Origin of the sequence: Cupriavidus yeoncheonensis, from assembly GCF_905397275.1 — a bacterium.
Lineage (GTDB): Bacteria > Pseudomonadota > Gammaproteobacteria > Burkholderiales > Burkholderiaceae > Cupriavidus > Cupriavidus yeoncheonensis.
On sequence record NZ_CAJPUY010000019.1, the window covers coordinates 1 to 114,698 of the forward strand.

At 64.5% G+C, this 114,698-nt stretch carries 99 protein-coding genes and 3 pseudogenes (1 of these 102 running past the window's edge); 65 read left to right on the forward strand and 37 right to left on the reverse strand.

The annotated features are described in order from the left end of the window. Together KHO22_RS23305 and KHO22_RS23310 are read left to right on the forward strand one after the other, a co-directional pair. Window positions 1-215 (forward strand): annotated as a pseudogene (locus tag KHO22_RS23305) (IS3 family transposase); the annotation flags it as partial. Between the two features lie 26 nt (window positions 216-241). Further along, window positions 242-949, forward strand: a pseudogene (locus KHO22_RS23310) (thiamine pyrophosphate-dependent enzyme); the annotation flags it as partial. Window positions 950-1,231: 282 nt separating this feature from the next. Here KHO22_RS23310 and KHO22_RS23315 read toward each other — a convergent pair. Then, window positions 1,232-2,263 (reverse strand): AraC family transcriptional regulator, encoded by a 1,032-nt coding sequence (locus tag KHO22_RS23315; RefSeq protein ID WP_268914542.1) that lies wholly within the window; start codon window positions 2,261-2,263, stop codon window positions 1,232-1,234. 634 nt (window positions 2,264-2,897) lie between these two features. Here KHO22_RS23315 and KHO22_RS23320 point away from each other — a divergent pair. The 5 genes and pseudogenes from KHO22_RS23320 (at window position 2,898) to yedA (ending at window position 9,086) form a co-directional block, all read left to right on the forward strand. After that, window positions 2,898-3,800: a bile acid:sodium symporter family protein gene (locus tag KHO22_RS23320; protein WP_211949552.1), complete on the forward strand. Its 903-nt coding sequence runs from the start codon at window positions 2,898-2,900 to the stop codon at window positions 3,798-3,800. A gap of 132 nt (window positions 3,801-3,932) precedes the next feature. After that, entirely contained in the window at window positions 3,933-5,528 is a 1,596-nt protein-coding gene (locus KHO22_RS23325) for an AMP-binding protein (RefSeq protein WP_211949553.1), read from the forward strand. A gap of 1,610 nt (window positions 5,529-7,138) precedes the next feature. Further along, window positions 7,139-7,283 (forward strand): annotated as a pseudogene (locus tag KHO22_RS32595) (RraA family protein); the annotation flags it as partial. 512 nt (window positions 7,284-7,795) lie between these two features. Next, a complete protein-coding gene (locus tag KHO22_RS23330; RefSeq protein ID WP_211949554.1) occupies window positions 7,796-7,981 on the forward strand; it encodes a hypothetical protein in 186 nt (61 codons plus the stop codon). 226 nt (window positions 7,982-8,207) lie between these two features. Beyond that, window positions 8,208-9,086: a drug/metabolite exporter YedA gene (gene yedA, locus KHO22_RS23335; protein WP_211949555.1), complete on the forward strand. Its 879-nt coding sequence runs from the start codon at window positions 8,208-8,210 to the stop codon at window positions 9,084-9,086. A gap of 15 nt (window positions 9,087-9,101) precedes the next feature. Here the strand turns inward: yedA and KHO22_RS23340 are convergent, their stop codons facing one another. From KHO22_RS23340 to KHO22_RS23350, 3 genes are all read right to left on the reverse strand, one after another. Next, complete coding sequence (locus tag KHO22_RS23340; RefSeq protein ID WP_211949556.1) at window positions 9,102-9,794, reverse strand: GntR family transcriptional regulator; 693 nt, start codon at window positions 9,792-9,794, stop codon at window positions 9,102-9,104. A 137-nt stretch (window positions 9,795-9,931) separates the two neighbouring features. Then, complete coding sequence (locus KHO22_RS23345; protein WP_211949557.1) at window positions 9,932-11,554, reverse strand: OpgD/OpgG family glucan biosynthesis protein; 1,623 nt, start codon at window positions 11,552-11,554, stop codon at window positions 9,932-9,934. A gap of 107 nt (window positions 11,555-11,661) precedes the next feature. Next, a complete protein-coding gene (locus KHO22_RS23350; RefSeq protein WP_211949558.1) occupies window positions 11,662-12,414 on the reverse strand; it encodes a TerC family protein in 753 nt (250 codons plus the stop codon). Window positions 12,415-12,599: 185 nt separating this feature from the next. Between KHO22_RS23350 and KHO22_RS23355 the strand changes: the two genes are divergently transcribed. From KHO22_RS23355 to KHO22_RS23400, 10 genes are all read left to right on the forward strand, one after another. Beyond that, window positions 12,600-13,577: a 2-dehydropantoate 2-reductase gene (locus KHO22_RS23355; RefSeq protein ID WP_211949559.1), complete on the forward strand. Its 978-nt coding sequence runs from the start codon at window positions 12,600-12,602 to the stop codon at window positions 13,575-13,577. A 292-nt stretch (window positions 13,578-13,869) separates the two neighbouring features. Next, window positions 13,870-14,589 carry a GntR family transcriptional regulator gene (locus KHO22_RS23360; protein WP_211949560.1) on the forward strand — a complete coding sequence of 240 codons (720 nt, stop codon included), beginning with the start codon at window positions 13,870-13,872 and terminating at the stop codon, window positions 14,587-14,589. 371 nt (window positions 14,590-14,960) lie between these two features. Continuing rightward, window positions 14,961-16,193 carry a formyl-CoA transferase gene (gene frc, locus KHO22_RS23365; protein WP_211949561.1) on the forward strand — a complete coding sequence of 411 codons (1,233 nt, stop codon included), beginning with the start codon at window positions 14,961-14,963 and terminating at the stop codon, window positions 16,191-16,193. A 76-nt stretch (window positions 16,194-16,269) separates the two neighbouring features. Further along, window positions 16,270-17,052, forward strand: a complete 783-nt coding sequence (locus KHO22_RS23370; RefSeq protein ID WP_211949562.1) for a fumarylacetoacetate hydrolase family protein — start codon at window positions 16,270-16,272, stop codon at window positions 17,050-17,052. A gap of 25 nt (window positions 17,053-17,077) precedes the next feature. Next, entirely contained in the window at window positions 17,078-18,634 is a 1,557-nt protein-coding gene (locus KHO22_RS23375; protein ID WP_211949563.1) for a Re/Si-specific NAD(P)(+) transhydrogenase subunit alpha, read from the forward strand. A gap of 10 nt (window positions 18,635-18,644) precedes the next feature. Continuing rightward, complete coding sequence (pntB, locus tag KHO22_RS23380; protein ID WP_211949564.1) at window positions 18,645-20,042, forward strand: Re/Si-specific NAD(P)(+) transhydrogenase subunit beta; 1,398 nt, start codon at window positions 18,645-18,647, stop codon at window positions 20,040-20,042. 286 nt (window positions 20,043-20,328) lie between these two features. Further along, on the forward strand, window positions 20,329-21,663 hold the full coding sequence (gene oxlT, locus KHO22_RS23385) for an oxalate/formate MFS antiporter (protein WP_211949565.1): 1,335 nt from the start codon (window positions 20,329-20,331) through the stop codon (window positions 21,661-21,663). Between the two features lie 559 nt (window positions 21,664-22,222). After that, window positions 22,223-23,962: an oxalyl-CoA decarboxylase gene (gene oxc, locus KHO22_RS23390; protein WP_211949566.1), complete on the forward strand. Its 1,740-nt coding sequence runs from the start codon at window positions 22,223-22,225 to the stop codon at window positions 23,960-23,962. Between the two features lie 40 nt (window positions 23,963-24,002). Next, on the forward strand, window positions 24,003-25,253 hold the full coding sequence (frc, locus tag KHO22_RS23395) for a formyl-CoA transferase (RefSeq protein ID WP_211949567.1): 1,251 nt from the start codon (window positions 24,003-24,005) through the stop codon (window positions 25,251-25,253). Between the two features lie 167 nt (window positions 25,254-25,420). After that, the gene (locus tag KHO22_RS23400; protein ID WP_211949568.1) at window positions 25,421-25,858 is read left to right on the forward strand and encodes a PAS domain-containing protein; all 438 of its coding nucleotides are present in this window, start codon (window positions 25,421-25,423) and stop codon (window positions 25,856-25,858) included. Window positions 25,859-25,910: 52 nt separating this feature from the next. Here the strand turns inward: KHO22_RS23400 and KHO22_RS23405 are convergent, their stop codons facing one another. Further along, complete coding sequence (locus KHO22_RS23405; RefSeq protein ID WP_211949569.1) at window positions 25,911-26,243, reverse strand: hypothetical protein; 333 nt, start codon at window positions 26,241-26,243, stop codon at window positions 25,911-25,913. Between the two features lie 225 nt (window positions 26,244-26,468). Between KHO22_RS23405 and KHO22_RS23410 the strand changes: the two genes are divergently transcribed. The 5 genes from KHO22_RS23410 to KHO22_RS23430 all read left to right on the forward strand — a co-directional run bounded on the left by KHO22_RS23410 (window position 26,469) and on the right by KHO22_RS23430 (window position 31,300). Continuing rightward, entirely contained in the window at window positions 26,469-27,065 is a 597-nt protein-coding gene (locus KHO22_RS23410; protein ID WP_211949570.1) for an undecaprenyl-diphosphatase, read from the forward strand. A gap of 94 nt (window positions 27,066-27,159) precedes the next feature. After that, entirely contained in the window at window positions 27,160-27,930 is a 771-nt protein-coding gene (locus KHO22_RS23415) for a COG4705 family protein (protein ID WP_211949571.1), read from the forward strand. A 110-nt stretch (window positions 27,931-28,040) separates the two neighbouring features. After that, entirely contained in the window at window positions 28,041-28,706 is a 666-nt protein-coding gene (locus KHO22_RS23420) for a response regulator (protein WP_211949572.1), read from the forward strand. Further along, window positions 28,682-30,064: a sensor histidine kinase gene (locus KHO22_RS23425; protein ID WP_211949573.1), complete on the forward strand. Its 1,383-nt coding sequence runs from the start codon at window positions 28,682-28,684 to the stop codon at window positions 30,062-30,064. Before KHO22_RS23420 ends, KHO22_RS23425 begins: the two co-directional genes overlap by 25 nt. Window positions 30,065-30,397: 333 nt before the next feature. Continuing rightward, window positions 30,398-31,300: an alpha/beta hydrolase gene (locus tag KHO22_RS23430; protein WP_211949574.1), complete on the forward strand. Its 903-nt coding sequence runs from the start codon at window positions 30,398-30,400 to the stop codon at window positions 31,298-31,300. Window positions 31,301-31,357: 57 nt separating this feature from the next. On the opposite strand, the gene KHO22_RS32600 is transcribed toward KHO22_RS23430, so the two are convergent. After that, the gene (locus KHO22_RS32600; RefSeq protein WP_275950846.1) at window positions 31,358-32,812 is read right to left on the reverse strand and encodes a methyl-accepting chemotaxis protein; all 1,455 of its coding nucleotides are present in this window, start codon (window positions 32,810-32,812) and stop codon (window positions 31,358-31,360) included. 117 nt (window positions 32,813-32,929) lie between these two features. Here KHO22_RS32600 and KHO22_RS23440 point away from each other — a divergent pair, with 117 nt between their 5' ends. Next, the gene (locus tag KHO22_RS23440) at window positions 32,930-33,613 is read left to right on the forward strand and encodes a Fe2+-dependent dioxygenase (RefSeq protein ID WP_211949575.1); all 684 of its coding nucleotides are present in this window, start codon (window positions 32,930-32,932) and stop codon (window positions 33,611-33,613) included. Window positions 33,614-33,723: 110 nt separating this feature from the next. Here KHO22_RS23440 and KHO22_RS23445 read toward each other — a convergent pair whose 3' ends face one another. Next, entirely contained in the window at window positions 33,724-35,997 is a 2,274-nt protein-coding gene (locus KHO22_RS23445) for a TonB-dependent receptor (protein WP_211949576.1), read from the reverse strand. 492 nt (window positions 35,998-36,489) lie between these two features. On the opposite strand from KHO22_RS23445, the gene KHO22_RS23450 reads away from it, so the two are divergent. Both KHO22_RS23450 and KHO22_RS23455 read left to right on the forward strand, forming a co-directional pair. Next, window positions 36,490-38,064 carry an AMP-binding protein gene (locus KHO22_RS23450; protein WP_211949577.1) on the forward strand — a complete coding sequence of 525 codons (1,575 nt, stop codon included), beginning with the start codon at window positions 36,490-36,492 and terminating at the stop codon, window positions 38,062-38,064. A gap of 38 nt (window positions 38,065-38,102) precedes the next feature. Beyond that, on the forward strand, window positions 38,103-39,083 hold the full coding sequence (locus tag KHO22_RS23455; protein WP_211949578.1) for a Bug family tripartite tricarboxylate transporter substrate binding protein: 981 nt from the start codon (window positions 38,103-38,105) through the stop codon (window positions 39,081-39,083). Between the two features lie 48 nt (window positions 39,084-39,131). On the opposite strand, the gene KHO22_RS23460 is transcribed toward KHO22_RS23455, so the two are convergent. From KHO22_RS23460 to KHO22_RS23470, 3 genes are all read right to left on the reverse strand, one after another. Continuing rightward, the gene (locus tag KHO22_RS23460; protein WP_211949579.1) at window positions 39,132-39,734 is read right to left on the reverse strand and encodes a TetR/AcrR family transcriptional regulator; all 603 of its coding nucleotides are present in this window, start codon (window positions 39,732-39,734) and stop codon (window positions 39,132-39,134) included. Between the two features lie 152 nt (window positions 39,735-39,886). Next, complete coding sequence (locus tag KHO22_RS23465) at window positions 39,887-40,189, reverse strand: HAD family hydrolase (RefSeq protein ID WP_211949580.1); 303 nt, start codon at window positions 40,187-40,189, stop codon at window positions 39,887-39,889. A 103-nt stretch (window positions 40,190-40,292) separates the two neighbouring features. Continuing rightward, window positions 40,293-41,237: a LysR family transcriptional regulator gene (locus KHO22_RS23470; protein WP_211949581.1), complete on the reverse strand. Its 945-nt coding sequence runs from the start codon at window positions 41,235-41,237 to the stop codon at window positions 40,293-40,295. A 206-nt stretch (window positions 41,238-41,443) separates the two neighbouring features. Here KHO22_RS23470 and oxlT (KHO22_RS23475) point away from each other — a divergent pair, with 206 nt between their 5' ends. The 6 genes from oxlT (KHO22_RS23475) (at window position 41,444) to fdhF (ending at window position 51,002) form a co-directional block, all read left to right on the forward strand. After that, complete coding sequence (oxlT, locus tag KHO22_RS23475) at window positions 41,444-42,772, forward strand: oxalate/formate MFS antiporter (RefSeq protein ID WP_211949582.1); 1,329 nt, start codon at window positions 41,444-41,446, stop codon at window positions 42,770-42,772. A 251-nt stretch (window positions 42,773-43,023) separates the two neighbouring features. Continuing rightward, entirely contained in the window at window positions 43,024-43,956 is a 933-nt protein-coding gene (locus KHO22_RS23480) for a LysR family transcriptional regulator (RefSeq protein ID WP_211949583.1), read from the forward strand. Between the two features lie 143 nt (window positions 43,957-44,099). Continuing rightward, on the forward strand, window positions 44,100-44,318 hold the full coding sequence (locus KHO22_RS23485; RefSeq protein ID WP_211949584.1) for a hypothetical protein: 219 nt from the start codon (window positions 44,100-44,102) through the stop codon (window positions 44,316-44,318). A gap of 656 nt (window positions 44,319-44,974) precedes the next feature. After that, entirely contained in the window at window positions 44,975-46,294 is a 1,320-nt protein-coding gene (gene oxlT, locus KHO22_RS23490) for an oxalate/formate MFS antiporter (RefSeq protein WP_211949585.1), read from the forward strand. 158 nt (window positions 46,295-46,452) lie between these two features. Next, on the forward strand, window positions 46,453-48,192 hold the full coding sequence (locus KHO22_RS23495; protein ID WP_211949586.1) for an NADH-ubiquinone oxidoreductase-F iron-sulfur binding region domain-containing protein: 1,740 nt from the start codon (window positions 46,453-46,455) through the stop codon (window positions 48,190-48,192). After that, the gene (gene fdhF / locus KHO22_RS23500; protein WP_211949587.1) at window positions 48,189-51,002 is read left to right on the forward strand and encodes a formate dehydrogenase subunit alpha; all 2,814 of its coding nucleotides are present in this window, start codon (window positions 48,189-48,191) and stop codon (window positions 51,000-51,002) included. The genes KHO22_RS23495 and fdhF overlap by 4 nt, the downstream gene beginning before the upstream one ends. Before the next feature lie 40 nt (window positions 51,003-51,042). On the opposite strand, the gene KHO22_RS23505 is transcribed toward fdhF, so the two are convergent. Further along, on the reverse strand, window positions 51,043-51,300 hold the full coding sequence (locus KHO22_RS23505) for a hypothetical protein (RefSeq protein ID WP_211949588.1): 258 nt from the start codon (window positions 51,298-51,300) through the stop codon (window positions 51,043-51,045). Between the two features lie 202 nt (window positions 51,301-51,502). On the opposite strand from KHO22_RS23505, the gene KHO22_RS23510 reads away from it, so the two are divergent. After that, window positions 51,503-52,759, forward strand: coding sequence for a serine hydrolase domain-containing protein (locus KHO22_RS23510; protein ID WP_211949589.1), 1,257 nt, complete (start codon window positions 51,503-51,505; stop codon window positions 52,757-52,759). A gap of 98 nt (window positions 52,760-52,857) precedes the next feature. Beyond that, the gene (locus KHO22_RS23515; protein WP_211949590.1) at window positions 52,858-53,109 is read left to right on the forward strand and encodes a hypothetical protein; all 252 of its coding nucleotides are present in this window, start codon (window positions 52,858-52,860) and stop codon (window positions 53,107-53,109) included. Window positions 53,110-53,138: 29 nt separating this feature from the next. Here KHO22_RS23515 and KHO22_RS23520 read toward each other — a convergent pair whose 3' ends face one another. Beyond that, on the reverse strand, window positions 53,139-53,759 hold the full coding sequence (locus KHO22_RS23520; RefSeq protein WP_211949591.1) for a LysE family translocator: 621 nt from the start codon (window positions 53,757-53,759) through the stop codon (window positions 53,139-53,141). Window positions 53,760-53,875: 116 nt separating this feature from the next. Here KHO22_RS23520 and KHO22_RS23525 point away from each other — a divergent pair, with 116 nt between their 5' ends. Next, window positions 53,876-54,727 (forward strand): LysR family transcriptional regulator, encoded by an 852-nt coding sequence (locus tag KHO22_RS23525; protein ID WP_211949592.1) that lies wholly within the window; start codon window positions 53,876-53,878, stop codon window positions 54,725-54,727. Between the two features lie 40 nt (window positions 54,728-54,767). On the opposite strand, the gene KHO22_RS23530 is transcribed toward KHO22_RS23525, so the two are convergent. Next, the gene (locus KHO22_RS23530; protein ID WP_211949593.1) at window positions 54,768-55,775 is read right to left on the reverse strand and encodes a tripartite tricarboxylate transporter substrate binding protein; all 1,008 of its coding nucleotides are present in this window, start codon (window positions 55,773-55,775) and stop codon (window positions 54,768-54,770) included. 194 nt (window positions 55,776-55,969) lie between these two features. Here KHO22_RS23530 and KHO22_RS23535 point away from each other — a divergent pair, with 194 nt between their 5' ends. Further along, window positions 55,970-56,911, forward strand: a complete 942-nt coding sequence (locus tag KHO22_RS23535; RefSeq protein WP_211949594.1) for a LysR family transcriptional regulator — start codon at window positions 55,970-55,972, stop codon at window positions 56,909-56,911. Between the two features lie 109 nt (window positions 56,912-57,020). On the opposite strand, the gene KHO22_RS23540 is transcribed toward KHO22_RS23535, so the two are convergent. Beyond that, window positions 57,021-58,418 (reverse strand): diguanylate cyclase, encoded by a 1,398-nt coding sequence (locus KHO22_RS23540; RefSeq protein ID WP_211949595.1) that lies wholly within the window; start codon window positions 58,416-58,418, stop codon window positions 57,021-57,023. A 423-nt stretch (window positions 58,419-58,841) separates the two neighbouring features. Here KHO22_RS23540 and KHO22_RS23545 point away from each other — a divergent pair, with 423 nt between their 5' ends. Beyond that, window positions 58,842-59,273 (forward strand): CBS domain-containing protein, encoded by a 432-nt coding sequence (locus KHO22_RS23545; protein ID WP_211949596.1) that lies wholly within the window; start codon window positions 58,842-58,844, stop codon window positions 59,271-59,273. Window positions 59,274-59,357: 84 nt separating this feature from the next. On the opposite strand, the gene KHO22_RS23550 is transcribed toward KHO22_RS23545, so the two are convergent. Beyond that, window positions 59,358-59,555 carry a hypothetical protein gene (locus KHO22_RS23550; protein ID WP_211949597.1) on the reverse strand — a complete coding sequence of 66 codons (198 nt, stop codon included), beginning with the start codon at window positions 59,553-59,555 and terminating at the stop codon, window positions 59,358-59,360. A gap of 619 nt (window positions 59,556-60,174) precedes the next feature. On the opposite strand from KHO22_RS23550, the gene KHO22_RS23555 reads away from it, so the two are divergent. Next, entirely contained in the window at window positions 60,175-61,464 is a 1,290-nt protein-coding gene (locus KHO22_RS23555; RefSeq protein ID WP_211949598.1) for a DUF3422 family protein, read from the forward strand. Between the two features lie 23 nt (window positions 61,465-61,487). Here KHO22_RS23555 and KHO22_RS23560 read toward each other — a convergent pair whose 3' ends face one another. Together KHO22_RS23560 and KHO22_RS23565 are read right to left on the reverse strand one after the other, a co-directional pair. After that, window positions 61,488-62,456: a Bug family tripartite tricarboxylate transporter substrate binding protein gene (locus tag KHO22_RS23560; protein ID WP_211949599.1), complete on the reverse strand. Its 969-nt coding sequence runs from the start codon at window positions 62,454-62,456 to the stop codon at window positions 61,488-61,490. A 37-nt stretch (window positions 62,457-62,493) separates the two neighbouring features. Then, window positions 62,494-63,642: an L-talarate/galactarate dehydratase gene (locus KHO22_RS23565; protein ID WP_211949600.1), complete on the reverse strand. Its 1,149-nt coding sequence runs from the start codon at window positions 63,640-63,642 to the stop codon at window positions 62,494-62,496. A gap of 245 nt (window positions 63,643-63,887) precedes the next feature. Here KHO22_RS23565 and KHO22_RS23570 point away from each other — a divergent pair, with 245 nt between their 5' ends. Further along, entirely contained in the window at window positions 63,888-64,883 is a 996-nt protein-coding gene (locus tag KHO22_RS23570; protein WP_211949601.1) for a LacI family DNA-binding transcriptional regulator, read from the forward strand. Between the two features lie 20 nt (window positions 64,884-64,903). On the opposite strand, the gene KHO22_RS23575 is transcribed toward KHO22_RS23570, so the two are convergent. Further along, on the reverse strand, window positions 64,904-65,965 hold the full coding sequence (locus KHO22_RS23575) for a Bug family tripartite tricarboxylate transporter substrate binding protein (RefSeq protein ID WP_230426983.1): 1,062 nt from the start codon (window positions 65,963-65,965) through the stop codon (window positions 64,904-64,906). A gap of 77 nt (window positions 65,966-66,042) precedes the next feature. Further along, window positions 66,043-67,032 (reverse strand): 2-hydroxyacid dehydrogenase, encoded by a 990-nt coding sequence (locus tag KHO22_RS23580; protein WP_420839646.1) that lies wholly within the window; start codon window positions 67,030-67,032, stop codon window positions 66,043-66,045. Window positions 67,033-67,088: 56 nt separating this feature from the next. On the opposite strand from KHO22_RS23580, the gene KHO22_RS23585 reads away from it, so the two are divergent. Then, the gene (locus tag KHO22_RS23585; protein ID WP_420839647.1) at window positions 67,089-68,018 is read left to right on the forward strand and encodes a LysR family transcriptional regulator; all 930 of its coding nucleotides are present in this window, start codon (window positions 67,089-67,091) and stop codon (window positions 68,016-68,018) included. 93 nt (window positions 68,019-68,111) lie between these two features. Here KHO22_RS23585 and KHO22_RS23590 read toward each other — a convergent pair whose 3' ends face one another. From KHO22_RS23590 to KHO22_RS23615, 6 genes are all read right to left on the reverse strand, one after another. Next, on the reverse strand, window positions 68,112-68,306 hold the full coding sequence (locus KHO22_RS23590) for a hypothetical protein (protein ID WP_230426984.1): 195 nt from the start codon (window positions 68,304-68,306) through the stop codon (window positions 68,112-68,114). Between the two features lie 36 nt (window positions 68,307-68,342). Beyond that, window positions 68,343-70,352 (reverse strand): acyl CoA:acetate/3-ketoacid CoA transferase, encoded by a 2,010-nt coding sequence (locus KHO22_RS23595; RefSeq protein WP_211949604.1) that lies wholly within the window; start codon window positions 70,350-70,352, stop codon window positions 68,343-68,345. A gap of 156 nt (window positions 70,353-70,508) precedes the next feature. Further along, complete coding sequence (locus KHO22_RS23600; RefSeq protein WP_211949605.1) at window positions 70,509-73,235, reverse strand: UPF0182 family membrane protein; 2,727 nt, start codon at window positions 73,233-73,235, stop codon at window positions 70,509-70,511. Window positions 73,236-73,795: 560 nt separating this feature from the next. Next, on the reverse strand, window positions 73,796-74,053 hold the full coding sequence (locus tag KHO22_RS23605) for a hypothetical protein (RefSeq protein WP_211949606.1): 258 nt from the start codon (window positions 74,051-74,053) through the stop codon (window positions 73,796-73,798). A 261-nt stretch (window positions 74,054-74,314) separates the two neighbouring features. Next, window positions 74,315-74,743 (reverse strand): GNAT family N-acetyltransferase, encoded by a 429-nt coding sequence (locus KHO22_RS23610; RefSeq protein ID WP_211949607.1) that lies wholly within the window; start codon window positions 74,741-74,743, stop codon window positions 74,315-74,317. 242 nt (window positions 74,744-74,985) lie between these two features. Further along, window positions 74,986-75,357: a PHA-granule associated protein 4 gene (locus KHO22_RS23615; RefSeq protein WP_211949608.1), complete on the reverse strand. Its 372-nt coding sequence runs from the start codon at window positions 75,355-75,357 to the stop codon at window positions 74,986-74,988. Window positions 75,358-75,776: 419 nt separating this feature from the next. On the opposite strand from KHO22_RS23615, the gene KHO22_RS23620 reads away from it, so the two are divergent. From KHO22_RS23620 to KHO22_RS23635, 4 genes are all read left to right on the forward strand, one after another. Next, complete coding sequence (locus KHO22_RS23620; protein WP_211949690.1) at window positions 75,777-76,217, forward strand: lecithin retinol acyltransferase family protein; 441 nt, start codon at window positions 75,777-75,779, stop codon at window positions 76,215-76,217. A 223-nt stretch (window positions 76,218-76,440) separates the two neighbouring features. Further along, on the forward strand, window positions 76,441-76,884 hold the full coding sequence (locus tag KHO22_RS23625; protein WP_230426985.1) for a hypothetical protein: 444 nt from the start codon (window positions 76,441-76,443) through the stop codon (window positions 76,882-76,884). A gap of 41 nt (window positions 76,885-76,925) precedes the next feature. After that, window positions 76,926-77,921 (forward strand): CapA family protein, encoded by a 996-nt coding sequence (locus KHO22_RS23630; protein WP_230426986.1) that lies wholly within the window; start codon window positions 76,926-76,928, stop codon window positions 77,919-77,921. A gap of 134 nt (window positions 77,922-78,055) precedes the next feature. Further along, window positions 78,056-78,871, forward strand: coding sequence for an alpha/beta hydrolase (locus KHO22_RS23635; RefSeq protein ID WP_211949610.1), 816 nt, complete (start codon window positions 78,056-78,058; stop codon window positions 78,869-78,871). Between the two features lie 33 nt (window positions 78,872-78,904). Here the strand turns inward: KHO22_RS23635 and KHO22_RS23640 are convergent, their stop codons facing one another. Next, complete coding sequence (locus KHO22_RS23640) at window positions 78,905-79,942, reverse strand: patatin-like phospholipase family protein (RefSeq protein ID WP_211949611.1); 1,038 nt, start codon at window positions 79,940-79,942, stop codon at window positions 78,905-78,907. A 336-nt stretch (window positions 79,943-80,278) separates the two neighbouring features. Between KHO22_RS23640 and yddG the strand changes: the two genes are divergently transcribed. From yddG to KHO22_RS23655, 3 genes are all read left to right on the forward strand, one after another. Continuing rightward, window positions 80,279-81,223, forward strand: coding sequence for an aromatic amino acid DMT transporter YddG (gene yddG / locus KHO22_RS23645; protein ID WP_211949612.1), 945 nt, complete (start codon window positions 80,279-80,281; stop codon window positions 81,221-81,223). Window positions 81,224-81,379: 156 nt separating this feature from the next. Continuing rightward, window positions 81,380-83,746, forward strand: a complete 2,367-nt coding sequence (locus KHO22_RS23650) for a DNA polymerase II (RefSeq protein ID WP_211949613.1) — start codon at window positions 81,380-81,382, stop codon at window positions 83,744-83,746. Between the two features lie 263 nt (window positions 83,747-84,009). Continuing rightward, window positions 84,010-84,321 carry a hypothetical protein gene (locus KHO22_RS23655; protein ID WP_211949614.1) on the forward strand — a complete coding sequence of 104 codons (312 nt, stop codon included), beginning with the start codon at window positions 84,010-84,012 and terminating at the stop codon, window positions 84,319-84,321. 69 nt (window positions 84,322-84,390) lie between these two features. On the opposite strand, the gene KHO22_RS23660 is transcribed toward KHO22_RS23655, so the two are convergent. Together KHO22_RS23660 and KHO22_RS23665 are read right to left on the reverse strand one after the other, a co-directional pair. Next, window positions 84,391-84,714 carry a hypothetical protein gene (locus KHO22_RS23660; protein WP_211949615.1) on the reverse strand — a complete coding sequence of 108 codons (324 nt, stop codon included), beginning with the start codon at window positions 84,712-84,714 and terminating at the stop codon, window positions 84,391-84,393. A gap of 39 nt (window positions 84,715-84,753) precedes the next feature. After that, window positions 84,754-85,482 (reverse strand): GntR family transcriptional regulator, encoded by a 729-nt coding sequence (locus KHO22_RS23665; RefSeq protein WP_211949616.1) that lies wholly within the window; start codon window positions 85,480-85,482, stop codon window positions 84,754-84,756. 180 nt (window positions 85,483-85,662) lie between these two features. Between KHO22_RS23665 and KHO22_RS23670 the strand changes: the two genes are divergently transcribed. The 6 genes from KHO22_RS23670 (at window position 85,663) to KHO22_RS23695 (ending at window position 93,003) form a co-directional block, all read left to right on the forward strand. Next, entirely contained in the window at window positions 85,663-86,883 is a 1,221-nt protein-coding gene (locus KHO22_RS23670) for a pyridoxal-phosphate-dependent aminotransferase family protein (RefSeq protein WP_211949617.1), read from the forward strand. Between the two features lie 203 nt (window positions 86,884-87,086). Next, window positions 87,087-88,391 carry an MFS transporter gene (locus KHO22_RS23675; RefSeq protein ID WP_211949618.1) on the forward strand — a complete coding sequence of 435 codons (1,305 nt, stop codon included), beginning with the start codon at window positions 87,087-87,089 and terminating at the stop codon, window positions 88,389-88,391. 81 nt (window positions 88,392-88,472) lie between these two features. Then, on the forward strand, window positions 88,473-89,975 hold the full coding sequence (locus tag KHO22_RS23680; protein ID WP_211949619.1) for an amidase family protein: 1,503 nt from the start codon (window positions 88,473-88,475) through the stop codon (window positions 89,973-89,975). Between the two features lie 110 nt (window positions 89,976-90,085). Then, a complete protein-coding gene (locus KHO22_RS23685; RefSeq protein ID WP_211949620.1) occupies window positions 90,086-91,534 on the forward strand; it encodes an MFS transporter in 1,449 nt (482 codons plus the stop codon). 12 nt (window positions 91,535-91,546) lie between these two features. Further along, window positions 91,547-92,188 (forward strand): aspartate/glutamate racemase family protein, encoded by a 642-nt coding sequence (locus tag KHO22_RS23690; RefSeq protein WP_211949621.1) that lies wholly within the window; start codon window positions 91,547-91,549, stop codon window positions 92,186-92,188. A 50-nt stretch (window positions 92,189-92,238) separates the two neighbouring features. After that, a complete protein-coding gene (locus tag KHO22_RS23695; protein ID WP_211949622.1) occupies window positions 92,239-93,003 on the forward strand; it encodes a fumarylacetoacetate hydrolase family protein in 765 nt (254 codons plus the stop codon). 66 nt (window positions 93,004-93,069) lie between these two features. On the opposite strand, the gene KHO22_RS23700 is transcribed toward KHO22_RS23695, so the two are convergent. From KHO22_RS23700 to KHO22_RS23710, 3 genes are all read right to left on the reverse strand, one after another. Then, on the reverse strand, window positions 93,070-93,795 hold the full coding sequence (locus KHO22_RS23700) for a hypothetical protein (protein ID WP_230426987.1): 726 nt from the start codon (window positions 93,793-93,795) through the stop codon (window positions 93,070-93,072). Window positions 93,796-93,797: 2 nt separating this feature from the next. Continuing rightward, window positions 93,798-95,045, reverse strand: coding sequence for an MFS transporter (locus KHO22_RS23705; protein ID WP_211949623.1), 1,248 nt, complete (start codon window positions 95,043-95,045; stop codon window positions 93,798-93,800). Between the two features lie 192 nt (window positions 95,046-95,237). Then, window positions 95,238-96,944 carry an ABC transporter ATP-binding protein/permease gene (locus tag KHO22_RS23710; RefSeq protein WP_211949624.1) on the reverse strand — a complete coding sequence of 569 codons (1,707 nt, stop codon included), beginning with the start codon at window positions 96,942-96,944 and terminating at the stop codon, window positions 95,238-95,240. 246 nt (window positions 96,945-97,190) lie between these two features. Between KHO22_RS23710 and KHO22_RS23715 the strand changes: the two genes are divergently transcribed. Further along, complete coding sequence (locus KHO22_RS23715) at window positions 97,191-97,361, forward strand: hypothetical protein (protein ID WP_211949625.1); 171 nt, start codon at window positions 97,191-97,193, stop codon at window positions 97,359-97,361. A 243-nt stretch (window positions 97,362-97,604) separates the two neighbouring features. Beyond that, window positions 97,605-98,372 carry a cell envelope integrity protein TolA gene (gene tolA, locus KHO22_RS23720; RefSeq protein WP_211949626.1) on the forward strand — a complete coding sequence of 256 codons (768 nt, stop codon included), beginning with the start codon at window positions 97,605-97,607 and terminating at the stop codon, window positions 98,370-98,372. On the opposite strand, the gene KHO22_RS23725 is transcribed toward tolA, so the two are convergent. Next, a complete protein-coding gene (locus tag KHO22_RS23725; RefSeq protein ID WP_211949627.1) occupies window positions 98,362-98,940 on the reverse strand; it encodes a hemerythrin domain-containing protein in 579 nt (192 codons plus the stop codon). The genes tolA and KHO22_RS23725 overlap by 11 nt on opposite strands. A 205-nt stretch (window positions 98,941-99,145) precedes the next feature. Between KHO22_RS23725 and KHO22_RS23730 the strand changes: the two genes are divergently transcribed. Then, complete coding sequence (locus tag KHO22_RS23730) at window positions 99,146-100,069, forward strand: lysozyme inhibitor LprI family protein (RefSeq protein ID WP_211949628.1); 924 nt, start codon at window positions 99,146-99,148, stop codon at window positions 100,067-100,069. A 91-nt stretch (window positions 100,070-100,160) separates the two neighbouring features. After that, window positions 100,161-101,531 carry an APC family permease gene (locus KHO22_RS23735; RefSeq protein ID WP_211949629.1) on the forward strand — a complete coding sequence of 457 codons (1,371 nt, stop codon included), beginning with the start codon at window positions 100,161-100,163 and terminating at the stop codon, window positions 101,529-101,531. Between the two features lie 71 nt (window positions 101,532-101,602). Here KHO22_RS23735 and KHO22_RS23740 read toward each other — a convergent pair whose 3' ends face one another. Further along, entirely contained in the window at window positions 101,603-102,661 is a 1,059-nt protein-coding gene (locus KHO22_RS23740; RefSeq protein ID WP_211949630.1) for a methyltransferase, read from the reverse strand. A gap of 136 nt (window positions 102,662-102,797) precedes the next feature. Continuing rightward, complete coding sequence (locus KHO22_RS23745; RefSeq protein ID WP_211949631.1) at window positions 102,798-103,262, reverse strand: YaiI/YqxD family protein; 465 nt, start codon at window positions 103,260-103,262, stop codon at window positions 102,798-102,800. A 112-nt stretch (window positions 103,263-103,374) separates the two neighbouring features. Between KHO22_RS23745 and KHO22_RS23750 the strand changes: the two genes are divergently transcribed. Both KHO22_RS23750 and KHO22_RS32610 read left to right on the forward strand, forming a co-directional pair. Beyond that, window positions 103,375-103,779 carry an SRPBCC family protein gene (locus KHO22_RS23750; RefSeq protein WP_211949632.1) on the forward strand — a complete coding sequence of 135 codons (405 nt, stop codon included), beginning with the start codon at window positions 103,375-103,377 and terminating at the stop codon, window positions 103,777-103,779. A 218-nt stretch (window positions 103,780-103,997) separates the two neighbouring features. Further along, the gene (locus KHO22_RS32610; RefSeq protein WP_230426988.1) at window positions 103,998-104,444 is read left to right on the forward strand and encodes a hypothetical protein; all 447 of its coding nucleotides are present in this window, start codon (window positions 103,998-104,000) and stop codon (window positions 104,442-104,444) included. Between the two features lie 122 nt (window positions 104,445-104,566). On the opposite strand, the gene KHO22_RS23760 is transcribed toward KHO22_RS32610, so the two are convergent. Both KHO22_RS23760 and KHO22_RS23765 read right to left on the reverse strand, forming a co-directional pair. Further along, on the reverse strand, window positions 104,567-105,643 hold the full coding sequence (locus KHO22_RS23760; RefSeq protein ID WP_230426989.1) for a BON domain-containing protein: 1,077 nt from the start codon (window positions 105,641-105,643) through the stop codon (window positions 104,567-104,569). Window positions 105,644-105,898: 255 nt separating this feature from the next. Continuing rightward, window positions 105,899-106,831 carry a LysR substrate-binding domain-containing protein gene (locus KHO22_RS23765; RefSeq protein WP_211949633.1) on the reverse strand — a complete coding sequence of 311 codons (933 nt, stop codon included), beginning with the start codon at window positions 106,829-106,831 and terminating at the stop codon, window positions 105,899-105,901. A gap of 154 nt (window positions 106,832-106,985) precedes the next feature. On the opposite strand from KHO22_RS23765, the gene KHO22_RS23770 reads away from it, so the two are divergent. From KHO22_RS23770 to KHO22_RS23780, 3 genes are read left to right on the forward strand one after another with little or no spacing between them, the layout of a single operon-like run. After that, complete coding sequence (locus KHO22_RS23770) at window positions 106,986-107,978, forward strand: Bug family tripartite tricarboxylate transporter substrate binding protein (protein ID WP_211949634.1); 993 nt, start codon at window positions 106,986-106,988, stop codon at window positions 107,976-107,978. Between the two features lie 58 nt (window positions 107,979-108,036). Beyond that, the gene (locus KHO22_RS23775) at window positions 108,037-109,062 is read left to right on the forward strand and encodes a DUF1338 domain-containing protein (RefSeq protein WP_211949635.1); all 1,026 of its coding nucleotides are present in this window, start codon (window positions 108,037-108,039) and stop codon (window positions 109,060-109,062) included. A 13-nt stretch (window positions 109,063-109,075) separates the two neighbouring features. Beyond that, window positions 109,076-110,299, forward strand: a complete 1,224-nt coding sequence (locus KHO22_RS23780; protein WP_211949636.1) for an aminotransferase-like domain-containing protein — start codon at window positions 109,076-109,078, stop codon at window positions 110,297-110,299. Between the two features lie 130 nt (window positions 110,300-110,429). Here the strand turns inward: KHO22_RS23780 and KHO22_RS23785 are convergent, their stop codons facing one another. Continuing rightward, on the reverse strand, window positions 110,430-111,158 hold the full coding sequence (locus KHO22_RS23785; protein ID WP_211949637.1) for an IclR family transcriptional regulator: 729 nt from the start codon (window positions 111,156-111,158) through the stop codon (window positions 110,430-110,432). A 164-nt stretch (window positions 111,159-111,322) separates the two neighbouring features. On the opposite strand from KHO22_RS23785, the gene KHO22_RS23790 reads away from it, so the two are divergent. The 4 genes from KHO22_RS23790 to KHO22_RS23805 form a co-directional block, all read left to right on the forward strand. Beyond that, on the forward strand, window positions 111,323-112,282 hold the full coding sequence (locus tag KHO22_RS23790; RefSeq protein ID WP_211949638.1) for a tripartite tricarboxylate transporter substrate binding protein: 960 nt from the start codon (window positions 111,323-111,325) through the stop codon (window positions 112,280-112,282). A gap of 43 nt (window positions 112,283-112,325) precedes the next feature. Then, on the forward strand, window positions 112,326-113,024 hold the full coding sequence (locus KHO22_RS23795) for an RraA family protein (protein ID WP_211949639.1): 699 nt from the start codon (window positions 112,326-112,328) through the stop codon (window positions 113,022-113,024). Between the two features lie 5 nt (window positions 113,025-113,029). Beyond that, complete coding sequence (locus KHO22_RS23800) at window positions 113,030-113,962, forward strand: hydroxyacid dehydrogenase (protein WP_211949640.1); 933 nt, start codon at window positions 113,030-113,032, stop codon at window positions 113,960-113,962. A gap of 109 nt (window positions 113,963-114,071) precedes the next feature. Next, window positions 114,072-114,698 carry the 5' portion of a Bug family tripartite tricarboxylate transporter substrate binding protein gene (locus tag KHO22_RS23805; protein WP_230426990.1) on the forward strand. 345 nt of this gene lie beyond the right edge of the window, so the window shows 627 of its 972 coding nt (coding positions 1-627); its start codon is at window positions 114,072-114,074; its stop codon lies off the right edge, out of view.

Consider the following 114,698-nt stretch of genomic DNA (forward strand, 5'->3'; position numbering starts at 1 on the left):
GCCACAGCGGGCTGAAATACGTCACGCCGAACCAGCGGCACCGCGGGGAAGCGATACCCCTGCTGGCGCGACGAATGGTGGTGTATCAGGCTGCGCGCGCCCGGCACCCGCAGCGCTGGTCGCGGGGAATCCGGAATTGGAAGCTGGATCCAGTGGTCTACCTGAACCCCGAGCGGGCTGAGCTGGAGCCTAAGGAGTACCGGAAAGCAGCATAGCGGCGAACGCGACAACTACCTTGACACACGCCGCGGCGAGGAAAGAGCTCGACGACCTGGCGACCCCCTCGGCGCCGGGCGAGCCGATACATCCGCAATACCTTGCACGCATGGTTGACCAGGCTGCCGCCGACGATGCAATCTTTACTGCAGACGTCGGCACACCAACACTTTGGGCGGTCCGCTACCTGACAATGAACGGGAAGCGCCAATTGCACGGTTCCTTCAACCACGGTTCCATGGCCAATGCGATGCCCCAGGCGTTGGGTGCGCAAGCGGCCTATCCCGGCAGACAGGTCGTCTCGCTGTCCGGTGATGGTGGCCTGTCGATGTTGCTGGGCGACTTGCTGAGCGCACGACAGCTCGCCTTGCCAATCAAGATAGTAGTCTTCAACAACAGCCTGCTAGGCTTCGTCTCAATGGAGCTAAAGGCCGCGGGCCTTCTCGATACCAACGTCGACCTGAGCCAGACCGACTTTGCGGCGATTGCCCGCGCAGCAGGAATCGCAGGTATTCGCGTCGAATCATCGGAGGATCTGCCTCAAGCGCTCAAGGACACGTTTGCGAATGACGGTCCTGCGCTCGTCGACGTTGTCACGGCAAAGCGCGAACTGGCAATGCCGCCCAAGATCGAGCTTGCGCATGCGAAGGGGTTCAGCCTTTACATGCTGCGGGCCATACTAAGTGGCCGCGGCGATGAGATTGTGGATCTGGTCAAGACCAATCTTCGATAGGCGCCGTCTTCGTTGTCGTGCCGAGCGAGGCTTGCCCTGTTCAATGAGGAGAGATTGCAATGAGGGGCAGCGCTTCCATGAAGAACTCCGTCTTACGAAGGGAGACCAGTTTGCCCTTATGACATGGCGGATGTGGCGGCTATGAGGGTCGGCCATATAGGCTGACCCCATCTTGCCGCCAGTATTGTAGCCGTCCCCTCTGAGCAGTCGCGGCGGTACGGCCGTGTGAACTTCCTTATAGAGATGTCCGTGGGGCTGTGGCGGCGGCCACCCCGGCGCGGCTTAGTGATCCGCGCTGCGTGCCAGCGACTCGCGACGAACAGCGGACGGTGGTTTCCCGAACCAGCGCTGACAGGCGCGGGTCAGCACGGACTGGTCCGCGAAGTCGAGCAACTGCGCCACCTGCGAAAGTCCAATTTCCGCTTGCGTGAGTAGTTGCCCGGCGAGTTCACGTCGCACAGTATCCTTCAGCATCTCGAAGGTCTGCCCGTTCTCCTGGAGCCGCCGTTGCAGGGTACGCGGATGCAAGTGCAGCAAGTGTGCGACGACCATGAGGCTGACCGGCCCCAGTCTCATCTGGGTGCGCAAGATCTGGAGTACCTGGTCGATCAGCGAAGCCCTTGCGCGCGGCTCCGCCGCGACGAGGTAGCGCTCCACGAAGGTCTGGAGCTGATCATTCTGTCGGGGGAGCTGTCTGCGCCACGCGACCGACTCCACCACGATGCCGTCGAACGTTGACTGGAAGCAGGGGACCAGTCCCAAGTGTTGCCGGTACTGGCGCTTGCTGCCCACGGGCGCATGGCGGAAGTGAATCCCCGATGGGCTTACCTTGCCCTCCGACAGTATGCGAACGACCTTGCAGATGTGACTCACCGAGTGTTCGGTTGCCTGAGGCAGCAACGGCGGATCAGGCAGCAAGAGGCGCAATTCGACCTCCTCGTGTGACGAGTCACGGGCCTTGCGTACCTCAATTGCAATACCTGGCGCATGGTAGTGCATGTGCCGGGCCGCCATCAGCAGGCCATCCCGAACGCTGCGGGCCGACTGGATGGCCAGCCACAGCACTCCCAGAAAGCTGGGGTCTTTCGCATCGGCAAGGCGCAGTCCGAAGTCGGATACGCCCAGCTCCACACCGCCGATCTCGATGGCCCGTAGCACGTTTCGATAGGGCAGGTACCGATCCGGGTCGTTGAGCGAGCTGACGTCCAGGCCTGCTTTGGCGAGCAGCATGTGTGGATCTCCGCCGAGTGACTCCACCAGGGAGATGTAACGCTCCAATGCTGCGGCACGAACGAGGTTGTGATGAACCGTCATCCGCGCAGTGTCGCATGAGATCAAATGTTTGTCGCTCAGAATCAAGCCTGTAGTCGGGAATGCCCCTATCGTTGCCCTGAATGCAGGAGACAAGAAGGATGAACGCCAAAGCCCCCACTCGCCTCAAAAATGCCCGTCTGATGAGGAGTTCAAATGAACGCCGGCCCTCCGTGCACAAGCCCCTCATCGCCCTGTCGCGGCGTTCTCCGGGCCGAGTCGGGCGACAGGAAGTGATTTGCCTGGCACCTTCTGGCCGGGTGCGCAAATCGCCCGGCCGGCAGTGCTGCGCAAGCTGAACCGAATCGATCCCGCTATAGGACGAGGGAAATCACTGGATGGTCGAGCACCACGGCAGATTCCGGGTGCTCTTCTTCCACCACCTCGGCATGGACCGCGACTTGCACGACCGGTTAAGGCCCATCCTAACTACGAGAGCACTGCGGAGTTCTGCGCCCTGTACGACAACCCCGCGTTCGACCCGCACGGCGAACTGCTGCCGATCAGCGAGTACGAGTCAATGGTGTGCCGCATGTTCGCCCGGCAGCGCAACGGTGTCTGCAAGGCAGCAATGGACAGCAACCAGGCCTCTCGATAACGCAGGCCCCGGCTACATAACGATAACCAGGAGACACACATGCAAGATAACGCGCTGTCCACGATCGCACTCCCGCTGGCCTTGGCCATCATCATGCTGGGCTTGGGCCTGCACCTGCGCCTTGAAGACTTCAAGCGCATCCTTTACCAGCCCAAGGCCATCGCCATAGGGCTGCTGGCGCAGGCGCTGCTGCTGCCCGCACTGTGCTTCTTCATCTGCAAGGCCTTCGGCCTTTCGGCCGAGCTGTCGGTGGGCCTGATGCTGCTGGCCGCATCGCCAGGCGGCACCACGGCCAACCTGTTCTCGCACCTGTTTAAAGGTGACGTTGCGCTGAACATCTCGCTAACCGCCATCAACGGCGTGCTAGCCATCGTGACGATCCCGACCATCGTCAACTTTGCCCTCGGCCAATTCATGGGCGGGCAGACCTACATCCCATTGCAGTTCCAGAAGACGATGGAAGTTATCGTGCTGGTGCTCGCGCCGGTGGCCATCGGCATGTTCATCCATGCGAAGCTGCCAAGCTTCTCGAAAATGATGGACAAGCCGGTCAAGATTGCGTCGTCGCTGATCCTGGTGTTGCTGATCGTGTCGATCGTGGTGAAGGAATGGGTCGTGATCTCCACCAACTTCCAGATCGTAGGTGCGGCGTGCCTGGTCTTCAACCTGGCGAGCCTGCTGGTCGGCTACCTTATCGGCAAGACCGCCCGCCTGACCGAAGGGCAGAACCGCGCCATCGCGTTCGAGATTGGCGTCCATAACGGCGCGCTGGCAATCTACCTGGCGCTGGTCGTCCTCAAGAACGGCACGATGTCGCTGCCGGCTGCGGTATACAGCCTGTTGATGTATTTCACCGCGGCAGCGTTCGGCTGGTGGCTGGTGCGCAAGGATGCCGGCCGCGCAGTGGTTGCGAAAGGCGCCTCTCCGGCAAGTCAAGGGTGAGTCGTTCCGCTATCGACAAATGTCCAAATTCTGACGTGACGTAACAACGGGATCGTGGGCGTTATGGGCATGCTTTGGCAACAGATCAAGGCATCAACCTAGCCATCACCCAAACAGGAGACTGAAAGCAACATGAAGCAAAAACCGTGGCTCGCCAGCTATGGCGCAATTCCACACGAGATCAATCCCGACGCCTGCCCATCGCTGGTGGCGCTGTTCGACGAGGGTATGCGCGAGCATGCCGCGCGCCCCGCATTTACTTGCCTCGGGCAAACGCTGACCTATCGCGATGTCGATCAGCAGTCGCGGGCACTGGCGGCCTACCTCCAGTCCGACTTGGGGGTGGGCAAGGGCGACCGCGTCGCCGTGATGCTGCCGAACCTGATGGCGTTCCCGATCGCCTTGATTGCGATTGCGCGGATCGGTGCGATCCAGGTCAACGTCAATCCGCTCTATACGGCGCGCGAACTGGAGCACCAGCTCAGTGATGCCGGCGCGCAGACCATCATCGTGTTCGGCGGCGGTGCTGCCACAGTGGCGGAAGTGATGCCACGCACGGCGATCCGGCAAGTCATTCTCGTCGGCGCAGCCGGGCAGCCCGGCATCGAAGGCGCAGTCGAATTCGAAGCGGCGCTGGCGCAGGGTGCGAACCTGCCGCTGGAGCCTGTGGCAGTGACAGGCGACGACCTGATTTTCCTGCAGTACACCGGCGGAACCACCGGCCTGTCCAAGGGCGCGGCACTCTCGCACCGCAATCTGATCGCGAACGTCATGCAGTTCAAGGCGATCTCGCCGGACAATCTTGTTCCGGGTGGCGAAGTCGTGGTGACGGCAATTCCGCTGTACCACATCTTCGCTCTGACAGTGAACTTCATCTCTTTCTTTTCGATCGGCGCCCACAACTGGCTTGTTCCTAATCCGCGCGACATGGGTGCTTTCATTGACGTCCTCAAGGCCGCGCGCTGCACGGTCTTTACCGGCGTCAACACGCTATTTGCCAGCCTGACCCTGCATCCGCGCATCGGCGAGGTCGATTTTTCCATGCTGCGCCTGGCCGCCGGTGGCGGTTCGGCCATCGTGCCGGCCACGTCCGAGCGCTGGATGGCGCTGACCGGTGTCTTCATCCGTGAGGGATACGGCTTATCGGAAACCAGCCCGGTCGTCAGTTTCAACCCGCCAACCATCAATGCATTCAATGGCACAACAGGTTTGCCGGTGCCTTCGACGGATGTGCGCCTGCTGCGCGACGATGGTACCGATGCCGCGGACGGCGAGGCGGGTGAGGTGTGCGTGAAAGGCCCGCAGGTGATGCGTGGCTACTGGAATAAGCCGGAGGCGAATGCCGCTGCCTTTACCAGCGATGGCTATTTCCGCACGGGTGATGTAGGCGTGATCGATGCGGCGGGCTACCTGAAGATCGTTGATCGCAAGAAGGACATGATTATCGTGTCGGGGTTCAACGTCTTTCCAAATGAAATCGAGGCAATCGTGAGCGGGTGCGACGGCGTGGCGGAGTGCGCCTGCGTCGGGGTCGTGGACGGCAAGACCGGTGAGGCCGTCAAGATCTACGTGGTGAAGACCGCGAATGCAGCGCTGGACGCCGATACGCTCGCGGCGTACTGTCGCGAGCGGCTGACCGCATACAAGGTGCCGAAGCTGATCGAGTTCGTCGACAGCCTGCCTAAGTCCGCCGTCGGCAAGGTGTTGCGCCGCGAACTTCGAAACTGACGTCGAGCCGGGGAAGTAGATAGACGGCCCTCTACAGTTCACGAATATATTTATCCGGGCGCTGACTGCGGAATAGGGATATTCAGACGGCACCCTCGATCGCGTCTCCCTGCCCGCTGGCGTGACCAAGGTCAGCCAGTGGTGCGTTCAGTTTGGAGGGTTGCCATACGTGGCTTGCAGGATTCAGAACCGATATCCCACGCCCGTCAGGGTTTGCCTCTAGCAGGCTGCTGAAATACTCGCGGCACACACGGCATGCCTTCCGCCTGTGCAGGTGAGCACTGCTTGATTGCACAATCCGGAACCACGCATGGTGAACAGGCTCTCGGTAAAGGTGTCTGCGCTGCGCATGCGATGTCGGAGAATGAGTCGTGTCGAGTTCTCAGATCAACGTTTCGACCTGTCGATGCACGGACTCGGGGTCGAGGTACTTCAGCAGCCTGCTAGGTCAGCATCGCTCGACGGTGAATTAGCGGAATCGCACAGCGGTGACTCTCTGTAAGGCGACGTCGGGGCGCCGCGTAGTTGCAAGCGAACTTGCAGATCTTTTGGCTTCCAAGGGCGAGCAAACAGAGTTTGAGCTGGAAGCCAAGTGGCGAAGCAGTGTCGCAACAGCTTAGACATGGGTGAAACCGGCCAACTCTTATCCATTCCGATCGTTCAAGGAGATGGCCGTCACAGTGACGTCATTTGGATGCCGACATAATCGCTCATCAAGAACTCTGCATTTTCGAATGATATGAACGTAACGATTCGTACATTTACCATCCCAGGAAGGCGCAGCCGAGAGCCTCTGCATCAAGCGGCGGTGTACGCCACGATAGGACGGGAAACAGCTCCCCTAATGAGAAGTGATTGGAGTCAGGGAGAGTCTGAGGTATTTAAAGCAGCGCTGACTTGGGCTTTACGGAGTTCTTATACCGTGTCGAATCTCAGGTCGGGAGAATTCTATGAAATCGCTGCCGACGGCTAAGTGGAACGGTAATCATGGCATCGCCGACCAGTGCGATGGGATTCAAATCTACCGCTTCAGTGCTGCTTCCACAGGAAAGGGATCTCTTGTGCATCCAGGCGAGAGGAGGGAGTTTGAATGGTAGCTGTCGAGGATTGCTCGCTCCGGGAAAATTCTCGCTCTCAGGAATTGATGTCGACCCAGATGCGACCCCAAGAGCTCGCGTAACTCAACGCGTGCTCTTTATCAAGAAAATGGTCAAGAGTTGAAAAGGTGTGGGGCGGGCCGTCAAGCTTCTCAATGACAAGCTCGGCGGCATGGAGACCGCCTCGCACAGGGACTGCCCTGGCTTTGATCAGTTATCCCCTATGCGAGGTTAGAGCGAGTACCTTCATGTATTGGTTCACTCATCTGTGACCGTTCGTCCGGGGGGGCACCGGGGTAGGCATCCTTAGCATGAAGTATCTCAGCAATAGGTTACGGTTCGGTGACGCTCTGGACAGCTTTCGGTAGCCGATTTGGCAGCTAAAGCGCTCGGCTGGCTTGCCGGTCTTACGTCGCTTTGCCGAACAGTAGCACTGTCCTGGTTCCTGGGCGCCTGGACAACTACAAGGACACCATCTCGGTCCCCCCCTTCAAGTAAGTCTCCGCAGACCTGCCGGACTCCGTTGGCGGCTTCATCGATGGTCGCAGAAGGTGATGTTGTTGTCCTCGATAACGATGGTCGCTCCGACTGCCCGGTATGGGGCGACATCATGATCCAGTACGCAGGTCTGCGTCTCATCCGTGCGACTGATATCGATTGTGGTAGAGAAGCTGGCACATACGGCGTCCATAGCGCGTCAAGGGGAACTTCCCTTGGGGCCTGACGAACACTCCGTTTGACGGGCGCCGGCCTCGTCTATGCGCAACTCGCAACGTTCCACCCGAATGGCTCCAGCGAGCGGTGAATGCTGGCCATCCCGCATCCATTTCAACCATCCTGATGGCGCTTCAGCGTCGCTGCTACAGGTGGCAGGAGGCTCAGGGCGGCCTAAATATATTGTCCCGGATGCGAGCGAGGATGCCGTTGGCCCCAAGCACTGGGGGCTCGTTCAAGGTTTCGCTGTTGAGCCTTATCTAGGCTGACTTTCGAAGTGATGACTTGGCTCCACATATTGAGGCCCCTCGCAACTAACATGGTCTGTTTTAGTTAAGTTGCCAGCACCCGTTGCTTCCCCCGCATACGTACTTTCACCTAATGCTGCAATGCGACAAATCCTTTGCTACAATCAGGGAAAACCCCATGAGGGTAATCCCTGAAAGGAAGGACGTCATGAACACCCAATCCGATATCAAGCTGACCGACCAACTCGAACGCGACCTGATCGAGCGCGAACTGGGCTACCGTGGCCTGGGCATTACGAACGACGTGAAGCGTGCCATTGCCTTTGTGCAAACCGTGCTGACCCGTCTGCAGTCGCAAGCCCGCAAGGCAAAGGTAAGCTACGCCAACGGTTGAGCGAAACGCTCCCTGGATGTACCGGTCTCCTGAGCGAGGCCAATTGAAGCCGGCAAATGCGGCCCGGAAGGGCAAGCAGCGCTGGCTTTTCCATTGATGGACTGGGTTGGCGTCTAGCGCCTGGCTGCTTGTGAGACGTACTCGCAAGTCTTGCCAGACCTTTTCGTTTTGAACCGGCATGGCGCAAGGCTATCTTTAAGCCTTTCCCGCCGTTCCCCCGGACACCATGCCCCCGCTCGTCCCGTGCTGCCTGCTGATCACCTACGTGGTCTGGGGCACGACCTATCTTGCGATCCGCTTTACGCTGGAGAGCTTTCCGCCACTGCTGATGACTGCCTCGCGCTTCCTGTGCGCGGGCCTGCTCCTGACCGCGTGGCTGGCATGGCGGCGTACGCCCATGCCTACATGGCGCCAACTGCGTAACTGTGTGGTGCCGGCGGTATTCCTGCTGGTGGGAGGCATGGGCCTGACCGCCGTTGCCGAACAGACGATTTCTTCGGGCGCCACCACGGTCATGATCGGATCGATGCCGATCTTCGGCCTGTTCTGGAGCGCCTGCTTCGGCACGCGGCCGCGCTGGTATGAGGGGCTGGCGATTGCCATCGGCAGCGTCGGCATCCTGGTGCTGACCGCGGGGGCCGAGTTTCGCGTGAGTACCACGGGGGTGGTCGCGCTGCTGCTCGCGGTGGCGAGCTGGTCGTTCGGCTCCCAGCTTGCGCGCCGGCTGGAACTGCCGGACGGCGCCGCCGCATTCGCCGCGGAGATGCTGATCGGCGGGGTAAGCCTGATGGCCTTGTCGGCGGTGTGGCAGGAGCCCTGGCCGGCTACGGTCAGCGCGCAGGCGTGGTGGGCCTGGGGTTATCTGGTGGTGATGGGTTCCCTGGTGGCGTTTTCCGCCTATATGTACCTGGTCGGGAACGTGAGTCAGACGCTGGCGACCAGTTATGTCTACGTCAACCCGCCGGTGGCGCTGGCCGTCGGCGCATGGCTGGGCGGAGAGCGGATCGCCCCGCAGACACTCGGTGCGATCGCCCTGATCCTTGCTGCGCTGGCTGTGCTGAGTATCGGCAGCCTGCGCGCCGCACGCGCCGAAGCTGTGGCCTGAGCCGCGCCGACCCGGTCAGAGGGACGATTGCTCTTCGATCCAGAGCGACAGGCGTACCTTGTAGGCCTGCTGGATATGGCGGCGCGTGATCTGCTCGGCCAGCGCAGGGTCGCGCTTTTCCAGAGCTTCGACTAGCGACAGGTGTTCTTCATACGAACTACGGGCACGCCCCGGCACCGCGAGCGTGGTGCGGCCGAGCAGCGCCATCGACTCGTGCAGCGAGCGCAGCGTCTTGAGCAGGTAGCGGTTGTGGGCGCAGCGATGCAGGGTCTCGTGGAACAGCCGGTTGTTGGCGGCCAGCCGGTCGGGGTCGTCGGCCATGGCAAGGTCGCGCTCGACGATATCGCGCAGCAGCGAGATCTCGACGTCCGTGGCGTGGCGCGCGGCCAGCGCGGCCGCGGTGCCTTCCAGTACTTCGCGCATGACGTATAGCTCGCTGACCATGCTGGCGTCGAGCTGCGTGACCATCATGCCGCGGTTGGGCTCATTGACGACCAGGCCTTCGGATTCCAGCCGCGACAGCGCTTCGCGTACCGGCGTTCGCGACAGCCCCAGCGATTCGGCCAGTTCCACCTCGCGCAGGCGCGTACCCGGGGAAAGCTGTCCGGCCTGTATGGCCGCACGCAATTGCTGGTAGGCGCGCTCGGAACGCGGCAGCGATGAAGCCTGGCCGGCATCGGCGCCGCCGGAGAATTCGGTGGAGATCATGTGAAGCTGGCTGGTTGACCCATGTAAGCGGTCATCATACCCGCTCGCAGGCAGCCGACATCACTGCGACGCAATAGTGTGCAACGGCGGCGGGCCCTTGCCCGCCACCATCTTCGCTCCCGGCAGTGCAAAGCGTGTCAGGCGCCGTAGCCCGTCGGCGATTGGAACGGGTGGTACTGGTAGAGCCAGGTTTCCGACAGCGGCTTGCCGCCGAGCCGCAGGAACAGCCGCAGGTCGACCGGTTCCTTGCCGTCGGCGCTCAGGTCGAATTGCGCGCGCCAGTGGCCCGGCACGCCGTTGGGCACGGCTTCGGTGAAGACATAGGAGAACTTGCCGCGCGATGCGCTGAGCACGGCCTCCGGCTTGACGCCGAACGGCAGCTTCTCGAGCGGGGTGCCCCTGAACTCCACCATGAACTTGCGCACGCCCTGCGGGCGCGGCTGCCCCGGCTGGCCGCCGTTGCCCATGCGCGTGGCCACGCAGCGTGCCAGTGGACTGGGGAACGGCTCGTCGGCGAGCCAGTGCAGGCGGTAGCGCAGGCGGTACGTATTGCCCGCGCGAGCCGGTGCCTTGGGCACCCACATGGCGACGATGTTGTCGTGGATCTCGTCGTCGGTGCGGAGTTCGACGAGCTGGACCGCGCCCGCCCCCCAACCGTCGCGCGGCTCGACCCACAGGCTGGGCCGGCGCTCGTAGTTGACGCCGTCCTGGTAGTGGTCGAACAGGCGGTCGCGCTGCAGCAGCCCGAAGCCACGCGGGTTGTCGTCGGCAAAGGCTGAGGCCATGGTCTGCGGCGGGTTGTTGAGCGGGCGCCAGATGTGCTCGCCGGCGCCATTCCAGATGGCCAGGCCGTCCGAATCATGGACTTCCGGGCGCCAATCCACCGCGGTGCCCTTCATGCTCTCGGAGAACCAGTACATCGAGGTGAGCGGCGCCAGCCCCAGCCGCGCCACATCCTTGCGCAGGAACAGCGCGCACTCCACGTCCATTACCACGGCCTTGCCGCGCTGCATGACGAACTTGTAGGCGCCGGTGATGCTGGGGCCATCCAGCAGCGCATAGACGGTGACCGTGTCGCCCTTGCCCTCGGGCGTCTCGAAGTAGAAGTGGGTGAAGTTCGGGAACTCCTCCGCCTTGCCCGCCTCGGCCACGTCGATGGCGATGCCGCGTGCGGACAGGCCATACTGGTACAGCTCGCCGATCGCGCGGAAATACGACGCGCCGAGGAAGGCAACCCAGTCGTTCTTCTTCCAATCCTTCGCTTTCTGGTCGCCGAGGCGGCTTTCCTGGAAGCGGAACCCCGCGAAGCCGCTGCCTCGCGGCAGCTTGTGCGCGGGGCTGTCGGCAGGCATGTCGAAGTAGCCTTCTTCGTAGACGATCTCGCGCGCGTTGCCCTTGCCGTCACGGCTCCGGTCGATGACATGCATGCGTACAGGCGTGCGGAAGTAGGTGCCGAGGTGGAAGAACGTCACCGGGAACTGGCCCGGACCGTCGGCGAACAATGCGTTTTCAGGACGGAAGCGGATCTTGCCGTGGGCGTCGTAGTCGATACGGTCGAGCACCTCGGGCGGAGGCGCCGCCGGTGCTGCATAGGGTTTGCCGGCCAGCGTGCGGGCCTGGTCGATGAGCGCATCGAAGCTGAACGGGCGTGCGTCGCCCAGCTTGATCCCGCTGGCGGCCAACGCCGACGGAGTGATCCCTAGTGCGGCCAGGGCAGCGGAGGCAGTGGCGGAAACCAGCAGGGTGCGGCGGTTCATCATGTGGCGTCAGCGTCCTTTTTCTCGTCTTGGGTCAGTGCAGAACTGTAAGAGACGCCATGGCCCGGCGAAAGTTCGGACACCGACTGTTACAGCAGGCGGCGAGCCAGTCACTCCGCGGCACGTGCGCGGCGCTGCGCTCGCCGCTTCCTGGAGACCATGTTCAGCCCCTCCACCGCGGCCGAGAACACCATCGCGGTATAGATATAGCCCTTGGGCACATGGGTGCCGAGGCCTTCGGCGATCAGCGTCATGCCGATCATCATCAGGAACGCCAGCGCCAGCATCACGATGGTGGGGTTGCGGTTGATGAAGTTGGCCAGCGGGGTGGCGGCGAAGAGCATCGCCATGACCGCGGCGATCACCGCGACGAACATGATCTGGACGTGTTCGGTCATGCCGACGGCCGTGATGATGCTGTCGACCGAGAAGACAAGGTCCAGCACCAGGATCTGGCCGATGGCGCTGGCGAAGCTCTGGGACGCGCTGGCCTTCCCGGTGTCCTCGTCCTCGGGCTCGCCCGAGACGTGATGGTGGATTTCGCGCGTGGCCTTCCAGACCAGGAATGCGCCGCCGGCGATCAGGATCAGGCCGCGCCAGGAAATGCCGCGCCCGAGCACGGTGAAGAGCGGTTCGGTCAGCGTGACGATCACGGCAATCGTGGCCAGCAGCGCCAGCCGCAGGATCAGGGCCAGGCCAATGCCGACGCGCCGCGCCTTTTCGCGCGTGGCTTCCGGCAGCTTGTTGGTGAGGATGGAGATGAAGATCAGGTTGTCGATGCCAAGCACGATTTCCATGGCAACGAGCGTGGCCAGCGCAGCCCAGGCGGCGGGATCCTGCAGCAATGCGAGAGACGATTCCATATCAGCTCCGGTCGAGAGTAGCTGGGCCGTTGCCGCTGGCCCGCAAGCGCAGTGTTGCCGACATGTTAGCAAGCGCTTTTGACGGCGGACATCACGGATACGCAGAATAAGGTTGTCCTTATCTCTTGTGGAATATAGTATGTGATATATCAATGAATACTATCGAGCCATCAAGGAGACAGGCAATGAAAGTGTGTATCTATGGGGCAGGGGCCATCGGCGGCTATGTCGGCGCTCAGCTGGCGCGCGCAGGGGCGGAAGTCAGCTTCGTGGCGCGCGGCCCGCACCTGGCTGCCATGCAGTCCAACGGCGTGCGGCTGCTGATTGACGGCGAGGAGCGCGTGGCCAAGGTCAACTGTACCAGCGACCCGCGCGAACTCGGGCCACAGGACTATGTGTTCGTCACCCTCAAGGCGCATTCGGTGCCCGGCGTGGTGGATCTGATGCAGCCTCTGCTGGGCCCGCAGACCGCGGTCGTCACGGGCGTCAACGGCATTCCGTACTGGTACTTCTACAAGCACGGCGGCAAGCTGGCCGGCTCGACGCTGGAAAGCGTGGACCCTGGCGGCCGGCAGTGGCGCGGCTTCGGGCCGGAGCGCGCGATCGGCTGCGTGGTCTATCCGGCCGCCGAAATCATCGAGCCCGGCGTGATCAAGCATGTGTACGGCAAGAAGTTTCCGCTGGGCGAGCCAGACGGCAGCCATTCCGATCGCGTGACACGACTCAGCGAAATGATGATGGCCGCCGACCTGGAGGCGCCGGTGCGCGACAACATCCGCGACGAGATCTGGCTCAAGCTGTGGGGCAACCTGTGCTTCAACCCGATCAGCGCGCTGACCCATGCGACGCTCGACGTGATCACTGCCAATCCCGCCACGCGTGCGCTGTCGCGCCAGATGATGCTGGAAGCCCAGAGCATTGCCGAGTCCTTCGGCGTGAAGTTCCGCGTCGACGTGGAACGGCGTATCAACGGCGCGGGTGCGGTGGGGGCCCACAAGACGTCGATGCTGCAGGACCTGGAAGCGGGCCGGGCGATGGAGATCGACCCGCTGCTCACCGTCGTCCAGGAGATGGGCCAGTTGGTTGGCCACCCCACGCCGATGTGCGACGCCGTGCTGGGTTTGATCAAGCAACGCGACGAGATGGCGCGGCTGGCGGCCTGACCGGACCGCATCTGCAAACCGCCCGGTCCATGACCCCGCATGGCCTGGGCGGCGCATTCCGCCGCGAAATCGGCGGCAAAAGTCACGTTTTCTTGGCTTCGCCATCCGGAAGGATAGCCATTGTGATATACCATATACGACAGACCGGGCACCGCGCGGACGCCGCCATTGAACCCCCTATCGGGGTTTGATGCAAATCGGGAATGACTCCAGGCGATTTTGCTAAGCTGTGCAGGAATGCGGCGGGCAGCCATTGTGGCCGCCGCGCCACCGGTCTCACACGAGCTTATTCATGTCTGCGCAAAGCCAACCCATTGTCCAGCCCGCTGCACTGGCCCTGTCCGTGCAACCGATCAACGCCGGCGCCAGCCTGCGCGACCAGGCCTACGCCATGTTGCGCCAGGCCATCGCCGATGCGGATATCTATCAGTCGCGTGATGAAATCCGGCTGGACGAGCGCGTACTGAGCGAGGCCATGGGCGTGAGCCGCACGCCGATCCGCGAAGCCATGACGCTGCTCGAGCAGGAGGGCTTCCTGCGCACCGTGCCCCGGCGCGGCATCTACATCATGCGCAAGACCAAGCGCGAGATCGTCGAGATGATCCAGATGTGGGCGGCGCTGGAGAGCATGGCGGCGCGTCTTGCCACGCTGAATGCCAGCGATGCCGAGATCGCCCAGTTGCGGCGCATGTTCGACAGCTTCCGCGATTCGACGCCGGCCGAGCATATCGAGGAATACTCGGACGCCAATATCGTGTTCCACCAGGCGATCGTGCAGTTGTCGAAGTCGCAGATCATCATGGACACGATCCGCAATATCTTTATCCACGTGCGGGCGATCCGGAAGATGACCATCTCGCAGAGCGACCGGGCATCACGCTCGATCGTCGATCACCTGCGCATCATCGAGGCACTGGAAAAGCGCGATACCGAACTGGCCGAGCGGCTGGTGCGGCAGCACTCGCTGGACCTGGCCGACTACGTCGAGAAGCACTGCGATTTTCTTGACTGAGCTGCCGTGAGAAGGCAGTAGCGACTGATTCGGAACGGCGGACTTGGTCCGCCGTTCTTGCTTTCGACTTCCGTTTGAGTATCTTGTGATTTGGTATGTGATATATCAATGAATTCGGTGCGAGATCACTCACAAATTGCCTTTTTCTCCACCTTGATATCGCCTTGCTGCCGCTAGCTCAAGCCTGACAAGGCTTGGCGGCGGGGCACGGGCGAAGTTTAACGGTGTTGGTTTTGTTGCACCGCAACGACGAAAGTTCATCTCTGCACAGGAAAATTGCTTGCCGTCTTCTGATATATCACATACCGTATGTCATCAAGATCGGTCGAGATGACCGGCACAGGGTTCAACAAAGCAGAGGAGACATCGCCATGGAAAAAAAAGCACTGGATGGCATCCGTGTGCTGGACATGACGCACGTCCAGGCCGGCCCGTCGGCTACGCAGCTGATGGCGTGGATGGGCGCCGACGTGATCAAGGTGGAAATGCCAGGCCGGGGTGACATTACCCGCAGCCAGCTGCGCGACGTGCCCAACGCCGACAGCCTGTACTTCACCATGCTCAACAGCAACAAGCGCAGCCTGACCCTGAATATGAAGACGCCTGAAGGCAAGGCGCTGCTGGAAGACCTGGTCCAGCGCAGCGATGTGCTGATCGAGAACTTCGGACCCGGCGTGCTGGCGCGTGCGGGCTTCGACTGGGATCACCTGCAGGACCTGAACCCGCGCCTGGTCTATGCATCGATCAAGGGATTCGGCCCGGGCCCGTACCAGGACTGCAAGGCGTACGAGAACGTGGCGCAATGCATGGGCGGCTCTGCCTCCACCACCGGAGACGCTGCCGGCGTGCCGACCGTCACCGGCGCGCAGATCGGCGACTCGGGTACTGGCGTGCATTGCGTGGTCGGCATCCTGGCCGCGCTGCTGCAGCGCGAGCATTCGGGGCGCGGCCAGCGCGTGGAAGTCGCCATGCAGGATGCGGTTCTGAACCTCTGCCGCGTGAAGCTGCGCGACCAGCAACGGCTCGATGCCGGCCCGCTGCGCGAGTACCCCAACGAACAGTTCGACGATCACGTGCCTCGCGCCGGCAATGCATCGGGCGGTGGCCAGCCGGGTGCCGCGCTGCGCTGCTCGCCGGGTGGCCCCAACGACTACGTCTACGTCATCATCCAGCCGCAGGGCTGGGAGCCGCTGATGCGCCTGTGCGGCCGCGAGGACCTGATCACCGATCCGGAGTTCGCCACGCCGGAAGTCCGCCTGAAGAAGCTGGGGCAGTGCTTCGGCATCATCGAGGAGTGGACTCAGGGCCGGACCAAGTTCGAAGTGATGAACGCGCTCAACGAAGTCGATGTGCCGTGTGGTCCGATCCTGTCGATGAAGGACCTGATCGAGGACCAGTCGATGTACGAGCGCGGCTACCTCGTCGAGCTGGAGCACCCGACGCGCGGCAAATACGTGCAACTGGGCTCGCCCATCGCGCTGTCCGATTCCCCGGTGAAGGTGGAGCGTGCCCCGCTGCTGGGCGAGCACACCGACGAAATCCTGGAGTGGCTGGGCCGCACGCCGGCGCAGATCGCTGCGATGAAGCTGGCCGGCGCCGTCTGAGCGCCGGCAGTCCCTCCCTCTGTCTCTCACACTGAGCGGGCGCGCCTGGCGCGTGCCCGCCGGAGGAGTTCGTGCTGTGCAATCCTGGATTCGTTTCCGCCGCGCCGACGGCAGTATCGGTCATGGCCGCACCGACGGCGTCGGTAGCGACCGCGTCATTGAATACGATGGCCCCGGCTATGTCGACCCTCGACCCACCGGCGCCGCCTACAAGCTGGACGAACTGCACCTGCTCGCTCCGTGCGAGCCGGGCAAGGTCGTGGCGCTGTGGAACAACTTCCACGCGCTGGCGCGCAAGCTGGAAAAGCCCGTGCCGACCCATCCGCTGTTCCTGATCAAGCCGGCCACTTCGCTGGCGGGCCCCGGCGATGCCGTGGAGCGCCCGCGCAGCTATGACGGCAAGATCGTCTACGAGGGCGAGCTTGGCATCGTGATCGGCAAGAAGGCGCGCAATGTGTCGGTGGCCGAAGCTGCGTCGCACATCTTCGGCTACACGATCGTCAATGACGTGACCGCCGCCGAGCTGATCGCCGCGGACCCCAGTTTCCCGCAGTGGACCCGCGCCAAGGGCTTCGACACCTTCGGCTGTATCGGGCCGGCCATCGTGCCCGGCTTCGACTGGCGCGCTGCCAGCGTGAAGACGCGGCTGGATGGCGTGGAGCGGCAGAACTACCCGCTCTCGGACATGATCTTCTCGCCCGAGGAGCAGGTCAGCCGCATCTCGCAGGACCTGACGCTGATGCCGGGCGATGTGATCGCCGTCGGCACGTCTCTGGGCGTGGGCTCGATGAAGGATGGCGCGGTGGTGGAGGTGAGCATCGACGGCATCGGCTCGCTGGTGAATCACGTGCGCGGGTGATCGCCCAACAATCAAAGGGAAAGCCATGCCAATGACAATTGGTGTACCCCGGGAGGTCCATCCCGGGGAGCGGCGCGTTGCCGCGACGCCTGATTCGGTCAGGGAACTGACCAAGCTCGGTTATGAGGTGGCGGTGGAATCCGGTGCCGGCCAGCAGGCCTCGTTTTCGGATGAGGCGTATCGGGCCGCCGGCGCAGCCATCGTGGATGCCGCCAGCCTGTGGGCATCGGTCGACGTCGTCATCAAGGTGCGCCCGCCACAGGTGCATCCGGGCCTGGGCGTGGAAGAAGCGGCGCTGCTCAAGAAGCACGCCACGCTGATCAGCTTCGTCTGGCCCGCGCAGCAGATGGCGCTGCTGGAGCGGCTGTCGCAACGCGGCGCCACTGTGCTTGCGATGGACTGCGTGCCGCGCATCTCGCGCGCGCAGAAGCTCGACGCGCTCAGCTCGATGGCCAATATGGCGGGCTATCGAGCGGTGATCGAAGCCGCGCATGCGTTCGGCCGTCCCTTTGCTGGCCAGATCACGGCGGCGGGCAAGATCCCGCCTGCGCGCGTGCTGGTGATCGGCGCCGGTGTGGCGGGCCTCGCGGCCATCGGCGCGGCGCGCAGCCTGGGCGCGGTCGTGCGTGCGTTCGACACGCGGCCCGTGGTGCGCCAGCAGATAGAAAGCCTCGGTGCCGAATTCCTGACGGTGGAGATCGAAGAAGACGGCAGCGGCAGCGGTGGTTATGCCAAGGAGATGAGCCCGGCGTTCATCGAGGCAGAGATGAAGCTGTTCGCCGAGCAGGCGCGCGAGGTGGACATCATCATCACCACCGCGCTGATTCCCGGCAAGCCCGCACCACGCCTGCTGGAAGCCGATACCGTGGCGCTGATGCGTCCCGGCAGCGTGGTGGTGGATCTCGCTGCGGAGCAGGGCGGCAATTGCGTGCTGACGGTGCCCGGTGAATCGGTGACGCACCAGGGGGTAACAGTGGTTGGCTATACCGACCTGCCCAGCCGCATGGCGGCGCAGTCCAGCCAGCTCTACGCCACCAATATCCGGCACCTGCTGACGGAGCTGACGCCCGCCAGGGACGGCCAGCTTGTGGTCGATATGGATGACGAGATGATCCGTGGCGCCACGGTGCTGCACCAGGGCGACGTCACCTGGCCACCGCCACCGCTGAAGACCTTGCCGCCGCCGGCGCCCGCGGCGCAGGTGCCCGCGCAGGCCGAACCCGCCGCGCCGCCGAGCCGCACCGGCTCGACGCTGATCGCCCTGGCCATTGGCGTGATTGCGCTGCTCGGGCTCGGTGCGGTGGCACCACCGGCTTTCATGGCGCACTTCACGGTGTTCGTGCTGGCAATCTTCGTCGGCTACCAGGTCGTGTGGAACGTGACCGCCGCACTGCATACGCCGTTGATGAGCGTGACCAACGCGATCAGCGGGATCATCGTGGTCGGCGCGCTGGTGCAGCTCGGCAAGCCGACGCTCGTCACCGCCATCATCGCCGGCGCGGCGGTGCTGATCGCCACCATCAACATCGCGGGCGGCTTCCTGGTGACGCAGCGCATGCTGAAGATGTTCCAGCGCGACTGAGGAGACAGACATGCCTTCGGGAATCAGCAATATTGCTTACCTGGGCGCCAGCGCGCTCTTCATCCTCAGCCTGAGCGGGCTGAGCCATCCGGCCACCGCGAAGCGCGGCAACCTGCTGGGCATCGCCGGCATGGCCATCGCCATACTGACCACGGTGCTGGCGGGCAGCCCCGACGGGGTGCCCATCATCATCGGCGCGATGGTGCTTGGCGCAGCAGCCGGCGCGATGCTGGCCCGGCGCGTCGAGATGACGCAGATGCCCGAGCTGGTGGCGGTGCTGCACAGCTTCGTCGGCCTGGCCGCGGTGCTGGTGGGCTACGCCAACTACCTCGATTCGCATGCGCTCTCGGGCGCCGAAAAAGCGATCCACGAAGTGGAGACCTATCTCGGCATCCTGATCGGCGCGGTGACCTTCACGGGCTCGGTGATCGCTTTCCTCAAGCTGCGCGGCACCCTTGGCGGCAAGCCGACGCTGCTGCCGGGCCGCCACATGCTCAATGCGCTCGCGCTCGCAGCGTGCGTGGTGCTGGGCTACCAGTTCCTCGATGCCGCCTCGGCGCAGGACGGGCTGGTGCCGCTGGGCGTGATGACGGTGATCGCGCTGCTGGTGGGCGCGCACCTGGTCGCGGCGATCGGCGGCGCCGACATGCCGGTGGTGGTGTCCATGCTGAACAGCTACTCCGGTTGGGCCGCGGCCGCGACGGGCTTCATGCTCGGCAACGACCTGCTCATCATCACCGGTGCGCTCGTGGGGTCGAGCGGCGCCATCCTCAGCTACATCATGTGCAAGGCCATGAACCGCAAGTTCCTGTCGGTGATCCTGGGCGGGTTCGGCGCGACGCAGGCCAAGGGCGCGGCGACGGAGCAGGGCGAAGTGCTGCCGGTCTCCAGCGACGAGGTCAGCGCGCTGCTGAAGGACGCGAACGAGGTCATCATCGTTCCCGGCTACGGCATGGCGGTGGCGCAGGCGCAGGGCACCATCAGCGAGATCGCACGGCGGCTGCGGGCGCAGGGCATCAATGTGCGCTTCGGCATCCACCCGGTGGCAGGCCGCTTGCCCGGACATATGAACGTGCTGCTGGCCGAAGCGCGCGTGCCGTATGACATCGTGCTCGAAATGGAGGAGATCAACGACGACTTCGAGCATGCCGATGTCGTGCTGGTGGTGGGCGCCAACGATATCGTTAACCCGGGGGCGCTCGAAGACCCCGCGAGCCCCATCGCCGGCATGCCGGTGCTCGAAGTGTGGAAGGCGCGCACCGTGGTGGTCTCCAAGCGCAGCATGGCCGCCGGCTATGCGGGCGTCGACAACCCCTTGTTTTACAAGGAGAACACCCGGATGTGGTTCGGCGATGCCAAGGGCAGCGTGGACGCGCTGCTACGCCAGCTCGAGGAGGTTCCCGCCTGATTGCCGTCTCCGCCCGCCGCCTTTGATGAAGATGGCTTATGTATCAATACACAGTCATGTGGCGGCAGGGCGCGAAATTGATGCGAAATCTGCAATATATAAACGATCGTAAATACATACGATAAAAAAGTTTAAGCCCGACGGAATTAAGCATCGGGTAGCATCAATCCCCAGATTTACGTGCCGCAATGTCAGGCGCCGATCTAGTTGTGAAGCAGGGTTCCGAAGTAGAGCAGCCCCAAGCAGTCCCGTCGAGGACGCAAAAAAAGCACTAGGAGACACGTAGATGGCGCATCAAGACGCGGGAGCCTCGTCCGGCGAAGGGCGTGGCCTGCAGAACCGTTGGTTTCAGCTGGCAGTAGGCGTGGTTTGCATGGGGTTGGTGGCAAACCTGCAGTACGGCTGGACCCTCTTTGTGTCACCGATGGACGCCAAGCATCACTGGGGCACGTCCGCGATCCAGGTGGCGTTTTCGATATTCATTGTGACCGAGACCTGGCTGGTGCCGCTGGAAGGCTGGCTGGTGGACAAGTTCGGCCCGCGGCCGGTGGTGGCAGGCGGGGCGATCTGCGCGGGCGTGGCGTGGGTGATGAACGCCTATGCCACGACGTTGCCTGAGTTGTACACGGCCGCGGTGATCGCGGGCATCGGCGCGGGCGGCGTGTATGGCACGTGCGTGGGTAATGCGCTGAAATGGTTCCCGGACAAGCGGGGTCTTGCTGCCGGGCTGACTGCGGCGGGCTTTGGCACGGGCGCGGCGCTGACGGTGATCCCGATCGCGAACATGATCCACAGCGCGGGGTACGAGCAGGCGTTCCTGACCTTCGGGATCCTGCAAGGCGTGGCGATCTTCGTGCTGGCGCTGCTGCTGGTGAAGCCACGGGCGCCGAAGGGGGCCGTGGCGGCGAAGGGGCTGCTGACCAACAAGGTGGAGTTCACGACCGGGCAGATGGTGAAGACGCCTGTGTTCTGGCTGATCTATGTGAGCTTCGTGGCGGTGGCCGCGGGCGGCATCATGGCCACGGCGCAGTTGGGCCCGATCGCGAAGGACTTCGGTTTCGCCTCGATGCCGGTGACGATGCTGGGCATGACGCTGCCGCTGCTGACAATGACGCTGTCGATCGACAACCTGTGCAACGGCTTCACGCGTCCGCTGTGTGGCTTCCTGTCGGACCGTTTCGGTCGCGAGAACACGATGTTCGTGATCTTCCTCGGCGAGGGCCTGGCCCTGCTCGGGCTGATGCAATTTGGCCGCGACCCGTACGCGTTCATGTTCTTCGCGGCACTGACGTTCCTGTTCTGGGGCGAGATCTTCTCGATCTTCCCGGCGCTGTGCGCGGACACGTTCGGCAGCAAATTCGCGGCGGCGAATGCGGGCACCTTGTACACGGCGAAGGGGACAGCGGCGATGCTGGTGCCGCTGGCGTCGGTGCTGTCGGCACGCGGCGGCTGGGACGCGGTGTTCACCGTCGCGGCAGTAGTCACGATCGCGGCGGGCCTGTCGGCGAAGCTGTTGCTCGCGCCGATGCGCAAACGGTTCATCACGGGCCATTCGGAGGCGGTCATGCCGGTGTCGGACGTGGGCTTCCTTGCGAGCGCATCGGCCAGGCGTGGTGAATAAGCTGGGCACTGCTGTAGCCGTAGTCACGCATTGAGGTTTCTGGAGGCCTGGCGCTTGCGCCAGGCCATCAGGCGGAAGCGCCTGGAGTAGGGCAGGATAAGACGTTGAGGACCTCGTCAAAGCATTTCAGAGGGCCTCAAAGCGCCTGAAAACGTGGTATGTAATATATCTAAAGGCTGCAATCCGCAGGGTCAGGCTTGGTGGAGTGGCTTTCCTTTATCTGTGCGCAGTGTGAATGAATGGCACAGATTCAGGAGTTGCGCTGATTTGGGCACAGATCGAAGCTGATTTGCTGCAGTGCACTGACGAAAGTTGCTGCGAAGTAGGAAAATAGCTTGCCGTTCTCTGATATATCACATACCGTATGTCATCAAGACCGGTCGAACGAGCCGGCAGAGGTTGAAGCAAGGGGTAGCCCCCGCGCACCACGAACACGAGTCCGATGAGGAGACCAAGCATGTCCAAAGTCATAGCGAAGCGGGTTGAGAGCACCACCGCGGAAGACACCCTGAAATAAGAGAAATCCAACCCCCGTCAATTTGTATAGAAGGAAGCAACCATGGCAGAAGTCGGAAACGAGCTGCAGCGTCACGCCGCGGAAGAACATCAGGCACAAACCGATGGTTTTCATCTGGTCATCGACGCGCTCAAGCTGAACGGCATCGAAAACATCTACGGCCTGCCCGGCATTCCGGTCACCGATCTGGCGCGTCTGGCGCAGGCCAACGGCATGCGCGTCATCAGCTTCCGTCACGAGCAGAACGCGGGCAACGCAGCAGCGATTGCCGGCTTTCTCACGCAAAAGCCGGGCGTTTGCCTGACCGTGTCTGCTCCCGGTTTCCTGAACGGGCTGACGGCACTGGCGCATGCGACCACCAACTGCTTCCCGATGATCCTGATCAGCGGCTCGAGCGAGCGCGAGATCGTCGATCTGCAGCAGGGTGACTACGAAGAGATGGACCAGCTGGCCATCGCCCGTCCGCACGCCAAGGCTGCCTTCCGCGTGCTGCACGCTGAAGACATTGGTGTCGGTATCGCGCGCGCCATTCGCGCCGCCGTGTCGGGCCGTCCGGGCGGTGTGTACCTGGACCTGCCGGCCAAGCTGCTGGGCCAGTCGATGGAAGCCGAGAAGGGCCGCAAGTCGCTGATCAAGGTGGTGGATCCGGCCCCGCGCCAACTGCCTGCACCGGACTCGGTCGACCGTGCCGTCGCGCTGCTGAAGAGCGCCAAGCGCCCGCTGATCCTGCTGGGCAAGGGTGCCGCGTATGCACGCGCCGAAGCGGATATCCGCGCGCTGGTCGAGAAGACGGGCATTCCGTACCTGCCGATGTCGATGGCCAAGGGCCTGCTGCCCGATACGCACCCGCAATCGGCCTCGGCCGCACGCTCGTATGTGCTGGCTGAAGCTGACGTGGTGTTGCTGGTCGGAGCCCGCCTGAACTGGCTGCTTTCGCACGGCAAGGGCAAGACCTGGGGTGGCCCGAAGCAATTCATCCAGATCGACATTGCGCCGACCGAGATGGACAGCAACGTTGCCATCGCCGCGCCGGTCGTGGGTGACATTGGCTCGTGCGTGTCGGCGATCCTCGACAAGGTCGGCAACGACTTTGCCAAGCCGGGCGCCGAGTGGCTGAACGCGGTGGACGAGCGCAAGGACAAGAACCTGGCGAAGATGGCCGAGACCCTGGCCAAGGCCAAGGATGTCGCGCCGATGAACTTCCACGGCGCGCTGAACGTGCTGAAGGATGTGGTCAAGGCCAATCCGGACATCTCGTTCGTCAACGAAGGCGCCAACACGCTGGACTACGCCCGTGCCGTGATCGACATGTACGAGCCGCGCAAGCGCCTGGACGTGGGCACCTGGGGCGTGATGGGCGTGGGCATGGGCTACGCGGTCGCCGCGGCGGTCGAGACCAGCAAGCCGGTGCTGGCGCTGTGCGGTGACAGTGCGTTCGGTTTCTCGGGCATGGAAGTCGAGACGATCTGCCGTTACAACCTGCCGGTCTGCATCGTCATTTTCAACAACAACGGCGTCTACAAGGGTATCGACGTGAATCCGACCGGTGGCAAGGACCCGGCGGTCACGACCTTCGTCCCGGGCGCGCGCTACGACAAGATGATGGAAGCGTTCGGTGGCGTCGGCCACAACGTGACCACGCCGGCGGAACTCGAAGCTGCGGTGAACGAAGCCCTGCAGTCGGGCAAGCCCACCCTGATCAACGCTGTCATCGACCCGGCTGCTGGCACCGAAAGCGGTCGTCTGACCAATCTGAACCCGCAAAGCTCGGCGAAGAAGTAATTCACCCGAATTTGACCCCTAATCCATTAGGAGAACGAAAGTGAGCCTCCCACTGAACGGCATCAAGATCATCGACTTCACGCACGTCCAGGCCGGTCCTGCCTGCACGCAGCTTCTCGCGTGGTTCGGCGCAGACGTCATCAAGGTGGAGCGCCCTGGTTCGGGCGATGTCACGCGCACGCAGCTGCGCGACATCCCGGACGTCGATGCGCTGTACTTCACCATGCTCAACAGCAACAAGCGTTCGCTCACGCTGGATACCAAGAAGCCGGACGGCAAGAAGATCCTGGAGCAGCTGATCCGCGAATCGGATGTGCTGGTCGAGAATTTCGGCCCGGGCGCGCTCGATCGCATGGGCTTCTCCTGGGAACGCATCAATGAACTGAACCCGAAGATGATCGTCGCCTCGGTCAAGGGCTTCAGCGACGGCCACCACTATGAAGACCTCAAGGTCTATGAAAACGTGGCGCAATGCGCGGGCGGCGCGGCGTCGACCACGGGCTTCTGGGATGGTCCTCCGACGGTATCGGCCGCGGCGCTGGGCGATTCCAACACCGGCATGCACCTGGCCATCGGCATCCTGACTGCGCTGATCGGCCGCGACAAGACCGGCAAGGGCCAGAAGGTGGCCGTGTCGATGCAGGACGCGGTGCTGAACCTGTGCCGTGTGAAGCTGCGCGACCAGCAGCGCCTGGACCGTCTCGGCTTCCTGGAAGAGTATCCGCAGTATCCGCATGGCGAGTTCAGCGACGTGGTGCCCCGCGGCGGCAACGCCGGCGGTGGTGGCCAGCCGGGCTGGGTGCTGAAGTGCAAGGGCTGGGAGAACGACCCGAACGCGTATATCTACTTCACGATCCAGGGTCATGCCTGGGAGCCGATCTGCAAGGCGCTGGGCAAGCCGGAATGGATCAGCGATCCCAACTACAGCACGGCCAAGGCACGCCAGCCGCATATCTTCGATATCTTCAAGACCATCGAGGACTGGCTGGCCGACAAGACCAAGTACGAAGCGGTCGATATCCTGCGCAAGTTCGATATTCCCTGCTCGCCGGTGCTGTCGATGAAGGAGATCGCGGCCGATCCGTCGCTGCGCGCCAGTGGCTCGATCACCGAAGTGCCGCACAAAGAGCGCGGCACGTACCTGACGGTGGGCAGCCCGATCAAGTTCTCAGACCTCAAGCCGGAAATCACGGGTTCGCCGCTGCTGGGCGAGCACAGCGACGAGGTACTGGCAGGCCTGGGCTACGGTACGGATGACATCAAGCGCCTGCGCGAGGGCGGGGTGATCTGAGCCGCTTCGCTCATGCCTGAACGGGACTGAACGCCGGAGTGCCGCGCAAGCGGTCTCCGGCGTTTTTCACTGGAACATGCAGCTGTGCCAAACTGTGTCGCGGCAAGCTGCTGTATTACTGCCATTCCATACACCCTGCCGCAATGACCGGCAAAGAGGGGATCCTCATGCAAGCCAGCATCGACTACGAACAACTGGTCTCCGCCATTGGCGACGCCATCGTCATTTCCGACGCCAAGGGCGCCATCACGCTCTGGAACCCGGCGGCCGAACGCATGTTCGGCTACACGCAGGCCGAGGCCATGGGCCAGTCGCTGGACCTGATCATCCCGGAGCGGCTGCGTGGCCGGCACTGGGAGGGCTACGACAAGACCATGGCCACCGGCATTACGCGCTACGGGAGTGACCTGCTGAAAGTGCCGGCGGTCGACAAGGACGGCAAGGCGATGTCGATTGCCTTCACCGTGGCGCTGCTGCGGGGGCCGGACGGGCAGATATCGGGGATCGTTGCCACGATTCGCGACGAGACCGTGCGCTTTCAGGAGGAACGAGCCTTGCGCAAGCGGATTGCCGAACTCGAAGCCAAGGTGAACGCGGCGGCGTAGACGGGCAGTTTCCCGGGCGCCCGAGGCGCCCTCTCACAGGCAAGGGGGACGTTCAGTCGTCCTCGCGCCAGTGGCGCCATTCCCGGTGATGCTCGCGCCATTCGTGCTCCCGCCAATGCCGCTCGCGTCTTTCGCGCTCACGCCATTCATGCTCGCGCCAGCCGCCATAGTAGCCGGGCGCAACGACAACGGGCTGCGGCTGGACGACCACGGGCTGTGGTGGCGCGTAGACAGGCGCCGCATAGACGGGCGCCGCATAGACGGGCGGGGCGACGGCGGGCAGGGGCAGCCCAATGCCGATGCCGACATCCACGTGGGCTTGCGCGCTGGCCGATGCAAGGGCTGAAAGTCCGGCCAGGAGGCCGATGGTCAGGAACTTCTTCATGGTCAAATGCCTTGTGAGGTCGGGAGGGGCCGCCAGCCGGTCCCGGTCTGATCCCGATTGACCCCGTAACGGGACTGCGGCTTTGTCCGATGACGCGGAATCCCGGTGTATTTGTATCCAAATCTGTCTGGCCTCCGACTGGCGAGCCTGCCACGGCGTGCCGCTCAGTCCCGCCTAAGTCTTCTTCCGTACAGTCGCATCCTGAATCTTGCCCCCGCTTGCAACATGGATGCCTTCAATCGCACCGCTTTCCTTTTCATCAACGCACCGGACCATCCAGCCGCGCCGATCGTGTTCGTGGCGAGGTTGTCTGGCGAGTACTGCATCTGGCTGGTTCCGCTCCTGATTGGCCTGGGCTGGCTGCGTGGCAATGAATGGCAGCGCAAGGCCATGCTGGAGGCCACGGTGGCGGGGCTGGTCGGGCTGATGCTCAATGTGCTGATCAGCACCGTGTGGCAGCACCCGCGGCCGTTCATGATCGGGCTCGGACACACGCTGATCCCGCATGCAGCGGACTCTTCTTTTCCCAGTGATCACCTCACGTTACTGTGGGCGGTCGCATTCAGCCTGTTGACGCATGCGCGCGTACGCGCGCCAGGGCTTGCGCTCGCCCTGATCGGCCTGCCCATGGCCTGGGCTCGCATCTACCTTGGCGTGCATTTTCCGCTCGACATGGTCGGCGCCGTCGTGGTTGCAGTCGTGAGCGCCCGGGTGGCCATGGGTACCCGGCTGGGGCTGGTCTGGCCGGCTTATGCAGCGCTGATGCCCGTCCACCGCAAGCTTTTTGGCCCGCTGATCCGGCGTGGCTGGCTGCAGGAATAGCAACGGATCCGGGCACCCGGCCGCAGGCCGCCGCACCCGTCGCTTTCGGGGGAGCGGTCGCTGAAGGCGAGTGCGCGTACGCAAGGATGCAAGCATGAATACAACCCCTTTCACGTCAAACCGGCTCCGGGAACTTAAGCTCCCGGAAGTCACCCTGGGCTTCTGGGTGATCAAAATCGCCGCTACCACGCTGGGTGAGACCGGCGGAGACGCGGTGTCGATGTCGATGAACCTGGGCTACCTGGTCGGCACCGCCATCTTTGCGGCGATCTTCATCATCGCAGTCACCGGGCAGATCCGGTCCAGGCGCTTTCACCCGCTGCTTTACTGGGCCACGATTATCGCGACGACGACGGTCGGCACGACCTTGGCCGATTTTGCAGACCGCTCCCTGGGCATCGGTTATGCCGGTGGCGCCACACTGCTGTTCGGGCTTCTGATGCTGTCGCTGGCCATCTGGTATGCCACGATGGGATCGGTGTCGGTCGGCAGTGTCACCTCGCCCAAGGCCGAGATCTTCTACTGGATCACCATCATGTTGTCGCAGACACTGGGCACCGCGCTGGGCGACTGGACGGCCGACACGGCGGGCCTGGGCTACGGCGGTGGCGCGCTGGTATTTGCCGGACTGTTGGCCGTCGTGGCGCTGGCGTACTACCGTACCGGCATTTCGCGCGCATGTCTGTTCTGGGCAGCATTCATCCTGACCCGGCCGCTCGGGGCGGTGGTCGGCGATTTCCTTGACAAGCCGCTGAATGCGGGTGGGTTGGCGCTGAGCCGCTACACCGCATCCGCAGCGCTGCTGGCCTTCATCGCATGCTGCATCAGCGTCCTGCCGCAGCGCGCCAAACAGTACAGTGCCTGATCTTGTACATGCACGCGAGCGTGGGCCGATTGGCCTTTACAATGAATGGCAAGGTGGCCCGTATCGTCGAGCGCGCGAATGCATGCGTGAACGGCAGCTAGGAGGCGGAGATGAGGGTGCTCCTGGTCGAAGATGACCCGATGATTGGCGCGGTGATTCGGGACGCGCTGAAGGATGCCGCATACGCCGCCGATTGGGTCGTGGACGGCCCCGCGAGCCTGAGCGCGCTGGCAAGCCATCGCTATGACATCGTTTTGCTCGACCTTGGCCTGCCGGGGCAGGACGGTCTGGAAGTGTTGCGGGCGTTCAGGGCCGCTGGCAACGATGTGCCATTGCTTGTCATCACGGCCAGAGATGCCCTGGAGGAGCGGATCCGCACGCTGGACGGCGGCGCCGACGACTTTCTGCTGAAGCCCTTCGAGATTTCCGAGCTGCTCGCGCGCATGCGTGCCGTCCTGCGCCGCAAGGGGGGGACAGCCGCGCCTGTTCTGACCAACGGCATTGTCTCGCTGGATCCGGCTACGCGTGAGGCATGCGTGGCTGAGGGCGAAGTCCTGCCATTGTCCAACCGGGAATTCGCGCTGCTGCAGGCGCTGCTTGTCCGCCCGGGCGCCATCCTCTCGCGCAGCGAGTTGGAGGAGCGCATCTACGGCTGGGGCGAGGAGGTGGAAAGCAACGCCGTCGAGTACCTGATCCATGCGCTGCGCAGGAAGATCGGCAGCGACGTCATCAGGAATGTGAGGGGCGTGGGATGGATGGTCTCAAAGGGCGGATAGGGCAATCGATCCGCTTGCGGCTTTCGCTCTGGCTGTCGGTGTCCATCCTCGCCGTTGCCGCAGTGGCTGGCGCATTCTCGTTCATTGCGGCATTTGACGAGGCGCACGAACTACAGGACGACATCCTGCGGCAGGTGGCGATGCTGGTCCGCAACCGGCAGTTGCTCTTGCGCAGCCCGGTGTCCGGCGACGACGCGCAACTGCAGGACAATGAGTCGCGCGTGATCATCCAGAAACTGGGCGGCGGGCAGGATCAGCCACCCACGCAGCGGCTGGCGCTGCCCGCCACCCTGGGCGATGGTCTGCACACGATCGAGGTCGGCTCGGTCCGCTACCGCGTGCTGGTGGCGTCCGTGGGCGGCGACAGGATTGCGGTGGCGCAGGATACGGCGGTCCGCGACGAGATTGCGCGCGACAGCGCATTGCGGACCCTCTTGCCCTTCCTCGTGCTGGTCCCGATTCTCCTGCTCGTCGTGGCGAAACTCGTTGACAAGATGTTTCGTCCGATCGCCGCATTGTCGGCGGAGATCGACCGCCGCAGTGACCAGGATCTCCATCCGCTGGCGGCTGGCGCGTTGCCAGTCGAGGTCCGTCCGTTTGCCGTGGCCATCAACCGCTTGCTCGGCCGCATCGGGCAAGCGATCGATCTGCAGCGGCGTTTTGTTGCCGACGCCGCGCATGAACTGCGGTCGCCGCTGACCGCGCTCTCGCTGCAGGCCGGGCGTTTGGCTGACACGCCTATGCCGCCGGCGGCGCGCGAACGGCTGGGCTTGCTTCGGCAAGGCATCGAGCGAACGCGCAATCTGCTGGACCAGTTGCTCTCGATGGCGCGGGCGCAGTCCCCGGGCGGCTTCCGCGTCACCGCTTCCTTGTCCGTGAAAGAGGTCTACAGGACGGTTCTGGAAGGCCTGATGCCGCTGGCGCAGGCAAAGCAGATCGACATCGGCGTGACAGACGGGCCTGATGCCACAGTGCAGGCCAGCGAGGCCGATGTGCTCACGATTGTCCGGAACCTTGTCGACAACGCACTGCGCTATACCCCGGAGCAAGGCAGGATCGATTTGACCGTGTCCTGTGCGGATGGCCGCGTTGTCCTCAGCGTGGAGGATAACGGCCCGGGCATTCCCCAGGCCGAGCGGGAGCGAGTGTTTGATCCCTTCTACCGGATCATGGGCACCGGGGCGATCGGGTCGGGATTGGGCCTTTCCATCGTTGCGGCCATCGCGCGCAGACTCGGGGCCGATATCCGACTGGATGATGCCGGTTGCGGCACACCGGCGGCGCCGGGGCTACGCATCAGCGTGCTGTTTCCGGTCGCCACCGGATCGGTGTTATCCGAGCGGGCTGACGCGGCCTGATATCTCGAAAATGGGCAGGTGGCTGGTCTGACCCGCCTCGCGGCCAGTTGTGATTCAGTTGGAGAATAATTTTTTTAAAAGGCTAGTGATTATTTCGAAATATGGGCCGCGTGCGTCAAAGGCCCCTTCAGGTGTGTGATTGAGCTTCCATTCTTGTTGCGAACCGGTGGCATTCGCCTGCGAAGTGAAGGGCAAATCCTTATGTGAAAGGCCATGCCTTGCGTGACAAACTATGTACCTCCAAATGTCAACGAGATGACGATTCGTTTCGTTTACAAATGATTACGTGCTAGGTGGCGAAGGCGCTGCACAGTGCCCGGTGCAGTACCTCGAATGAAAGTGAAAAGAACAGTGGACGGAAAGTTGTTGGGTGGCGATGTCAAGGGTTCACGCAAGACGGTGGCGGCCCTTTTGATCCACGGCCTCGGTGGTACCGAACATGAACTGCGGCTCGTGGAGAAGACACTGAAGGGGAAAGGATACGAAACAAAGTGCGCCGTACTGCCCGGGCATGGAACGCGTCCTGAAGACCTGGTCGGCGTGCGCTTCGAGCACTGGCTCGAAGCCGTATCGCTTCAGTATCTTGAGTTGCGTGAGACGCACGATACCGTACACATCGTTGGCATGTGCATGGGCGCCTTGCTGGCTCTGGCATTGAGCCAGCTGGTCGGGGAGAAGCGGGGAAGGGTCGTTGCACTGGCGACGCCGATGTTCCTGGATGGCTGGTCGCTGCCCTGGTATCGCGGAGTGCGGCATCTGGCTTATCACGTTCCCCAGCTGCGCGACAATTTCCGCGTGAAGGAATCCGAACCGTTTGGCGTCAAGAACGGCGTGTTGCGCGCGGCGATCAAGGCCCGTTTCCTGCGGGGCGATACCTTCCACTATTCGTGGACACCGCTCGCCTGCATCCGCGAACTGGATCGTCTGCGCCGCTATGTGCGCAAGCACGCCCGGTACGTGCCGCGGCCCACGATGATTATCCATGCGCGCGAAGATGAGCTGACCAGCCTGCGTTCGGCCTACTTCCTCAACCAGCACATCCACGCTTCGAGACTGCTGGTCGTGGAAGAGAGCTATCACATGCTCAGTATCGACAACGACCGCAGGGTGGTCGCCGATGCGGTGGCGCAGTTCCTGGGTGAGGACGAACGCGGCGTGGAGGGCGTGGGGGCCCCGCTGTCCCAGGCATTCTCCGACCCCGCCAACGAGCCGTTCCGGTCGTTGGCGGCAGGCTAGGCGCGAAGGTCCGGTCGAAGTCGACCGGACGATTCACCCACGCGCAAGACTTGCCGCTTACCCGAGCGCCGTACCGGCAACCCTGAACACGCTGACGGCATTGACCAGGCTTCCTGCCTGGTCCTGCAGGGATGCGGCAGCCGCCGAAGCCTCCTCGACCAGCGCGGCGTTCTGCTGTGTCACCTGTTCGATCTGTGCGATGGCTTCGTTGACTTGCTCGATCCCCTGCGTCTGCTCCTCGGTCGCGGAGCTGATCTCACCCATCAGATCCGATACGCGCTCAACGCTGGCAACGATTTCCTCCATCGTCGTCCCCGCTTCGCCGACCAGCTTGCCGCCTGCATTGACCTTGCTTGTGGATTCGTCGATCAACGCCTTGATTTCCTTCGCGGCGGCTGCCGCGCGCTGCGCGAGCGTGCGGACTTCTCCGGCCACTACCGCGAAGCCGCGGCCCTGCTCACCCGCGCGGGCGGCTTCGACAGCAGCGTTCAGCGCGAGGATGTTGGTCTGGAATGCAATGCCTTCAATCACGCCAGTGATTTCGACGACGCGGCCCGATGACTCGGCAATGGCTTCCATCGTATCCACGACCTGGGCCACCACCGTTCCGCCCTTGCGTGCCACGCCGGATGCCGACGCCGCGAGCTGGCTCGCCTGCTGGGCGTTTTCGGCATTCTGTTTCACCGTGGACGTGAGCTGCTCCATGGAGGCTGCCGTCTCCTCGAGCGAGCTTGCCTGTTCCTCGGTCTGGGCCGACGCACCGTTGATGGCGTCCGTACTCGTGCGGACTTCTCCGACAATGGTGGCCAGGCTGTGGTTTATGTCCTTCAGCGCCCGCAGAAGCTGCCCGGTCTCATCGCTCGTGGTCACTTCGATATGGCTGGAGAGGTCGCCGCGGGCGACCGTCGTGGCCACCTTCAGGGCTTCATGGATCGGCCGCGTGATCGAACGCGTGATCCAGTATCCCATCAATGCGGCGAGCAGCGTGGCAGCCGCGCCGAGGGCCAGCATCAGGGTGAAGCTCTGCTCGTACGATTGCTGCGACTCCTTGCCGATCGCGTCCATGCGGCTGGACTGATAGACCGTCATCGCAGTGAGTTCCTTCTTGTAGTCGGCCAGGATGAAGCGGAGATTGCTGAGCAGCGCAGTCTGCGCCTCGCCACGCTTCCCGTCGCGGATCAAGGCAAGGATCTTGTCGGTTTCGGATGCGTACTTGTCCCGGACATTCACGACGCGCTTCAGGATGCCCTTTCCGTCGTCGGAAACGACAGTCCTGGAAAGAAAGGATATCTTGTCATCGATTCTCTTGCGCGCATTTGCAATGCTTTCAAACTGTCCGGCCACATCCTCTTCCGATTCCATCAGCAGAAGATTGCGCAGCGCGATGGCAATTTCCTTCCGAACTTCATCCCTGCGTGACGCCTGCCAGCGGAGGTGATGGTGCCGGCAGAGGGCCTTGAGCCCGCTCAAAGAGAGAATGATTCTTGTTTGTGTTAAGGCTCGTTTTTCCATACAATCGGCGGTCTGCCGGGTTCGGGTCTTCCGACACGCATGCCAACGCGGTTCGCACCGCCCGTACCGGTATTCCATTTCGCTCACGATCCCCGATCCCGAAGGTAAGCTCAAGCCATGATGCTGCAGATTCCGGACGTCCTGTCCAAGGCCCAGGTGGCGCAATGCCGGCAACTGATGGATGCCGCGGAATGGACCGATGGCAATGCGACCTCCGGACACCAGTCGGCGCTTGCCAAACGCAATTTGCAGTTGCCCGAGAGCTCGCCGGTGGCGCGTCAGGTGGGTGACCTGATCCAGGATGCGCTGGGCGCCAACGCGACGTTCTTCTCCGCAGCGCTGCCGCTGAAGGTGTTTCCGCCATTGTTCAACCGCTACGAAGGCGGCCACGCGTTCGGCAACCATGTCGACAACGCCATCCGCTACCTGCGCGGCACCGGTTTCCGGATACGCAGCGACCTCTCGGCGACGCTGTTCCTGACTGAGCCCGAAGACTACGACGGTGGCGAACTGGTGGTGGAAGACACCTACGGCCAGCATCGCGTCAAACTGCCCGCGGGCCATATGGTGCTGTACCCGGCCACCAGCCTGCACCATGTCACGCCGGTCACGCGCGGCGCGCGCGTGTCATCGTTCTTCTGGATCCAGAGCATGGTGCGCGACGATGGACAACGCGCATTGCTGTTTGAACTCGACTCGCGCATCCAGCATGTTGCGCAGGCGATGGGACAGAAGGACGCCGGTGTGGTGGGGCTGACCGGGGTCTATCACAATCTGCTGCGGCGCTGGGCTGACGCCTGACGCGTTGCGCGGCAGTCCGCCGCCCGCACCGCCAACAGAAAAACCGCGGGCCCGGCATGGCGCCGAAACCCGCGGTGGCTCGCAATGGCTGTATCAGCGGGCTGGTGGCTTCAGAACCTGAAGTTCGCCGTCAGCATGCCGAAGCGGCCCGGTGCCAGCGCCGCGTAGTGCGACGCGTAGGCCTTGGTGTAGTAGGTCTTGTCGAACAGGTTCTGGATGTTCAGTTGCAGCGTCAGGTTCTTGTTGACGCGGTAGGCGCCCATGAGGTCGAAACGCCAGTACGACGGGACATACAGCGAGTTGGCCGCATTGCCATACACCTTGTCGACGTAGTACGCACCGCCCCCCACCGTCAGCGCAGGCAGCACCTGGTAGGTGGTCCACAGGCTGAAGGTGTTCTTCGGCGTGTTCGGGAACTGGTTGCCATTGTTGGCGGCGTTCGCGGCCTGCGGACCGTTGTCGATCAGTTCGCTGTCCAGATAGGTGTAGCCGCCGAACACGCCCCACTTGTCGGTGAGGTTGCCCGCGAAGCCCAGTTCGAAGCCCTTCACGCGCTGCTTGCCGGCGTTGATGGTGGTGTTTGCATCCACCGCGACGCGCGCATTGTTCTTTTCGATCTGGAAGATGGCGCCGGTCAGCGACAGGCGTCGCGCCAGCACATCCCACTTGGTGCCGATTTCGATAGCGCGCGCGGTTTCCGGGTCCAGGTTGCGCTGCGCCGCAGTGATGTTGTCGGCACCGTCGCCGTTGGAGGCTCCAGGCGGTGTCGAGGCTGTACCGTACGACACGTAGATGCTGCCTTGCTCGACCGGCTTGAAGACAATGCCTGCCTGGTAGTTGAAGAAGCCCGACTTGTTGCGGATGTCCGACTGGGCCACCGCCGCGCGCGTATTGGGGTTGGTGTAGGCATTGGTGAAGGCGTGTGTGTCGTAGTTGTCGTAGCGCACGCCGCCGTTGAGCAGCCATTGCCTGGTGATCTCAATGGTGTCGAACAGGTAGACCGACTGTGTGTTTGTCGTCGTCGTCGTCGTGTACGGCATCTTGGTGATGGTGCCGCGCCAAGGATCATTCGGCGTCGGATTGTAAAGCGATGTGCAGTCGAAACTCGCGCGCGCGGCAGCATTGCAAACGCCTGAAGAGGCGCCGGCGTTGGCGGAGACGACGTTGTACGGACTATTGTCCGTGTCGTCGCGGCTGAATTCGAAACCGAAACTGGCGTTGTGCTTGAGCGGGCCGGTCCGGAATTCCATGCTCAGGTCGGTGGCATTGGTGAGGGTCTCGGTGGCCGAGTCGCGGCTCTTGACGCTGCGATAGACATAGCCATTCGCGACGTTGCCCTTGCTGTCGTCCGGATTGGTGGTGATGTAATTGTTCGACGCCCGGCCCCAGCGCGTGGTGTTCCGCACCACCGCGCCATTGCGGAAGTCATGCTGGACGATTGCCGTCGCGATGTCCGACTGGGTCTTCTGGAAATCGCGGTCGGTCAGGCCGTAGAAGTTGTTGCGGTCAACATTGACCGGCGCAATCGGATTGGCCTTGGTCGGGGCGGAAGTGCCGCGGTTGTAAGGCATGCTGTAGTCCGGCATGCCATTGCCCTGCAGGTGGTAGTACTGCAGCGTGACCTGGGTCGGCGAATTCAGGCCGAATGTCACCGACGGCGCGAAGCCCCACGAGCGCTGGTCGACTTCATTGCGGCCGGGCACGTCGAAGGTCTGGCCCATGGCGTTCAGGCGCACGGCGGTGTTGTCATTGAGCACGTAGTTGCCGTCCGCGGTGGCGCGGAAGTACGAGTCCGTGCCGACGCCGAGCGACCCCTGCGTGAAGTTTTCGGCGGTCGGCAGCTTGGACACGATGTTGATCATGCCGCCGGCCGATCCCTTGCCGCCGAAGGCCGAACTCGGGCCCTTGATGACTTCGATGCGGTCGATATTGAAGGTGTCGCGCGTCTGCGAAGCGGTGTCGCGCACGCCGTCGACGTAGATGCTCGACATCGAGTCGAAGCCACGGATGAAAGGACGGTCGCCGATCGGGTTGCCGCCTTCGCCGGCGCCGAAGGTAATGCCCGGCGTGGTACGCAACGCGTCCTGCAGGGAGCCGGAACCGGTCTGCTGCACGACTTCGGCGGGCACCACCGTGACGGACTTCGGCGTGTCGAGCAGCGGGGCAGTGAATTTGGACGACTGGGCTGTGTCAACCTTGTAGCCATCGTCCTTCTTGCCCGTCACGGTCACGCTCTGCAGCGTCACCGGCTTTGTCTCAGCCGTTGCCTCCGCGGCGGGTTTGCCTTCCTGCGCTGCCGCACCCTGCATGGCAAAGGCTGCCATCGCACCGGCCAGCGCCGAGGCGAGCGGATTCAGCCGGAATGTGTCCTGTTGTCCTTTCACGTTCTACCTTCCTTTTCCAGTTCTTCAATCGATCGAATGCATGGTCATGAAGACAAGTTCTGGCCGTGTTGAAGCCTTTCATGCAAGTCATCCATAACGGGGCGCGATTATAAGACGATAGAAATCAAAATACAAATACGAATCATTCGTATTTTGTACGAAAAAGTGGCGAAACAGACCGTTGTAGAAGTGATGCAAGAAGCGATTTTGTCTGAATGAATGTGCTATATACGCCGCATTACGGAAAGGGGTTGCATTTTCTTGCGGCAACCACTTGCTGTGCGGCTTTCGCTCACGACTCCTCGGGACGAGGCCCACCCGCAAAGTCGCAGCCACCTCTGCATACAACTGAACTTTCATCCAGATGTTTGCGAAGTCCGCATCAGGAATCCGGCATGCATGCCAGGACCTCGTTTCGGTACCGGATACATTGACGCAGTACCGATTGCCTTTTACATTGGCACCAACAAGACAACAACGAACGGAGACACCATGACCCCTCGCCAGGACCAGGCGCTGCATGGCTGCGCCACGATCGCGCAACTGTATGTTTCGGCCCTCAAGGCCAATCCGACAGCGCTCGCGATCGTCGGTGATGGCATTGCTTACAGCTATACCGAGCTGGCACGGCAGTCCTGCCGCATGGCGCGGCTTTTTCGGGCGAAGGGCCTGCAGCGGCAGGACGCAATCGCGTTCCTGGTTGGGAACCGCGCGGAGGCCGTCGTGGCGATCATCGCCGCGCAACTCGCGGGGCTGAAGAACGTATCGCTGCATCCCATGGCTTCGGAGGATGACCACTGCTTCGTGCTGACCGATGCGAACGCGCAGGCGCTGGTGGTGGACAACGCCAGGTTTGCCGCGCGCGCGGACGCCATTGCGGCGCGCGGCGTGGTGCCGCGCATCCTGTCGCTCGACGACAGCGAAGCCGGCGCCGGCCTGGCCACCGAGGCGGCCAGCATGGACGATTCGGAACTCGAACCCGGCGGCGATGCGACCGAGATCACCAAGCTCTCGTACACGGGCGGAACCACCGGGCGCTCCAAGGGCATCCTGCATACCCACCGCACGGTCGTGACCATGCTGCAGCACATGCTGGCCACCTATGAATGGCCGGCACAGATCCGCTACCTCGTCACCACGCCGATTTCCCATGCGGCCGGCAGCCTGATCCTGCCGACGCTGCTGCGCGGCGGCACGGTGTACCTGAGCGACAAGTTCAGTCCCGCCGATTTCCTGCGGCGCGTGCAGGAACACCGCATCAACCTGACTTTCCTGGTGCCCACGCAGATCTATGGCTTGCTGGACCATGCGGGCCTGCCCGCGGCCGACGTGTCCAGCCTGGAGCTGGTGCTGTACGGCGCGGCGCCGATCGCTCCGGTGCGGCTGCAGGAAGCGCTGCGCAAGATCGGCCCGGTGTTCGGCCAGGTGTACGGGCAGGCCGAGGCGCCCATGACCATCAGCTACCTTGCCCGGCACGACCACGACCCGTCGCGGCCGCATCTGCTGCGTTCATGCGGCAAGGTCATTGCCGGCAACCAGGTCGCGCTGCTCGACCGCGAACTGCGCGAAGTGGCACCCGGCGAGGTGGGCGAACTCTGCGTGCGCAGTCCGCTGGTGATGGACGGCTACCTGAACCGGCCGGAAGAGGACGAGAAGGTCTTCGCGGGCGATTGGCTGCACACCGGCGACATGGCACGCCGCGACGAGGCGGGCTATCTCTATCTCGTTGACCGGGCCAAGGACATGATCATCTCGGGTGGCTTCAATGTATATCCGAGCGAGGTCGAGCACTGCCTGGCGCAGCATCCCGCCATTGCGATGTCGGCGGTGTTCGGCGTGCCGGACGAGAAGTGGGGCGAAGCGGTGACCGCCATCGTCGTTACCCGCGACGGACATGCATTGAGCGAGGAGGAGGCGATCCGCTACGTCACCGAAAGGAAGGGCGTGGTCAACGCGCCCAAGACTGTGATCTTCGCGCAGGACCTGCCGCTGACGGCGCTCGGCAAGATCGACCGCAAGGCCATCCGCAGCCGGTACTGGGCGGACCAGGACCGCCAGGTGGCCTGAGCCGCCAGTCACAAGACAACACAGAAGAGGAGACCACCATGCACCTGACCCGCAAGCTGCTGATGACCTGTGCGCTGGCCCTGGGCCTGGCCGGCAACGCCGCACAGGCCCAGGATACCTATCCCACGCGGCCGATCCGTTTCATCGTGCCGTTCGCGCCCGGCGGCGTCACCGACCTGACTGCGCGCACCTTTGCCAAATACATGGGCGATGCGCTGCACCAGCCGCTGGTGACCGAGAACAAGCCCGGTGCCGGGGCTACCATTGGCGCCAATTTCGTAGCGCGTGCTGCGCCGGATGGATACACGCTGCTGCTGGGCACCAACGTCACCCACGCGATCAACCCGCGCCTGATCGCTGCAACGCCGTATGACCCGCTCAAGGACTTCCAGGCCGTTGCCGTCTTCGGCCTGAACGGCAACGTGCTGCTCGTCAGCAATAGCTTCCCGGCAAAGACGTTTGCCGAGTTCCTGGCCTATGTGAAGGCGCGACCTGGCAGCGTGAACTATGCCTCGGGCAGCGTCGGCAGCTCTGCGCACCTTGCGGCGGAACTGCTCAAGCAGGAGGTCAAGGGGCTGGACTACACGCATGTGCCGTACGGCGGCCCGTCCGAGGCCATGTCCGCGCTGATGGGCGGGCACGTGGACTTCCTGTTTGCCAACATCGGCGCGGCGGTCACGCAGGTCAAGTCGGGCAAGGTGAGGGCGCTCGCGGTGACAACGGCCACGCGTGCCGCGCAGTTGCCCGATGTACCGACGATCGCCGAATCCGGCGTGCCGGGGTTTGAAGTCGTGGGCTGGATGGCGGCATTCGTGCCGAAGGGCACACCGCCTTCGGTGGTGGCGCGCCTGAACCAGGTCATCAACCAGGCGCAGAAGAATCCGGACCTGAGGACCACGCTCGATGCCGCTGCGCTGATTCCCGTGGTGGCCGCGCCCGATCAGAGCAGCCGCTTCGTGCGCGATGAATATGACAAGTGGGGACGTGTGATACAGAACGCCGGCATTCCGAAGCAGTGAGCAAGGACTGATATCACTGCATCGACACGGTTCCTCTCCCCGCCCGCGTCAGTGGGAGAGGGGGCGGGGAGGAGGGCCGCCCCCCACAGGCCGCACCAGCAACCCGTTCAGGATGATTTCATAGAATTCGCTGAACGCATCGCCGATCTTCATCCCCGTTTCCTGCAGGAACTGCTGGTTGCGCAGCCGATGCGCGGCGCCAAGGATCGCCTCCGAGACCACGCGCGGATTATGCGGCGCCATGAGTCCTTCCCTGACACCGGCCTCGATCATGCTTTCCAGCCCGCGCACGCGCGCCAGCTGGTAGGTGTCGAACACGGCCTTGCCGCTCTCGATGGCGTCCAGGTCGGTCAGCGCCGCCTTGCTCAGGCCCGAGGTATTGAGCGTGGCATGCAGGTAGGCGGAGATCGCCCTGGCGGCGTCTGGCTCATGCCGAGCCGCGGCGTAGCCCTTTTCCAGGTTTGCCGCCAGGACATCGCGGCAGACGTTGACGAACAGCGCTTGCTTGGTCTCGGCGATTTCATAGAGGCGCCGCCTTGAGCAGCGCAGCCGCTGTGCGATCTCGCCGATGGTCAGCGATGAAATACCTTCGGCGATCAGCAGTCGGGTCAACGCCGTGGTGAACTCTTCGTCGGTGCGTCGCTTGGCCATGAATCGGTGAATGCCGGTACCGGACAGCGCTGGACCGGATGGGCAGGAATCGGGATCCCGAATCTTACCGTTCCACGACATGCGTCGACTACAAAACAAAAAAAGCGAGGCGCGCCCCGTGAGCGCGCTCGCTTCAAGTGAGGTCGGGCGTCTCAGTTGAGATGTCCGACCGCTCGCAGGTACTCGTTCTTCTTGTCGAAGATCAGCTGGCTCAGGAAGGCTGCGTCGTAGGCCTTGAGCAGGTGGGTATGGTGTTCCTCGATATAGCGCGCCACGCGTGCCTTCTCGCATTCGATGCCGCACAGCCATTCGTACATGGCCTCGTCCCAACGGAAGCGCAGGCCCAGCTCGATGAACGCTGCGTTGTAGGCAGCGAGCTGGGTGGCGCGCGAAAGCGGCTGGTTGTCGCGGCCGAGCGTGGCGGCCGGCTGCTGTTCGATGTGGACCTGGTTCATGGTGTGCCTCCTGTCTTCTCTCTAGCGGTGGGTTGAGGGAAGCATAGGGCGGTCCATGGATTTACGATAATTAAAGTTTCATCGATAAATCATAAGTCATTGTTTATGTATTGGCGTGACGGATCAGGCCCTCCACGCCAGTAATGCGCTGGATCAGGCTGGCGCCTTCCTCCATCAGGAATTGCTTGAACGCGAGCGCCACCGGCGGAAGCCGCTTGTTCTTGCGGTGCACCACATACCAGTTGAGCATGACCGGAAAGCCCTGGATGTCGAGCACGGCCAGCTTGCCGGCCTGCAGCTCCAGGCCCACGGTATGGGCGGAGAGGAAGGCAATGCCCATATTGGCGATGACCGCCTGCTTGATGGTCTCCGTGCTCTTGATCTCCATGGCGATGCGCAGGTTGGAAAGCTTGCCGGCAAAACCCTCCTGCATGGAGTTCCAGGTGTCGGACCCTTTCTCGCGCGAGACGAAGGCCTCATCGGTCAGCGCGGACAGCGGGATATTGCGTTGCCCGACCAGCGGGTGGCTCGGCGCGGCCACGATCACGTAAGGGTGCGGCGCGAACGTCTCATTGATCGTATCCATGCCCTCGGGCGGCCGCACCATGACGGCGAGGTCCGTCAGGTTGCCGGCCAGCTGGTGCAACAGTTCCTCGCGGTTGTGCACTGCAAGATTCAGCGTCACGCCGTCATGGCGTTCCATGAATTCGGCGAGCAGCCGCGGGAAGAAATAATCGCCCGCGCTGATCACGGCAACGTTCAGCCGGCCACCGGAAATCCCCTTGAGTTGCGACATGGCATCTTCGGCTTCGCGGAATTGCTGGATGATGCTGCGGCTGTAATGCAGCATCTCGTGCCCGGCCGGCGTGAGATAGATCTTCTTGCCCAACTGCTCGAACAGCGGCAGGCCGACGTGGTTTTCCAGTTGCCTCACCTGCGTGGACACGGCGGGCTGGGTCAGGTGCAGCTCTTCGGCGGCGCGTGAAAAGCTCATGTGCCGAGCAACGGTTTCAAAGACTTTTAGCTGGCGCAGCGTGGCGTTCTTCATCAGTCGTTCCGTGCAATATATAAACGTTCGTCAATGCATATGATAAAAAACTTTAAGCGGTCTGAATCTTAGATTGAAGTAGCATCAATCCCACAGATTTGCATGCCGCAATGTCAGGCGCCGATCTCATTGTGTAGGGCCCACCCCACAGAGGCCCCGGAAAGCGTCCCGCCAAGGGACGCATGAACAGCACCAGGAGACAGTAGATGGCGCATCAAGAAACGGCAGCCACGACCGGGAACGGACGTGGGCTGCAAAACCGTTGGTTCCAACTGGCCATAGGCGTGGTTTGCATGGGCTTGGTGGCAAACCTGCAGTATGGCTGGACCCTCTTTGTGTCACCGATGGACGCCAAGCATCACTGGGGCACGTCCGCGATCCAGGTGGCGTTTTCCATTTTCATTGTGACCGAGACCTGGCTGGTGCCGCTGGAAGGCTGGCTGGTGGACAAGTTCGGCCCGCGGCCGGTGGTGGCAGGCGGGGCGATCTGCGCAGGCGTGGCGTGGGTGATGAACGCCTACGCGACGACGTTGCCGGAGTTGTACACGGCGGCGGTGATCGCCGGTATCGGCGCAGGTGGTGTGTACGGCACGTGCGTCGGTAATGCGCTGAAGTGGTTCCCGGACAAGCGGGGCCTGGCTGCCGGGCTGACGGCGGCGGGTTTCGGCGCGGGCGCGGCGATTACGGTGATCCCGATCGCAAACATGATCCAGAGCGCGGGATACGAGAAAGCATTCGTGTTCTTCGGCATCCTGCAAGGCGTGGCGATCTTCGCGCTGGCGCTGCTGCTGGTGAAGCCACGGGCGCCGAAGGGTGCGGTGGCGGCGAAGGCGGTGCTGACCAACCCGGTGGAGTTCACGCCAGGGCAGATGGTGAAGACGCCCGTGTTCTGGCTGATCTATGTGAGCTTCGTGGCGGTGGCTGCGGGCGGCATCATGGCCACGGCGCAACTGGGCCCGATCGCGAAGGACTTCGGCTTCGCCTCGATGCCGGTGACGATGCTCGGCATGACGCTGCCGCTGCTGACGATGACGCTGTCGATCGACAACCTGTGCAACGGCTTCACGCGTCCGCTGTGTGGCTTCCTGTCGGACCGTTTCGGCCGCGAGAACACGATGTTCGTGATCTTCATCGGCGAGGGCCTGGCCCTGCTCGGGCTGATGAAGTTTGGCCACGACCCGTACGCGTTCATGTTCTTCGCGGCACTGACGTTCCTGTTCTGGGGCGAGATCTTCTCGATCTTCCCGGCGCTGTGCGCGGACACGTTCGGCAGCAAGTTCGCGGCGGCGAATGCGGGCACCTTGTACACGGCGAAGGGGACGGCGGCGATGCTGGTGCCGCTGGCCTCGGTGCTGTCGGCACGCGGTGGCTGGGACGCGGTGTTCACGGTGGCGGCAGTGGTGACGATCGCGGCGGGGCTGTCGGCGAAGCTGTTGCTGGCGCCGATGCGCAAGCGGTTCATCACGGGCCATTCGGATGCGGTGGCGGTGTCGGATGCCGCGTTCATGGTGCGCGCCCAGAGGGAAGGCGAATAAATCGGAGGATGGGAAAGAGTGGGTGGGTCCGGACGTCGCGTCCGGGCCCCCGACATGCCCCGGCAAACGGTCTGCGCATGGCGCAGGCCTTTTGCCATGTGGGTCACGGAAACAACAACACATAAGACAGGCGGACGGGCCGCCAAGGAGACAGCCGTGAGCAGACTGCAATCATCCACGCTTGCCGCAGGACAGCATCGCAGCCTGGCGATGCCGTTGCCTCGATGGACACAGGGCGGAGGAGCGCGGCCATGAATATCTCGCTTCCCCAACTGAAGGCGTTCGCCGCTGTCGCGCGGCACAAGAGCTTCACGCGCGCCGCCGCCGAACTGGGCCTGACGCAATCGGCCGTAAGCCGCAGCGTGCGCGAACTCGAAGAGGAGATCGACCAGCGCCTGTTCGACCGCACCACGCGGCAGGTGGAGTTGACCGATGCAGGCCAGCACCTGTCGCAACGCATCTGCCACCTCATCGAAGAAGTCGAGCAGACCCTGCGCGACAGCCAGGGCGCCGCGCGGCCGTCGCAAGGGCTGGTGCAGATCGCGACCGATCCCGTACTGAGTTCGATGTCGGTGCCGGCGTGGCTGGCCGGCTGCCGCAAGGCCTGGCCCGCGATCGCGATCCACCTGAAGGACCGCTCGCAGGAATCCGTGCTGCAAAGCGTGCGCAGCGGCGAAGTGGACTTTGGCATTGCCACCGATCCGCAATCGGGCGACGACCTCTATTGCGAACCGCTGTGCATCGATCCATATCACGCCGTGCTGCCGGCGGAGCATCCGCTCGCGTCGCGCGACACCATTGCGTGGGGCGACCTGTGCAATGCCAACGTGCTCACGCTGGACCAGCAATGCGGGATACAGCCCGCGGTGGAAAAGGCGCTCAGCAACCATCATGTGCGCGCGAACTCATTGCAGTTGCTGGGGCATTTCGCCGCCGTGTTCGGCATGGTGGCGCTGGGCCTCGGGATCGGCGTCGTGCCGTCGCGCGCGCAGGCCGGTGGTCTCCACCCAGCCGCTGTCATGCGGCCGCTGCGGCCGCAGGTGACATCCACGGTCATGCTGGTGCGCCGCAAGAGTCGGTCGCTGAAGCCGAATGCCGCCGCGATCTGGGATGCGCTGCGCGGTCTCGAGTACAAGGACACGGTTGAACCCGACCGGCTGCCCCCGTTGGTCCATGAAGCCTAGGGAAGCGGGGCAGGGCGTGCCGTGGCGGACACCGTTGCATTGGAGCAAAACTTCTACTGATATATTACATACAGGATATTTACACATACTGCGGCGCAGCATATAATGAAAACTCCTAACCACAACGCAATCGGAGTTTTCAAATGGAAGTCGCTCTTCTCTTCGTTCTCGGCCTGGGCCTGATCGCCATCGGTGTCGGCATGACGACACTGCTGGCTACGCGTCTGCCGGTGGATGTGCTCGTGACCGCACAGGCACACGGTCGCTTCGCCGGTCTGGGTTCGAACCAGGAAAGCGATGGCATTGGCCGCGCTCGCCCGTCGCGCACGGCAGCTGCCGCCGGCGAACTGGCATACGCCTGATGCCTGCTGGCATCTGCCGCCGTCCCGACTGAACGGCGCATCTGACAAGGGCTGTAGCGGCCGGCAACCCTTGGAGCAGTACCCGCATCCTGCATTCCCGCAAGCTGGCCTTGGCATTTCGATGCAAGGCCACGGACGGGTCCCGGCGGATCTTCGGCCGCCATCCCTCTGGTGGATGCGCACCCGCTGCGCATGCCGCTGTCACACTCCGGCTCGACACCTCCATCCATACCCCGGTTTTGTCCGTACAGACGGGTAATGTCTTAGTTGTATTGATCTAGGGACTTTCCCCAGCCCGGTCGTTTTCCCCGATTCCCGATGCTGCGAATCCCGTCATGCTGACGGCTGTCCTGGCTCGCCGGATTGATGCGGCTAGTGGGGCTAACTGCCTGATTTCCAAAGATTCCTGAAGTTGCATGCAGCACCGTTGATGCGCGCCGCGCACCAGTCGCGCAGCAACGGCGCGACACGGGCATTTTTCGCGGAAACAGCATGCTGCAGGGCCGCGAAGAATACGCTTGACTTGGTTGATATATCACATACCGTATAGCACTAGAACGGCTCAGCTGTTCGGGAAAGTGCGGTATGCGAGAGGCGTCAGCAGGCGCCCATATCTTCCACCACAGGCGGTTTTGACTGCCTAGAAGGAGACATCAATGGAACTGCAGCAGAGGGAGTCCACGTCGCGCTTTGCGTCGCCGTGGGTACAGCTGGTCTTCGGCGTCATCTGTATGGCGATGATTGCCAACATGCAGTACGGGTGGACGCTGTTCGTCAACCCGATCGACGACAAGTACCACTGGGGCCGCACCGCGATCCAGGTCGCGTTCACCATCTTCGTCGTGACCGAGACGTGGCTCGTGCCGATCGAAGGCTACCTGGTCGACAAGTACGGCCCGCGCCCTGTGGTCGTGGGTGGCGGTCTGCTGTGTGCGATCGCCTGGGCGCTGAACTCCGTGGCCTCGTCACTGCCGATGCTGTATTTTGCCGCGGCTATCGGCGGCGTCGGCGCGGGCGCGGTCTATGGCACCTGCGTGGGCAATGCGCTGAAGTGGTTCCCGAACCGGCGCGGGCTTGCCGCGGGCATTACCGCGGCGGGCTTCGGTGCGGGTTCCGCGATGACGGTGGTGCCCATCGCCAACATGATCAAGTCCGCGGGCTACGAAGCCACGTTCCTGTGGTTCGGCCTGGGCCAGGGCCTGATCGTGTTCATCCTGGGCATGGCCCTGTATCCGCCGTCGGCCAGGATCCTGAACGAGGTCAAGTCCACCCTCAAGGCTGCCGCGACCTACAACGCCACGCCGCGCCAGGTGCTGAAGTCGCCGATCTTCTGGATCATGTACGCGATGTTCGTGATGATGGCCGCCGGGGGCCTGATGGCCACCGCGCAGCTCGGCCCGATCGCCAAGGATTTCGGCCTGCATGATTCGCCGGTGTCGATCCTCGGCCTGACGCTGCCCGCGCTGACTTTTGCGCTGACCATCGACCGCGTGCTCAACGGCCTGACCCGCCCGTTCTTCGGCTGGATCTCGGACCATATCGGCCGCGAACGCACCATGTTCTTCGCCTTCGCGGTAGAGGCGGTCGGTATCCTGCTGCTGTCCAAGTACGGCCACAACCCGGTGGCGTTCGTGGTGCTGACCGGCATCGTGTTCTTTGCCTGGGGCGAGATCTACAGCCTGTTCCCGGCGACCTGCGGCGACACCTTCGGTCCGAAGTTCGCCGCCACCAATGCCGGTCTGCTGTACACGGCCAAGGGCACGGCCGCGCTGCTGGTGCCATTCTCGAGCGTGATCACCGCGGCGACCGGCGACTGGCATGCGGTGTTCGTGCTGGCCTCGGCCATGGCGGGTCTGTCCGCGGTGCTCGCGCTCTTTGTACTCAAGCCGATGCGTGAGGCGCATGCCCGCAAGTATGTGCATGCCAATACCGCGAGCCCGATGGGGTACCGCGCCGTGCCGGAGGACCTGACCTGACGAAGAAAGCCGTACGGCATGCCGCCGCCTTCACCGTACACAGGCGGCGCAGCCGGTAGCACAATACGAGGAAGGAAAAGAGAAAGAGCGACAGGAAGGCTGCCCGCAAGGGCGCCTTCCTGAACGCCTTCATAGTGCCAGCAGGAGACCGACGTTCCATGAATCAAGTTGTCATTCCCCTCGACGCCACCGGGCTCGGAAGGCTGCGCAAGCGCCGCCAGCCCAAGGGACGGCAGGTCGACGCCGCCGCGCTGGCGGAAGTCCGGGCCGCGCTCGGCGACATGCCGCGCCGCCGCGACCTGCTGATCGAGCACCTGCACTGCATCCAGGACCGCTACGGCCAGCTGGCCATGCCGCACCTGGTCGCGCTGGCGCAGGAACTGGGACTGGCCATGACCGAGGTATACGAGGTCGCCACGTTCTACCACCACTTCGACGTAGTGCGTGAAGACGCCGACGGGCACATCGCACCGCCGCCGGTGCTGACGGTGCGCGTCTGTGAAGGCATCGCCTGCGAGATGGCCGGTGCGCGAGCTCTGCTCGGCAAGCTGCCCGCGTTGCTTGGTACGGACGTGCGCGTGGTGGCGGCGCCATGCATCGGCCGGTGCGAGAAAGCGCCGGCCGCGCTGGTGGGACAGAAGCCGGTGGATGGCGCTACGGCTGCCGCCGTCGAGGCCTGCGTGGCAGCCGGTACCGTTCACGACGAATCGGTGGCGCAGACCGGCTATGCCGCCTACCGCGCGGGCGGTGGCTACGCGCTGCTCGACGCGCTTGCGCAAGGCAGTCTTGATCCGGCCGCCGTGCTCTGCACGATGGAGGACTCCGGACTGCGCGGGCTGGGTGGCGCGGGTTTCCCGGCCGGCCGCAAATGGCGCATCGTTGGCCAGGAGCCGGCGCCGCGCCTCATGGCCGTCAATATCGACGAAGGCGAACCTGGCACGTTCAAGGACCGTGTCTATCTGGAGCGCGATCCGCACCGTTTCCTGGAAGGCATGCTGATTGCTGCTGCGGTGGTGCAGGTGTCGGCGATCTACATCTACCTGCGCGACGAATACGCGGGTTGCCGCGCCATTCTCACGCAGGCGCTGCAGGCGCTGCGCGACGATCCGCCGGCAGCGGGCCTGCCGCAGATCGAACTGCGCCGCGGCGCGGGCGCCTATATCTGCGGCGAAGAGTCGGCCATGATCGAATCGATCGAAGGCAAGCGCGGCATGCCGCGCCTGCGCCCGCCCTATGTGGCACAGGTGGGTTTGTTCGGCCGGCCGACCCTCGAGCACAACTTCGAAACGCTCTACTGGGTGCGCGACATCCTGGAGAACGGCGCGGAATGGTTCGCGTCGCAGGGCCGGCATGGCCGCAAGGGGCTGCGCTCGTTCTCGGTGTCGGGCCGCGTGCGCCGGCCCGGTGTGCACCTGGCGCCGGCCGGCATCACGGTGCGCGAGCTGATCGACGAATACTGCGGCGGCATGCTGGACGGGCACAGCTTCTATGCCTACCTGCCCGGCGGCGCATCGGGCGGCATCCTGCCCGCGTCGATGGGCAACATCCCGCTGGACTTCGACACGCTGCAGCCGCACGGCTGCTTCATCGGCTCGGCGGCGATCGTGGTGCTGTCCGATCAGGACAGCGCCGTCGGCGCGGCCCGCAACCTGATGCATTTCTTCCGGCATGAGTCCTGCGGCCAATGCACGCCGTGCCGCGTGGGCACGGCCAAGGCGTACGACCTGATCCGCGCGCCGCAATGGGACCTGCCCGCGCTGGAGGACCTGTCGGCCGTGATGCGCGATGCATCGATCTGCGGCCTCGGGCAGGCCGCACCGAACCCCGTGGATTGCGTGATCCGCTACTTCCCACATGAACTGCAGGCGGCGCCGGAGCGCCCGGAGGCACAGGCATGAATGCGCTGACACGCGCCGAACGCGCGCTGGTCGAATCCACCGAGCCCGCCGTCACGTTCACGCTGAATGGCCGTGAAGTCAGCGCGCAGCCGGGCGAAAGCCTGCTGAAGGTGGCGCAGCGCGAGGGCTTTGACGTACCCCACCTCTGCTACAAGGACGGACTCGCGCCGGCCGGCAACTGCCGCGCCTGCATGGTGGAGATCCAGGGCGAGCGCGTACTGGCGCCGTCGTGCTGCCGCTATCCGTCACCGGGCATGGCGGTGCAGACGGAATCCGAGCGCGCGCGCCGCGCCCAGCGCACGGTGCTGGAGCTGCTGCAGTCCGACATGCCGGAAGCCGGCTACACGCGGCACAACGAACTGGACCAGTGGTCCGCGCGCCTGGAAGTCGGCAAGCCGCGCTTCGCGCCGCGCGAGCGCGTGGCGGCGGATCTCTCGCATCCCGCCATCGCCGTCAACCTGGACGCCTGCATCCAGTGCACGCGCTGCGTGCGCGCCTGCCGCGACGAGCAGGTCAACGACGTGATCGGCCTGGCGCTGCGTGGCGACGCGGCCCGCATCGTCTTCGACATGGACGACCCGATGGGCGCGTCCACGTGCGTGGCCTGCGGCGAATGCGTGCAGGCCTGCCCGACCGGGGCGCTGATGCCCGCGCGCGACGCGGCGCTGGCGGTGCCGGACAGGCAGGTGGAATCGGTGTGTCCCTACTGCGGCGTGGGCTGCCAGCTCACGTACAACGTCAAGGACAACCGCATCCTCTACGTCGAGGGGCGGGATGGCCCGGCCAACCACGAGCGCCTGTGCGTGAAGGGCCGCTACGGTTTCGACTACGTACAGCACCCACAGCGCCTGACCGTGCCGCTGATCCGCCGCGAAGGCGTGCCCAAGCGCGGCGACTTCGTCATGGACCCGGATCACGTGATGGACGTTTTCCGCGAAGCCACCTGGGAAGAAGCGCTCGCGCTGGCCAGCGGCAGGCTCGTGCAGATCCGCGACACGCACGGCAAGCGCGCGCTGGCCGGCTTCGGCTCGGCCAAGGGCAGCAACGAAGAGGCCTACCTGTTCCAGAAACTCGTGCGCACCGGCTTCGGCAGCAACAACGTCGATCACTGCACGCGGTTGTGCCACGCGTCGTCGGTCGCGGCGCTGCTCGAAGGCATCGGTTCCGGAGCCGTGTCGAACCCGGTGATGGACGTGGACCGCGCCGAGGTCGTGATCGTGATCGGCGCCAACCCGACCGTGAACCACCCTGTTGCGGCGAGCTGGATCAAGAACGCGGTGAAGAACGGCACGAAGCTCATCGTGGCCGATCCGCGCCGCTCGGACCTGGCGCGCTTTGCCTGGCGTTTCCTGCAATTCACGCCGGACGCGGATGTCGCGCTGCTCAACGCGATGATGCACGTGATCGTCACCGAAGGACTGGTCAACCAGGACTTCATCGACAGCCGCACCATCGGCTTCGACGAACTGCGGCGCAACGTGGCCGCGTTCAGCCCGGAACTGATGGCGCCGGTATGCGGCATCGATGCGCAGACCATCCGTGAAGTCGCGCGCGCCTATGCCACATCAAAGGCCTCGATGATCCTGTGGGGCATGGGCGTGTCGCAGCACGTGCACGGTACCGACAACGCGCGCTGCCTGATCGCGCTGGCGCTGATGACAGGCCAGATCGGCCGTCCCGGCACCGGCCTGCATCCGCTGCGCGGCCAGAACAACGTGCAGGGCGCATCCGATGCGGGCCTGATCCCGATGATGTACCCGGACTACCGCCGCGTGGACGACCCCGACGCCATTGCCAGCTTCGAGAAGCTATGGGGCATGCCGCTGGACCGCCAGCCGGGACTGACCGTGGTGGAAATCATGGACGCGATCGGGCGCGGCGAGGTGCGCGGCATGTACATCATGGGCGAGAACCCGGCCATGTCAGACCCGGATGCCGAGCATGCGCGCGAGGCGCTGGCCGCACTGGACCATCTCGTGGTGCAGGACATCTTCCTGACCGAGACCGCCTACCTGGCTGACGTTGTACTGCCGGCGTCGGCCTTCCCGGAAAAGACCGGCACCTTCACCAACACGGACCGCACCGTACAACTCGGGCGCCAGGCGTTGTTGCCGCCGGGGCAGGCCAGGCAGGACCTGTGGATCATCCAGCAGATGGCGCAGGGCCTGGGCCTGGACTGGCAGTACGGCAGCGTGGCGGACGTGTTCGACGAGATGCGCCACGCCATGCCGAGCATCGGCGGCGTGACCTGGGGCCGGTTGCAGGAGACGGGCGCGGTGACTTATCCCTGCCGCGCCGAAGGCGACCCGGGCGAGCCGGTGATCTTCACCGACCAGTTCCCGACCGCCACCGGACGAGGCCGCTTCGTCCCGGCGGACATCATTCCCGCGGATGAACGGCCCGACAAGGACTATCCGATGGTGCTGATCACCGGGCGCCAGCTTGAACACTGGCACACGGGCAGCATGACGCGGCGCGCGGGCGTGCTGGACGCGATCGAGCCCGATCCGGTGGCGCTGGTGCATCCGCTCGATCTGGCCGACCTCGGCGGCCAGCCAGGCGACGTCGTCACGCTGGCCTCGCGGCGCGGACAGGTGTCACTGTACGCGCGTGCCGATGCCGGCACGCCGCGCGGGGCCGTGTTCGTGCCGTTCTGCTACTACGAGGCGGCCATCAACAAGCTCACCAACGCGGCGCTGGACCCGTTCGGCAAAATCCCGGAGTTCAAGTACTGCGCGATCAAGGTGATCCTGGGCGGGGCGGCGCCCACGCAGTCTAGCTACGGCGGGGGCAAGGTGCTGGGGGCCTGACAGGCGGGGCAGGTTCCCCCCTGCCGGCCCGCGCGCGGGATCAGTACTTGATGTCGCGGGCCGTCTGTCGCCCTTCCTGCTTGGTGTCCCGCTTGTCGTGGCGGCAATTCGCATTGCTCTTCTGGTTGGCCGCCCGGCAATCCTGCTTGGTATGCCGGGAGTCCTGGCGCGTATCCTGCCGGACGTCGCGCGCGTCGCGGCGCTGCTCCCCCTGCTCCGTCGCCGAGGACATTCCTGACCATGCCGTGAGCGCCATCGCAACCGTCAGGGCGGTGAATCCGGATTTCCATGCGTGCATGATGTGATCTCCCCTTGAAAGACATCCGCGAGCCGATATCCAATCCTAGTGGATACTCGCGCTTCGTGGGGCGGATCGGCCCCCGATTCCAGGGCCGCGCCCGTGTGCGCTTGGCGCGAACGGTCCCCCGATGTCATGATGGCGGGACAGGCGCCGCCCGCGGCGGCACGCCGGCCAGGGCAAAACCGGGAGACAGACGAATATGCAGAGCAGGGAAACGCAGGGGATGTCCCGCGAGCGGCTTGCGCGAGTTGAACGCTTCATTGACGAATCCTATATCGCGACCGGCAAGCTGCCCGGCGCCCTGATCCAGGTATGGCGGCGCGGCGAACTGGCGCTGAACTCGGTGCTCGGCCTCGCCGACCGCGAGCGGCAGGTGCCGCTGGCGCAGGATTCGATCTTCCGCATCTACTCGATGACCAAGCCCGTGACGTCGGTGGCGGTCATGATGCTGGTCGAGGAATGCAAGATTGCGCTGGACGATCCGGTCAGCAAATACATTGCGGCGTGGGAAAACCTCGGCGTCCATGCCGGGGGCTTCATGGAAAGCTTCCAGACGCGCCCGGCGGCGCGGCCGATGCTGGTGGTCGACCTGCTACGGCACACCTCGGGCCTGACCTACGGTTTCCAGCAGAACACCAATGTCGACGCGGCATACCGCAAGCTGAAGCTCGGCGAGCTTGCCACCGAAGGCACGCTGGACGAGATGATCGACAAGCTGGCCACGCTGCCGCTCGAATTCTCGCCCGGCGAGGCCTGGAACTACTCCGTATCGACCGATGCGCTCGGCTACCTAGTCGGCAAGGTCAGTGGCATGCCGTTCGAGACCTTCCTGAAGCAGCGCATCTTCGATCCGCTCGGGATGGTCGACACCGGCTTCCACGTGCCGGAAGACAAGGCATCGCGCTTCTGCGCGTGCTACGCCGTGGGCGCTCTCGGTTCCAAAGTCGTGTCGACGAAGGGGCCGATGCTGCAGGACGACCCCCAGGCGAGCGCCTACCTCAAGCCGCCGGCATTCATTTCGGGCGGCGGCGGACTGGTCTCCACCGCCGCGGACTACATGCGCTTCGCGCGCATGCTGCTGCAAGGCGGCGAACTCGACGGCGTGCGCCTGCTCGGGCCGAAGACGCTGAAGCTGATGACCGCCAACCACCTGCCCGGCGGGGTGGACCTGCCACGCCTTTCGCGCTCGATGTTCAGCGAGGCCACCTATGACGGCGTGGGGTTCGGGCTCGGCTTTGCCACGACGGTGACGCCGGAATCCACGCTGATCCCCGGCAGCGCCGGAGATTTTTTCTGGGGCGGAGCGGCCAGCACTTTTTTCTGGGTGGATCCGCAGGAGGAACTGATCGGTCTCTTTTTGACCCAGCTCCTGCCTTCCTCGGCCTATCCCGTGCGGCGCCAACTGCGCACGCTGGTCTACAGCGCCATCACTGAACCGGGGCCTGCGGCCCGCTGAGCGCGGGCATTCCGGACCGGGGCTAAAATGTCGGTATGTGGCACTGGCCGGGACGGCCGGTGCCCGGGCTTTGACACGACAGATTCGGACACGTTGACATGAGGAAGGCAAAGACCCTGATCATCGCGATCACCCTCGCCGCGGCGACACCGCTCGCGCAGGCGAGCCTGTCCGGGGATGCCCATGCATTCAAGGACAACGTCAAGACGGCCGGCAAGCAGGGCGGCCATGCCGTGCGCGATGCAACGTTCGCGATCGGCCGCGGCGTGAAGTCAGCCGGGCATGCGGTGGCTGACGCGACCAAGCACGGTTTCCACGCGACCAAGCGCGCGGTGAGGGGCCACGAGTAGTGGTAGTAGTCTGGAAAGGGGCAGGCCGTTCACCAGGCCTGAATTCCCATCCGCAAGCCCAGCAGGACCAGTATGCCGCCGGTCACGCAGCGCTGCGCCAGCAGCCAGCGCGGACGCTGCACCATCATCGCCGCCGCGCGGCCCGATGACACCGCGACAAGCGCGTTGACGCCGGCAAATGCCGCGGTCAGCGCGAGTCCGAGCATGACCGACTGGCCCAGGACATCTCCGGCCTCGTAATCAATGAACTGCGGCAGGACCGACAGGAAGACCAGCGCCAGCTTCGGATTGAGCAGGCTGGTCATCGCCCCCATCGCGAACAGGCGGCGCGGACGCTCTGCCGCAGCCGCGTCGACCTGCAGCGGCGAACGGCCACCTGGCTTGAGCATCTGCCAGGCCAGATAGAGCAGGTAGAGCGCACCGCAAACGGCAAGCGCCCGTCCGGCTCCGGGGATCGCGAGAAACAGCGCGCTGATACCGAATGCCGCACTGAGCATATAGGACAGGTAGCCGAGCATGACGCCGGCGAACGAGATCAATCCTGCCCGGGTCCCTTGCGAGACCGATCGCGCCATCACGTAGACCATGTTCGGCCCCGGCGTGATCGCCAGCAGGCCGCCCACCGCCATGAATTCAACCATCGCTCTCATTTGCCCCACCTGTCGCTTTGACGCAGACGATGGCGGCAGTATCGGAGCGCAGGATCGCTAAGTAAAACGAATTATACTGATCCTATTATTCAGTATTTCTGACTTATCGATCGCGCATGAGGAAACTCGATCTTGATGTCCTGGAGATGGTTGTCGCCATTGCCGACGCGGGATCGTTCGCGCGCGCCGCGGAGTCCCTGCACCGTTCACCGTCGGCCATCAGCATGCAGGTCAAGGCAATTGAAGAGGCACTTGGCAAGCCACTGTTCGAACGTACGACCCGCAATGTCGCGCTGACCGAAGACGGGCGGCTGCTGGTCGACTACGGCCGGCAAATGCTGGCCATGCGCGAAGAAGCATGGGCCGCGGTGGTTCGTCCGGAAATCCGCGGGCGGGTCACCATCGGCGTGCCCGATGACTATGCATCCTCGCTGCTGCCCACCGTGCTGCGCAAGTTCGCGGTCGCGCATCCCCGCGTGGAGATCCGCGTCATCGGCTTGCCCAGCCACGCGCTCATTCCCTTGCTGAAGGACAACACGCTTGACCTTGCGTGCATCACGAAGACGCGCGGTGTTACCGGGGACTTCATCCGGCATGAGCCGATGGCATGGGCCGCGGCCCGTGCCAACCGGCAGGTGTGGAAGGAGCGCCCATTACCGATCGCGGTCTTCGCGCACGGCAGCGCGGCGCGCGGGCATGCCATCAGTGCGCTGCAGGGGGCGGGCATCCGGTACCGGATGTCCTATGAAAGCCCCAGCCTGCTTGGCCTGATCAGCATGGTCGAAGCAGGGCTGGCCATCGCGCCGCTGGCCCGATGCAGCATTCCGGAACACCTGATGCTGCTCGGCGACGCCGAAGGGCTGCCGCCGCTGCCCTCGCTTGAAGTCGTGCTGGCGCGGAGCGCCAGGTCCGCACGGCCGCCATGCGATTTCCTGGCGGAACAGATGCTGGCGGACCTCAGGGCCTGAGCCGAATACCGGGCGGCACCACCGCGGTGACCTGGTGGGTTCAGGCCACCGGCTTGCGCCCGACGCTGCGAATGAGTTGGGTCACACTCCCCATGTACTGGTCGAAGTACTGATTGGCTTGTGCCTGGCTGTCGATGGGTTGCGCGACGCTGCGGCCTTCGGCTTCGAGCCTGGTGCGGATCTCCGGCTTGGCGAGCGCTTCTCCGATTGCCTTGCGGAGCACGGCCACCCGTTCGGCGGGCGTGCCTTGCCTGACGAAGTAGCCGCCCCTGATCGCGTATTCGAAGTCCGGAACCTGGCGGGATTGCGAGATCAGCGGGATGTGCCTGATCGGCGCCGGCAACGACTTGGCGAAGCTCGTCAGAATCTTGATACGGCCCTGTCCCTGCATGCTGTCGAACGCCGACTGGTAGGGCAGGATGGCAAAGTCCACCTCGCCGCCGGCAAGGGCCGCCAGTGCGGGGGCGGCGCCCTTATATGGCACGTGAAGGAAGGGCGCGCCGATGCGGGCGCCGAGGGCTTCGCCCATCAGGTGATAGAACGAGTCGATGCCGACCGTTGCGTAGGTCATCGACATGCCCTTGCTCTCCTTCGCCAGATCGAGGAATTTGTCCAGCGTGTCGGCCGGCAGGCCACTGCGCGCAAGGAGCACGATATTGGACCCGCCGATGGGGGCCGCCAGCATCAAGTCCTGGGGCTTGTAGCGGGTTGCCGGGTTCAGCAACGGGGACAGGAACACCTCGTTGAGCGAGCCGTGGAAGACGGTATATCCGTCGGCCGGCGCAGCCAGCACCTTGTTGGCACCGATGGCCCCGGTGCCGCCGCCATAATTTTCGACGACCACCTGCTGCTTCACGCTCCTGCCGATGGATTCCCCGAATATCCGTGCGGTCACATCGCTGGCACCGCCCGCTGGATATGGCACCACAAGCGAGAGCGCCCGGCTCGGGAAGGTCTCTGCCGCAAAGGCCGGCAGGGTCGCGAGGCGCGGCGCGCCGACGCTCAGACCGGCGTATTGCAGGAAGCGGCGGCGGGTACGCGAAATCATGGTTGTCTCCGAGGGTAATGTTTTTCAGCCGAGGTAGCTTTGCGCGAGGCTTGCCCAGAACACGGCGCCAGCCGGCAGGGCTTCGTTGGTCGTCCAGCGCATTATCTTTAGATGCCTTCATCGCGTCGATGACAATTCCGGAAGGAAATTGTTGTATAAATTACAACAATTAAAAGCCAACTCAGTGAGGGCGAATGGAGGAAGTGCTGGACCGGAAACGGGCGCTCTGCCTGCTCCGGATCATCGAGACGGGTTCCGTGCGGGGCGCGGCGGAAGTGTTGGAGCTGGACCCCTCGGCGGTGAGCCGGGCGGTGGCCAAGCTCGAGGAAGACACTGGCCTGACGTTGCTGGAGCGGCGCGGGCGGGGCGTAGTTGTCACGGACTCCGGCCGCATGATCGCGCGCTTCGCCCGCCGCCAGCAGGACCTGCACGACACGTTCCTTGCCGAGGTCAACAGCCTGAAGAGTGCCCAGCGCGGGCATATCGAACTGGTCTTGGGCGAGGGCTTCATTGACCTGGTGTTCGAGCCAGTGCTGCGCGAGTTCCTGGTCGCACATCCCGACGCGACCTACAACATCCGGGTGGCGGGCACCGAGGAAGCGGTACGCTGCATCCGGGAAGACGTCGCGCACATCGGGCTGGTGTTCCAGCCACCCAACGACGAGTTCCTGCGCTCGCACTACTCACGGCTGGCGCCGATCCGCGTACATGTGCGCAAGGACCACGCGCTGGCGCGGCGGCGCAGTGCGCTGATGCTGGCGGACCTGGCGCCGCACCAGGGAGCGGCAATGGTCGAGTCATTCGGCGTGCGCAAGCACGTGCAGGCGGCGGAGCTGGACGAGCACGTCACGCTAAAGCGCATGCTTGTCACCAACTCGTTCAAGGTACTGTGGGAATTCGCGGCAAGGGGGCTGGGCTACATCATGACGCCGGGTTTGGTGGCGTTGGAGGGCGCGCAGTTTGCCGCCCTGGTATCGCTGCCGCTGGCGAATCCGATCCTTAACAACAGCCGCATCCACGTCATCACGCGAGCCGGACGGCCGTTGTCGCCAGTGGCAAGCACGCTTTTGCGGCGCATTGTCAAGGCATTGCCTTTGGTGGCGTTGTCACATGAGCCATGTGAGGGGGCCAAGTAGGAAGGGGCCTGAACCCATCTCCTTATGCGGAAGTACAACCGCCTTCTCGGCGAGGCAAGTTGCCTCAGTTCTCAATATAGAGCCGGCCGGACTTCATCGATTTACGCGATCAATGCAGCGGCGCCGCAGCTGGCGATGCCACGACCACGCAGTTCCGTCCGGATCTTTTCGCTTCGTACAGAGCCTCGTCGGCCTGGTTCATGGTGCGCTGGTAATCCGGATGCCCATCATTGAATGCCAGGCCAATACTGATTGTGAGCGACAACGTCACGCCATGGCGCAGGGAGAACGGCGCTTCCTCCACGAGGCAGCGGAGTTTCTCGGCTGCGTGCCGCCCGTTCTCCGCAGTTACGTCGACCAGTACCATCAGAAACTCCTCGCCGCCCAGACGAAACGTGTAATCACCGCCGCGACTGGCGTTGATCAGCCGGGTTGCCAGCTCCTGGAGCACTAGGTCGCCAGCCTCATGGCCATAAGAATCGTTCACGTCCTTGAAATAGTCGATATCGATAGCCAGCACGGCAAAGTTCGTGCCGCGCTGGCGCGCATATTTCACTTCCTTGCTCATCACCACCGGCAGGAATTTTCGATTCAGCAGACGCGTTAGCACGTCGCGACCGGATTCCAGTTCGTTGGCCTGCTTGAACAGAAGATCCAGGTTGAAGCCAATGCTGCTGGTCAACATACGCAGCATGCGCAGATGCTTGGGCCGCCCGGAGCCAGACTCGCTTGCCGCTTCCAGAGTTGGCAGCAGCATGCCGTCAACGTCGTTCATCGCCTGCAGGATAACTTGACTCTCGGCAGCGCCCTCGAAGGCGGGCATGCCCTTGTGGCGAAACCACATGCCGAACTCTGATGCGTGAACTCGCGGCAGGTCGCACGCTGCTGTATTCACCGCCAGCTCGAACATCAGGACATTCTCCCAGTCCAGCAAGGCCGCGCGCTGGCGCTCCTGTTCAGCGGCCACATTCTGAACGACGGCGGTCAACCGATAGGCTTCCTCGGCACGGGAGTTTCGATCATGAGAACTTGAATAAGCAAAGCTCATCATCTCCATGGCAAGGTCGATGACTGAACTCATCAGGCGCACGGCGTCGATCGCATCACCAGTGCCCAGAGAGGCGCCATCACGCAACATGATGCTGAAGCCGTCCTTGAGCTTGCGTGCTCCGCGCAACACCAAATGGACAGGGACGTCGATGCGCGCATGTACCTCGCCAATCTGTACCAGCCTGGCAATTTGATCTCGCAGATCGTCCTTCGGCCCCGGCAGAAACACGCCTGCAACCCATTTCATCATGGAATCGTGCAGGCGTGATTTCACCTGGTCGTGCGATATCAGCCGGGAAGCCACCGGATCGGCCAGCATCTCATCGTAGAAATGATTAGCCAGCTCGCGTTGATACTGCACGGCGAAACTACGTACGAGACCAAGTGTGTCGCAAGTGAAATCGCCGAGAATCGCGCGCCAATCCTGTTCGAGTTGAGCCGCAGATAGCCTTAACATGAAGAATTCTCGAGAGAAGTTTGCCCTCCGGAAGCGGCAGGAACATACCTGCTGCCCAGAGTATGCGAGACACTCTCCCGATTGCCCGCTTCGTGCAATACCCCTGCCTGCGCTGCATCAAACTAACGCTCAACGTCATGGGCAGCGGCGTGCCGCGAGCAAAGCGCATCGGTCGCACTGGAATCAGCCCCGGGCCGTTCGGTTCGAAATGGCAGGCAGGAGCGCCGAGTCGTGGCTCGCCCACCAGGCCGCCTATAATCTGTTGACCAGCATCGCGGGGAGCTAAGGTGCGCCGGCCAAGCGCTATCGCAGCATAGCTGCCCGGACTCTTCTATATAGAGGGGCTGAGGGCCCGACGTCGATCTCCGTCGCGGCCGCCATGTCTGCCCATTTTCGCGTCCAATCAGCCATAGGAGTAAATTCGTGATCATCGACAGCATCATGTCAAGGAAGCTTTTCGTCGTTGGCTTTGACGACACGTTGGAGATGGTGAAGAGTCTCTTCGACGAAGAAAAGTTTCATCATCTGCTTGTCGTCGAGCATGGGAAGCTACACGGGGTCATATCCGATCGAGATATCCTCCGTGCCATGAGCCCGTTTATTGGCAGCACCGTGGAATCTGCAAGGGACGTCAATACCCTCAAGCTGCGCGTGCACCAGATCATGTCGCGTGGCCCGCTGACGCTGCAGCCCGACGCCGACATCGCCGATGCCGTCGATCTGTTTCTCTCCCACCCCATCTCATGTATTCCCATCGTGAACGACCAATTCCGACCGGTTGGCATCGTGAGTTGGCGAGATGTGCTCAAAGCGCTGGCGTCGGCACGCGATGCAGAGACATTGGCCGCGGAGTGATCCCCTTCCCAAATTAGTCCGGCACCCGGACACCGCCCGGGTTCAGCCGGGGCACGCGCCGTGGCGTTGAGCCAGGCGGCCGCGTTATGGTTGCTTGCGCGGCGCAGCGGGGGCGGGCGATGCCGGCGAAACCGGCTCGTAGTAGTCGCCGGCAGGCACCGGCTGGCGCGGCGGTGGCGGGGCAGGGGGCAACAGGTGGTTCTTCGGCTGCGAATTGCAGGCGACGGACAAGCCTGCCACCAGCAGGGCCAGCAGTGGGCGAAATCGCCGGGAGCGAGGCATGGAGGTCATCCCATCACCAAGGAATGGTTCCAGCGTAGGCCACGATCCGCCGCCCGACAACCGGTGCCGAACGCCATCCTGATTCCAGCCCGGCGGCGCGGTGGCTGGATCGCGCCCGCGTCGGCCGGATAGCAGCTCGAAGTAGTCACATCGGAGCCATATTCGGCTCGCGCTGACCACTGTGCCAGTCCAGTCAGGCCCGTGGCCGGAGCCAGGCTGCTACGGGTTGGCCTTGGGTGCTCCGACGACATATCCGGCCACGAGCCACACGTTGTCGACATCGGAGTGCTAGGTCACCAGTTCGTTCACCGGTCGGAGAAGCGTTGTCCCAGACCTCGCCGGCCAAGTTCTGATCCAGCGCTTGCGTGACCTCCGAACCAGCCTCGGGCGCGTGCGGCGAACTTTCCCGCAAGTTTCGCCGAAGCCATGAAGGCAGGCGGAGTGGTGGCCGGTGCGGTGGCGCGGCACGGAATCCGCGGGGCTACCGTGGCGTCGGCGCAAGACCGGGAGGGATAGCCGGTTTTTATGGTTCTGGCCGGGATCTGGCTGACGTTCCGTCATGTTCGACTGATATCCTGACGGAAGCCAACGACCGAAACCTTCCGAAAGACCGACGAATATGGACCACGCCCTGCGCGCCAGCCTTGCCAACGAATTGCATGCAAGACCCTTCCTGCGCCTGTCAGGCTCCGTCGCCCTCGCTCATCTGGCGATCTATGCGGGAGACGATGCCGCCATCCATGAGCAATTGCTGCGCGCGTTGTGCGATCTCACCGGCATGCCGCCGCCGGAACCGGGCAGCACGCACTATGCCGCGCAATGGAATGGCGAGCGCCAGCTGAAGTGGGAACGCCACACGGAGTTCTCCACCTACACGTTCGTGGCCAGCCGGCATGACACCGACTACTTCTCCGGCCTGGCCACCGAGCACGTGCCGCAGGCCTGGTTCGAACAGATCGCGGGCATGCGCTTCGTCGCCATCCGCATGGAGCTGGTCTCCGGGGAGAATGCCCCGACGGCGCGCAATGGCTTCCGGCAATGGATCGACGGCCCGATCAAGGTCGGCAGCCGCGTGCTCGGCAACGGCGAAGTCTATTGCGACTGGACCATCAAGCCCGATGGCTTCTCGCGCTTCCTTGTCATCGACGAGGGCTTCCGCGAGGCGCAGGGCGGACGTCTGCTGCAGCGGCTGTACGAGATCGAGACCTATCGCATGATGGCCCTGCTGGCGCTGCCCGCCGCGCGCGAACTGGGCCGTTCGCTCGACGTGCTGCAGCGCTCGCTGGCCGGCCTGATGCACCGCATGGACTCCGCGCCCGACGACAATGTGGACGCGGGCCTGCTGCAGGAACTCACGCACCTTGCCGTGCGCGGCGAAGCGCTGGCGGAGTCGAGCCACCGCTTCAGCGCCAGCCGTGCTTACGAGCGGCTGGTGATGGCCCGCATCCAGGAGCTGCGCGAGGAGCGCATCGAGGGCATCCCGACCATCGCCGAATTCATGGAGCGCCGCTTCACGCCGGCCATGGAGACATGCCGCGCCAACGCGAACCGCCTGGAGCAGTTCACGACGCGCGTGGCGCGCGCGGTCGACCTGTTGCGCACGCGGGTCAGCCTGGCGCAGGAAGGCAATACAATGCGGCTGCTCGCGGGCATGGATCGCACCGCGCGCACGCAGCTCCACCTGCAGCACGCGGTGGAAGGGCTGTCCGTGGCGGCGATTTCCTACTATGTGCTCTCGCTGACGGCGGTTGGCCTGCGCTCGCTGCACGCGCTGCACCTGGGCATGGACCCGGAGCTGGTCGAGGGGCTGCTGATCGCGCCGGTCGTGCTGCTGGTGTTCATGGTGATCCGGCGCACCAAGCGGTCGAACGGGGCCGGGCAGCATGGCGCCAGGAAAAGCGCAGGCTGAACGGGCCACCGGCGGCAGTCCGTTCAGTCCGCGGTGATCTTGCCCAGTTCGATCACTTTCTTCCAGCGCGCGAACTCCGACGCCTGGAACGCGGCGAACTGCTCCGGCGTGTTGGCGACGATCTCGAAGCCGACTTCGAGCAGCTTCGACCTGACCGCCGGGTCATTGAGCGCCGCGACCGTGGCGCTGTGCAGCTTTGCCTTGATCTCGGGCGGCAGTCCCTTGGGCGCGGCCACGGCCTGCCACGAGTAGACCGTCACGCCCTTGATGCCGGACTCGTCCATGGTGGGCACATCGGGCAGGATCGGCGAGCGCGCGGTGCTCGTGATGGCCAGTGCGCGCAGCTTGCCGGCCTTGATATGCGGCACCGCGGTGTTGATGTTCATGAAGGTGGCATCGACCTGCCCGCCGAGCAGATCGTTCATCGCGGGGGCGCCGCCTTTGTACGGCACATGGATGCCCGTTGTGCCGGTCTGCTGCCAGAACAGCTCGGCCGTGAGATGGTCGCTGGTGCCGTTGCCGGCGGACGCGAACGTCATCTTGTTCGGGTTGGCCTTTTCATAGGCGATGACATCCTGGATCGTCTTGAACCGCGAATTCGCGGGGACGGCCAGCACGTTCGGCGCCTGCACCGCAACGCTGATGTAGTCGAAGTCCCTGAGCGGATCGTAGCCCGCGTTCTTTGACAGATGCGGGCCGATCACGAACGGTCCCAGCGACGAGACGAACACGGTGTAGCCGTCGGCCGGCGCGCGCTTGACCGTGGCCGCGCCGATCATGCCGGCCGCGCCGGGACGGTTGTCCACCACGAAGCTGCCGCCGAACTGTGCCTGGTACTTCGCGCTCAGGATGCGCGCCACATTGTCGGTCGAGCCGCCCGCAGGGAAGGGCACCACCATGGTGACCGGCTTCTCCGGCCATGCGGCATGGGCCCCCGTCGTTGCAACGGCCATGGCAACGGTCATCAGTGCAGATGCGATCAGCTTCTTCATGTCCTGTCTCCTTGTCTCTCTTGTATGGGAAGCGATGTCAGGCGCGCTCGCCGAATACAGCCTGCTCGCGCGTCCAGGCGCGCGCCTGTTCGCTGATCGTGATGCCCAGGCCCGGCCGGGTCGGTACGACAATGCGGCCGTCGCGGATCTCCAGGCGTTCGTTGAACAGCGGTTCGAGCCAGTCGAAGTGCTCGACCCAGGGCTCGCGTGGGTAAGCCGCGGCAAGGTGCACGTGCAACTCCATCGCGAAATGCGGCGCGATCATCAGGCCCGCATGCTCGGCCAGCGCGCACACCTTGAGGAATGGCGTGATGCCGCCGACGCGCGGTGCATCGGGCATCAGGTAGTCGGCGGCGCGATGCCGGATCAGGTCCCAGTGTTCGGCTGCGCTGGTCAGCATTTCACCGGTCGCGATCGGCGTGTCGAATTGCGTGGCGAGCGCGGCGTGGCCTTCGTGGTCGTAGGCGTCCAGCGGTTCTTCGATCCAGACGAGGTTGAAGGACTCGAACGTGCGGCACATGCGCTGCGCGGTCGGACGGTCCCATTGCTGGTTGGCGTCGACCATCAGCGGCACCGCATCGCCGAGACGCTCGCGCACGGCTGCCACGCGCTGGATGTCGAGCGCCCCGTTGGGCTGGCCGACTTTCAGCTTGATCCCGCCGATGCCGCGCTCCACCGACGCCGCCGCGTTGACCAGCAACTGATCGAGCGGCGTGTGCAGGAAGCCGCCCGAGGTGTTGTAGCAGCGCACGGCGTCGCGATGGGCGCCCAGCAGCTTGGCCAGCGACAGGCCCGCGCGCCTGGCCTTCAGGTCCCAGAGCGCGACATCGAACGCGCCGATGGCCTGCGTCGACAGGCCGCTGCGGCCAACCGACGCGCCCGCCCAGCAAAGCTTGTCCCACAGCCGCGCGATATCGCTCGGGTCTTCGCCGATCAGCGCCGGAGCGATCTCGCTGGCATGCGCGAACTGGCCGGGTCCGCCGGCGCGCTTGGAATAGCTGAAGCCAATGCCTACGTGGCCGTCCCGGGTCCGGATCTCGGCAAAGAGGATGGCCACCTCGGTCATCGGCTTCTGGCGGCCGGTCAGGACCTTGGCATCGCTGATCGGCGTGGCCAGCGGCAGGTAGCACGAGGAGAGCCGGATCGAGGCGATGGCGTCGGCGGAGGGAGCGGCAGGGTTCGTCATGGGGGCGGGCAGCAAGGAAAAGGGATCGGGTTTCTGATCACAAAATGATAACGTTATCATTCTGGCGCAAGCAGGGCTGATATAATCCATGCGTCATCCCTGATCCACGTGCGGCGGCCCCTGTACCAATCGGTAACGAGCGGACGCCGCCGCGGGAATGGTGGAAATGCTAACGTTGTCATTCCCGAGCGTCAATCGCCTTGGTGCGCCGCGCCGGTAGCGATTTACCCTGACTCAGGACCCGCATGTCGAATTCCAATGGGCCGAAATCCGTGACGCTGCATGACGTGGCGCGTGAGGCCGGCGTCTCGTTGATTACCGCGTCGCGCGCGCTCAGCAACCCTGGCATGGTGTCGGAGATGACCATTGCGCGGGTGCGGAAGGCGGTCGAAACAACCGGCTATATCCCCAATCTGCTGGCTGGCGGGCTCAAGTCGAAGCGCAGCCTGATGGTGGCCGCGCTTGTGCCGAATATCGCGGTGGCGCAGTTCCTGCCGACGTTAAAGGCGCTGACCGATGCGCTCGACGCGGCCGGCTATCAGTTGATCCTCGGGCAGACCGGCTACGACCACGCGCGCGAAGAGGCGCTGCTCGGGACCATGATCAGCCGCCGTCCGGACGGGATCGTCGTGACCGGGCTGGTCCACTCGCAGGCCTCGCGCGAGCGCTTGCGGCGCGCCGGCATCCCGGTCGTCGAGACCTGGGATCTCAGTGACAGGCCGGTCGACATGGTGGTCGGGTTCTCCCACCTCAAGGTGGGCAGTGCCATCGCGGGATACTTCCTGGGCAAGGGATGGCGCCGCCTGGGCATCGCGACCGGCGACGATCACCGCGCGTCGGTGCGGCGCGAGGGCTTTGTCTCGACGGTGGGGCATGACGTCCCGACCGTCGTCGTTCCGGCGCCCAGCAGCCTGGCGCTCGGGCGCCAGGCCCTGGCCGATCTCCTGGCGAAGGATCCGCAGATCGAAGCCGTCTACTGCAGTTCCGACCAGCTCGCGCAGGGCGTCATGGTCGAGGCGCTGGCACGCGGGCTGCGCATCCCCGAAGACCTGGCGATCTGCGGCTTCGGTGATGCCGATTTCGCGGCGCACCTGAATCCGTCGCTGACGACGGTGCAGGTGGATGGCGCCGCCATCGGTGCGCGGGCGGCGCGCCTGCTGCTGGACCGCTGCCGCGGCGAGCCGGTCGCCGAGCCGGTCGTCGATGTCGGGTTTCGCATCGTCGAACGCGGCTCGACGTGAGGCGCGCCTGATTCACGGGTTCACTCGACCTTGATCCCCAGCTCGCGGATCAGCTTCGCATAGCGCATCGTATCGCGCGCCATCAGCGATGCGAAGGCTTCCGGCGTGCTGCCCGCCGGCACGGCACCCTGATCGATCAGCATCTGTTTCACCTTGGGATCGGCGAGCGCCGCCCGCACGTCCTGCGAGATCTTGCCAACCAGCGCCGGCGGCGTGCCGGCCGGGGCCAGCAGGCCGATCCATGAGACCGCTTCGTACCCGGCCAGGCCGGCCTCGGCCACCGTCGGCACGTTGGGCATGGCGGCCGCGCGCTTGTCGCCAGTCACGGCCACCGCCTTCAGCTTGCCGCCCTTGATCATGCCCATGGTTTCGTACAGCGTCGCAAACGTGTAGTTCACGTGCCCGGCCATCACATCGGACACGGCGGGGCCGCCGCCCTTGTAGGACACGTGCAGCATGTCGACGCCGGCCTGGCGCGCGAACATGGCGCCGGCGAGATGCATCGAGCTGCCGCTGCCGGAACTGCTGTAGGTGATCTTGCCCGGCTCGCGCTTGCCCGCCGCAATCGCCTGCGACACGGTGGCGGCGGGGTTGCCGGGGGCGGTCACCATGATCTGCGGCAGTTCGGCCACCAGCGATACCGGGGCGAAGTGCTTGACCGTCTCATAGGACGACTTGTACAGCGACGGGTTGATCGAGTGCGTGCCGACGTTGCCCATGAGCAGGGTATAGCCGTCCGGCCTGGCGCGGGCCACGTAGTCGCTGCCGATCTGGCCGGCGGCGCCGGGCTTGTTCTCGATGACGACCGCCTTGCCCCACAGCTCGGTCAGGCGCTGCGCGAGCAGGCGCGCGCCGGTGTCGGTGCCGCCGCCGGGCGGGAAGGGCACGACGATGGTCACCGGCTTCTCGGGATAGGCGCCTCCGGCCTGCGCCGGCTGGGGCGCGAGGGTGACGAGCGTGGCCACGGCCAGCAGGCCCAGCGCTGGCAGCCGGGCGGAACGGGCGGCGCGAGCGGCGGAAAAGGCCGAAACAGCCGGGATGGCCGGGGTGGTCGCGAGGGCCGGGAATGCGCGGTATTGCATGGTGTCTCCTGGATCTTGTCACGGCGCTCTGTGGCGCCTGTTCAATGAGGCAATTGGGGGGGGGGCAGGGCCGGCGCTTATGCCAGCACAGTGGTCGGCGGACGCTCGCCGGCCAGGCAGGCGCGCAGGTTGGCGAGCACGATCTCGCCCATCGCATCGCGCGTCTCCCACGTGGCGCTGGCACGGTGAGGCTGGATGACGACGTTGTCCATGCCGAGCAGCGCGGACGGCACGGCCGGCTCGTCGGCGAACACGTCCAGTCCGGCGCCGGCGATGCGGCCTGTCTGCAGCGCACGCACCAACTCCGGCTCGTCGATGAGCCGTCCGCGCGCCACATTGATCAGCACGCCGTCGGGCCCCAGCGCATCGAGCACGGCGGCATCGACCACCGGCTTCGCGCCGTCGGCGGACGCGGCCAGCACCAGCGCATCGCAATGGGTGGCCAGTGCGACGATGTCCGGCAGGAAGGTGTAGGGGACATCGGGCTGTGCGCGCAGGTCGGTGTACGACAACGGGCAGCCAAACGCCGCCGCGCGCACTGCGATCGCACGGCCCACGCGGCCGAGGCCGACGATGCCGATGTGCTTGCCGCTGAAGCGCCGCGCGAGCGCCAGGGATGACTTGCCCCACTGGCCGGCACGTACGTAGCGCTCCGCTTCGGTCAGCCGGCGGTACACCGAGATCAGCAGGCCGAGGGCCTGGTCGGCGACATCGGCGGTCAGCACGTCCGGCGTGGTGGTGACGTGGATGCCGCGCTCGCGTGCATAGGACACGTCGACCGCATCGGTGCCGACACCCGACACCGCAACGATCTTCAGCGCCGGCAGCCTGCGCATCACCGCTTCCTTCAGGCCCAGCGAGCCGCCGGTGACGACCGCCTCGACGCGCGGCCCGATCTCGTCGAGCAGCGCGTCGGGCGAGGTGGTGCCATACAGGCGGTGGATCTCATAGGCCGCCTGGAGGCCGGCTTCAAGGCTGGGGACGACGGGCTGGGTGAGCAGGATGGCGGGTTTCACTGGCGGGCATCTCGGCGGGGTTGTCGATCTGCCCGAGTATAGAAACGCCATCAATGCATGTCTAAGCTATAGTTTGCATCGATCAATCCAATTCCTGGCATGATGCAATGATCCCGGACCTGAACCAGTTGCGCTGCTTTATCGCCGTGGGCGAGGAGCTGCATTTCGGCCGTGCGGCAACGCGGCTCTTCATGACGCAATCGCCGCTAAGCCGGCAGATCCGCATGCTGGAGGAGTCGCTCGGCGTGCGGCTGTTCGACCGCAACAGCCGCGTGGTGCGCCTGACCGCAGCGGGCACGGCGTTGCTCGACGACGCGCGGCGGCTGCTGGAACTGGCTGGCCATGCGGTGGACGTGGCGCGGCGGATCGACCGGGGCGCAAGCGGCAAGGTGCGCATCGGCTTCACCGCCGTGGCGGGCTACGACCTCGTGCCGAACCTGATCGCCAGGGCCGGCGAGGCCTTGCCCGAGATCGAAGTGACCTTGCATGAACTGGTGTCGGTCGCCCAGATCGACGCCTTGCGGGCGGGCACCATCGACCTTGGCTTTCTGCGGCTGCTCGCCGACATGGATCCCGACTTGCAGTGCAGGCCGGCGGTCAGCGAGCCGCTGCTGCTTGCCGTGCAGGCGACGCACGCGCTGGCGGCGCGCGAGCGCATCGCGGGGGGAGACCTCGCGGGGCAGCCGTTTATCCAGTACTCGGCCACGGAGGGCAAGTATTTCCATGACCTGATCGGTTCCGTGCTGGCCGGAACGGGACGGCCCCCGCGCGTGGTGCAGCAGATGAGCCAGACCCATAGTGTTCTTGCGCTTGTGCGCGCGGGGCTGGGCGTGGCGCTGGTGCCGGCGTCGGCGCAGCATCTGCATTTTCCGGACGTGGTGTTCCGGCCGATCTGGCGCGACGATGTACGGGCCGAACTGCATCTGGTCTGGCGCGATGCGAACCACAATCCGGCCTGTCCGGTGTTTGCGGAATTTGCCGCGGCGTACCTGTCTGGCCCTGACGGCCATGGCTCGACGCAATCGGCAGAATTCTGAGCCGCATGGCGCCGGGGGAACTTCCCGCCGTCACATGCGCGTATGGGTCCAGGCAAATACCACCGGAACTGCGGCAGATCCGGTGTCGCTGCGTCAGGAGCCGGTTGTCCGGCGTTGGCGATAGACAGTCACGCCGCCCTCTTCGCGCGCGGCCAGCGCATTGCGCGCGCCGCAGATCGGGCAGCGGAACAGCGGGCCCTGGCCCTCGTTGACGACGACCACTTCGGTGGATTCCCAGCGGGTTCCGCAGGACTGGTTCTGGCAGGTGTAGTAGATGGGCTTTTTCATTTGCGCGGATCGTAGCACGAGTTGACTGCCCGGGCGTCAGACCGACTGGTCGCGCAGGTACGCCTTCGCCTCGGCCTCGGTCTCGTAGACATAGGGAGCAAGCCCGCGTCGGGCGAGGGTATCGCCGAGCTTGGCGCGCATGAAGGCGCTGGTGGTGAAGCGGGTCACGCCCATATAAAAGCGCTGCACCATTTCATCGATCATTTCAACGTAGGCATCCTCCACGCTGCGGTCGAGAACAAAACCTTCGTAGTTGACGACGGTATAGACCCTGTGGCCCAGTGGCTCGCAGACTCGGCATACCTGCGCGCGGATCGCCGCGATGTCCTCCGCGCGCTTGACCTCGAGTTGCTCGAAATTCAGGAACAGGATGTTCTTGTCTTCGTCGTAGTTGACGCGTGCTTCCAGCGGCAGGCGCAACACGTCTGCGCGCAGTCCCATCGGCTCGGGGCTGAAAATCCGCGCATCCATCAGGGCAGGCGAGCGCACGATCGGTACGAAGTCCATCTTTGCCAGGATGTCGCGCTCCAGATCGACGCCAGGCGCAATCTCGATGAGTTCCAGTCCTTGCGCGCCCAGTTCGAATACGCAACGCTCGGTGATATAGAGCACCGGCTTGAGGGCGGCGGCGGCGTGAGGGCCGGAAAACGTGCGATGCTCCACCTCCTGGACGAACTTCCTTGCGATGCCATCGCGGTGAATCTCGAGCCGACCGTCGACGACCGCGATCTCGCTGCCGCCCGCCATGAAGGTGCCGACGAACACGACCTTCTTCGCATTCTGGCTGATGTTGATAAAGCCACCGGCACCGGCCAGGCGCGGCCCGAATCTGGAGACGTTCAGGTTGCCCATGCGATCGGCCTGTGCCAGCCCGAGGAAGGCAAGATCGAGTCCGCCGCCGTCGTAGAAGTCGAACTGATAGGGCTGGTCGATGATCGCGTGCGGATTGACCGCCGCGCCGAAGTTCAAGCCTCCGGCAGGGATGCCGCCGATCACGCCAGGCTCCGCGGTGAGCGTCATCAGGTCGAGGATCCTTTCCTCGTTGGCGATGGTGGCGATGCCTTCCGGCATGCCTATGCCGAGATTCACCACGCTGTTCGGCCTGAGTTCCATGGCCGCGCGCCGGGCGATCACCTTGCGCTCGCTCATCGGCATCGGCGCCACGCTGCTCACCGGCACGCGGACTTCACCGGAGAACGCCGGATTGTAAGGCGTGGAAAACGTCTGCTGGTGGTTCTCGGGTTGCGCCAGGACCACGCAGTCCACCAGCACACCGGGGATCTTCACCTGGCGCGGATTGAGCGAGCCCCGTTCGGCGATGCGCTCCACCTGGACGATCACCAGGCCGCCGCAGTTGTGCGCGGCCATGGCAATCGCCAGGGCTTCCAGCGTGAGGGCTTCGCGCTCCATGGTGATATTGCCGTCCGGATCGGCAGTGGTGCCGCGCACGATTGCGACGTTGATCGGGAAGGCCTTGTAGAAGAGGTAGTCCTGGTCGCCGATGCGCATCAGTTCGACCAGATCCTCGGTGGTGCGCTCATTCAGCTTGCCGCCGCCAAAGCGCGGATCGACGAAGGTGCCTAGTCCGACGCGCGAGAGGTGGCCCGGCTTTCCCGCCGCGATATCGCGGAACAGATGGGTGATCACGCCCTGCGGCAGGTTGTAGGCTTCGATCTGGTTGCCGACCGCGAGCTGCTGGAGCTTTGGCACCAGGCCCCAGTGTCCGCCGATCACCCGCTTCACCAGGCCGGGCTGAGCGAGATGGTTCAGGCCCCGTTCCTTGCCGTCTCCCTGCCCGGCGGCGTAGACCAGGGTCAGGTTGGCGGGTTTGGTCAGGCCGACTGGCGCCTCGTCGTCCTGCGCCACGCACAGCGCCTCGATGGCGATGGCGATTTCTTCCGCGAAGCCAATGCCGACGAAGCCGCCGGTCGCCACGGTATCGCCGTCGCGGATCAGGCGCACGGCTTCGCGTGCCGAGACCAGTTTGCCGTTCTCGCGCGTGTGGACGGCCAGCTGTGGACGAATCGTGCCTCCTTGCGTGCTCATTTTCTCACCTTGCCTTTCGCGAATATCAGTTCAGCCGAATGCAAACTCCGGAGGCAGCTTTACTGCTCATCACTGTAGCGGCCAGAGAGCCTGCTTGCCGCATCTGAAGGCGCGCAATATAGGCTACTCGGCTTCGCTCCCGTTTTAGCGGACCCATTACTTCTGCTCCTCGGCCGCCCCGGCCCCAAGCGCCTCAAGCAGCGGCCGCAGGGCATCGAGTTCCGCGCCGAACCCGCTCCAGTCCCCCGCCTTCAGGCGCTCGATGGAACGGTTATAGTGCGCGAGCGCCTCGCGGGCGCGGGCGTTCGCCGCACCCTGCGTCGGAAGCGCGCCCGGAGCGGATTCCTTGAAGAGCGCCGCAAGGGCCGCGGCCAGGGTGTCCTCCATGACCACGCGGTCGCCATAGGCGGCGATCACCCGCTTGAGTTCGGGCAGCTGGCCGGACTCCGCGCGCAGGTAGAGCGGGGAGACATAGAGAATGGAGTTCTCGATGGGCACGACCTGGAGATGGCCGCGGATGACCCGTGAGCCCATCTGGTTCCACAGGGAAATCTGCTGCGAGATCTCGGTATTCTGCTGGATGCGCGCCTCGATCTGGAACGGCCCGTAGACCAGTTTTTCCTTGGAGAAGGTGTAGGCGACGAGCTTGCCGTAGTTGGGGGGATCGGAGCGCGCCGCCAGCCAGGCGATCATGTTCTCGCGCTGGCTGGGCACCATCGGCAGCATGAGGACGAACTCGGCGCGCGGCTCCGCCGGCAGCCGCAGGATCATGTAGTAGGGCATCATTCGCCCGTCATGCGCGTTCTCCGCACCCATGCCCGACACCTGGCGCGGGAACTCCCAGAGATCCTCGCGGTTATAGAAGACTTCCGCCGCTTCCATGTGGTAGGCGCGGTAGATCTGCGTCTGGATCAGAAAAAGGTCTTCGGGGTAGCGGATATGGCGCTGCAGGTCCTGCGGCATGGATTCCAGCGGCCTGAACATGCCCGGGAAGATGCGCTGGTAGACCCGCAGGATTGGATCGGCCGGGTCGCTGATGTAGAAGTTGACCGTACCGTCGTATGCATCGATCACTACCTTGACCGCGTTGCGGATGTAGTTGTAGCCGTTGCCGGTGCCGGGCTGCGAATAAGGAAACCAGCGGCTGGTGGTGTAGGCGTCCTGGATCCAGTAAAGGCGCCCGTCGCTGGCGACAACGTAGGGATCACGGTCGAGGATGAGGAACGGGGCAATCGTGCGCACGCGATCCTGGATGTTGCGATGGAGCAGGATGCGGCTTTCCTGCGTGATATAGCCGCTCAGCAGGATATTGGGATCGTCGAGCTGCCAGGCGAACAGCGTCCGGCGCGCGATGCTGCCGATTTCGATGCCGTCGCGCCCGCTGTAGGCCGTATAGACGTTGTCCTTGCCCTTGGGGTAGTCGAACTCGGGCACGCTGCCTTTGACGATGACATAGCCTTTGCCACCTTCACCGAAGTAGAGGCGCGGCTCCCGGATGACCGGGCCGCCGTCGGAGAGCGGAGGAATGTCATGCAGATAGAGGGAGGGCAGGCCTTCGGGCGACTTCTCGGTGACCGGTGACATCACGATACCGTTACCATGGGTAAACAGGAGGTGCAGGTTCACCCAGGTCTGGGCGTTGGCCGGAATCAGCGCCGGTTCCAGCTCCCGCGCCGACAGCATGACCTGCTTGTAACCTGCGTCGAGCTGGTAGCGGTCGATGTCCGTCGCGAGGAACTTGTAATAGGTCCTGATCTCCTGCAATTGCGCATAGGTATCGCGCAGCGGCTGCAGGTCCCACAGGCGGATATTGTCGATGGTCGGGCGATTGGCCTGGAGCGAGGCGAGATTCAGGCCCTGTTCGACCGGGAACGGCTTGGTCTCGATCTGCGTCACGCCATAGGCCTGCCGCGTCAGCGCAATATTGTGTTCCAGGTACGGCGTCTCCAGTTGCAGCTCGTTTGGCTTGACATAGAAACGCTGGAACAGCGCCGGATAGATCGTACCGAGCAGAACCGAGCCGCCGAGTACCAGGAGTGCCGCGGCCGCAGGCACCCGATAGTCCCGCCAGCGTATGTTGGCCCATGAAGCAGCGGCAGCTGTGGCGGCGAGGCCGAATTGCACCCACAGGACCGGTAGCCCGACGTGCACGTCGGTATAGCTTGCGCCGACCACGACGCCGTTGTCGCCATATAGCAGAAGGAAGCGGTCGAGCCAGTAGGACCACGCCTGCAACGCGAAGAACAAGCCAAGCAATGCCGAACCATGGATGGCGGCTGATGGTGAAATTCCGCGTGGCGGCTGGGCCAGCGCGATGTCGCCGCGCAACCCGTAGACCACCGCGGCAATCACTGTGCTACAGCACAGCAACAGCAGCAGCCAGTTCCTGAGCGCAAGATACGCCGGCAGCGAGAAGAAGTAGAAGCCGATGTCCCTGCCGAAGATCGGATCGGCCTTGCCGAAAGGCACCTGATTGAGATAGCTGAGCGCAATGTCCCAGCTCGACAGCTCACCGACGGCCATGAGCAGCCCCACAAGCACGGCGGTGCCGGCGATGGCCGGGTGCCACGGCAGGCGCGTTGCAATCTCGCCGGCCAGTTCGCCCACCTCCGGGTTCCCGGCCTGCGCCGGCTTCGCGCAGCGGTGCGCCAGCCAGCCCGACATCCAGAGCGCACCCGCCGAAACTGCGAACACGGCGAGGAACAGAAGCAGCTGGGTGGTGAATATCGTGCGGAAAACCCCGATGTAGCCAACTGAGGCAAACCACAGCCAGTCAACAATGAAGCCGGTGATGCTCCCGACAGCGATCAGCGCGATGATGACGGCCACGACCCAGACGGCAAGGCGTCTCAGGCGCGTGGTGTCCCTCGCTGGCGAGCGCATCGATCATGCTCCTTTTGCCGCACCATCGTCCGTGACGCGGCCATGGTGCGTCGCTGTCAGATTCGTTTCCGACGAGCAAACAGCATCTCCAGCTGCTTTCGCTCCGATCCAAAGCAATACCGCCAAAACGCGCCAGCACCGCCATTCCGGCAATGGATAGCCATGGCCGCCGCAGATTGCGAATAGGTCTTGCCTATTCTAGCCCTATAAGCAGCGGTGGGCACTATGGTGCGCTTGTCCGTGCGGCTTGAGACGGTACGGTCGGACACGAGTCGTTGCTCCGGTGGCAGAAGCGCGCGGTACACACAGACCACTAGCCTCATGTGCAAGGGCCTGCCGGCTGCGCTTGCGCGCGGGCGCGTCTCGTTAGTGGCTCAAGATCGTGCGCTGGACCCTGTTCGCGATGCTGAACGCCGAAGAACCGGGTGCGAGTTCGGAGAACGTCGACCAGATGAAGCAGGGCAGGAACCCGGACATCAGGCACTCGCTGGGCGTGGAAGTCATCAAGCCAGGTCTGGGACTGCCCGATGACCGGGCCTTCCCCTGCATGGCCTGCATGGCTACTTCGGCACGGCCCGCACCAGGCCTTGGCCTTCTATGGTGGCCTCGGGCGGCACCACGAAGAAGTGGTACTGCCGCGGGTCCATCTCCAGGATCGGGCATTCGAGCCGGGCGGCCAGGCCTGCATCAGGCGACCAGTTGCCATAGGCGTGGCTAGCGGTCAGATCGAACGAATCCACGCGCGCATAGAGCGCGCATGCGGGGTAGACATCTGCCACAGATGGTAGCGGATGCTCACCTTTTACGATGGTGGACATGGCGATCCTTTGCTGTCTGCCTTGCCGTCTGCAACGAGCATAGACGCCAATCGCCCATCCCGAAAGAATGGAAATCGCTTGTACGCATAGCGGGATGGGCAGCCATAGGAACTTGGGGACCGACTTTTCCTGGCGCCCGGAAACGTATTCATGCGTCCGTGTGCCGTGACGTTGACGCGCACGTTTGCTGCGGGTGAGAGTCAGCGTCCAACACGCACTATCAGGTGAGCTTTGGGGCTTTGAAGAAAGCCGCTCGTCTCGCTATAGCGATGTTTGCATCAGTGTTCCCATCTCGTTCAGACCGCGGTCGAACTCATGCGATGGGCGGATCGAAGAGGGGAGGTCGGAGACGCCAATTCGCGTAAATCCCAGCCGCGCAAAATAGCCGGATGCGTTCTTCGTCTGCAGCACGATGGTCTCGATACCTTGCTGCCGGACATCGGCAACGATTGCCGCAACCAGAAGCTCGCCAAGTCCCGCCGACCTTGCGCGTTGCGCAACAGCGAGCGTCCGAAGCACGCCGGTCGTTTCGTATCGCTCTATGCCGGCGCAGCCGAGTAGCCCGGAGTTGTCGCGGGCAATCATGTACTGTGCGAGGTGGTCGTGCATCTCCTCGCAGAACAGGCTGGATGCACGCAAAAGCGCTTCTATATCCGGCCAGTCCGCTTCGGTTGCATAGTATGGACGCATGATGCACTCCTTCAAGCAAGTGCGCCCTTGAATGCTACGGTTGTCGGGGATATTTCGCCTGTAGGGATTGCTCTTAGGTAGATTTGCTAGCTTCGCCGCGCATGCTTGCTATGCCACAAGATTCGGCCAGACGCGTCGACGTTTCGGTGCCCGGATGTCTGTTCGCAGACCTCTGCAGCGCACTGGCTGTCGTGAGCGGATGAGGCGCCGCCATGTCACCTGGTGAGGGGAAGTCTGGCCGACTAGCTCCAGACGAGTGTTGCTTCTTGCTGCAGGTGGCCGGGCAGGACGTAGTCCCCATGCGCGATTGCCAGCGCCTCCAGTTCGCATAAGCTTTTTTCCGGAAGCGCGGTCATGTCGAATCGACAGTAGAGGTAGCGCTGTCGAAAGGTAAGCTTCTCCCGGCGCAGGCCTCGGATCAGGGCGTCAGCGGATTCTACGGAGATGTGCTCGGCGGTTCTGTACTGCACATCGACGCCGCATTGCTGCCCAAGGTGAGCGAGTTCAAGCGCATCCTCCCACGCCGTCTCGTAATCCAGGTCAACCGTCCCCCCGGTGCGAGCATTGATGCGCTCGATGGCACAGGCTCGATTGTGCGCGACGTAAACGCTCATGGGACGTTCCCGACGGTGTGCTCGTCCGCGAATGGTTTCACAAACCGCAGAGTTGAGCAAGCGAACACATGCGTCCATTGAGCGAATGGGCGTCGATGCCCGATAGCGCCCGGCTGCAAGCTGGAGGCGGCGGAACCGAGCCGCCATCAAGGCGGGGTCTCGGTCTGGCTCTCGGGCGGATGCCGGGCCAGTGCATGCTCGAGCCGGCACTGGCGGATGCGCATCCTGGTGACTGTCGATGCACTCGCAACTCCAGGATTGCGCGGGTAGGCGATGAGCGCCCGTCGGCTCTCCGAGGATTCATGCGCTGCCGGAATTATATAAATGAAACCGAATGCAAACCGTAATGATGTTTAATTGTCATTAATGAGTGAGCGGTCCTACGCTGGGGTCAAGAAGTTGCTGCCCAAGTGTTCAAAATGGACCCGTCCTTCCACCTCCAACCGCTCGTCGGCTCCCATCTGGTCACGCCGCGACGGGGGTATCACCACCATGGCATCTACGTCGGCAACGGCAAGGTGGTGCATTACGCCGGGCTGTCGCGGGCGCTGGGGCGCGGCCCGGTGGAGGAAGTCCACCTCACCCAATTTGCCATCGGCGGCGTGGTCTGGATCGTACCGGAGCCGGACGCGACTTATGCCACCGAGGCAGCCGCCCAGCGCGCGCGGTCGCGACTGGGAGAGGACCGCTATCGCCTGCTGAGCAACAACTGCGAGCACTTCTGCATGTGGTGCCTCTACGGCGAGAACCGCAGCGCACAGGTCAGGACCTGCCTGCGCAATCCGTGGGCGGCGCTCCGGACCGGGGTGGCACTGCTTGGCGCATGGCTGGCGCCCGAGGCGCCGCCGGCGGCGGCCTGAGACGCCCTGAGACGCGAATGAACCGAGAATGAGGGGGAAAGGTCCGGTAGCCCGCATCGGCCGAGGCTCGATCGCCTTAGTTGGCCGCGAGCGGTCGTTGGTCGGCATTGGCCGGTCAGGTGCAAGGGCCGAGAAACCTCTTACAGTCGCTAGACCACGGGTAATTTGCTTGGGTAACATGTGCTCGTCCGGTGCGAGAGCCCATGTGATACAGACCCAGCCAATGCGTCAGGCCAGCCCTGCCACTCGCCGCCCGTCCTGGGGCGCAAACGTCATTGCATTGATGACGCTCTGCATATGCCATATTGCCGGAGCGAACGCCGAAGTACCCCTGATTCGATGCGAGATCAGCCAGGGAGGCGGCAATCCGCGAGTATTCGAGTTCAGGCAGGCTGCCGATCCCTATTCCGTGAAGTCCGTCGATATAGACGGATATTTTCGTTTCAAGGCAGTCATGGTCGGAGCCGGGCCCATTGCCTACATCAAGCTCTATACCTACTACCAGGATTCGGATCGGGTCATTCTGCTGCATGAGGCGAAATACGTCCCGCCTGCGGTTCCTTCCCCAACTGATTCGACCCGCTCTTTCACAGGGATCAACTACCTCTATTCCCCCGTGCTTGGAAGGGAACTGCAATATAGCTGCACGCTGACGGGGACGGCATAGTGCGGGGTGACACGTCGGGCCGTGCCATTGCACGATTCCTTGTGGCGGCTTTCCTGTGCTTCTGCGTCGTTGGCGAAGCGGTGGCGAGCGAGACGCCCGCCGGCCCGGTCGTCTCGCTTGCCTTTGTCGGCGACATCATGCTTGACGGGATTCCAGGGGATACCTTCAAGGCCGGGCGTGATCCGTTTGCGGACTTCGCACGAATCCTGGATGCCGCGGATATCCGGATTGGCAATCTCGAGTGCGTCATTGCCTCCAGGGGGCGCCCCGAGCGCAAGCCGTTTACGTTTCGCGCAAATCCATATTGGGTCAATGTACTGAAGGGCCATTTCACCGCGCTCTCGCTCGCCAACAACCACACTGGCGATTTTGGCCGGGACGCCTTTTCCGAGATGCTTGATCTGCTCGAAGCGCAAAAGCTCTCATACTTCGGAGGCGGGCGAAACCTGGCCGAGGCACACGCACCGCTTCTGATCGAGCGTAACGGTCTCAGGATTGCCCTCCTTGGCTACAACGAAATCTTCCCGCGCAGCTTTGAGGCCGATCACGCCGCGCCAGGGCTGGCCTGGAGCGAAGATGAACAGGTGATTGCCGACATCGTAAATGCACGAAGACTTCATCATGCGGACCTGGTCATACCATTCATGCATTGGGGGATCGAGCATGAGCATCATGCCAGTGCACGCCAGCGCCGGCTCGCACATGCGATGATCGACGCGGGCGCCAATGCAGTCATTGGCGGGCACCCGCACGTTACCCAGGACATTGAGCAATACAAGGGACGCCCCATCTTCTATAGCCTGGGAAACTTTGTCTTTGACGGCTTCAAGGATGAAGACAACAACACCGGGTGGCTGGCCCGCCTCGAAGTGGATCGGAGCGGGGTACACCGTTGGCAAATCTATGTGGCCCGTACCGACCGCCAGGGTATTCCTCACCCTGCATCGCCAAAGCCCCGTTCCTGTTGGCAAAGAGGTCAGCCGATCAAGACGGTGTGTGGGGATAGCGGGGTGGCGGATAACAAGGCTTCTGAATGACGGCGTGCTGGATGGCGCGCTGGCGCTGGCGAGCAATACAGGCGAGGCCAATCGCGATCCACGTCGCCCGGAGAACCTCTACTTTCCGAGGGTGCCGCGAGTTGGTGTGTATCACATTGACAATGACTCTTCCTATGCAAGTTCGGCTGGCCTTAAGAAACACACTGCTCATTGCCGTGCTGGCCTATTGCCTGATATTGGTGTGGGTGTATGTGCGCCAGAACCACTTCATCTACTTCCCGATAACGACCGAGGCGTCACTGTGGAGGGAACGGGCCGTGCAGGCCGGGGCTCAGATTATTCCAGGCGTGAACGCGATTGTGGTGGAGCCTCCGGTCGTTGATGCCTCGACGAAGACAGCCCTTTTCTTTCACGGAAATGACGGCGATGCCTTCGAGCGGCTTAGTCTGGCCAAGGTCTTCAACACGCGGGGGTACCGCCTGGTTCTGGCAGAGTATCCCGGGTATGGCCCCAACCCGGGAAAGCCGTCACAGGCCACCATTGTTCCCTCTGCGATGGCCTTGATGCGCGAAATTTCCCAGCGTTGGCCTGGCCGCGTGACGCTGGTTGGCGAGTCCCTGGGGAGTGGCGTGGCGGCGCAAATCGCCGCTGCCATGCCTGAGAGCGTGGACAAGCTGGTGCTCATCACGCCGTTCACCAGTCTGCGAGAGACAGCGGCTCGGAAAATGTGGTTTGTTCCCGTCAGCCTGCTATTGAAATCTCCGTTTGATTCCAGCGCGGCGCTCAAGAACTATCACGGGCTTTCTTCCGTGCTGGTAGCTGGTCAGGACGAGCTGGTTGGTCCGCAGGCGGGACTAAGGCTTCACGAGCAACTCGCCAGCCAAGGGCCGTCCGACTTGCTTGTGTTGCCCAAGGCAACACACAACACCTGGATGTCCGGCCTTACAGCGGAGCACTGGGACCTGCTGCTGCGACTCACGCCTCGATAAGCTCTTCAGATTGCCGTGAATGTGTGACACTCATTAAAGGAATTCCTTGCGCAGATCGACGCTGCAGCGTTCGCCGATTGCACTGTAGTTCTGCGCCAGCCAATGCTCGGCCTCGTTGCGCCCCTGGTCGCGCAGATGGCAAAGAAAGACCCAGTCCGCATTGAACTTGCTGGACACGCCGAGCGCCGTCATGGTCTGGTCCGAGCGGATGGCGTGGATCAGCATTTCCTTCATCTCGGCCCGGTCTAGCTTGCCGTCCTGGATCAGAGTCGTGACGAAGCTGATGGCACGAAGCTCGCGGATCAACGAAGAGTTGAAGCTGACTTCGTTGATGCGATTCAGAATCTCCGCGGCAGTCTTCGGCACGCCCTTGCGAACGATCGGGTTGATATGGACGATCACCACATCCCGCGTGGTGCAGTGATAGATCAGCGGGAAGATGGCGGGGTTGCCGACATAGCCGCCGTCCCAGTAGTACTGGCCGTCGATCTCCACGGCCTGGAACAGGGACGGCAGGCAGGCCGAGGCCAGCACTGCCTTCAGGCAGATTTCCTCGCGCGAGAACAGCCGCACCTTGCCGGTCTCGACGTTCGTTGCGCACAAGTAGAGCTGGATCGGGCAGTCCCGGCGCAAGGCGTCGAAGTCGACATGGCGGGCAAGTACGTCGCTCAGCGGGTTGAAGTTGAAAGGATTGAACTGGTACGGGGAGAGTATGCGCAGCAACAGGTCCGTCAACAGGTACATCGGCGAGCCGTCGAGCCCATAGCCGCCATGCGTCCACATCTGCCATGGCAGTTTGCGGAACGGGCTGTAGATCCGCGCGGTGCTGGAAACGTCTTGCCAGAAGTCGTGCAGGGCGGTGCGTGCGCCTGGCGGCCCACCCTTGAGCAGGCCGCAGGCAAGTACCACGGCATTCATTGCACCGGCGCTGGTGGCGCTCACGCCTTCGATGGCGAGCCGATCGTCTTCGAGCAGACGGTCAAGTACGCCCCAGGCAAAGGCGCCATGGGCGCCCCCGCCCTGCAATGCGAGGGCGATGGGCTTCGCGGCGCCCCTGGGCTTTGCTCGCATGGCTTGTTCCCGAATTGGTGGGCATGTCGCGCCCCTTGGACTACCAGCTTAGGCGAACCCAAACTCCGAGGTCAGTTTTCCTGAGGTATCGAGACCAACCGGTCATCAGCACCCGTCTTCGCGCGCGACGCGCTCCCGTGAGGCGATGCATGCACTTCCGAGCGTGCCGCGAAAGGCCATTTAGCAGCGCTGCTGAAGAACTGGCTGCCACCGGAGAACTGCCTGTCGGCATCGGGTGCCCCTTGCGGCCTTTGCCTACTGCCCCCCCGTATGCACCGGATGAGGGGATAATCGCATCCCTCTCATTCCGCCGGCGGGCGAACAAAACCAGCAGTCATGCAGAGCAAGCGTAAAGCCACCCTGATCGGGCTTATTGCGATCGTATTGTGGAGTGCCATCGTCGGCCTGATCCGCGGCGTCAGCGAAAGCCTTGGCGCGACCGGCGGTGCCGCCATGATGTACTCCGTCGCATCGGTCCTGCTGTGCCTGACGGTCGGCTTCGGCAGGCCCGGCGAATTTCCCCGGCGCTATCTGCTGTGGGGCAGCATCCTGTTCGTTTCCTACGAGCTGTGCCTGTCCCTGTCGATCGGCTACGCGCATAGCAGCAGGCAGGCGATCGAGGTGGGAATGGTCAACTACCTGTGGCCAGCCTTGACCATGCTGTCGGCCATCGCGTTCAACAGGCAGAAGGCCAGCTTCCTGATCATTCCGGGCTTCCTCGTCGCCATTCTCGGCATCTGCATGGTCCTGGGCGGCGAGCAGGGGCTCGATGTCGCCGGCATGGCAGCAAACGTCAGGGACAATCCGCTCAGCTACGGACTGGCCTTCGCGGGCGCGTTGATCTGGGCGGCCTATTGCACGGTCACGAGCCGGATTGCCGGCGGCAAGAACGGCATTACGCTGTTCTTCATGCTCACCGCACTGGCCTTGTGGGCCAAGTATGTCTTCGGGGAACACGCGCCGATGTCGTTCAGCGTCCACGCCGTCATCTACCTGGCCATGGCCGCCTCGGCGATGGGGTTCGGCTATGCGGCCTGGAACGTGGGCATCCTGCACGGCAACGTCACGGTCCTTGCCGGGGCGTCCTACTTCATTCCGGTCTTCTCCGCCGTACTGGCGGGCCTGCTGCTGCAGACCCCGCTTTCGCTGGCGTTCTGGAAGGGCGCGTCGATGGTGTGCGCGGGGTCGATCCTGTGCTGGCTGGCCACGCGCGGGCGGCCATCGAAAGCGGCTCCGGTGCCGGACACGGCGCTGTCGCCGGAGCGGGCCGGGGAGCCATAGCCCGGCTTGCGGCCTGGCCGTGGCATGCCCTGGCCAGGATGCACTGCAGCCGCGTCGCAGGCCTCGTGCGGCTGGCCATTGTCTTGCGCGCCTGACCCGTTCCCGGCCCGCATCTCCGCTAAAATTCTGCCGAGGCGGTTCCTTAAGGTTTGCGGCGTGGCACTTCAACAGGGTTTCATCCTGACCCGGCATTGGCGCGATACGCCGGCAGGTACGGAAGTCGAGGTCTGGCTGGCTACCGACGACGGACCGCGCCTGCTGCGCCTGCCTCCCCAGCCGGCTGTCGCGTTCGTCCCCGAGGCGCAGCGCGAGCGCGCCGAGGCGGTGCTGCAAGGCGACGGCAATGCCGAGTTGCGCGCGCTCGGGCTGCAGGATTTCCAGCGCAGGCCCGTCCTGGGTCTTTACTGTCGCCAGTACCGGCAGCTGGCCCAGCACAGCCGCGCGCTGCGCGACGCCGGCGTGGACGTCTACGAAGCCGATATCCGCCCGCACGAGCGCTACCTCATGGAGCGCTTCATCACCGCGCCGGTGTCGTACGCCGGCGAAGCCGACAGCAGCGGCGTGCTCCGCAACGCGCAGATGAAGCCTGCGCCGGACTATCGGCCGACGCTGCGCCTGGTCTCGCTCGATATCGAAACCAACGCGTTTGGCGATCTCTACTCGATTGCGCTCGACGGCTGTGGCCAGCGCCAGGTCTATATGCTCGGCGCGGCACCGCCGGACCCCGCGCAAGTCGATTTCTCGCTCGAATACTGCGCAACTCGTCGGGTCTTGCTCGAAAGGCTGAACGAGTGGGTGGCCCGCCACGACCCCGACGCGATCATCGGCTGGAACCTGGTCCAGTTCGACCTGCGCGTGCTGCACGAGCACGCGCGCCAGTTCCAGGTTCCGTTGCGCCTTGGCCGTGGCGGCGCGGAAATGGAGTGGCGCGAGCACACCAGCCAGCAGCACTATTTCGCGGGCGCCGCCGGGCGCCTGATCATCGACGGCATCGAGGCGCTGCGTTCCGCGACCTGGAGCTTTCCGTCGTTCAGCCTCGAATCGGTGGCGCAGGCGCTGCTCGGCGAAGGCAAGGCGATCGACAACCCGTATGACCGCATGGACGCCATCGACCGCATGTTCGAACACGACAAGCCGGCCCTGGCGCGCTACAACCTGCGCGATTGCGAGCTGGTGACGCGGATTTTCGAGCAGACGGAGCTGCTGACGTTCCTGCTGGAGCGTGCCACGGTGACGGGCCTGCCGGCGGACCGCAGCGGCGGTTCCGTGGCCGCCTTCACGCACCTGTACATGCCGCTGATGCACCGCCAGGGCTATGTCGCGCCCAACCTCGGCGAGAAGGCGCCGGAGGCCAGCCCCGGCGGCTTTGTCATGGATTCGCGGCCCGGCCTTTATGAATCGGTGCTGGTGCTGGACTACAAGAGCCTCTATCCCTCCATCATCCGCACGTTCCTGATTGATCCGGTCGGTCTGGTGGAAGGGCTGGCGCATCCGGACGATGCCGACTCCGTGCCCGGGTTCCGCGGTGCGCGCTTTTCCCGGACGAAGCACTGCCTGCCGGCAATCGTCTCCAGGGTCTGGCAAGGCAGAGACGCTGCCAAGCGTGACGGGAACAAGCCGCTCTCGCAGGCGCTCAAGATCATCATGAACGCGTTCTACGGCGTGCTCGGGTCGAGCGGTTGCCGCTTCTTCGATCCGCGGCTCGCCTCGTCGATCACCATGCGCGGGCACGAGATCATGCAGCAGACCCGGGCCCTGATCGAGGCCCGCGGCTATGAGGTCATCTATGGCGACACGGATTCCACCTTCGTCTGGCTGCGCCGCGCACGGACCGAGGCCGACGCGGCACAGATCGGCCGCAGCCTGGTCGCACACGTCAACGACTGGTGGCGCGAGCACCTGTCGCAGGTCCATGGCCTGGAAAGCGCGCTGGAGCTGCAGTTCGAAACGCACTACCGGCGTTTCCTGATGCCGACGATCCGCGGCACGGATCTCGGCAGCAAGAAGCGCTATGCGGGGCAGGTGCTGCGGCCTGGTGGCCAGGTGGAGATGGTGTTCAAGGGGCTGGAGACGGTGCGCACGGACTGGTCGCCGCTCGCCCAGCAGTTCCAGCAGACGCTCTACGAAAAGATCTTCAACCGCGAGCCCTACCAGGACTACGTGAGGGACGTGGTGCGCCGCACGCTGGCCGGCGAACTTGACGAGCAGCTGGTCTATCGCAAGCGCCTGCGCCGCAAGCTCGATGATTACCAGCGCAATGTGCCCCCGCACGTTCGCGCCGCGCGCATGGCCGATGCCTATAACGAACGCCACGGCCGGCCGCGGCAGTATCAGCGTGGCGGCTGGATCAGCTATGTGATGACCACGGCCGGGCCGGAACCGCTCGAAGCCCGCTCGGCGCCGATCGACTACAGCCATTACGTCGCCAGGCAGCTTCAGCCGATTGCCGATGCGATCCTGCCGTTCCTCGACGACGATTTCGAGACGCTGCTGACCGGCCAGATGGCGCTGTTCCCGGGGTAGAAGAGGGCATTGAAGCAGAGGGCGTTGAAGCTGCGGCTGACCGCAACTTGCGGGCGCCGCGCGAGGCACCCCGGTTGTAGCCTGGAACGCCTCAGCGCAAGGCAGATCGGCGAAGCGGAAGAAATTTCACGCGATGCGCGCCCGGCGCGCCTGCCCGTCGCGATATCGGACAAGCACCGACAAGCCTTTCAGCCGTCGTGGCAGATGAGGGGCGGGATTGCCGCCGTAGATTGAAGGTACTGATTCTTCCAAGGAGGCAGATCATGTTCCGACGCTACGCTACTTGCCTGACCCTAGGCGTGCTCGCCGCGGCGGCCACTACGACTGCGCTGGCGCGCGAGTACGTGGACGAACGCGGGGCTCCGGTCTATGTCGAGCCGGCTCCGCCGGTGGTCTATGAGCGGCCTGCGCCTGTCGTGGCGAGCACGCATGTGGTCGTAGGCTGGCACGGCGAACGCTATTGGGATGGTCATCGCTGGTGGGAGCGCGACGAGTGGAACCGCCACCATCATCACCATGACAATCATCACAACAACCACCACGACAATCACCACGACGAAGATCACCGCGGCTAGGACCACGGCTTGATGCATCGTTGAGGGCATCGGCGCCGGCCAGGGTAGGCGGCTTCGTGCCGTCCCAGGCTAGCGCAGATGCCTTCCGGGCAGGGTCGGTGTCGTCGCCTGCCGGGCAGGCGCGCCCGTCATTTCAGCATTGCGCGCGCGCCGCGCCCTGGCCGATGGCTTCTCTGCCGGATTGCGTCGCGCAAGCGGGCTGTCCGAATGCGTGCCGAACGCGCCGAGATGAATGGGTTCGCCCATCCCGCCCACGACCTGCTGGCCGAGCGCATTGCCGCCAGCACACCATAGCGTCGCTGCAGACGCCACCAGCCCGAGTACCCGCATCCTGCCCATTGAGTTCGCTCCGTCACGCATTGGCCACCACTGGCCGCTTGCGGTCGAGAGCATATTGGCTCTGCGCCGGCGAGGTTGTAACGGTTTGTGAGGTCAGGTCTTCGATGCCGCCGGCGCGGCTTCGGCTTCGGCCGCCTGCAGGTTCAGCACCGCGTCGCGCTTGTCCAGCAGATGCTGGCGCAGGATCGCCGCCAGGCGCTTGCCGTCCCGCGCTTCCAGCGCCACCAGCATTTCGTCGTGGTCGTGGATGGCGCTGTCCCACTTCGTTTTCTGGAAGTTTGAGCGGAACCGCAATGCCTGCAGCCTGCGATTCACGGCCAGGTAGGTCTGGCGCAGCGCGCTGTTGCGGGCGGCCTGGTTGATGCGGTCGTGGATCTGGCGGTTGTAGTTGTAGTAGCCGGACAGGTCGTCCTGCGCGCGGCACGCCAGCATGGCGTAGTGCAGGGCCTTGATTTCGGCGAGATCCACCGGCGTGATGCGTTCGCAGGCCAGTTCGCCCGACAGCGCCTCCAGGCCGCTCATCAGCTCGAACGTATCGAGGATCTCCGTGGCCGACAGGCTGGCGACCGTCGCGCCGCGATTGGGCGAGATGTCGATCAGCCCTTCGGCTGCGAGCACCTTGAACGCCTCGCGCAGCGGTGTGCGCGAGATGCCAAGCGTTTCGCACAGCTCGCGCTCGTTGAGCTTGGTGCCGGCCTTCAGCACGCCCTCCACGATGAAGTTGCGCAGGTGGCCCACCACCGTGTCATGCAGGCGTTGCCGCTCAACCTTCGGAAGCACGGAAGCGAACGAAGTTTCGCCGGAAGAAATGGGATCTTGCATGCAAAGTCCAACGACGGTCGTTTTCCGGGCATTCTATCAGACGCCTAGCACACTGCCGACAAGACGCAAGTCCCTGATGGATCGGGGTAAACACTGCGCGTTTTTCTTATCCTCGCCCCCTTCCTTTACTGGCTCCGCCTGCTAAAGTATTTTGAATGCAAAATTCAACAGGAGGAGTAAATGCTGAAACTGGACTTCCATCCCGCTGGCCGTCATTTCCTGCAGATCCCCGGACCGAGCCCGGTGCCGGACCGCATCCTGCGCGCCATCAGCTACCCGACCATTGACCACCGCGGCCCCGAGTTCGGGGCGCTGGGGCTGAAGGTGCTGGCCGGCATCCGCCAGATCTTCAAGACCGAGCAGCCGGTTGTGATCTATCCGGCCTCAGGGACCGGCGCCTGGGAAGCCGCGCTGTCCAATACGCTGAGCCCTGGCGATACCGTGCTCATGTTCGAGACCGGCCATTTCGCCACGCTCTGGAAGAAGATGGCCGAGAAGCTGGGCCTGCGTCCGGAATTCCTTGGCCTGCCGGGCATCGAGGGCTGGCGCCGCGGGGTGCAGGCCGACATGATCGAGGCGCGCCTGCGCCAGGACAGCGGCCATGCCATCAAGGCCGTCTGCGTGGTGCACAACGAGACCTCGACCGGCGTCACCTCCGATATCGCCGCCGTGCGCAAGGCCATTGACGCGGCGGGCCATCCGGCCTTGCTGATGGTCGACACGATCTCCGGGCTGGCCTCGGCCGACTATCGCCACGACGAGTGGGGCGTGGACGTGACCGTCTCGGGCTCGCAGAAGGGGCTGATGCTGCCGCCGGGCATCAGCTTCAACGCCGTGTCGCCCAAGGCCATCGAGGTCGCCAGAACGGCCCGGCTGCCACGCAGCTTCTGGGACTGGGAAGAGATCATCGCGATGAACCAGACCGGCTACTGGCCCTACACGCCGAGCACGAACCTGCTTTACGGCTTGTCGGAAGCGCTGGACATGATCCTGGAAGAAGGGCTCGACAACGTCTTCGCGCGCCACCAGCGCCTGGCGGAAGCTTGCCGCCGCGCAGTGCGCGCGTGGGGCCTGGAGATCCAGTGCGCGGACCCGTCGGTCTACAGCCCGGTACTGACCGGCGTCATGATGCCCGATGGCATCGACGCGGACACCGTGCGCCGGATCATCTATGACCGCTTCAACATGTCGCTCGGCGCGGCGCTGGGCAAGATGAAGGGCCGGATGTTCCGCATCGGCCATCTCGGCGACTGCAACGACCTCACGCTGATGGCCACGCTGTCCGGCTGCGAGATGGGGCTGAAGCTGTCGGGCGTCCCGCTTGCCGCCAGCGGCGTTGCCGCGGCCATGGACTATCTTGCCGCCCACGCGAGCCCCTTGCCACTGCGGGCCGCAGCCTGACGCCAGCCGCCGGGGCCCGCGATCGCGGCGCGCACCGGTTCGCACCGCAAGGCCGGGGAGGGCCTTGCAGCGAGCCGCTTGCCGGCAGTACGGCAAGCGCGCGGCCACTGGCCCCGGCGGTACAGGCCCGTTCCACACAGCACTGATCGCATCAGGATCGGCGCAGCAGTACTGACGTACCTGACAATACAAAAGGAGACGCTGTGGAAACTACCCTGCAGGCCGGGGCAAAGGTGAGTTCGTACGAAGACGCCGTTTATCGCAAGGTAAGCTGGCGCCTCGTGCCGTTCCTGATGCTTTGCTTCCTGATTGCCTATCTCGACCGAGTCAACGTCGGCTTTGCCAAGCTCCAGATGTCCCAGGACCTTGGCTTCAGCGAAACCGTCTACGGCCTTGGCGCCGGCATTTTCTTCATCGGCTACTTCCTGTTCGAGATCCCCAGCAACCTGGCGCTCCACCGCTTCGGGGCCAAGGTCTGGATCGGCCGCATCATGGTCACATGGGGCCTGCTGTCCGCGTGCTTCGTGTTCGTGGAGACGCCGACGGCCTTCTACACCCTGCGTTTCCTGCTGGGCCTCGCCGAAGCGGGCTTTACGCCCGGCATCGTGTACTACCTGTCCTGCTGGTACCCGTCGCACCGTCGCGCCAAGATCATGGCGATCTACTGCATGGGCTCGCCGCTGTCGGGCATCATTGGCAACCCGCTGTCCGGCTTCCTGATGGGCAGCATGGGCGGCATCGCGGGCTGGGCGGGCTGGCAGTGGATGTTCTTCATTGAAGCCGTGCCCGCCGTGCTGCTCGGCCTGGCCTGCTTCTACTACCTGGACAGCTCCATCGCCAAGGCCAAATGGCTCAGCGACGACGAGAAGCAGGTGCTCGAACGGGCCAAGGCGGAGGACAACAAGGCGGCAGGTCCGGAGGCGCGCGTGGGCAAGGTCTTTACCGACCCGCGGGTCTGGCTGATCAGCCTGATCTGCTTCTGCTATGTCACCGGCCAGTACGGCATCACGCTCTGGCTGCCGACGTTCATCAAGTCGACGGGCGTCTCCGACCCCGTGCAGATCGGCCTGCTCAGCGCGATCCCGTATATTGCGGCCATCGTGACCATGTACTTCTTCGCCAAGAGCGCGGACAAGCACCGGGAACGGCGCTGGCACCTGATCGTGCCCTGCATGATGGGCGCCCTCGGCTTCCTGGCGCTGCCGTGGATCATGCACAGCACGGCGCTCTCGCTGGTGTTCCTGTCGATTGCCGCAGCCGGCATCCTGACCTGTTCGCCGCTGTTCTGGTCGCTGCCCACGGCCTTCCTCAGCGGCGCGGCAGCGGCCACGGCGATCGCCATGAGCAACTCCATCGGCAACCTGGCCGGCTTTACCAGCGGCTACATGATCGGGTATCTGCGCGACGTGACCCAGAGCGGCAGCAGTGCGTACTACATGATCGCGGGCATGCTCGTCCTCGGCGCGTTCGCCATCTGGACCTTGCCGGCCAAGCTCGTCAACCGGTAGCACAGCCGGGGAGCGGCATGCCGCTCCCCAAGGACTCAACACCCCGGCGCCCTCCGCGCCCGGGGCGCAAGGAAAGCAAACATGGAACCCACCCTCGAATCCGGCACCAGCGTCATGGAGGCCACCGTGTCCGGCGTGCATGCCGCCATGCGCGAAGGCCGGCTGACCGCGCGCCAGCTGGTGCAGGGCTATCTGGACCGGATTACGGCCTATGACAAGAGCGGCCCCCGCATCAACAGCGTGTTGCAGCTCAATCCGCAAGTGCTGGCGGAAGCCGACCGGCTGGATGCACATGCCGCGGCAAGCCCGTCCGTGCCGCTTGCGCCGTTGCATGGCATTCCCGTGCTGATCAAGGACAACATCGAATGCGCCGGCGTCGAGACGACCGCGGGCGCGCGTTGCCTGCAGGGCAATCTGGCGCGGGAGGATGCCTTTATCGTGCGCCGCCTGCGCGAGGCCGGTGCCATCGTGCTGGCCAAGACCAATCTGCACGAGATGGCGTCGGGCGGCGAGACCGTCAGCACGCTGGGCGGGCAGACCCTGAATCCCTATGACCTGACGCGGACGCCGGGCGGCTCCAGCGGCGGCACCGGCGCTGGCATCGCGGCCAACTTCGGCCTGTTGGGCATCGGCACGGACGGCATCAACTCTGTGCGTTCACCGGCTTCGGCGAACAACCTCGTCGGCCTGCGCCCGACCATGGGGCTGGTCAGCCGTAGCGGACTGGTCCCTTGCGGGCTGACGCAGGACACCATCGGTCCGATCACCCGCACCGTGGCCGATGCCGCGCTCCTGCTCGACGTCATGGCCGGCCACGACCCGGCCGACCCGGTTACCAGCCAGGCGGCCGCGCATATCCCGCCCAGCTACGCCGAAGGACTGAACCGCGACGGCCTCAGGGGCGCCCGCATCGGCGTGCTGCGCTCGTTCTTTGGCGAAGGGCCCGGGCATCGCGCCGTCAATGCCGTCATGCAACGCGCGCTTGCCACCATCGGGGCCCGCGGCGCCGAGCTGGTCGAGATCGACGAGGCGATCGACCCCGACGCGCTGCTGGCGGACACGCTGGTGCATCTCTACGAAATGAAGGGCGATCTCGACGCCTACCTTGCCAGGGTGCCATCCGGCGTGGCCGTCCGCTCGATGGAAGACATCATCGCTTCCGGGAGCGTGCTTCCCGGCGTCATCGGAACGCTGAAGAACGCCGTGGCGCTGGCAGGCAACGAGACCGAATACCGCGAACGCCTGCAGCGCCAGCAAGCCTTGCGCGATCGCATCCTCGGGCTGATGGCGATGCACCGCCTGGATGCGCTGGCGTTTCCGCACCAGCGGCGCCTGGTCGCGCCCGTGGGCGAGGCCCAGGCCGAGCGCAATGGCGTGCTGGCATCTGCCACGGGCTTTCCGGCAATCGTCATACCGGGCGGCTTCTCCGAGCCGGACGCCAATGCCCCGCATGGCGTTCCGGTCGGCCTGGAATTCTTCGGCCGGCCGTTTTCGGAGCGTGTGCTGTTGCGACTGGCCTATGCGGCCGAGCAGGCCCTCGGCGCACGACGGCCACCTGACTGCGCACCGGCGCTGATGACCTAGCACGGCGCCGCAGGCGCACTTTCTTTGCTGCTCTGCCAAGACCGGCCAACGACGCCGGCGACAGGTTTGCGGATACACCGTGACTGACCTCAATCCGAGGAGGAGACAACATGGGCGCAGAAGTGAATGTTCAATCGTCGCGTTCCCCCCAGCAGCACGAACTCGACCGGGCAATGGATGGCATAGGCGTTACCGCTGCACACAAGAAGATCATTTTCCTGATCATGCTGGGCGTGATGTTCGACGTCTTCGAGCAGAACGCCGTCGGCCTGGTGGGGCCCATCCTGCGCGAGCAATGGGGCATATCGGTCGCGCACATCGGCCTCCTGAATACGCTGACCTTCAGCGCGGCCGCGCTGGGGCGTGTGGCATCGGGCTACATCGCGGACCGCTACGGCCGTCGCACGATGCTGAACGTGAACCTGCTGTTGTTTACGCTGGGCGCGATCATCTGCGCGCTGGCGCCGAACTATACGGTGCTGGCGGCGGGCCGGTTCATCGTCGGCATCGGGCTCGGCGGCGAAATCTCGGTCGCCGTGACGATTCTGGCCGAGCTGTGCTCCACCCGCTTTCGCGGCACCGCGGTCGGCATGGTCAGCGTGGGCAGCGGGGGGCTGGGCAATATGCTGGCGCCCGCTTTCGGACTGGCGGTGTTCGCCCTGTTTCCCGGACCGGACAGCTGGCGCTGGCTGTTCGGCTGCCTGGTGGCTCCTGCCATCTTCGTCGTGTTCTACCGTCGCTTCATCCCCGAGACCCCGCGCTTCCTGCTGTCCAAGGGGCGCGTGGATGAGGCGAACGTCGTGCTCTCCGGCCTCGCCTCCGGGCGCCTGGGCAAGCTGCGGGGCGAGCCGACGCAATACATCAGGGAGGCCGTCCAGGACGACTCGCCCCGTGCCCGGGTCCGGCTGCGCGATGTGTTCCGGGGCCGGCTGGGCCGGCGCACGATCGCGCTCGGGATCGCGGTGTCGATGACGTATGGCGCGCAGATCTCCGTCCTGACCCTGATGCCGACCATCCTGATGTCGCAGGGCTACACCATCTCGAAGAGCCTGCTGTTCACCATGGTGATGCAAAGCGGCAGCCTGTTCGGCGCGCTGGCGGCCTCGTATTGCGGCTTTCATTTTCCGCGCAAGCGCGTGCTGACCCTGGGCGCCGGGCTGGCCTGCGCGGCAGGGCTCAGCTTTGGCTTCCTGACGTTCAACGTGGGGCTGGTGCTGCTGTTCGGGGCCTGCTTTACCTTCTGCGTGGTGCTGCTGAATACCTCGATCTGGATCTTCGCCCCGGAACAGTATCCGACCGACGTCCGCGCCTTTGGCACATCGCTGATCCTTGCGCTGGGTACACTTGCCGGCGCGCTGACGCCGCTGGTGAGCGGACGCGTGTTTGAATCCTACGGCGTGGGCGGCATGTTCAGCATGCTGGCCGCGATGTACGCCGTGTTCGCGGTGAGCGTACAGTTCGCGCCGGAGACGTTCGGCCGGCCCATGGGTGAACCCGAGGTGGAAGACGAGCCGCAGGTGGCCGTCGCACCGGGCGCCGCCAGCGTCAGCAGATCCTGACCCCGGAGTGACATGACGCCTATCCTGCTGATCAACCCGAATACGTCGCAGGCGACCACGCAGATGATGCTGGAGATTGCGCGTGCGAGTCTCGGCGGACGCGCGGAAGTCCGTGGCCTGACCGCGCCGAGCGGGGTGCCCATGATCGTGGACGAAGCCGACCTGCGCACGGCCGCGGACGTGGTCGGTGCACTGGACGTGTGCGATGCCTGTGGCGTGATCGTCGCGGCCTTCGGCGATCCCGGTGCGGAGATCCTGCGGCGCAGGCTGGCGGTGCCGGTGGTGGGTATTGGCGAGGCGGCCATGCGCGAGGCGGCGCAGCAGGGGCGCTTCGGCATCGCCACGACCACGCCGGCGCTGGCCGCCTCGATCGAAGGCAAAGTCCGGCAGTTCGGGCTGGAAGCCGCCTTTACCGGCGTGCGCCTGACGCCGGGCGACCCATGGCGGCTTGGCCAGGATCCCGCGGCACTGGAGGCCGCGCTGGCTGATGCCGTGCAGGCCTGCGTGGAGGCCGATGGCGCACGCGCCGTGGTCATCGGCGGCGGACCGCTCGGCCGAGCGGCGCAGGCGCTTGCAGTGCAATTCGCCATTCCCGTGATCGGGCCCGTTCCGGCGGCGTGCGGCGCCATCCTGCGGGCGCTCGCGCGCGACTGACCGGCCCATCGTTTCCCTTTCTCCCTTTCCATCAAGGAGTAGTCCCTGGCATGAACGCAATCCAGATCGATGCAGTCGCCCAGACCCTGATCCACGCGCGGCGCGAACAGCGCTGCGCCGATGCCGAGGCTTTCGCCACGGCGCTTGCCACCCCGGATGACGCCTACGCCGTGCAGTCGGCGGTTGCCGCGTCGCTGGGCTGGCATGCAAGCGGCCCCGCGTACTGGAAGTCAGGCGGACCTTCGCGGCAGGCCAGGTTGACGCATGCCCAACTTCCCGTTGACGGCGTCTGGAGCAGTCCGGCAAACGCCGGCAACTGGAATTTCACCTGGCGCGGCATCGAAGCCGAGATCGCCCTGCGTCTCGGCCGTGCGGTCAGCGCGGAAGAAGCCGCCGCATTCGACAGCGGCAGCGCGGCCAGCTTCGTGGACGGCATGGCCGTCTCGATAGAAGTCGTCGATTCGCGCTGGCAGCAATACACCGACGCGCCTTCACTGCTGAAGCTTGCCGACCTGCAGGCGCACGGCGCGCTCGTACTCGGCGAGTGGCGGGCTTACGAGGCGATCGACTGGGCTGCGCAACGCTGCCATGTCCGGATTGGCGCGCAAAGCTTCGAGCGCAAGGGGACCCATGCCCTGGGCGATCCGGCGTACGGACTGGCAGCCTGGCTGCGCCACGCCACGCGCCACGGCGAGCGCGTGGAGGCCGGCACGGTGGTCACGACGGGAACCTGGGTGGGGATCCTGCCCGCTGCGGCCGGCGACCTGGTAACGGTCGAGTTCGACGGCATCGGGCACGCATCGATCCAGTTCTGACCGGGGCGGGGCGCCACTTGCCTCGTTTCAACGCACCCGAGGCAGTTGTCGGACGTTTGGCCTGCCTTAGTCCGCCGGGACCCACTGACCGGAATCCTGGCGGACGCTGACCCGTTCGCCATGCAGCCAGACTTGCTCCTCGCTCACGCTGGCCGGGGTCGACGGGACAATGTCGAAGGCGACATCGAGCGCCTGGGCAACATGGATGTCCTCGACGGGAAGCTCCCAGGTCAGGAATAACTGGGTGCAATCCTGGCCGTCCGGGAAGTCGGCCTCGGCAAAGCCATTGCCGCCGCGCCGGATCACGCCATGTGGCTGGCACGTGTCGAATACCAGGACCGTGCCCCGGCGCAGCGGGATGCGAAGGTCCAGTGACGGGAAATGTACGTCCTGCCCCTTGTCCTCGCTCAGGAAGAGATTGCAGAAGGCCGCCCCGCCGTACTGCTCGCCGTCATGGTGATACCTGGCGCCGCGGCAAACCATGAGGGCCACGTCGCTGGCGGCCACTACGCCGGCCAGCCCGAGCCGGTTGGTCCAGTCGGACACCGCCTGCACGCAGTGCAGGTACTCCGGCCAGCGTGCCCGCGCCCGGGCCAGCGGCATGACCTCGACATCGCCCGCGTCCAGGGTCATGTGGCGCGAGATTTCCCTGGCCCAGTCCGCGAGCAGGCGCGCCGGCGGCTCCGGTACGTTGAGCGTGCCCGACAGCACAAGGTTGCTCACGCTCCGGCTGCGCAGGGCGTCGCCACTCCAGAAGAAGGACGTCAGGGCGTCCGGGGCGCGGGCTTGCACGATCAGGACGCCTGCGGCATCGTCACGCCGCCGCGTGGCATGGCCAGCACCGACCAGGCAAACACGGCCAGGCCGCCCACCGCGAGCAGCGCGCCGACCCAGCCGGTGGAGGTCCAGCCCAGTCCGGCAGCGATGCTCACGCCGCCAAGCCACGCACCCAGCGCATTGGCCAGATTGAAGGCCGAGTGGTTGAGGGCGGCGGCCAGCGTCTGGGCGTCGCCCGCCACGTCCATCAGGCGGATCTGCAGCGCGGGTCCGAGTGCCACGACCGTGCCGATCAGCAGGACGTTGGCCGAGGCCAGCCAGGGATGCGGCGCAGTCAGCGTGAATGCACCCAGCACCAGCGCGGACCACACCAGCACGCCGCCGATGGCCGGTGTCAGGGCCTTGTCCGCCAGCCAGGCGCCGGCCAGGTTGCCCGCGACCATGCCCACGCCGAACAGCGCCAGGACCACGGGGATGGCGCCCGGCGGCAGTTGTGCCACTTCGAGCATGGTGGGCTTGATGTAGCTGAAGACGGCGAACATGCCGCCAAAGCCGATGGCGCCGATGCCGAGCGTCAGCCATACCTGCTTGCGCCGCAGCGCAGTCAGCTCGCGCAGCGGGCTGGCGCGGCGATCGCCTGGAAAGAATGGCACCCAGCGCCACACCAGCCAGACCGTGAGCAGGCCGATGGTTCCCACGATCAGGAAGGCTGCGCGCCAACCCAGCCAGGCGCCGACGGCAGCGGCGATCGGCACACCCACCAGCGTCGCGACGGTGAGCCCGAGCATGACCAGGCCAACCGCCTGGGCGCGGCGCTCGCGGGGCACCAGTCCGGCCGCCACCAGGGCCGCCACGCCGAAGTAGGTGCCGTGCGGAAAGCCGGTCAGCAGTCGTGCGATCAGCATGGAGGCATAGGCGGGCGCGACCGCGCTGGCGAAATTGCCCGCGGCAAAGGCGGCCATCAGCGCGATCAGCAGGTTGCGCCGCGGCCAGCGCGCGCCCAGCACGGCCAGCAAGGGGGCGCCGATGACGACGCCCAGCGCATAGGCGCTGATCAGGTGTCCGGCCTGCGGGATCGAGATGGCCAGGTCGCGCGCGGCGTCGGGCAACAGGCCCATGATCACGAATTCGCCGGTGCCGATGCCGAAGCTCCCAACACCGAGCGCGAGCAGGGCACGGCGGCTTTGGGCGGGTGAGAGTGTGTTGCCGGAGTTGCTGGGGGCGGAGGCGGGAAACGTGTCGGGGGTGCCGTGCGGAGCCGTCATGGGGAAGGGAGCGCGAGATCTTGTTGGTCCAGTCGCTGCTCGCTGGCGGGCGGGATTCTGCGTCCTGCCTCATGGATGCCAGCGCGCTCCGGCGCAGCGCGAGTGCGCATTGTGCCGTAAAACACCAATATGTGCTGGCGGTGACGGATGCGCCGCGCGCATGCAGGCGCGGCCGCAACGCGCGCGCGGAGGCTACCAGGCGAAGCGGTAGTCGCGTGCCGGCTGGAGCTGCCAGTCGCCATTGCCGCGCAGTTCCAGCACCTGGACGTGGTACTTGAGCAGGGTCGGGCGGTGGCTGACGCTGACGATCGTGGTGGGGCCGGTGGCCAGCCGGCTGTAGAGCTGGGCCTCGTTGTCGACATCCAGCGCGCTGGTCGCTTCGTCGAGCAGGGCGTAGCGCGGGCGGGCCAGCAGCAGGCGCGCGAACGCCAGGCGTTGCTGCTCGCCGAGCGACAGGACCTTGCCCCAGTCGAGTTCAGCGTCCAGCCCGCCGACGCGCTCCACCAGGTCGGGCAGGTTGACCATGTCGAGCAGCTTCAGCAGCTCGCTGTCCGCGATGCGGCGCTCCTCATGGCGGGGGTACAGCAACTGGCAGCGCAGGTTGCCCACCGCCATGTAGGGATGCTGCGGCAGGATCAGCATCTGCCCCGCCCCCGGGTGCACGATGCGGCCGCTGCCGCAATTCCACAGGCCGCTGACGGCCCGCATCAGCGAACTCTTGCCACCACCGCTGGGCCCGACGATCAGCAGGCTCTGGCCCGGCCCCACGGTCACGGTCAGGTCCTTCAGCAGGGTACGGCCGTAGTCGGGCGTATGCAGGGTCAGGTGCTCGACCGACAATGTGTCGCCCCGGCGGCGCTCGATGTGGCTGCCGGGTTTGCGCCGCAGCACGCGCGTGTGCGCCAGCGACGTCGCGAACGTAGCCAGCCGGTCCAGGCCCGCCACGAAGCGGCTCAGGCTTTCGAAGTTGTCGACGATCACCGTCAGCGCCGCCAGCACGGCCGTGAATGCGCCCGCGGCCTGGATCGCGCTGCCGACTTCCAGTTCGCCGTCCAGCACGCGGTTGGCGACGATGACGCTGGGCAGCATCAGGGTCAGGAAGGTATAGGCGTACTGGAACAGGTAGAGGTTCAGCTGCCAGCGGTTCAGGCGGTTGTAGTTGGCGAACACGTGCTGGAAGCGGCCGCGCACGTGATCCGATTCATGCTGCTCGCCCCGATGGAAGGTAATCGACTCCGCATGCTCGCGCACCCGGATCAGGCTGAAGCGGAAGTCGGCCTCGCGCTTGAGCTGGTAGAAGTTCAGCCCGATCAGCACCCTGCCAAAGCACAGGACGGAGACCACCGTGCCGCAGACGGCATAGAGCACGAGGAACACCACCAGTTCGCGCGAGATCGACCACAGCACCTCGCTGAACGCAATCAGCTGCAGCATCGACCCCAGCATCAGCAGCAGGAAGTACAGCGACTGCTGCGTGAAGGTGCTGATGTCTTCCGAGATGCGCTGGTCCGGATTATCGATGGCCGTGCTGGCATTGAGCGTGTAGAAGGCGCAGCCGCCGAAGTATTTGTCCAGGTAATGGTGCGTCATCCAGGACCGCCACTGCATGAACAGCCGGTTGCGCGTGTAGTAATAGAACGCGTAGACCGGGACGGCCGCGATCAGCACGTAGACGAAGATCTCGATGGCATACCAGAAGCGGTCGGCGTCCCCGGCCGCGAGCGCCGAGGCAAACTCGCCGGTCTGCTCATTGAAACGCACATTGGTCCAGGTCTGGCCCAGCAGCAGGCACACCAGTACCGACAGCAGGGCCCATGCCTTCCACTTCTCCCGGGATAGCCAGTATGGCTTGGCGATGTCCAGGAACCGCTTCCAAAGATTGCCGCCGCGCGTAGACATGACCGTATCGCTTTGACAAGGCGTCGAGCGGGGCAGCGCTGAACTGCCGGGGCCCGGGCCTCTAACAATGGGCGGACGAGCATTTCGCATGCCAGGGAAAGCGCTGTCCTGCCGCGACTTGCATCGTGGTGATTGGGGCACGTCCGGAGTCAGAACTCGCCTACGCACCTTTGCGCCTCCCGCCGATGCTCCGTCGGGACACCGGCAACTACATTGACTTTAGCCGATTCACTGCCGGAGATAGTTATGTCATTCGCGCTCTTCCTGATCGGATTGCTGGTACTGGTGGGCGGGATCGCCTGGGGGCTGTCGATTGCGGGCCTGGCGCCCGTCTACATCGGCATTGCATGCCTGGTCATCCTCGGCCTCGGCATCATGGCCGCCGTGTCCCGCACGCGAACGAAGGATCCTTCGTAGCCACACCGGGGCCGGGGACAGACTGGAGGCGCGCGCACCCGGCCCACACTGCCTACCCGCGATCCTCCGGATTATTTCCTCTCCTGCGCTGCACTTCATAGAATGGACATATGTCCTGAAGTGCGGCCCTCAAGGCCTGTCCTGCTTCGGGTGTACCGAAGCTCGATTGGCCTGAGGCGCATGTCGCATCGTACGGGATGGTAGGGCCATCCCGACAGCGAACAGCGGCGAGGCAGGTGATCCATGCAGACCGGCGTATTTCCCTTTGAGCCCGTCCGGGAACGGGGCTCCCTGGCTTGTTTCCTGGCAGCCTTGTTCATGCACATGCTGCTTGGAGCACTGCTCTATTACGGCGTGCATTGGCACAGCGCTGTGCCGGAGGGGATTTCCGCCGAAATGTGGGACCCCGTTCCCGAGTCCGTGCCGAGCGAGCCCGTGGTCAAGCCTGCGCCAACCGTCAGGCCGGTCGAACAGGAAAAAGCCGATATCTCGCTGCAGGAAAAAACGCGCAAGGCCGAGCGCGCGGTGCGTGACGAAGAGAGGGCGCAACACGAGGCGCAGGCTCGCGCAGACGCGGCCCGAAAGGCAGCGCAACGGGAGGCGCAGCACAATGCGATGGAAGCGCAGCGCCAGGCCAGCAACGCCGAGCGCGCCAGCGAGCTGTCGCGCCTGCGCGCGCAGGCGGGCGGTGCCGACGCGAACAACGGTACCGGCACGTCCGGGAAACCCTCGTCCGGCTATGCCGAACGCGTCCGGCAGCGGGTCAAGCCACACATCATCTTCAACGAAGACATCAACGGCAATCCGGCTGCCGTGGTGGCCGTGCGCATGGCACCCGACGGATCGATCCTGTCCACCAGGCTTGCCAAGTCAAGCGGCAACGCCGCCTGGGACAACGCCGTCCTGCGCGCGGTGACGCTCTCCGACCCGTTGCCGCGCGACGATGCTACCGGTGTCGCGCCGCCCGAGATCAGGATCACGTTCTGGCCAAAGGACCAGGCTAGTTCGTAGCAAGGTCCTGGCTGGCCAACGCGCGCGCCTCGCTGTCGATCTGCGCGCGCAGGATCAGGAACCGCTGCTGGACATCGTCCCCGAAGAGCGGGTCCGCGCCTGCCGGAACCGCCTCGTCAACGGCTTCCCAGTCCGCTGGAGTCAGTAACTGGGCCGCGCGCGGCATGACGTGCCGCTCCTCGGTCGAGAGATGATTGCGGTAATACACGAGGTACATGGCCGCTGCCGACTCCAGTGCGGCGCGCGAACTGATCATGTCGCTCTCGGCCTCATTCAGGCGGTCCACCAGCGTCTGGCCCACCATCGCTATGACACGATGCTCCTGCTGCAGGCGGCTGACCACGATCTCCATGCCAGGGTCCCGCTCCACCAGCCGTGCGTAGGCAATATCCTCGCGCGGATGGTGAACGCGGTCACCGAAATTCCGCATGTAATGGATAATCGTTGCCATCAAACTGTAGTTGGGCTGCTCTCCCCGGTCGAACAGGATGACCTGGCTTTCCAGAAGGTCAAGCAGCCGGGCGAAATGGACATGGTCTTCATGCCAAGTGGAAAACGGGGTGGCCATGGCGGGCTCCATCGGTTGAGTTTGGTCGCCTTTGAGGCCACGTCGTATCGAAGCCTCATGCCTGAACACTATGCTTCAATCCAGGGTTCTCTCTGATCTGGATCAAAGTTCTGCGCATGGCTCGGGCGCTTCAAAGCAGCCGTCGCGGGCCTGCACTGGAGCCGGCGTGGTCATGCGTCCAACCTTCTCATTCGGGGAGACGTTTATGCGCAGCACTGGGCACCCGGCGGTGAAGGGCGTGGCGGGGGTTTGGCTTGTCAGCCGGCTCTGGCTCCACGCGCTTGGCCTGGCTGTGCTGATCTTTCCGGGTTCGGCGTCGGGAATGGAATTCAGGATCTACCACCAGCCGCAACTTGACCTGAAAATGATCATCGGCGAAGGAAAGATCCAGGACGGTGACGCGGACAGGTTCCTTGCGGTCGCCAGACTGGCCGGCCGTGATCGCGAAGGCCTCGTGCCCCTCGTCCTGGACAGTCCCGGGGGCAATGTCGAAGCCGCCTTCCGCATGGTCGATGCCATGGACAAGGTCCGCGTCTATACGGCCGTTCCGGACAACGCCAGGTGCGCGTCCGCTTGCGCCTCGATCTTGTTTGCTTCCGGCGAACGCCGCAGCGTCGTCGGTACGGGGCAGCTGGGCTTTCACAGTTGCTACCGGCGCGACGGGAAGACCTACGCGCAAGACTCGCTCTGCAACGAGGTCATCGCGGCAAACGCCATGCAGCGGGGGGTAAGTAACGCCGCCATCAACCAGTTCGTCCGGCAGTATGGTGCGCAAGACATGGCCTGGATACGACGCAATGTCGCTTGCAGGTCTCTGCAAGGACTGTGCAAGGCGGGGCTGCTGGAGACCCAAAGCGAGTCAAAGCCGGCGCTGATGCGCAGTCTTGAATGCAGCCGCCTCATTTCCGTTCCCGCCCAGCTGATTTGCGGCGATGCGGAACTGGCCGGTGCCGATAAGGCGCTGGCGGGAATCTATGAGCAGAAGCTGAGGGCATCCGCCAACAAGGCGCGGCTACGCACGGATCAACGGGACTGGCTGCGCCATTCCCGCAATCTGTGCAGCGACAAGGCTTGTCTGCTGCGAAGCTATCGCCTTCGCATCGACGAACTGAAGCAGATGCGGTCGTGAAACCTGTTGCTGGCCGACTATCATTCGTTTTGCCAGCACTACGCCCGGAGTAGAAGCCGGTCCATCAATGTCGACCGCGAGTCGCACGCTCATGGACGAACCCGCCAAGCTCAACGCCAATTCGCTGGGCATCGTCGAATCGGTGATCATGGGCATCGCCGGCACGGCGCCCGCCTACAGCATCGAGATCACGACTTCCACGATCATCGGGACGGCCGGCACGCTCGCCCCGGCCAGCATCCTGGTGTGCGGTGTCGTCATGTTTGGCATCGCGTATGCGTTCATCAATATGAACCGCGCGCTGGCAAGCGCCGGCACCTCCTATTCGTGGGTGAGCATGGTATTCGGGCGTACGCTCGGATTCTTTGCCGGCTGGGCGCTTCTGGTTCTGTGCTGCGTGTTCATGGTTTCCGCCATGATCCCGGCGGCCAATGCCACGCTGCTCATCCTTGACCGGCCCAAGATGAACAACGTGCACTACGTGACGCTGATCGCGGCCGCGTGGCTGACCTTTGTCAGCGCGGTCGTGGTCAAGGGCATCAAGCTCACCAGCTACGTACAGGTGCTGATGACGATCATCGAGGCCATCATCCTGTTCGCGATCATCGTCGCGAGTCTCGTCATGTTCCGCCACGCGCCGCAGCACCCGTTCTCGCTGGTCTGGTTCTCGCCCTTCGCGTTCTCGCCCAGGCTGTTCGCCAACGGCGCGCTGGTGGCGATCTTCTTCTTCTACGGCTGGGACGTGACCATGAACCTCAGCGAGGAGACGCGCGATTCGAACCACATCCCGGGCCGTGCCGCGTTCTGGTCGATGGTGTTCCTGATGGCGTTCTTCCTCGTCTTCATTGTCATCACGCTGCTCGGCCTGTCGGATGCCGAGATCCAGCACTACAACACGAACGTCATTTTCGCCATCGCGCAGAAGCTGTTCGGGCCGACCTGGGGTTATGTCTCGATCATCGCGGTATTGCTGAGCACGGTCGGCACGGTCGAGACGCAGATGCTGCAGTTCACGCGGACACTCTTTGCCAAGAGCCGCGACGGCGCACTCCACCCTCGCTATGCGCGCCTGCATCCGCGCTGGCGCACGCCGCACATCGCGATCTTCTTCATCTGGATCACCGGGCTCGCGCTGCTGTTCGTGTCGTCTTACCTGCCAACCGTCAATGTCATCCTGCAGGATTCGATCACGGCCATCGGCTTCCAGATCTGCTTCTATCTCGGGCTGACCGGGCTGGCCTGCGCCTGGTACTACCGCAGGATGCTGGCGCGCGGACCGTGGCTTGCCGTGAGCCACGTCATCTGGCCGGCGGCCAGCGGGATTTTCCTTTTCTTCATCGCGCTCTACAGCATCCCGACCTTCGACTGGGTCACCAATGTCGTCGGCATGGGGGGGATTGCCATCGGGGCCATTCCGCTGCTGCTGAACCGCAAGAGTATCCGGTCGGTGCCCGCAGCCTGAGCGGGCCCCGTGCCAGGCATTGGCCGCGATGGCCGCGATGGCCGCAATCGCCGCTGGCGTCCGGCGTGTTGCTACCGGACCCCGATCACCATCGAATCGGGCCCGGCGAGCGGCTCGACACGTACCTGCGCAAAGCCGGTTTCCCGCATCCATGCGCAGCATTGCTCCCCGGTATAGTCGAAGCCGCCGGGCGTCTCGATCAGCATGTTGAGGCTCATCAGGAGGCCGAACGCATTCTGCCTGCGCTCGTCGTCGATCACCGCGTCGTAGACGATCAGGCAACCGCCCGGAGGCAGCGCGGCATGGCATTTCTTCAGGAGTTCGAGCTTCTGCCCGAGGTCCCAGTCATGGAGGATGTGTCCCATCACGAGCACCTCGGCCGTCGGGCACGGTTCTTTGAAGAAGTCGCCGGGATGGAAGCGCAACCGTTCCTGCAGGCCGTGCGATGCCACGTACTCGTCGAATACCGGGCCCACCGCCGGCAGGTCGAAGCCGCCGCCGCGCAGGTGAGGGTGGGCGAGCGCTATCTGCACGGGCAGGGCGCCTTGCGCCGTGCCGATATCGATAAAGGTGTTGTAGTCCTGCCAGGGGAACTTCTGGGCCATCGCCCTGCCGGCGCCCAGGCTGATCCCGGTCATCGCCCTCAGGAAGTGCCGCAGCGAGTGTTCGTCGCGGTAAACCGCTTCGAACAGGTTGCCACCCCGCCTGGCCTCGTTCTGGGGCTGCCCGGTGCGAAGCGCTTCCGTCAGGGAGCCCCAGAACGGATACAGCCGGGTATTGGCCATTTCCAGCAAGCCACCCACGTAGCTCGGCTTGGCCGCGTCCAGGAAGAGGGCGGCGTCGGGGGCGTTGCGGTATTTGCCGCCTTCGCGATCCAGCAGGTTCAGTGCGACCAGGGCGTCGAGAAAATCGAGGGCCGATCTGGGATGCAGGCCGAGCGCCGCAACCAGTTCGGCGGCGTCGAGGGGGCCGCCCGCCAGGCGCGTGAACACGCCGAGTTCGACCGCGGACAGCATGGTCTTGGAGGCCCAGAAGCCCATGCCAAGCTGCAGCAACCGATCCGGGGTGAGTTCGTGCTGCCCCGTGCTGCCCGGGCCCTCTTGCGGTGCCACGTCTGACGGATTTTGCATCGATGCTCCCCCGACGAGTGTGGTGAGGGGCCGGATGCCTTGGGCTGCCGGCCATTGATGCTTAGCGTAGGCAGCGCATCGAGCGAAGTCCAGCGTTGTACATCAGGGGCGCCGGCGTTGCCGTGGCTGGCAAGCTTCAGGCGGCTGCACCTGGCCGCGCATGGCGTGCCAGGAAACGGTCCAGCTGGCCTGCGAACGTCTTGCTGTCCTGCGCAGCGTACGGTGCCGGCCCGCCGGTATCGACCCCAGCGCTGCGAAGCTGCTCCATGACCTCGCGCATCGTCAGGCGTTCCTGGATATTCTCGCGGCTGAACCAGCTGCCGCGTGGGTCGAGCACATGGGCGCCCTTGTCGAGGGCGGCGGCGGCCAGCGGAATATCCGCCGTAATGACCAGATCACCGCTGCCGACCAGTTCGATGATGCGGTCATCGGCGGCGTCGAAGCCCGCGGGTACCTGCAGTGACCTGATAAAGCGGGAAGGCGGCGTGCGCATATACTGGTTGGCAACCAGCGTGACGCATACTTCGACACGTTGTGCGGCCCGGTACAGCATTTCCTTGACGACAACCGGGCAGGCGTCTGCGTCAACCAGTACTTGCATCGTGACTTCCAATCGAGGGAGGGAGCGATCATGTTACTGCCTGCGCGCGCCTGGTTGGGAACGAACATGGGCGCACGCTGAATTGAGTAGGATTGACCACAAAGGGAGAACTATGAAAATCCATGTTGAAACCACGGTCGCGGCCCCTATGGAGAAGGTGTGGCGTGCCTACACCACGCCGGAAGACATCAGGCAATGGAATGCTGCCTCCGATGACTGGCATACCACGGCCGCCACGGTCGATCTGCGGGTTGGCGGCGCCTTCTCCTCGCGCATGGAAGCGAAGGATGGCAGCATGGGATTCGACTTCGCCGGAACCTACACGAAAATCGAGGAACACAGGCTGATCGAATACGCCTTTGGCGACCGGACCGCGCAGGTCGAGTTTTCCGATACGCCGCAGGGCGTTATCGTGCGCGTGAGCTTCGATGCCGAATCGGAGTTTCCGATCGAACAGCAGCAAAGCGGGTGGCAAAGCATCCTCGACAATTTCAGGAAGCATGTCGAAGCGCATTAGCGACTCGCGCGACGACTCGGGAAGCGGCCTGCCTGATGCAGGCCTTTCTTTTTTGTCCGCCTGCGCATCCGGGCCAGGACTGGATTTCGTGCGCCAGCCGGCACACCGTAACCTGTTGCAACGCAGGTAATCCAATGAAATGGAAGGCGTCGCCGCATAGCCTCCTGCCGGGGAACGGGCAGAGCCATAATGGCGGTCCATAGCCACGGTGACAGCCGATGAACCGCCTCTTCCCAACCTTTCATTTGTTCCGGAGGCGGCATGTTCGTGCCGCCGCTTTGCTCACGCTGGCGACCGCTCTGGCATCGCCAGCGGCAGGCTTCGGGCAGGGAGTGTCCGGCAGCGCCGATGCCGACGAGGCGCTGCACAACATCCAGAGCAATTTCGCCCGCATGACGCCGCCGCCGCGTACTGTCGACTCCATCAACCAGGAACTGAAACAGGGCGAGGTCAGCGGCCACGCCGCAGGCAGGGGCGGCCACGGTGGCGGCAGACGCGGGAGCAGGGCTTCGCGGGACGGCACCTCAGCCGCGAACAAGAGCCAGGCCGATGCCGACACGCCGGCAATTGGCTCGCGCCCGGCTTTGTCAGGCGTCGCCAGCGAAGGCCGCACTGACGGCGTGCTGCCGGGGCAGCCGACGCAGGCGGGTGAAGTCGCCCGGTAGCTCTGGTAGCTCCGGTAGCGACGAGGGTCGCACGTTCACGGTGCGACCCGGGTTCCAGGCCGCACCGTTTGAACCACCGCTGTCCGGGTCAGCCCCGCCGCCAGGGGCTGCCCGACGCCTGGTCACTGCCTGACTGCCGCTGCGCTGCCGGCATCGCGGCGCACGCGGATGTCGTTATTGACTTCGCTGACGCCGTAGGTGGCATCGGCCAGCTCTTCGATGTAGTACTTCTGGCCGCGGTTGTCCACGGTGCCGGACAGCGTGACGACGCTATCCTTCACGTCGACGCTGACATCGCTGACGTCCAGGCGTTGCGCGTAGCTCAGGCGTTCGCAGATCTCGTCGCGGATGCGGTCGTCGGTGCGCTTGTAGCCGCGCGGGCCGGTGGGGCGTTCACGCCGTTCCGAGGTGCCGAACAAGTCGCCCACGGCCTCGCCGATGCGGCGGCCGAGGTTGTAGAGCGTGCCATGGTCGTCGTCGCGGTCGTCATCGCGGTATTCATCAGTTTCCCAGCCGCGCTGCTGCGCGGCCTCACGGCTATAGTGCCGGCCGTAGCGCCGGTCTTCCGTCCGGTCGTCGTCCGGGGCGGTCCAGTAGCGGGTGTCGCTGCGCAGGTCGCGGAAATAGGTATCCTGGTCCGCCGTGCCGCGATCGCTCGCTCGCGCGCGTGCCGTGCTTTGGCGCCACTCGCGCTCGGCGTCTCGGTCATCGCGCTGCCAGGCCTGCGGGTCGCGCCATTCGCGGGCGCGCTCCCAACCATTGCCACCGTTCATGCCGGCGCGCAGATCGCTGCCATAGCGGCGGCCTTCATCGGGGCGGTTGCCGCCACGGTAACCCTCGCGGGGGTTGTAGCGCCCGTCGTCGCGGCCGCCGTAGCGCTGCCCGCGCTCCCCATAGCGCTCGCCATACCGTTCGCGCGGCGATGGCTCCGGGCGCCCCGCCGCGCCATACGCGCCAAACGCACCGTACCTGACGTCGGGGTTGCCAGGCCGGTGTCCTGACTGCTGCCCGAACGATCTCCGGTAGCGTTCATCATCGCCGCCCGGCTGGCGGGCCGGCCCGCCATAGCTGGTCTGGCCGGGGCTCATGCGCCGGCGCATGCGTTCCGATTGCCATGTGTCGCGTCCGGATTCCGGTTGCCAGTCGTCGTCATCCCACTGCCTGCCGCGTTCGCGCGGGTCGTTCTGATAGTTGCTCATGCTCGTGTCCTGAAATAGAGGGAGATCCCTGGTGCGCGAGCGGACGCGAGCGCGCCCGCTCGCGCATGGGCGTGTATCGCTATAGCGGCAAGATTCGTACCGTGCGGGAGCCTCCCACGGCATGGCGTTTGCGGGGCCTTATAGGGGCCTTACGGGGGCTTTATGGGGGCTTTATGGGGCCTTATGGGTGCTTTGTGGCCCCGGAGGCATTGCAACGATTGCAGAGCATGTAAGGGATGCCGGGTGCGGATCTTCCTACGGTAATGCCGTGCCGGCATCCGCTGCCGACTGCGACGCGGCAAACGCGCCAGCGGCTTCCAGCAGCCAGGCGCGCAAGTGCTGCATCGCGGCGCTGGTCGGCCGCGAATCGGGCAGGACCAGGTAGTAGGCACGCGTCGAGCGCAGCGTGCGCGCGACCGGCATCACCAGCTGGCGGCTGGACAGGTATTCCTCGACGAGAAAGCGGGGCACCAGTCCGATCCCCAGGCCCGCGCGCGCGGCGGCAATCACCATGCTGTGGTGATCGTAGCGGGCGCCGCGCATGGCATTGACGTCGTCGATCCCTGCCGCGTCCATCCACTGCTTCCAGCCGAAGCCGCGCGTGGCCAGGTGCAGCAGCGGCGCGCGCGCAATGTCCGCGGCATCGATCCGCTTCCTGCGGCCGAAGTAGTCCGGATGGCAGATCGCCACGGATGCTTCGTTGAACATCAGGTCCGCGCGCGCGCCGGGATACACCGCCTCGCCAAAGTGGATCGCCGCGTCGTACGGCGTGCCGTCAAACAGGAACACGTCCGACTGCGCGCTGATGTTGACGACTACGCCCGGATGGCGCGCGTAGAAATCCGGCAGGCGGGGGATCAGCCACTCGACCGCCAGCGTCGGCACGCATGCCAGTTCCACGGTGCCGCCCGCACCTTCGTGCGCCATGATGTCCAGCGTGTCGCGCTGCAGCTTGCGCAGCATCTCCCGCACCTGGCCGCTGTAGAGCGCGCCGGCCGCCGTCAGCGTGATGCGCTGGTTGGCGCGGTGAAAGAGCTGCACGCCAAGCAGGCTTTCCAGCGCCGCGATCTGGCGCGATACCGCGCTTTCGGTAATGAACAGGTCGGCCGCCGCACGGCGCAGGTTCAGGTGCAGCGCGGCGGCTTCGAAGGCGCGCAGGCCGGAAAGGCTTGGAAGGCGGTGCCGCATGGGGGGCGATAGCGGAGTTGATGACTAAACGTCATCATCCTATACCGAAATCTCGCTTGAACCGTAGCAGTTGATGAGAAATCATTCGATCCTTGCTTCGCCGTATTCGATTGCGGCCCCTCATAACGACAACATCAGGTAGACAGGAGACAGCATGAAACGCTTGTTCAGCGCGCTCGCCGCCACGACCCTCGCCGTGGGCGCCACGCTGCCCGGCATCGCGTGTGCCGAGGACTTTCCCGCCAGGCCGGTGCGCATCATCGTGCCGTATCCGCCGGGCGGCACTACGGACATGGTGGCGCGGCTGATTGGCGAGCAGCTTGCGATCCAGTGGAAGCAGGCCGTCCTGGTCGACAACCGTCCCGGCGCGGGCGGCATCGTGGGCACCGGGGCCGCCGCCAAGTCAACCGCGGACGGCTATACGCTGCTGATGGGCTCGGTCGGGGAGTTCGGCATCAACCCCACGCTGTACAAGAAGCTCCCTTATGACGCCGCCGCGGATTTCGCGCCGGTCACGATGGTGGCGCGTGTCCCCAATGTGGTGGTGCTGTCGCCGGCCTTCGCCGAACGTGCGCGCGTACAGACGCTGGCGGAGTTCATCGCTTACCTGAAGGCCAACCCGAAGCGCGTCAATATGGCGTCGGCCGGCAACGGCACGTCGACGCACCTGGCGGGCGAACTGTTCCAGCGCATGACGGGTACCGAGATGAGCCACGTGGCGTACAAGGGCAGCAGCCCGGCCATCTCCGACCTGATGGGCGGCAGCGTCGATGTCATGTTCGACAACCTGCCGGCATCGCTGCCCTTTATTCGCTCCGGCAAGCTCAAACCGCTGGCCGTGACCACGCCGGCGCGCTCATCGGCGCTGCCGAGTGTGCCGACCGTGGCGGCCGCCGGGCCCGTGCCGGGCTTTGATGCCAGCCCGTGGTTCGGCCTGCTCGCGCCCCGGGGCATTCCCGCCACGGTGGCGCAGAAGATCAGCCAGGACCTGACGCGCGCGCTTGGCGATCCCGCGGTGCAGGCCAAGATGCGCGACCTCGGCGCCGAGCCCGCGCCAAGCACGCCGGACGCGTTTGCCGAGGTGCTCAAGAAGGACCGCCAGAAGTGGGGCGACATCGTTCGCCTGTCCGGCGCGTCGGTGGACTGACACCGCACCGCTTCTTCTCCCTTTCACTCTCCCTTTCAATCTCCTGCTGCATTCGATCATGCCTGACAAGAACGTCGTTCGACTCCTTTCCCTCCACCTTGGCGCATCGGCCGCGGATCGCCTGGCGCAACTGGTCGCCACGCCGCAGCGGCTTCCCGCCGGCGAAGCGGGGCGCCCGTCGCGCGCGGAGGTCGCGCACGCGTTGAACCTGGTGCTGTTCGCCGGCATCCTGGAACGCGTGCCGACGGGCAAGGCCTATACCGATGACGTGGCCACGGCCGGCGGCAAGGTGCACTTTGACCACGGCGCACTGCGCACGGTGCGCTGGCACGACAATGGCGCGCTGCCGGCCGGCGAGGCGGCGTTCACGCGCATCCTGCGTCCGCTGGGCTACCGGCTCAACGGCACCTATCCGCTGGACCGGATCGGCATGACCGGCCGCTCGTACGCGCATGAAGACGCGCCCGAAGAGATCGCGCAGTTCTTTGTCAGCGAATTGCATCCCGAACATTTCAGCGAGCCCTTCAGGCAGGCTGTCAGCCGCATCACGGGCAGTTCGGAGGATCCGCTGACGCCGCGCGCCCAGGCACTGCTTTGGGAACTTGAGCGGGAGGGTTCGCTGTCGCTGGATGACGCGGCGGAACTGATCGGCGCGCTCGCGCGCTGTTTCGACCGTCATCACGCCACGCCGCGCCTGGACGACTATGAACGGCTGCTGGCCGAGTCGCCGGAAATGGCCTGGATCGCGACCGAAGGCAATGCCTTCAATCACGCGACCGACCGCGTGGAAGACGTGTTCGCGCTGGCGGAGGAGCAGAAGCGCATCGGCCGCCCGATGAAGGACAAGGTCGAGGTATCGCAGAGCGGACGCGTGCGCCAGACGGCGTTTCGTGCGGACCCTGTGCGGCGTGTGTTCATGGACGCCGATGGCGCCGAGGTGGTGCGCGAGGTGCCGGGCTCGTTCTACGAGTTCATCACCCGGGATCGCTACGTCGATGAAGCACAGGCAGTCTCGCGTACCGACCTGGGCTTTGACGCGGGCAATGCGCAGGGCATCTTCAGGATGACCGCGGCCGAATGCTGAGGGGGGGCATCCCATGACCGCTTATCCGTTCGTTCCGGCATTGCGGGAGCCGCAAGGCTCGCCGATCCGGGAGCTGTTCCGGTACCTTTCCGACCCGGAGATGATCTCGTTCGCGGGCGGCTACCCGTCCGCCGCGCTGTTCGATGCCGAGGGCATCGGCGCGGCGTCGGCGCAGGTGCTGCGCGATCGGCCCGCGGAATGCCTCCAGTACGGCGCCACCGAAGGCGCGCCGGCGCTGCGCAGCGCCCTCGTGGCGCTGATGGCCGAACGCGGCGCAGTCGTGGCGGCGGACGAGCTGCTGGTCACCACCGGATCGCAGCAGGGCTTCGACTTTCTGGTGCGCACGCTGGTGGAGCCGGGCAGCGTGGTGCTCGTGGAAGAGCCGACGTATCCGGCGACGCTGCAGGCGCTGCGGCTTGCCGGCGCCGACGTGCGTGGTGTACCGGCGGACCACGAAGGCATGGACGTCGATGCGCTGGAAGCCATGCTGGCCGATGCCACGTTGCGCCCGCGCCTGATCTACACGGTACCGACCTTCGCCAATCCCACGGGGGCGACGCTGACCCTCGCACGCCGGCTGCGGCTGCTGGAACTGGTGGCCCGGTATCGCGTGGTGCTGGTCGAGGACGATCCGTACGGCGCGCTGAGCTTCGACGGCCCGCCCCCGGCGTCGCTGCTTGCGCTGTGCGCGCAGGTGCCCGACGCCCGTCCGTGGCTGGTACATCTTGCGAGCTTGTCGAAGACGCTGGCGCCAGGACTGCGGATCGGCTGGATGATCGCCGCGCCGGAAATCGTTCGCCGCGCGGTGATTGCCAAGCAGGTGTCCGACCTGTGTACGCCGCCGTGGATCCAGCTGACCGCGGCGCAGTACCTGCAGGCGGGCCGGCTGCCGGGGCAGGTGGCAACTGAAGTGGCGTTCTACCGGGACAAGCGCGACAGGCTGGCGGCGGCGCTGCGCGCGGCCTTTGGCGAACGTATCCGCTTTGCGCTGCCCGCCGGCGGCATGTTCCTGTGGGCAGCGCTGGACGGTGTTGACGACGCTTCCACGCTGCTGCCCCACGCCATCTCGGAGAAAGTGCTGTTCGTTCCGGGGACCGGATTCTATGCGGTGCGGCGCGCGCGCGCGGCCATCAGGCTGTCGTTCGCCGGCACCGACGCCGCGCAGGTCGACGAAGGTGTGCGCCGGCTCGCGCGGGCAGCGGCACGGCTGGATGCGGTGACGAAGGCCGGCGGCTAGGGAGCGCGGCCAGTGCGGCGTCACCGGTGCCGGCGTTGCTGCTGACGACGGCACCGGTGGCGCAGTGTTCAGTCAGCGCAGCGACCCGTTAGTCGAGCGCATCGCTGCTGGTGCCGCGGTCTCCCGCCGCTCAGTCATGGACGTGATCAGCGGTGTCATACACCTTCTCGCACCATGCCGTACTCGCGCCCAGAAGCCTGGAAAGCTTCGTCGCAGCGACCAGCTGCACGCGGGCGATCTCCGCGCGATCCGCGGCTTGCAAGCGCGAGGCGGGGCCCGACAGCGTGAGCGCGGCCATGAATTTGTCGCCGGCTCCGAACAACGGGGTCGCGAAAGCGGCGGTATAGACGTCGCGGACCCCGGAAGTAAACCACGGCAGCGCTTCCTCGCGGCCGGCGGATTCCTCTTGCTTGCCCCAGAACTTCAGCACTGACCCGATTGCCGTGTCGTCCAGCGGCAGGATCGTGCCGGGCAGACGCGTCTCGCGCAGGCCTTCGCTCGGTTCGGCGCGATAGAGGCACATCCGCTGCTCGTCGCCATGCAGCACGTAATAGGAGGCGCTTTCGCTGGTCGCGAGCGCAAGCTCCTGCAGCACCGGTTCGATGACGGACCCGAGCTGGAACGACTGTTCGTAGAGCTTGCCCAGGTACAGCAGGCGCGGGCCGAGCGCGTAGCGGCCATCGGCCGTGCGAACCACATAGCTCATTCGTTCGAGCGAATTCAGCAGGCGGAACACCGTTGTCTTGTGCATGCCGGATGCACTGGAGAGCTGGGCGAGCGACAGGATCTCTGACCCGAGTCGAAAGCAGTCCAGCAAACCAAGGGCCTTCTCGACGGCCGCTACCCCGTGGTTACTCATCGTTCATCCCCATGCCAGTTTTGATGGATTGTACGATGTACAACGCCATTTTAATACGTACAAGGGTAAACGACAGATGGAACGCAGAGTCTATCTGGCTATAGTTGTCCCATATTTATGAAACGCCGTTGTACATCGTACAACGACAGAAATGGAGGCAACGAATGCAGGTAGTCCGGTTTCTACTCATCACGGCACTCGCGCTGGCCACGATGTCCGCCCGCGCCGCCTGGCCCGATGACAGGCCGATCGAGGTGTACGTCGGCTTCGCCGCCGGGGGCGGGACCGACCTGCTCGCGCGCGCCATGGCGCCGTACCTGCAGAAGCACCTCGGCGGCAAGGCACGGATCATTGTCGTGAACAAGCCTGGAGCGTCCGGCGAAATCGCCTACGTGTCGCTGTCGCGCGCCGCGGCCGATGGCTACACCATCGGTATCGTGTCGACGCCGTCGCTGCTGACGATTCCCATCCAGCGCAAGCCGAAGTACGAGGCGTCCGCGATCGTCCCGGTGGCGCGCGTGATCGACGATCCCGCCATGTTTGTCGTGGCGGGCGACAGCAAGCTCAACTCGATGGCCGACCTGGTCAGGCAGCTGAAGGCCAATCCGGAAGGGCTGGCAATGGGCAGCAACGGCATCGGCACCAATGGCCACATGGCCGCGCTGGCCCTGCAGCAGGCCACGGGCGCCAAGGTCAACCACATACCGTTCGCCGGCACGTCGCAGACCAAGACCAGCCTGCTGGGCCACCACATCGACGTGATGGCGATGAGCACCACCGAGTTCACCGATGCCGACCGGGCGTCGAAGGACGTGCGCGTGCTGGCGCAGCTCGGCGCCGAGCGCCGGCCCGGCGTGAAGGATGTGCCGACCGCGCGCGAGCAGAACCTGGATATCCAGATCTCTTCCGAGCGTGGCTTTGCCGCACCGCGCGGCCTGCCGCCGGACATTGCGAAGCGTCTGCAGGACGCCATCGAAGCCACGACCAAAGACCCCGAATTCCTGGCCCGCGCCGTCAACGAGGCGCGCGGCATCTCCTACCTGTCCGGCGCGGCATGGAGCCAGCACATGGCCACGCAGCGCGGCAAGTTCGAAAGCCTGTGGAAGATCGCTTCCACGAAGTAAGCCCGATCCCCCCTTGTTCTTCCCGTTTCTATTGGAGTCGCATATGAGCACCCAGGCCAAAGCATCCCCCGCGATTCGTCGCGATTTCGAGCGCGTCTCGCCCGAACTGGTGGAGCGTGCGTCGAAGTTCCAGGCCGCCATCCTGGCGGACGTCGTCGGTCGTCGCGGCACGCTGAATGCCCGCGTGCAGGGGCTGTCGCCGTCGATGAAGGTGGCTGGCCCCGCGCTGACCGTGGAAGTGCGTCCCGGCGACAACCTGATGTTCCACGTCGGCCTGGCGCTCGCCAGGCCCGGCGATGTGATCGTCGTCGACGGCAAGGGCGACCAGACCGCCGCGCTGTGCGGCGAAATCATGGCGACGCAGGCGCAGTCGTCGGGCGTGGCGGGCTTCGTCATCGACGCCGCGGTGCGCGATTCGCATGAACTCGCCGGCGGCGCGTTCCCGGTGTTCTCGGCGGGCACCAATCCGTGTGGCCCGACCAAGGCCATCGGCGGCCTGGTGAACTGGCCCGCGTCGGTGGCCGGCGTGGCGATCAACCCGGGCGACCTGATCGTCGGCGATGCCGATGGCGTGGTGGTCATCCCGCGCGAAGACGTGCCCGCGATCCTGGACCTGGCGCAGAAGAAGGTCGATGCCGAAGCGAAGCGCATTGCCGCGATCAAGGCCGGCGACCTGCGCCCGGGCTGGCTGGACAAGGAACTGCGCGCCGCAGGCGTACTGGCAGAGGGTGAATCGCTGTGAATGCCATGAAGAAGCCCGCCGTGCTGGTCACGGGCAATGACCTGGCACCGCAGGCGCTAGAACTGCTCAAGGACTTCGAAGTGTGCTTCGCGGGCAAGCAGTGCAGCGAAGAGACGGTCGTGGCCATGGCGAAGGAAAAGGACCCTGTCGCCATCATCGTGCGCTACGGCAAGGTCGGCCCCAGCGTGATGGACGCCGCGCCGTCGCTCAAGGTCATCTCGAAGCATGGCAGCGGCATCGACGTGATCGACCAGCGGGCCGCTGCCGAGCGCGGCATTGCCGTCAAGGCGGCCGTGGGCGCCAATGCAGCGGCGGTGGCCGAGCATGCCTGGGCGCTGATCCTCGCTTGCGCGAAGGCCGTACCGCATCTCAATGAGCGCATGCGTGGCGGCCATTGGGACAAGTCGACGCACAAGACCATCGAACTGAACGGCCGTACGCTCGGCATCGTCGGACTCGGTGAAATCGGCCGCCGCGCCGCTGTGACCGGCGTGGCGATGGGCATGCGCGTGATCGCCTTCGATCCGTTTGCGAAGACGGTGCCCGAGGGCGTCACGCTGGCGGACCTGCCGCGGCTGTTCGGCGAGGCCGACGTGGTGTCGCTGCATTGCCCGCTGACGGACGAGAACCGCGGCATGCTGAACCGCGCAACACTGGCGACCTTCAAGGATGGCGCCATCCTGGTCAACACGGCGCGCGGCGGCCTGATCGACGAGCCGGCGCTGGTCGAGGCGCTGCAGAGTGGCAAGCTTTATGCGGCAGGGCTGGACAGCTTCGCCGTCGAGCCCATGCCGGTGCCGCATCCTTTCCAGCATGTGCCCAACCTGATCCTTTCGCCGCACATCGGCGGGGTCAGCGATGCGGCCTACGTGAACATGGGCGTAGGCGCCGCGCGGAATGTGATCGCTGTGCTGCAGGATGCCGCGACGCTGGCCTGAATTGCGTGGGGCGGCTTTACTGAATCGAGAAATCAATCGTCGCGGACCGGGCCCGCCGCAAGGGCGGGTCCCGCAAACAGGGAAACCGCCGCGACTGCAGGAGACAACGATGTTTCATCGCGCAATTCCGCTGTTTACCGTGGTTGCGGCGCTGCTGGCCACTGGCCCGGCAACGGCGCTCGCGGGGTATCCGGACAAGCCCGTCCGCATTGTCGTGCCCAATCCGCCGGGCGGCGCCGTGGATGTGGTCACGCGCAAGATTGCCCAGAAGCTCACGGTGCAGACGGGACAGAGCTTTGTCGTCGAAAACAAGCCGGGCGCGTCCGGCACCATCGGCACGATGCAGGTCGTCAACGCGCCCGCCGATGGCTACACGCTGCTGGCGAACGACAATTCCTATACGACGCTGCCGTATGTGTTCAGGAAGCTGAACTGGGATCACCAGACCGCGTTGGTCCCGATTGCGCCGTTTGCATTCTCGCCGGTCGTGCTGGGCGTCAAGGCCGATTCGCGCTTCAAGGATCTTCAGTCGCTCGTGAGCTATGCCAGGGCGCATCCGGGCGAGGTGACGTTTGGCACGGGCGGCCCTGGCAGCTCGCCGCATTTCGCCGCCGAAGCGTTCCAGCAGGCCGCCGGCATCCAGTTGATGCATGTGCCTTACAAAGGCGCCGGCGAGGCGATGGTCGGCCTGTTGTCCGGCAGCGTGGACCTGCTGGTGGTCTCGACGCCCACCGCG

Coding starts and splice junctions, on each gene's coding strand:
- KHO22_RS23710 (WP_211949624.1), bottom strand. CDS start 96,944: ATGTCTACGCGCGGCGGCAATCTTTGGAAGCGGTTCCTGGACATCGCC.
- KHO22_RS23315 (WP_268914542.1), bottom strand. CDS start 2,263: ATGACGGTTCATCACAACCTCGTTCGTGCCGCAGCATTGGAGCGTTAC.
- KHO22_RS23415 (WP_211949571.1), top strand. CDS start 27,160: ATGAATACAACCCCTTTCACGTCAAACCGGCTCCGGGAACTTAAGCTC.
- KHO22_RS23450 (WP_211949577.1), top strand. CDS start 36,490: ATGACCCCTCGCCAGGACCAGGCGCTGCATGGCTGCGCCACGATCGCG.
- KHO22_RS23660 (WP_211949615.1), bottom strand. CDS start 84,714: ATGCTCTCGACCGCAAGCGGCCAGTGGTGGCCAATGCGTGACGGAGCG.
- tolA (WP_211949626.1), top strand. CDS start 97,605: ATGCAGACCGGCGTATTTCCCTTTGAGCCCGTCCGGGAACGGGGCTCC.
- KHO22_RS23785 (WP_211949637.1), bottom strand. CDS start 111,158: ATGAGTAACCACGGGGTAGCGGCCGTCGAGAAGGCCCTTGGTTTGCTG.
- KHO22_RS23780 (WP_211949636.1), top strand. CDS start 109,076: ATGACCGCTTATCCGTTCGTTCCGGCATTGCGGGAGCCGCAAGGCTCG.
- oxlT (WP_211949582.1), top strand. CDS start 41,444: ATGGCGCATCAAGAAACGGCAGCCACGACCGGGAACGGACGTGGGCTG.
- oxc (WP_211949566.1), top strand. CDS start 22,223: ATGGCAGAAGTCGGAAACGAGCTGCAGCGTCACGCCGCGGAAGAACAT.
- KHO22_RS32600 (WP_275950846.1), bottom strand. CDS start 32,812: ATGGAAAAACGAGCCTTAACACAAACAAGAATCATTCTCTCTTTGAGC.
- KHO22_RS23420 (WP_211949572.1), top strand. CDS start 28,041: ATGAGGGTGCTCCTGGTCGAAGATGACCCGATGATTGGCGCGGTGATT.
- KHO22_RS23725 (WP_211949627.1), bottom strand. CDS start 98,940: ATGGCCACCCCGTTTTCCACTTGGCATGAAGACCATGTCCATTTCGCC.
- KHO22_RS23680 (WP_211949619.1), top strand. CDS start 88,473: ATGGAACCCACCCTCGAATCCGGCACCAGCGTCATGGAGGCCACCGTG.
- KHO22_RS23585 (WP_420839647.1), top strand. CDS start 67,089: ATGATCCCGGACCTGAACCAGTTGCGCTGCTTTATCGCCGTGGGCGAG.
- KHO22_RS23605 (WP_211949606.1), bottom strand. CDS start 74,053: ATGTCCACCATCGTAAAAGGTGAGCATCCGCTACCATCTGTGGCAGAT.
- KHO22_RS23595 (WP_211949604.1), bottom strand. CDS start 70,352: ATGAGCACGCAAGGAGGCACGATTCGTCCACAGCTGGCCGTCCACACG.
- KHO22_RS23505 (WP_211949588.1), bottom strand. CDS start 51,300: ATGCACGCATGGAAATCCGGATTCACCGCCCTGACGGTTGCGATGGCG.
- KHO22_RS23340 (WP_211949556.1), bottom strand. CDS start 9,794: ATGATCTCCACCGAATTCTCCGGCGGCGCCGATGCCGGCCAGGCTTCA.
- KHO22_RS23715 (WP_211949625.1), top strand. CDS start 97,191: ATGTCATTCGCGCTCTTCCTGATCGGATTGCTGGTACTGGTGGGCGGG.
- KHO22_RS23635 (WP_211949610.1), top strand. CDS start 78,056: ATGCAAGTTCGGCTGGCCTTAAGAAACACACTGCTCATTGCCGTGCTG.
- KHO22_RS23495 (WP_211949586.1), top strand. CDS start 46,453: ATGAATCAAGTTGTCATTCCCCTCGACGCCACCGGGCTCGGAAGGCTG.
- KHO22_RS23405 (WP_211949569.1), bottom strand. CDS start 26,243: ATGAAGAAGTTCCTGACCATCGGCCTCCTGGCCGGACTTTCAGCCCTT.
- KHO22_RS23510 (WP_211949589.1), top strand. CDS start 51,503: ATGCAGAGCAGGGAAACGCAGGGGATGTCCCGCGAGCGGCTTGCGCGA.
- KHO22_RS23550 (WP_211949597.1), bottom strand. CDS start 59,555: ATGCCTCGCTCCCGGCGATTTCGCCCACTGCTGGCCCTGCTGGTGGCA.
- KHO22_RS23795 (WP_211949639.1), top strand. CDS start 112,326: ATGAGCACCCAGGCCAAAGCATCCCCCGCGATTCGTCGCGATTTCGAG.
- KHO22_RS23685 (WP_211949620.1), top strand. CDS start 90,086: ATGGGCGCAGAAGTGAATGTTCAATCGTCGCGTTCCCCCCAGCAGCAC.
- KHO22_RS23345 (WP_211949557.1), bottom strand. CDS start 11,554: ATGATGAACCGCCGCACCCTGCTGGTTTCCGCCACTGCCTCCGCTGCC.
- KHO22_RS23765 (WP_211949633.1), bottom strand. CDS start 106,831: ATGCGGCACCGCCTTCCAAGCCTTTCCGGCCTGCGCGCCTTCGAAGCC.
- KHO22_RS23530 (WP_211949593.1), bottom strand. CDS start 55,775: ATGATTTCGCGTACCCGCCGCCGCTTCCTGCAATACGCCGGTCTGAGC.
- KHO22_RS23485 (WP_211949584.1), top strand. CDS start 44,100: ATGGAAGTCGCTCTTCTCTTCGTTCTCGGCCTGGGCCTGATCGCCATC.
- frc (WP_211949561.1), top strand. CDS start 14,961: ATGGAAAAAAAAGCACTGGATGGCATCCGTGTGCTGGACATGACGCAC.
- KHO22_RS23670 (WP_211949617.1), top strand. CDS start 85,663: ATGCTGAAACTGGACTTCCATCCCGCTGGCCGTCATTTCCTGCAGATC.
- KHO22_RS23460 (WP_211949579.1), bottom strand. CDS start 39,734: ATGGCCAAGCGACGCACCGACGAAGAGTTCACCACGGCGTTGACCCGA.
- KHO22_RS23790 (WP_211949638.1), top strand. CDS start 111,323: ATGCAGGTAGTCCGGTTTCTACTCATCACGGCACTCGCGCTGGCCACG.
- KHO22_RS23745 (WP_211949631.1), bottom strand. CDS start 103,262: ATGCAAGTACTGGTTGACGCAGACGCCTGCCCGGTTGTCGTCAAGGAA.
- KHO22_RS23410 (WP_211949570.1), top strand. CDS start 26,469: ATGGATGCCTTCAATCGCACCGCTTTCCTTTTCATCAACGCACCGGAC.
- KHO22_RS23615 (WP_211949608.1), bottom strand. CDS start 75,357: ATGAGCGTTTACGTCGCGCACAATCGAGCCTGTGCCATCGAGCGCATC.
- KHO22_RS23540 (WP_211949595.1), bottom strand. CDS start 58,418: ATGTTAAGGCTATCTGCGGCTCAACTCGAACAGGATTGGCGCGCGATT.
- KHO22_RS23625 (WP_230426985.1), top strand. CDS start 76,441: ATGCGTCAGGCCAGCCCTGCCACTCGCCGCCCGTCCTGGGGCGCAAAC.
- KHO22_RS23610 (WP_211949607.1), bottom strand. CDS start 74,743: ATGCGTCCATACTATGCAACCGAAGCGGACTGGCCGGATATAGAAGCG.
- KHO22_RS23525 (WP_211949592.1), top strand. CDS start 53,876: ATGAGGAAACTCGATCTTGATGTCCTGGAGATGGTTGTCGCCATTGCC.
- KHO22_RS23590 (WP_230426984.1), bottom strand. CDS start 68,306: ATGAAAAAGCCCATCTACTACACCTGCCAGAACCAGTCCTGCGGAACC.
- KHO22_RS23800 (WP_211949640.1), top strand. CDS start 113,030: ATGAAGAAGCCCGCCGTGCTGGTCACGGGCAATGACCTGGCACCGCAG.
- KHO22_RS23520 (WP_211949591.1), bottom strand. CDS start 53,759: ATGAGAGCGATGGTTGAATTCATGGCGGTGGGCGGCCTGCTGGCGATC.
- KHO22_RS23320 (WP_211949552.1), top strand. CDS start 2,898: ATGCAAGATAACGCGCTGTCCACGATCGCACTCCCGCTGGCCTTGGCC.
- yddG (WP_211949612.1), top strand. CDS start 80,279: ATGCAGAGCAAGCGTAAAGCCACCCTGATCGGGCTTATTGCGATCGTA.
- KHO22_RS23560 (WP_211949599.1), bottom strand. CDS start 62,456: ATGAAGAAGCTGATCGCATCTGCACTGATGACCGTTGCCATGGCCGTT.
- yedA (WP_211949555.1), top strand. CDS start 8,208: ATGCCCCCGCTCGTCCCGTGCTGCCTGCTGATCACCTACGTGGTCTGG.
- KHO22_RS23655 (WP_211949614.1), top strand. CDS start 84,010: ATGTTCCGACGCTACGCTACTTGCCTGACCCTAGGCGTGCTCGCCGCG.
- KHO22_RS23575 (WP_230426983.1), bottom strand. CDS start 65,965: ATGCAATACCGCGCATTCCCGGCCCTCGCGACCACCCCGGCCATCCCG.
- KHO22_RS23400 (WP_211949568.1), top strand. CDS start 25,421: ATGCAAGCCAGCATCGACTACGAACAACTGGTCTCCGCCATTGGCGAC.
- KHO22_RS23330 (WP_211949554.1), top strand. CDS start 7,796: ATGAACACCCAATCCGATATCAAGCTGACCGACCAACTCGAACGCGAC.
- KHO22_RS23695 (WP_211949622.1), top strand. CDS start 92,239: ATGAACGCAATCCAGATCGATGCAGTCGCCCAGACCCTGATCCACGCG.
- KHO22_RS23440 (WP_211949575.1), top strand. CDS start 32,930: ATGATGCTGCAGATTCCGGACGTCCTGTCCAAGGCCCAGGTGGCGCAA.
- fdhF (WP_211949587.1), top strand. CDS start 48,189: ATGAATGCGCTGACACGCGCCGAACGCGCGCTGGTCGAATCCACCGAG.
- KHO22_RS23565 (WP_211949600.1), bottom strand. CDS start 63,642: ATGACGAACCCTGCCGCTCCCTCCGCCGACGCCATCGCCTCGATCCGG.
- KHO22_RS23730 (WP_211949628.1), top strand. CDS start 99,146: ATGCGCAGCACTGGGCACCCGGCGGTGAAGGGCGTGGCGGGGGTTTGG.
- KHO22_RS23620 (WP_211949690.1), top strand. CDS start 75,777: ATGGACCCGTCCTTCCACCTCCAACCGCTCGTCGGCTCCCATCTGGTC.
- KHO22_RS23535 (WP_211949594.1), top strand. CDS start 55,970: ATGGAGGAAGTGCTGGACCGGAAACGGGCGCTCTGCCTGCTCCGGATC.
- KHO22_RS23690 (WP_211949621.1), top strand. CDS start 91,547: ATGACGCCTATCCTGCTGATCAACCCGAATACGTCGCAGGCGACCACG.
- oxlT (WP_211949565.1), top strand. CDS start 20,329: ATGGCGCATCAAGACGCGGGAGCCTCGTCCGGCGAAGGGCGTGGCCTG.
- KHO22_RS23515 (WP_211949590.1), top strand. CDS start 52,858: ATGAGGAAGGCAAAGACCCTGATCATCGCGATCACCCTCGCCGCGGCG.
- KHO22_RS23325 (WP_211949553.1), top strand. CDS start 3,933: ATGAAGCAAAAACCGTGGCTCGCCAGCTATGGCGCAATTCCACACGAG.
- KHO22_RS23455 (WP_211949578.1), top strand. CDS start 38,103: ATGCACCTGACCCGCAAGCTGCTGATGACCTGTGCGCTGGCCCTGGGC.
- KHO22_RS23640 (WP_211949611.1), bottom strand. CDS start 79,942: ATGCGAGCAAAGCCCAGGGGCGCCGCGAAGCCCATCGCCCTCGCATTG.
- pntB (WP_211949564.1), top strand. CDS start 18,645: ATGCCTTCGGGAATCAGCAATATTGCTTACCTGGGCGCCAGCGCGCTC.
- KHO22_RS23665 (WP_211949616.1), bottom strand. CDS start 85,482: ATGCAAGATCCCATTTCTTCCGGCGAAACTTCGTTCGCTTCCGTGCTT.
- KHO22_RS23375 (WP_211949563.1), top strand. CDS start 17,078: ATGCCAATGACAATTGGTGTACCCCGGGAGGTCCATCCCGGGGAGCGG.
- KHO22_RS23750 (WP_211949632.1), top strand. CDS start 103,375: ATGAAAATCCATGTTGAAACCACGGTCGCGGCCCCTATGGAGAAGGTG.
- KHO22_RS23740 (WP_211949630.1), bottom strand. CDS start 102,661: ATGCAAAATCCGTCAGACGTGGCACCGCAAGAGGGCCCGGGCAGCACG.
- KHO22_RS23580 (WP_420839646.1), bottom strand. CDS start 67,032: ATGGCGTTTCTATACTCGGGCAGATCGACAACCCCGCCGAGATGCCCG.
- KHO22_RS23570 (WP_211949601.1), top strand. CDS start 63,888: ATGTCGAATTCCAATGGGCCGAAATCCGTGACGCTGCATGACGTGGCG.
- KHO22_RS23760 (WP_230426989.1), bottom strand. CDS start 105,643: ATGAGCAACTATCAGAACGACCCGCGCGAACGCGGCAGGCAGTGGGAT.
- KHO22_RS32610 (WP_230426988.1), top strand. CDS start 103,998: ATGAACCGCCTCTTCCCAACCTTTCATTTGTTCCGGAGGCGGCATGTT.
- KHO22_RS23350 (WP_211949558.1), bottom strand. CDS start 12,414: ATGGAATCGTCTCTCGCATTGCTGCAGGATCCCGCCGCCTGGGCTGCG.
- oxlT (WP_211949585.1), top strand. CDS start 44,975: ATGGAACTGCAGCAGAGGGAGTCCACGTCGCGCTTTGCGTCGCCGTGG.
- KHO22_RS23425 (WP_211949573.1), top strand. CDS start 28,682: ATGGATGGTCTCAAAGGGCGGATAGGGCAATCGATCCGCTTGCGGCTT.
- KHO22_RS23480 (WP_211949583.1), top strand. CDS start 43,024: ATGAATATCTCGCTTCCCCAACTGAAGGCGTTCGCCGCTGTCGCGCGG.
- KHO22_RS23600 (WP_211949605.1), bottom strand. CDS start 73,235: ATGCGCTCGCCAGCGAGGGACACCACGCGCCTGAGACGCCTTGCCGTC.
- KHO22_RS23555 (WP_211949598.1), top strand. CDS start 60,175: ATGGACCACGCCCTGCGCGCCAGCCTTGCCAACGAATTGCATGCAAGA.
- KHO22_RS23775 (WP_211949635.1), top strand. CDS start 108,037: ATGCCTGACAAGAACGTCGTTCGACTCCTTTCCCTCCACCTTGGCGCA.
- KHO22_RS23735 (WP_211949629.1), top strand. CDS start 100,161: ATGGACGAACCCGCCAAGCTCAACGCCAATTCGCTGGGCATCGTCGAA.
- KHO22_RS23430 (WP_211949574.1), top strand. CDS start 30,398: ATGAAAGTGAAAAGAACAGTGGACGGAAAGTTGTTGGGTGGCGATGTC.
- KHO22_RS23360 (WP_211949560.1), top strand. CDS start 13,870: ATGTCTGCGCAAAGCCAACCCATTGTCCAGCCCGCTGCACTGGCCCTG.
- KHO22_RS23355 (WP_211949559.1), top strand. CDS start 12,600: ATGAAAGTGTGTATCTATGGGGCAGGGGCCATCGGCGGCTATGTCGGC.
- KHO22_RS23465 (WP_211949580.1), bottom strand. CDS start 40,189: ATGAACCAGGTCCACATCGAACAGCAGCCGGCCGCCACGCTCGGCCGC.
- KHO22_RS23705 (WP_211949623.1), bottom strand. CDS start 95,045: ATGACGGCTCCGCACGGCACCCCCGACACGTTTCCCGCCTCCGCCCCC.
- KHO22_RS23470 (WP_211949581.1), bottom strand. CDS start 41,237: ATGAAGAACGCCACGCTGCGCCAGCTAAAAGTCTTTGAAACCGTTGCT.
- KHO22_RS23770 (WP_211949634.1), top strand. CDS start 106,986: ATGAAACGCTTGTTCAGCGCGCTCGCCGCCACGACCCTCGCCGTGGGC.